This window comes from Enterococcus sp. DIV0174, from assembly GCF_050529065.1.
Lineage (GTDB): Bacteria > Bacillota > Bacilli > Lactobacillales > Enterococcaceae > Enterococcus_B > Enterococcus_B thailandicus.
In genome coordinates this window covers 921,889-1,037,231 of record NZ_CP172881.1, presented here as the reverse complement: position 1 = coordinate 1,037,231, position 115,343 = coordinate 921,889, and the positions used below count along the sequence as shown (strand labels likewise).

The 115,343-nt window shown below is 36.8% G+C and carries 113 protein-coding genes and 1 riboswitch (2 of these 114 only partly in view); of the genes, 15 read left to right on the top strand and 98 right to left on the bottom strand.

The window, feature by feature from the left end:
* The 5 genes from IGJ93_RS05125 to rpsB form a co-directional block, all read right to left on the bottom strand.
* A protein-coding gene (locus IGJ93_RS05125; RefSeq protein ID WP_067484215.1) for an isoprenyl transferase crosses the window boundary here: on the bottom strand, positions 1-435 show its 5' portion. Its footprint begins 378 nt before the window's first position; 435 of the gene's 813 nt are visible here — the first part of the coding sequence; the start codon lies at positions 433-435; the stop codon falls past the left edge of the window.
* Positions 436-626: 191 nt separating this feature from the next.
* Entirely contained in the window at positions 627-1,184 is a 558-nt protein-coding gene (frr, locus tag IGJ93_RS05120; RefSeq protein WP_067484213.1) for a ribosome recycling factor, read from the bottom strand.
* 2 nt (positions 1,185-1,186) lie between these two features.
* The gene (pyrH, locus tag IGJ93_RS05115) at positions 1,187-1,909 is read right to left on the bottom strand and encodes a UMP kinase (RefSeq protein ID WP_067484211.1); all 723 of its coding nucleotides are present in this window, start codon (positions 1,907-1,909) and stop codon (positions 1,187-1,189) included.
* A 137-nt stretch (positions 1,910-2,046) separates the two neighbouring features.
* The gene (gene tsf / locus IGJ93_RS05110; RefSeq protein WP_067484209.1) at positions 2,047-2,928 is read right to left on the bottom strand and encodes a translation elongation factor Ts; all 882 of its coding nucleotides are present in this window, start codon (positions 2,926-2,928) and stop codon (positions 2,047-2,049) included.
* Between the two features lie 100 nt (positions 2,929-3,028).
* Positions 3,029-3,811 (bottom strand): 30S ribosomal protein S2, encoded by a 783-nt coding sequence (gene rpsB, locus IGJ93_RS05105; protein WP_067484207.1) that lies wholly within the window; start codon positions 3,809-3,811, stop codon positions 3,029-3,031.
* Positions 3,812-4,168: 357 nt separating this feature from the next.
* Between rpsB and IGJ93_RS05100 the strand changes: the two genes are divergently transcribed.
* Positions 4,169-4,639, top strand: coding sequence for an arginine repressor (locus IGJ93_RS05100; protein ID WP_067484205.1), 471 nt, complete (start codon positions 4,169-4,171; stop codon positions 4,637-4,639).
* A 94-nt stretch (positions 4,640-4,733) separates the two neighbouring features.
* On the opposite strand, the gene argS is transcribed toward IGJ93_RS05100, so the two are convergent.
* The 4 genes from argS to arcA all read right to left on the bottom strand — a co-directional run bounded on the left by argS (position 4,734) and on the right by arcA (position 10,282).
* Positions 4,734-6,425 carry an arginine--tRNA ligase gene (gene argS / locus IGJ93_RS05095; RefSeq protein WP_067484203.1) on the bottom strand — a complete coding sequence of 564 codons (1,692 nt, stop codon included), beginning with the start codon at positions 6,423-6,425 and terminating at the stop codon, positions 4,734-4,736.
* 442 nt (positions 6,426-6,867) lie between these two features.
* A complete protein-coding gene (gene arcC / locus IGJ93_RS05090) occupies positions 6,868-7,815 on the bottom strand; it encodes a carbamate kinase (protein WP_067484201.1) in 948 nt (315 codons plus the stop codon).
* 101 nt (positions 7,816-7,916) lie between these two features.
* Positions 7,917-8,936: an ornithine carbamoyltransferase gene (gene argF / locus IGJ93_RS05085; protein ID WP_067484199.1), complete on the bottom strand. Its 1,020-nt coding sequence runs from the start codon at positions 8,934-8,936 to the stop codon at positions 7,917-7,919.
* 116 nt (positions 8,937-9,052) lie between these two features.
* On the bottom strand, positions 9,053-10,282 hold the full coding sequence (arcA, locus tag IGJ93_RS05080; protein WP_067484197.1) for an arginine deiminase: 1,230 nt from the start codon (positions 10,280-10,282) through the stop codon (positions 9,053-9,055).
* 471 nt (positions 10,283-10,753) lie between these two features.
* Here arcA and IGJ93_RS05075 point away from each other — a divergent pair, with 471 nt between their 5' ends.
* Entirely contained in the window at positions 10,754-11,464 is a 711-nt protein-coding gene (locus IGJ93_RS05075) for a Crp/Fnr family transcriptional regulator (protein WP_067484195.1), read from the top strand.
* Between the two features lie 307 nt (positions 11,465-11,771).
* On the opposite strand, the gene tsaD is transcribed toward IGJ93_RS05075, so the two are convergent.
* From tsaD to galE, 7 genes are all read right to left on the bottom strand, one after another.
* Positions 11,772-12,782 (bottom strand): tRNA (adenosine(37)-N6)-threonylcarbamoyltransferase complex transferase subunit TsaD, encoded by a 1,011-nt coding sequence (tsaD, locus tag IGJ93_RS05070; RefSeq protein ID WP_067484193.1) that lies wholly within the window; start codon positions 12,780-12,782, stop codon positions 11,772-11,774.
* Complete coding sequence (rimI, locus tag IGJ93_RS05065; protein ID WP_067484420.1) at positions 12,779-13,246, bottom strand: ribosomal protein S18-alanine N-acetyltransferase; 468 nt, start codon at positions 13,244-13,246, stop codon at positions 12,779-12,781. Before rimI (IGJ93_RS05065) ends, tsaD begins: the two co-directional genes overlap by 4 nt.
* Positions 13,247-13,252: 6 nt before the next feature.
* Complete coding sequence (rimI, locus tag IGJ93_RS05060; protein ID WP_067484191.1) at positions 13,253-13,795, bottom strand: ribosomal protein S18-alanine N-acetyltransferase; 543 nt, start codon at positions 13,793-13,795, stop codon at positions 13,253-13,255.
* Positions 13,779-14,501: a tRNA (adenosine(37)-N6)-threonylcarbamoyltransferase complex dimerization subunit type 1 TsaB gene (gene tsaB, locus IGJ93_RS05055; RefSeq protein ID WP_071868519.1), complete on the bottom strand. Its 723-nt coding sequence runs from the start codon at positions 14,499-14,501 to the stop codon at positions 13,779-13,781. Before tsaB ends, rimI (IGJ93_RS05060) begins: the two co-directional genes overlap by 17 nt.
* A gap of 196 nt (positions 14,502-14,697) precedes the next feature.
* Positions 14,698-15,675 carry a LacI family DNA-binding transcriptional regulator gene (locus tag IGJ93_RS05050; RefSeq protein WP_067484187.1) on the bottom strand — a complete coding sequence of 326 codons (978 nt, stop codon included), beginning with the start codon at positions 15,673-15,675 and terminating at the stop codon, positions 14,698-14,700.
* A 28-nt stretch (positions 15,676-15,703) separates the two neighbouring features.
* Positions 15,704-17,188, bottom strand: a complete 1,485-nt coding sequence (galT, locus tag IGJ93_RS05045; protein ID WP_285700805.1) for a UDP-glucose--hexose-1-phosphate uridylyltransferase — start codon at positions 17,186-17,188, stop codon at positions 15,704-15,706.
* 11 nt (positions 17,189-17,199) lie between these two features.
* Positions 17,200-18,189 carry a UDP-glucose 4-epimerase GalE gene (galE, locus tag IGJ93_RS05040; RefSeq protein ID WP_067484185.1) on the bottom strand — a complete coding sequence of 330 codons (990 nt, stop codon included), beginning with the start codon at positions 18,187-18,189 and terminating at the stop codon, positions 17,200-17,202.
* 255 nt (positions 18,190-18,444) lie between these two features.
* Between galE and IGJ93_RS05035 the strand changes: the two genes are divergently transcribed.
* Positions 18,445-18,612, top strand: a complete 168-nt coding sequence (locus IGJ93_RS05035; protein ID WP_285700802.1) for a DUF3042 family protein — start codon at positions 18,445-18,447, stop codon at positions 18,610-18,612.
* 56 nt (positions 18,613-18,668) lie between these two features.
* On the opposite strand, the gene IGJ93_RS05030 is transcribed toward IGJ93_RS05035, so the two are convergent.
* The 10 genes from IGJ93_RS05030 to IGJ93_RS04985 form a co-directional block, all read right to left on the bottom strand.
* On the bottom strand, positions 18,669-20,501 hold the full coding sequence (locus IGJ93_RS05030; protein WP_311801755.1) for an FAD/NAD(P)-binding protein: 1,833 nt from the start codon (positions 20,499-20,501) through the stop codon (positions 18,669-18,671).
* A 19-nt stretch (positions 20,502-20,520) separates the two neighbouring features.
* The gene (locus IGJ93_RS05025; protein ID WP_067484182.1) at positions 20,521-20,886 is read right to left on the bottom strand and encodes a DUF488 domain-containing protein; all 366 of its coding nucleotides are present in this window, start codon (positions 20,884-20,886) and stop codon (positions 20,521-20,523) included.
* 120 nt (positions 20,887-21,006) lie between these two features.
* Positions 21,007-21,399, bottom strand: coding sequence for a rhodanese-like domain-containing protein (locus IGJ93_RS05020; protein ID WP_067484181.1), 393 nt, complete (start codon positions 21,397-21,399; stop codon positions 21,007-21,009).
* A 15-nt stretch (positions 21,400-21,414) separates the two neighbouring features.
* Entirely contained in the window at positions 21,415-22,377 is a 963-nt protein-coding gene (locus IGJ93_RS05015; protein WP_067484179.1) for an ROK family glucokinase, read from the bottom strand.
* Positions 22,377-22,589, bottom strand: a complete 213-nt coding sequence (locus IGJ93_RS05010; protein WP_067484177.1) for a YqgQ family protein — start codon at positions 22,587-22,589, stop codon at positions 22,377-22,379. The genes IGJ93_RS05015 and IGJ93_RS05010 overlap by 1 nt, the downstream gene beginning before the upstream one ends.
* 20 nt (positions 22,590-22,609) lie before the next feature.
* Positions 22,610-23,308 (bottom strand): rhomboid family intramembrane serine protease, encoded by a 699-nt coding sequence (locus tag IGJ93_RS05005; protein ID WP_086271036.1) that lies wholly within the window; start codon positions 23,306-23,308, stop codon positions 22,610-22,612.
* A gap of 24 nt (positions 23,309-23,332) precedes the next feature.
* A complete protein-coding gene (locus IGJ93_RS05000) occupies positions 23,333-23,872 on the bottom strand; it encodes a 5-formyltetrahydrofolate cyclo-ligase (RefSeq protein ID WP_086271037.1) in 540 nt (179 codons plus the stop codon).
* Positions 23,873-24,132: 260 nt separating this feature from the next.
* Positions 24,133-25,122: a FecCD family ABC transporter permease gene (locus tag IGJ93_RS04995; RefSeq protein WP_086271038.1), complete on the bottom strand. Its 990-nt coding sequence runs from the start codon at positions 25,120-25,122 to the stop codon at positions 24,133-24,135.
* Positions 25,119-26,108, bottom strand: coding sequence for a FecCD family ABC transporter permease (locus tag IGJ93_RS04990; protein WP_086271039.1), 990 nt, complete (start codon positions 26,106-26,108; stop codon positions 25,119-25,121). The genes IGJ93_RS04995 and IGJ93_RS04990 overlap by 4 nt, the downstream gene beginning before the upstream one ends.
* Positions 26,105-26,935, bottom strand: coding sequence for an ABC transporter ATP-binding protein (locus tag IGJ93_RS04985; RefSeq protein ID WP_370629917.1), 831 nt, complete (start codon positions 26,933-26,935; stop codon positions 26,105-26,107). Before IGJ93_RS04985 ends, IGJ93_RS04990 begins: the two co-directional genes overlap by 4 nt.
* Before the next feature lie 139 nt (positions 26,936-27,074).
* Between IGJ93_RS04985 and IGJ93_RS04980 the strand changes: the two genes are divergently transcribed.
* Entirely contained in the window at positions 27,075-28,031 is a 957-nt protein-coding gene (locus IGJ93_RS04980) for an iron-hydroxamate ABC transporter substrate-binding protein (RefSeq protein WP_067484165.1), read from the top strand.
* Positions 28,032-28,193: 162 nt separating this feature from the next.
* Here the strand turns inward: IGJ93_RS04980 and IGJ93_RS04975 are convergent, their stop codons facing one another.
* The 9 genes from IGJ93_RS04975 to IGJ93_RS04935 form a co-directional block, all read right to left on the bottom strand.
* Positions 28,194-28,688 carry a dihydrofolate reductase gene (locus IGJ93_RS04975; protein WP_270346757.1) on the bottom strand — a complete coding sequence of 165 codons (495 nt, stop codon included), beginning with the start codon at positions 28,686-28,688 and terminating at the stop codon, positions 28,194-28,196.
* 72 nt (positions 28,689-28,760) lie between these two features.
* The gene (locus tag IGJ93_RS04970) at positions 28,761-30,953 is read right to left on the bottom strand and encodes a lectin-like domain-containing protein (RefSeq protein ID WP_285700791.1); all 2,193 of its coding nucleotides are present in this window, start codon (positions 30,951-30,953) and stop codon (positions 28,761-28,763) included.
* Positions 30,950-31,696, bottom strand: coding sequence for an MSCRAMM family protein (locus tag IGJ93_RS04965; RefSeq protein ID WP_071868531.1), 747 nt, complete (start codon positions 31,694-31,696; stop codon positions 30,950-30,952). The genes IGJ93_RS04970 and IGJ93_RS04965 overlap by 4 nt, the downstream gene beginning before the upstream one ends.
* On the bottom strand, positions 31,696-32,040 hold the full coding sequence (locus IGJ93_RS04960; protein WP_067484157.1) for a hypothetical protein: 345 nt from the start codon (positions 32,038-32,040) through the stop codon (positions 31,696-31,698). The genes IGJ93_RS04965 and IGJ93_RS04960 overlap by 1 nt, the downstream gene beginning before the upstream one ends.
* The gene (locus IGJ93_RS04955) at positions 32,030-33,499 is read right to left on the bottom strand and encodes a helix-turn-helix domain-containing protein (RefSeq protein WP_067484155.1); all 1,470 of its coding nucleotides are present in this window, start codon (positions 33,497-33,499) and stop codon (positions 32,030-32,032) included. The genes IGJ93_RS04960 and IGJ93_RS04955 overlap by 11 nt, the downstream gene beginning before the upstream one ends.
* A gap of 120 nt (positions 33,500-33,619) precedes the next feature.
* On the bottom strand, positions 33,620-34,501 hold the full coding sequence (locus tag IGJ93_RS04950; protein WP_270346753.1) for a polysaccharide deacetylase family protein: 882 nt from the start codon (positions 34,499-34,501) through the stop codon (positions 33,620-33,622).
* Entirely contained in the window at positions 34,498-34,779 is a 282-nt protein-coding gene (locus IGJ93_RS04945) for a hypothetical protein (protein WP_067484153.1), read from the bottom strand. The genes IGJ93_RS04950 and IGJ93_RS04945 overlap by 4 nt, the downstream gene beginning before the upstream one ends.
* A gap of 1 nt (position 34,780) precedes the next feature.
* The gene (locus IGJ93_RS04940) at positions 34,781-35,992 is read right to left on the bottom strand and encodes a glycosyltransferase family 2 protein (protein WP_271027048.1); all 1,212 of its coding nucleotides are present in this window, start codon (positions 35,990-35,992) and stop codon (positions 34,781-34,783) included.
* Positions 35,970-37,028 (bottom strand): acyltransferase, encoded by a 1,059-nt coding sequence (locus tag IGJ93_RS04935; protein ID WP_071868533.1) that lies wholly within the window; start codon positions 37,026-37,028, stop codon positions 35,970-35,972. Before IGJ93_RS04935 ends, IGJ93_RS04940 begins: the two co-directional genes overlap by 23 nt.
* 350 nt (positions 37,029-37,378) lie before the next feature.
* Here IGJ93_RS04935 and IGJ93_RS04930 point away from each other — a divergent pair, with 350 nt between their 5' ends.
* On the top strand, positions 37,379-37,990 hold the full coding sequence (locus tag IGJ93_RS04930; protein WP_071869456.1) for a LysM peptidoglycan-binding domain-containing protein: 612 nt from the start codon (positions 37,379-37,381) through the stop codon (positions 37,988-37,990).
* 70 nt (positions 37,991-38,060) lie between these two features.
* Here IGJ93_RS04930 and IGJ93_RS04925 read toward each other — a convergent pair whose 3' ends face one another.
* The 11 genes from IGJ93_RS04925 to IGJ93_RS04875 all read right to left on the bottom strand — a co-directional run bounded on the left by IGJ93_RS04925 (position 38,061) and on the right by IGJ93_RS04875 (position 49,934).
* Entirely contained in the window at positions 38,061-39,572 is a 1,512-nt protein-coding gene (locus tag IGJ93_RS04925) for a helix-turn-helix domain-containing protein (RefSeq protein ID WP_075492236.1), read from the bottom strand.
* A gap of 797 nt (positions 39,573-40,369) precedes the next feature.
* Entirely contained in the window at positions 40,370-40,804 is a 435-nt protein-coding gene (locus IGJ93_RS04920; RefSeq protein ID WP_071869397.1) for a hypothetical protein, read from the bottom strand.
* Positions 40,805-41,083: 279 nt separating this feature from the next.
* Complete coding sequence (locus tag IGJ93_RS04915) at positions 41,084-41,803, bottom strand: TatD family hydrolase (protein ID WP_075491176.1); 720 nt, start codon at positions 41,801-41,803, stop codon at positions 41,084-41,086.
* A complete protein-coding gene (locus tag IGJ93_RS04910) occupies positions 41,793-42,530 on the bottom strand; it encodes an ABC transporter ATP-binding protein (protein ID WP_067485077.1) in 738 nt (245 codons plus the stop codon). Before IGJ93_RS04910 ends, IGJ93_RS04915 begins: the two co-directional genes overlap by 11 nt.
* 11 nt (positions 42,531-42,541) lie before the next feature.
* Positions 42,542-43,537: an ABC transporter substrate-binding protein gene (locus IGJ93_RS04905; RefSeq protein WP_071869394.1), complete on the bottom strand. Its 996-nt coding sequence runs from the start codon at positions 43,535-43,537 to the stop codon at positions 42,542-42,544.
* Between the two features lie 13 nt (positions 43,538-43,550).
* The gene (locus IGJ93_RS04900; protein WP_071869393.1) at positions 43,551-44,297 is read right to left on the bottom strand and encodes an ABC transporter permease; all 747 of its coding nucleotides are present in this window, start codon (positions 44,295-44,297) and stop codon (positions 43,551-43,553) included.
* Between the two features lie 84 nt (positions 44,298-44,381).
* Positions 44,382-44,486: riboswitch (TPP riboswitch) on the bottom strand.
* 67 nt (positions 44,487-44,553) lie between these two features.
* Positions 44,554-45,876, bottom strand: coding sequence for a dihydrolipoyl dehydrogenase family protein (locus IGJ93_RS04895; RefSeq protein ID WP_086271108.1), 1,323 nt, complete (start codon positions 45,874-45,876; stop codon positions 44,554-44,556).
* Positions 45,877-45,883: 7 nt separating this feature from the next.
* A complete protein-coding gene (locus IGJ93_RS04890) occupies positions 45,884-46,828 on the bottom strand; it encodes an ABC transporter ATP-binding protein (RefSeq protein WP_071869392.1) in 945 nt (314 codons plus the stop codon).
* Complete coding sequence (locus IGJ93_RS04885; protein ID WP_071869391.1) at positions 46,825-48,366, bottom strand: ABC transporter permease/substrate-binding protein; 1,542 nt, start codon at positions 48,364-48,366, stop codon at positions 46,825-46,827. The genes IGJ93_RS04890 and IGJ93_RS04885 overlap by 4 nt, the downstream gene beginning before the upstream one ends.
* Before the next feature lie 753 nt (positions 48,367-49,119).
* Positions 49,120-49,500, bottom strand: a complete 381-nt coding sequence (locus tag IGJ93_RS04880) for a hypothetical protein (protein WP_075491182.1) — start codon at positions 49,498-49,500, stop codon at positions 49,120-49,122.
* Positions 49,501-49,646: 146 nt separating this feature from the next.
* On the bottom strand, positions 49,647-49,934 hold the full coding sequence (locus IGJ93_RS04875) for a hypothetical protein (RefSeq protein ID WP_075491184.1): 288 nt from the start codon (positions 49,932-49,934) through the stop codon (positions 49,647-49,649).
* A gap of 137 nt (positions 49,935-50,071) precedes the next feature.
* On the opposite strand from IGJ93_RS04875, the gene IGJ93_RS04870 reads away from it, so the two are divergent.
* Positions 50,072-50,752 (top strand): YitT family protein, encoded by a 681-nt coding sequence (locus IGJ93_RS04870; RefSeq protein WP_071869388.1) that lies wholly within the window; start codon positions 50,072-50,074, stop codon positions 50,750-50,752.
* A gap of 115 nt (positions 50,753-50,867) precedes the next feature.
* On the opposite strand, the gene IGJ93_RS04865 is transcribed toward IGJ93_RS04870, so the two are convergent.
* The 5 genes from IGJ93_RS04865 to IGJ93_RS04845 all read right to left on the bottom strand — a co-directional run bounded on the left by IGJ93_RS04865 (position 50,868) and on the right by IGJ93_RS04845 (position 55,599).
* Complete coding sequence (locus IGJ93_RS04865; protein WP_067485054.1) at positions 50,868-51,896, bottom strand: zinc-binding alcohol dehydrogenase family protein; 1,029 nt, start codon at positions 51,894-51,896, stop codon at positions 50,868-50,870.
* Positions 51,897-52,329: 433 nt separating this feature from the next.
* Positions 52,330-53,091, bottom strand: a complete 762-nt coding sequence (locus tag IGJ93_RS04860) for a hypothetical protein (protein WP_067485052.1) — start codon at positions 53,089-53,091, stop codon at positions 52,330-52,332.
* 117 nt (positions 53,092-53,208) lie between these two features.
* Positions 53,209-54,156, bottom strand: a complete 948-nt coding sequence (locus IGJ93_RS04855; RefSeq protein ID WP_271027177.1) for a LacI family DNA-binding transcriptional regulator — start codon at positions 54,154-54,156, stop codon at positions 53,209-53,211.
* 271 nt (positions 54,157-54,427) lie between these two features.
* The gene (locus IGJ93_RS04850; protein WP_071869385.1) at positions 54,428-55,204 is read right to left on the bottom strand and encodes an alpha/beta fold hydrolase; all 777 of its coding nucleotides are present in this window, start codon (positions 55,202-55,204) and stop codon (positions 54,428-54,430) included.
* The gene (locus IGJ93_RS04845; protein ID WP_067485042.1) at positions 55,201-55,599 is read right to left on the bottom strand and encodes a hypothetical protein; all 399 of its coding nucleotides are present in this window, start codon (positions 55,597-55,599) and stop codon (positions 55,201-55,203) included. Before IGJ93_RS04845 ends, IGJ93_RS04850 begins: the two co-directional genes overlap by 4 nt.
* A 137-nt stretch (positions 55,600-55,736) precedes the next feature.
* On the opposite strand from IGJ93_RS04845, the gene IGJ93_RS04840 reads away from it, so the two are divergent.
* A complete protein-coding gene (locus tag IGJ93_RS04840) occupies positions 55,737-56,279 on the top strand; it encodes a DUF2179 domain-containing protein (protein WP_067485041.1) in 543 nt (180 codons plus the stop codon).
* A 159-nt stretch (positions 56,280-56,438) separates the two neighbouring features.
* Positions 56,439-57,053 carry a hypothetical protein gene (locus IGJ93_RS04835; protein WP_067485039.1) on the top strand — a complete coding sequence of 205 codons (615 nt, stop codon included), beginning with the start codon at positions 56,439-56,441 and terminating at the stop codon, positions 57,051-57,053.
* Positions 57,054-57,090: 37 nt separating this feature from the next.
* Here IGJ93_RS04835 and IGJ93_RS04830 read toward each other — a convergent pair whose 3' ends face one another.
* The 7 genes from IGJ93_RS04830 to IGJ93_RS04800 all read right to left on the bottom strand — a co-directional run bounded on the left by IGJ93_RS04830 (position 57,091) and on the right by IGJ93_RS04800 (position 67,528).
* Entirely contained in the window at positions 57,091-57,957 is an 867-nt protein-coding gene (locus IGJ93_RS04830) for a DUF1803 domain-containing protein (protein ID WP_075491190.1), read from the bottom strand.
* 90 nt (positions 57,958-58,047) lie between these two features.
* Positions 58,048-58,974 carry a manganese-dependent inorganic pyrophosphatase gene (locus IGJ93_RS04825; protein ID WP_086271049.1) on the bottom strand — a complete coding sequence of 309 codons (927 nt, stop codon included), beginning with the start codon at positions 58,972-58,974 and terminating at the stop codon, positions 58,048-58,050.
* 86 nt (positions 58,975-59,060) lie between these two features.
* On the bottom strand, positions 59,061-59,822 hold the full coding sequence (gene pflA, locus IGJ93_RS04820) for a pyruvate formate-lyase-activating protein (RefSeq protein WP_067485032.1): 762 nt from the start codon (positions 59,820-59,822) through the stop codon (positions 59,061-59,063).
* A gap of 81 nt (positions 59,823-59,903) precedes the next feature.
* Positions 59,904-62,132, bottom strand: a complete 2,229-nt coding sequence (gene pflB / locus IGJ93_RS04815; protein ID WP_067485029.1) for a formate C-acetyltransferase — start codon at positions 62,130-62,132, stop codon at positions 59,904-59,906.
* Between the two features lie 278 nt (positions 62,133-62,410).
* Positions 62,411-64,858, bottom strand: coding sequence for a DNA topoisomerase IV subunit A (gene parC, locus IGJ93_RS04810; protein ID WP_067485026.1), 2,448 nt, complete (start codon positions 64,856-64,858; stop codon positions 62,411-62,413).
* Between the two features lie 11 nt (positions 64,859-64,869).
* A complete protein-coding gene (parE, locus tag IGJ93_RS04805) occupies positions 64,870-66,915 on the bottom strand; it encodes a DNA topoisomerase IV subunit B (protein ID WP_071869351.1) in 2,046 nt (681 codons plus the stop codon).
* 184 nt (positions 66,916-67,099) lie between these two features.
* On the bottom strand, positions 67,100-67,528 hold the full coding sequence (locus IGJ93_RS04800; RefSeq protein WP_071869352.1) for a CoA-binding protein: 429 nt from the start codon (positions 67,526-67,528) through the stop codon (positions 67,100-67,102).
* 94 nt (positions 67,529-67,622) lie between these two features.
* On the opposite strand from IGJ93_RS04800, the gene plsY reads away from it, so the two are divergent.
* Positions 67,623-68,258 (top strand): glycerol-3-phosphate 1-O-acyltransferase PlsY, encoded by a 636-nt coding sequence (plsY, locus tag IGJ93_RS04795; protein WP_067485017.1) that lies wholly within the window; start codon positions 67,623-67,625, stop codon positions 68,256-68,258.
* A 55-nt stretch (positions 68,259-68,313) separates the two neighbouring features.
* Here plsY and IGJ93_RS04790 read toward each other — a convergent pair whose 3' ends face one another.
* The 10 genes from IGJ93_RS04790 to ylqF form a co-directional block, all read right to left on the bottom strand.
* Positions 68,314-69,189: an aldose 1-epimerase family protein gene (locus IGJ93_RS04790; protein ID WP_071869353.1), complete on the bottom strand. Its 876-nt coding sequence runs from the start codon at positions 69,187-69,189 to the stop codon at positions 68,314-68,316.
* 62 nt (positions 69,190-69,251) lie between these two features.
* Complete coding sequence (codY, locus tag IGJ93_RS04785; RefSeq protein WP_067485011.1) at positions 69,252-70,043, bottom strand: GTP-sensing pleiotropic transcriptional regulator CodY; 792 nt, start codon at positions 70,041-70,043, stop codon at positions 69,252-69,254.
* Positions 70,044-70,059: 16 nt separating this feature from the next.
* Positions 70,060-71,457, bottom strand: coding sequence for an ATP-dependent protease ATPase subunit HslU (gene hslU / locus IGJ93_RS04780; RefSeq protein WP_067485008.1), 1,398 nt, complete (start codon positions 71,455-71,457; stop codon positions 70,060-70,062).
* Positions 71,458-71,469: 12 nt separating this feature from the next.
* On the bottom strand, positions 71,470-72,018 hold the full coding sequence (gene hslV / locus IGJ93_RS04775) for an HslVU peptidase proteolytic subunit (RefSeq protein WP_067485006.1): 549 nt from the start codon (positions 72,016-72,018) through the stop codon (positions 71,470-71,472).
* Between the two features lie 32 nt (positions 72,019-72,050).
* The gene (gene xerC / locus IGJ93_RS04770) at positions 72,051-72,950 is read right to left on the bottom strand and encodes a tyrosine recombinase XerC (RefSeq protein ID WP_075491200.1); all 900 of its coding nucleotides are present in this window, start codon (positions 72,948-72,950) and stop codon (positions 72,051-72,053) included.
* Positions 72,951-73,185: 235 nt separating this feature from the next.
* Complete coding sequence (trmFO, locus tag IGJ93_RS04765; protein ID WP_086271053.1) at positions 73,186-74,508, bottom strand: FADH(2)-oxidizing methylenetetrahydrofolate--tRNA-(uracil(54)-C(5))-methyltransferase TrmFO; 1,323 nt, start codon at positions 74,506-74,508, stop codon at positions 73,186-73,188.
* A gap of 18 nt (positions 74,509-74,526) precedes the next feature.
* On the bottom strand, positions 74,527-76,605 hold the full coding sequence (gene topA, locus IGJ93_RS04760; RefSeq protein WP_067484998.1) for a type I DNA topoisomerase: 2,079 nt from the start codon (positions 76,603-76,605) through the stop codon (positions 74,527-74,529).
* Positions 76,606-76,734: 129 nt separating this feature from the next.
* Positions 76,735-77,592, bottom strand: a complete 858-nt coding sequence (gene dprA / locus IGJ93_RS04755; protein ID WP_071869356.1) for a DNA-processing protein DprA — start codon at positions 77,590-77,592, stop codon at positions 76,735-76,737.
* A 59-nt stretch (positions 77,593-77,651) separates the two neighbouring features.
* Positions 77,652-78,416 (bottom strand): ribonuclease HII, encoded by a 765-nt coding sequence (locus IGJ93_RS04750; RefSeq protein WP_067484993.1) that lies wholly within the window; start codon positions 78,414-78,416, stop codon positions 77,652-77,654.
* Positions 78,409-79,269 carry a ribosome biogenesis GTPase YlqF gene (gene ylqF / locus IGJ93_RS04745; RefSeq protein ID WP_067484988.1) on the bottom strand — a complete coding sequence of 287 codons (861 nt, stop codon included), beginning with the start codon at positions 79,267-79,269 and terminating at the stop codon, positions 78,409-78,411. Before ylqF ends, IGJ93_RS04750 begins: the two co-directional genes overlap by 8 nt.
* A 256-nt stretch (positions 79,270-79,525) precedes the next feature.
* Between ylqF and IGJ93_RS04740 the strand changes: the two genes are divergently transcribed.
* Positions 79,526-79,924 (top strand): VOC family protein, encoded by a 399-nt coding sequence (locus IGJ93_RS04740; protein WP_075491767.1) that lies wholly within the window; start codon positions 79,526-79,528, stop codon positions 79,922-79,924.
* Between the two features lie 195 nt (positions 79,925-80,119).
* Here the strand turns inward: IGJ93_RS04740 and IGJ93_RS04735 are convergent, their stop codons facing one another.
* The 7 genes from IGJ93_RS04735 to IGJ93_RS04705 form a co-directional block, all read right to left on the bottom strand.
* Positions 80,120-81,031, bottom strand: coding sequence for an RICIN domain-containing protein (locus IGJ93_RS04735; RefSeq protein ID WP_143139936.1), 912 nt, complete (start codon positions 81,029-81,031; stop codon positions 80,120-80,122).
* Positions 81,032-81,280: 249 nt separating this feature from the next.
* Entirely contained in the window at positions 81,281-81,835 is a 555-nt protein-coding gene (lepB, locus tag IGJ93_RS04730) for a signal peptidase I (protein WP_067484978.1), read from the bottom strand.
* Positions 81,836-81,934: 99 nt separating this feature from the next.
* Positions 81,935-82,162, bottom strand: coding sequence for a YozE family protein (locus IGJ93_RS04725; protein ID WP_071869078.1), 228 nt, complete (start codon positions 82,160-82,162; stop codon positions 81,935-81,937).
* Entirely contained in the window at positions 82,159-82,677 is a 519-nt protein-coding gene (gene msrA, locus IGJ93_RS04720; RefSeq protein ID WP_071869077.1) for a peptide-methionine (S)-S-oxide reductase MsrA, read from the bottom strand. The genes IGJ93_RS04725 and msrA overlap by 4 nt, the downstream gene beginning before the upstream one ends.
* A 36-nt stretch (positions 82,678-82,713) precedes the next feature.
* The gene (locus IGJ93_RS04715) at positions 82,714-83,304 is read right to left on the bottom strand and encodes a YpmS family protein (RefSeq protein ID WP_071869083.1); all 591 of its coding nucleotides are present in this window, start codon (positions 83,302-83,304) and stop codon (positions 82,714-82,716) included.
* 86 nt (positions 83,305-83,390) lie between these two features.
* The gene (locus tag IGJ93_RS04710; RefSeq protein WP_067484969.1) at positions 83,391-84,284 is read right to left on the bottom strand and encodes an SGNH/GDSL hydrolase family protein; all 894 of its coding nucleotides are present in this window, start codon (positions 84,282-84,284) and stop codon (positions 83,391-83,393) included.
* A 169-nt stretch (positions 84,285-84,453) separates the two neighbouring features.
* Positions 84,454-85,296 carry a DegV family protein gene (locus tag IGJ93_RS04705; protein WP_075491765.1) on the bottom strand — a complete coding sequence of 281 codons (843 nt, stop codon included), beginning with the start codon at positions 85,294-85,296 and terminating at the stop codon, positions 84,454-84,456.
* Between the two features lie 129 nt (positions 85,297-85,425).
* Between IGJ93_RS04705 and trhA the strand changes: the two genes are divergently transcribed.
* The gene (gene trhA / locus IGJ93_RS04700) at positions 85,426-86,079 is read left to right on the top strand and encodes a PAQR family membrane homeostasis protein TrhA (protein ID WP_067484965.1); all 654 of its coding nucleotides are present in this window, start codon (positions 85,426-85,428) and stop codon (positions 86,077-86,079) included.
* A gap of 96 nt (positions 86,080-86,175) precedes the next feature.
* On the opposite strand, the gene IGJ93_RS04695 is transcribed toward trhA, so the two are convergent.
* The 8 genes from IGJ93_RS04695 to IGJ93_RS04660 all read right to left on the bottom strand — a co-directional run bounded on the left by IGJ93_RS04695 (position 86,176) and on the right by IGJ93_RS04660 (position 94,883).
* On the bottom strand, positions 86,176-86,670 hold the full coding sequence (locus IGJ93_RS04695; RefSeq protein ID WP_075491763.1) for a dihydrofolate reductase: 495 nt from the start codon (positions 86,668-86,670) through the stop codon (positions 86,176-86,178).
* A gap of 14 nt (positions 86,671-86,684) precedes the next feature.
* The gene (locus IGJ93_RS04690; RefSeq protein WP_067484961.1) at positions 86,685-87,632 is read right to left on the bottom strand and encodes a thymidylate synthase; all 948 of its coding nucleotides are present in this window, start codon (positions 87,630-87,632) and stop codon (positions 86,685-86,687) included.
* 11 nt (positions 87,633-87,643) lie between these two features.
* Positions 87,644-89,530 (bottom strand): ABC-F family ATP-binding cassette domain-containing protein, encoded by a 1,887-nt coding sequence (locus IGJ93_RS04685; protein ID WP_071869073.1) that lies wholly within the window; start codon positions 89,528-89,530, stop codon positions 87,644-87,646.
* A 155-nt stretch (positions 89,531-89,685) separates the two neighbouring features.
* Complete coding sequence (locus IGJ93_RS04680) at positions 89,686-91,788, bottom strand: cation:proton antiporter (RefSeq protein ID WP_067484955.1); 2,103 nt, start codon at positions 91,786-91,788, stop codon at positions 89,686-89,688.
* A 12-nt stretch (positions 91,789-91,800) separates the two neighbouring features.
* A complete protein-coding gene (locus tag IGJ93_RS04675; RefSeq protein WP_067484952.1) occupies positions 91,801-92,076 on the bottom strand; it encodes a hypothetical protein in 276 nt (91 codons plus the stop codon).
* 309 nt (positions 92,077-92,385) lie between these two features.
* Complete coding sequence (locus tag IGJ93_RS04670; protein ID WP_067484949.1) at positions 92,386-92,841, bottom strand: hypothetical protein; 456 nt, start codon at positions 92,839-92,841, stop codon at positions 92,386-92,388.
* A 447-nt stretch (positions 92,842-93,288) separates the two neighbouring features.
* Entirely contained in the window at positions 93,289-94,497 is a 1,209-nt protein-coding gene (locus IGJ93_RS04665; RefSeq protein ID WP_067484946.1) for a CCA tRNA nucleotidyltransferase, read from the bottom strand.
* Positions 94,498-94,535: 38 nt separating this feature from the next.
* A complete protein-coding gene (locus IGJ93_RS04660) occupies positions 94,536-94,883 on the bottom strand; it encodes a nucleotide pyrophosphohydrolase (RefSeq protein WP_071869072.1) in 348 nt (115 codons plus the stop codon).
* A gap of 151 nt (positions 94,884-95,034) precedes the next feature.
* Between IGJ93_RS04660 and IGJ93_RS04655 the strand changes: the two genes are divergently transcribed.
* A complete protein-coding gene (locus IGJ93_RS04655; protein WP_067484940.1) occupies positions 95,035-95,925 on the top strand; it encodes a YitT family protein in 891 nt (296 codons plus the stop codon).
* A gap of 155 nt (positions 95,926-96,080) precedes the next feature.
* Here the strand turns inward: IGJ93_RS04655 and IGJ93_RS04650 are convergent, their stop codons facing one another.
* From IGJ93_RS04650 to IGJ93_RS04640, 3 genes are read right to left on the bottom strand one after another with little or no spacing between them, the layout of a single operon-like run.
* Entirely contained in the window at positions 96,081-96,656 is a 576-nt protein-coding gene (locus IGJ93_RS04650; RefSeq protein WP_067484936.1) for a ReoY family proteolytic degradation factor, read from the bottom strand.
* Positions 96,657-96,668: 12 nt separating this feature from the next.
* Positions 96,669-97,922, bottom strand: coding sequence for a tetratricopeptide repeat protein (locus IGJ93_RS04645; protein WP_075491761.1), 1,254 nt, complete (start codon positions 97,920-97,922; stop codon positions 96,669-96,671).
* Positions 97,923-98,954, bottom strand: coding sequence for a hypothetical protein (locus IGJ93_RS04640; protein ID WP_086271109.1), 1,032 nt, complete (start codon positions 98,952-98,954; stop codon positions 97,923-97,925).
* A 734-nt stretch (positions 98,955-99,688) separates the two neighbouring features.
* On the opposite strand from IGJ93_RS04640, the gene IGJ93_RS04635 reads away from it, so the two are divergent.
* Complete coding sequence (locus IGJ93_RS04635; protein WP_067484931.1) at positions 99,689-100,276, top strand: cell envelope integrity protein TolA; 588 nt, start codon at positions 99,689-99,691, stop codon at positions 100,274-100,276.
* A gap of 224 nt (positions 100,277-100,500) precedes the next feature.
* Here IGJ93_RS04635 and IGJ93_RS04630 read toward each other — a convergent pair whose 3' ends face one another.
* The 12 genes from IGJ93_RS04630 to IGJ93_RS04575 form a co-directional block, all read right to left on the bottom strand.
* Positions 100,501-101,484 (bottom strand): peptidoglycan recognition protein family protein, encoded by a 984-nt coding sequence (locus IGJ93_RS04630; protein ID WP_082294056.1) that lies wholly within the window; start codon positions 101,482-101,484, stop codon positions 100,501-100,503.
* Positions 101,484-101,888, bottom strand: coding sequence for a phage holin family protein (locus tag IGJ93_RS04625; RefSeq protein ID WP_071869070.1), 405 nt, complete (start codon positions 101,886-101,888; stop codon positions 101,484-101,486). Before IGJ93_RS04625 ends, IGJ93_RS04630 begins: the two co-directional genes overlap by 1 nt.
* Positions 101,889-101,961: 73 nt before the next feature.
* Positions 101,962-104,670 (bottom strand): glycerophosphodiester phosphodiesterase family protein, encoded by a 2,709-nt coding sequence (locus tag IGJ93_RS04620; RefSeq protein WP_082294055.1) that lies wholly within the window; start codon positions 104,668-104,670, stop codon positions 101,962-101,964.
* A 13-nt stretch (positions 104,671-104,683) separates the two neighbouring features.
* Positions 104,684-105,439, bottom strand: a complete 756-nt coding sequence (locus IGJ93_RS04615) for a hypothetical protein (RefSeq protein WP_071869069.1) — start codon at positions 105,437-105,439, stop codon at positions 104,684-104,686.
* 11 nt (positions 105,440-105,450) lie between these two features.
* Positions 105,451-107,199 carry a BppU family phage baseplate upper protein gene (locus IGJ93_RS04610; RefSeq protein ID WP_270492947.1) on the bottom strand — a complete coding sequence of 583 codons (1,749 nt, stop codon included), beginning with the start codon at positions 107,197-107,199 and terminating at the stop codon, positions 105,451-105,453.
* Between the two features lie 117 nt (positions 107,200-107,316).
* Positions 107,317-110,265, bottom strand: coding sequence for a phage tail spike protein (locus IGJ93_RS04605; RefSeq protein ID WP_430597017.1), 2,949 nt, complete (start codon positions 110,263-110,265; stop codon positions 107,317-107,319).
* Positions 110,262-111,050: a distal tail protein Dit gene (locus tag IGJ93_RS04600; protein WP_086271058.1), complete on the bottom strand. Its 789-nt coding sequence runs from the start codon at positions 111,048-111,050 to the stop codon at positions 110,262-110,264. The genes IGJ93_RS04605 and IGJ93_RS04600 overlap by 4 nt, the downstream gene beginning before the upstream one ends.
* 9 nt (positions 111,051-111,059) lie before the next feature.
* The gene (locus tag IGJ93_RS04595; RefSeq protein WP_430597016.1) at positions 111,060-112,685 is read right to left on the bottom strand and encodes a phage tail protein; all 1,626 of its coding nucleotides are present in this window, start codon (positions 112,683-112,685) and stop codon (positions 111,060-111,062) included.
* 15 nt (positions 112,686-112,700) lie between these two features.
* Positions 112,701-113,015, bottom strand: coding sequence for a hypothetical protein (locus tag IGJ93_RS04590; RefSeq protein ID WP_249024360.1), 315 nt, complete (start codon positions 113,013-113,015; stop codon positions 112,701-112,703).
* Between the two features lie 23 nt (positions 113,016-113,038).
* Positions 113,039-113,386, bottom strand: a complete 348-nt coding sequence (locus IGJ93_RS04585) for a tail assembly chaperone (RefSeq protein ID WP_067484904.1) — start codon at positions 113,384-113,386, stop codon at positions 113,039-113,041.
* Positions 113,387-113,475: 89 nt separating this feature from the next.
* On the bottom strand, positions 113,476-113,979 hold the full coding sequence (locus tag IGJ93_RS04580; RefSeq protein ID WP_075491775.1) for a phage major tail protein, TP901-1 family: 504 nt from the start codon (positions 113,977-113,979) through the stop codon (positions 113,476-113,478).
* 252 nt (positions 113,980-114,231) lie between these two features.
* Entirely contained in the window at positions 114,232-114,639 is a 408-nt protein-coding gene (locus IGJ93_RS04575) for a transcriptional regulator (RefSeq protein WP_067484901.1), read from the bottom strand.
* Positions 114,640-114,905: 266 nt separating this feature from the next.
* Here IGJ93_RS04575 and IGJ93_RS04570 point away from each other — a divergent pair, with 266 nt between their 5' ends.
* Positions 114,906-115,241, top strand: a complete 336-nt coding sequence (locus IGJ93_RS04570; protein ID WP_071869064.1) for a helix-turn-helix domain-containing protein — start codon at positions 114,906-114,908, stop codon at positions 115,239-115,241.
* Between the two features lie 12 nt (positions 115,242-115,253).
* On the top strand, positions 115,254-115,343 hold the beginning of the coding sequence (locus IGJ93_RS04565; RefSeq protein ID WP_067484895.1) for an ImmA/IrrE family metallo-endopeptidase. 255 nt of this gene lie beyond the right edge of the window; the window shows 90 of its 345 coding nt (coding positions 1-90); it begins with the start codon at positions 115,254-115,256; its stop codon lies off the right edge, out of view.

Sequence of the window (115,343 nt, the reverse complement as noted above, 5' to 3'; positions counted from 1 at the left end):
TCCAGTGTTTTCTTTTGTCTGTTCAATTGCTCGGCGGACAGCATCTTGCGTGTGACTTGGAAGTACGTTTTCGTAACCCATTACGTGAACTTTTACATTCTCCTTGATAAGTTCTGGTACGAATGTGTCGAAAAAATCAACAGGCAACTGCATCAAAAAGTTGACTTCATCTTTTGGTCGTTTCCAGTTTTCAGTCGAAAACGCATAAAGAGTCAATACTTTCACACCTAAACCTGATGCTACTTTTGTTACTTTTTTTACAGTTTCCATGCCTTCTTTGTGTCCTGCAACTCGAGGTAATCGGCGATTTTGTGCCCAACGACCGTTGCCATCCATAATGATGGCAACGTGTTGAGGAATCTTTCCCTCGGAGTTAAATTGAAACTCACTTTTTTCTTGAATATACTTGTTTTTTTGCGGAAAAAAACGTAACATTCTTTTTCCTCCTATGCTTAAAAATTCCCACTATCTTACACATTATAGCAATATCTCTTTGTATTTCCTATGAAATCATGATTTTTTCCAAAAAATTTGTTTGTTTTTTTGAAAATTTTTAAGTTTCCACCAAAAAAGGAGTAGCAAAATCAGTACTGATTTTGCTACTCCTTTTGAAAAAGCTAGGAAGATTAAACTTCTAATAATTCTTTTTCTTTTTCGCCAGCGATTTTATCTAGTTCTTTAATGCTGTCATCAGTCAAAGCTTGAACATCTTTTTCTAGTCCGCGCAAGTCATCTTCCGTAATGTCACCATTTTTTTGTTGTTTTTTGTATGCATCCATTGCATCACGACGAATATTACGAATAGCGATTTTTGCATTTTCAGACTCTTTTTTTACATCTTTCGCTAATTCTTTACGACGTTCTTCCGTTAATTGTGGAATAACTAAACGGATAACATTTCCATCATTCGTTGGGCTGATACCGATATCACTTGCCATGATTGCCTTCTCCACATCTTGAAGAATACTTTTATCAAAAGGCGTGATCATCAATACACGTGCTTCTGGAATTTGGATTGATGCCATTTGGTTCAATGGTGTTGGTGCACCGTAGTAATTAACTGTGATTCGGTCTAATAAACTTGCATTCGCGCGCCCAGCACGGATTTGTCCAAGTTCACGTTGTAAACTTTGCGCTGCTTTTTCCATTCTCTCTTTTGCTTCTGCCATAATTGCATCTGCCATTTTTATTTCCCCCTTACGGTAGTTCCAATATTTTCACCTAAAATTGCTCGGCGAATATTTCCATGTTCATTTAGATTGAAGACAACTAATGGGATATCATTATCCATACTTAATGAGCTTGCTGTTGAATCCATTACTTGCAATCCTTTAGCAATAACTTCCAAGTGAGTTAGTTCTTCAAACTTAACTGCATTTGCATCAATTTTTGGATCTGCAGAATAAACACCGTCTACATTGTTTTTAGCCATTAAAATAACATCAGCACCAATTTCAGCTGCGCGCAACGCTGCTGTTGTGTCTGTTGAGAAGTAAGGATTACCTGTACCACCAGCAAAAATAACAATTCTGCCTTTTTCTAAATGACGTTCTGCTTTACGACGAATGTATGGTTCTGCGATTTGACGCATTTCGATCGAAGTTTGTACACGTGTCGGTACACCAACGTTTTCTAATGTATCTTGTAAGGCTAAAGCGTTCATAACAGTCGCTAACATGCCCATGTAATCAGCTTGTGCACGTTCCATACCCATTTGAGCACCCGTTTGTCCGCGCCAGATGTTTCCGCCTCCTACAACGATTGCCATTTCAACGCCTAACTCGTGGACTTCTTTGATTTCTTGAATAATTTCTTTAATGACTGGAGGTTTAATCCCAAATCCTTCATCTCCAGCTAAAGCTTCACCACTTAATTTTAAGACTACACGTTGATATTTTGGTGTGACCATGTTCATTCCTCCAATGTTTTCTATTGCCATTTTACCATAATTAGTTGATTTAGCCATTAAATGCTTACATTTTTTGGCATTTGCCTAAAAAAAGGGAGCGCACAATAGTGTGCGTTCCCATCTGTTATTCAACAGAATTATTTTTTCACTTGGCTCATAACTTCTTCTACAAAGTTATCTTCACGTTTTTCGATACCTTCGCCAACTTCAAAACGAACAAATGATTGAACAGTTGCGCCTTTAGAAGCTACAAATTTTTCAACAGTCATGTCAGGATCTTTAACGAAAGGTTGGTCAACCAAAGCGATTTCTGCTTTGAATTTCTTCAAGCGGCCTTCCACCATTTTGTCAACGATGTTAGCAGGTTTACCTTCGTTTAATGCTTGTTCAGTTAGAACAGTTTTTTCATGTTCTAATTCTTCAGCAGGAATTTGTGATTCGTTTACATAACGAGGATTGATAGCAGCAACGTGCATAGCAACGTCACGAGCAACTGAATCATCAGTTGTGCCATCTAAAACTGTCAATACAGCGATACGTCCACCCATGTGTAAGTAACCACCGAATGCAGCGTTATCTTCTTTTTCAACTACTTCAAAACGACGGAAGCTGATTTTTTCACCGATAACTTGTGTAGCTTCGATTAATTCAGATTCAATTGTGCCTTTTTCAGTTTTGATTTGCATTGCAGCTTCCATGTCAGCTGGTTTGTGTTCAGCAACTAATTCTGCAATTTCTTTTACTAAGTCTTGGAACATTTCATTTTTAGAAACGAAGTCAGTTTCTGAGTTAACTTCAACGATTGCTGCAGTGTTCCCTTTAACAGCAACTGCTGCTAAACCTTCAGCTGCAATACGGTCATTTTTCTTAGCTGCTTTAGCCATTCCTTTTTCGCGTAAAAGATCAACTGCTTTTTCAATATCGCCTTCTACTTCTACTAATGCTTTTTTCGCATCCATCATACCTACGCCAGTCATGTCGCGTAGTTCTTTTACCATTTTAGCTGTAACGTCTGCCATTTTATAGTCCTCCTAAGTAGTGTTTTTCTTTAAAAAAAGCTGTTTCAAAGGAGAGTGAGGCTTGTCGCCTAGCCTTTGAAACAGCTCCATCATTCAAAAATTATTCTGCTGAAGAGTTGTCGCCTTCAACGACATCAACGATTTCTTCGATTGATGTTGCATTGTTTTCTGCTACAAAATCTTCTTCAACCACTTGGTCTTCACCTTGGTTTCCTTCGATAAATGCATCAGCCATTTTTGAAGTGATCAATTTAACGGCACGAATTGCATCGTCGTTTGAAGGGATTACTACGTCGATTTCATCTGGATCGCAGTTTGTATCAACCATAGCTACGATTGGGATATTTAATTTATGAGCTTCTTGAACAGCAATACGTTCTTTACGAGGGTCAACGATGTACATTACATCTGGGATTCTTGGCATATCAGCGATACCACCTAAGAATTTTTCAAGACGTTCGCGCTCTTTGTTCAAACCAGCAACTTCTTTTTTAGGTAGAACTTCAAAAGTTCCATCAGCTTCCATTGCATTGATTTGTTTCAAGCGGCTAATACGTTTTTGGATTGTATCCCAGTTAGTTAAAGTTCCACCTAACCAACGGTGGTTTACAAAGTATTGACCTGCACGAGTTGCTTCTTCTTTGATTGCTTCTTGTGCTTGTTTTTTAGTACCTACGAATAATGCTACGCCGCCTTCTTCAGCAACGTTTTTCATGTAGTCATAAGCTGCATCTACTAATTTAACTGTTTTTTGTAAGTCAATAATGTAGATACCGTTTCTTTCTGTGAAGATATATTTCTTCATTTTTGGGTTCCAGCGACGTGTTTGGTGACCAAAGTGTACGCCGGCTTCTAGTAATTGTTTCATAGAAATTACTGCCATTTTGTGTTTCCTCCAATTAGGTTTTTTATTTTCCTCTTCTTGTCTTCAAACTTGCCAGCAAACTTTTGCAAGCACCTACTGACAATCCAACAAAAATGTGGATTTATTGATGCAAAAAGCATCCTTAGTTATTATACAGATAAATTTTACCTATAGCAATAAGAAAAAGAGTTTTCTGCTCAACATTCATTAGTTTAACGGAACAATTTGTTTTTTTCAAGTAAAATTCTTATTTTCACTTGAATTTTCTGTTCTCCATCTTCTCTAACTCTTTTGATTCAAAAAAGAAAATGCGGGTGGGCAATTTTAACTTTTTTTGTTATGATACGGATGAAATCTTTTGTAAAGGAGAAAACGATGCGAAAAGCCGACCGACATTTATTGATTAAACAAATTATTGAAGAGTTTCCCATTCGAACACAAGAAGATTTATTAACTAGATTAGGTGACTATCAGGTAACTGCAACGCAAGCAACAATTTCTCGCGACATCCGTGATTTGAAAATCGTTAAGGTACCTGATGCTGATGGTCTTCCCCGTTTTGTTTTATTTCATGGTGAAGACGATGACGAAACAAAAAATGAAGAAGAACAACGCTTAATTCGGATGATTGAAGAAATCGTACTAAAAGTCGAACGTGTCCACTTTTTGACAATTATCGGTACTTTACCAGACAATGCGCATTTATTTGCTTCCATTTTAGATGATATCAAGCCACCACACATGCTCAGCACGATTGCCGGATTTGACACGGTCATCGTCCTTTCTGAATCAGAAGAAGATGCAAAAAAAATTGAACTGTATTTTAAAGAGCACTTATTACATTGATAACTATAAAATAAAAAAAGCAACAGACTTCAAACTTTTCATTTGAGTCTGCTGCTTTTTATTTTTGTCTTTAACTAAACGGAATCCGTTTCAATTACATTTTGTCTGGTGCGTGTAAACCAAGTAAACGTAAATCTTCTTTTAATAGAACAGCTACTGCATAAACTAATGCTAAACGAGATTCTTTTTGACCATCATCAGCCAAAATCTTTGTATGTGCATAGTATTTGTTAAATGCTTGAGCTAATTTGATTGCATGTTTTGCAATAATTGAAGGCTCATATTTTTCACCAGCAGATAAAACAGTTTCTGGATATTTTTGAACCAACTTGATTACTTCCCAACTGCTATCATCATTTAGTGCATAATGTGCATCAGCTGATGGAACAAAGTTTGCTTTTTCTAGCAAGCTCATTGCACGAGCATGTGTGTATTGAACGTACGGACCTGTTTCACCTTCGAAACGTACAACCTCTTCTAAGTTGAAGTCAAATGTATTCAAACGATCATTTTTCAAATCATGGAAAATTACTGCACCAACCCCAACTTGTTTGGCAACAATGTCTTTGTTTTCCAAGTCTGGATTTTTTTCACTGATTTGTTCTTTTGCAGAATCGATTGCTTCGTTTAATACTTCTTCAAGTAAAACGATTTTCCCTTTACGTGTTGATAATTTTTTACCACCTTGAGTAATCAAGCCAAATGGGATGTGGTGCATTTCATCTGACCAGTCAAAACCAAGTTCTTTCAAGACAGCTTTTAATTGTTTGAAGTGATAACTTTGTTCATTCCCAACAACATATAGTGATTGGGCAAAATCATACGTACGTTTGCGGTAAAGTGCCGCAGCTAAGTCACGAGTGATATACAGTGTCGCGCCATCTGATTTTTTGATCAAAGCAGGATTTAAATCGTAACTAGCTAAATCAACGATTTCTGCACCTTTGTCTTCTTTTAATAGGTGTTTTTCTTCTAAAAGTTCAACGACTTCGTCCATCTTATCGTTGTAGAATGCCTCACCGTTCAATGAATCAAAACGAACTTCTAATAAATCATAGATTTTATTGAATTCTTTCATTGATTCATCACGGAACCATTGCCATAATTCAATAGCTTCTGTGTCGCCTTCTTCTAAGCGTTTAAACCATGAACGTGCTTCATCATTTAATTCTGGCTCAGTTTCAGCTACTTCATGGAACTTCACGTAAAGACGCAATAATTCATTGATTGGCTCAGCTTTGACTGCTTCTTCTGACCCCCACTTTTTATAGGCAACGATCAATTTACCAAATTGAGTTCCCCAGTCACCTAAGTGATTGATTCGAATGGGTTGATACCCAATTTTTTCTAAAATAAACCCAATGGAGTTTCCAATAACTGTTGAACGTAGATGTCCCATTGAGATTGGTTTTGCAATATTTGGTGAGGACATGTCGATTGGTACTGTACCTTGATTGCCAATTGTGCTATCACCATAATGTGCTTGTTGTTCAACTACTGCTTCAAGTACAGCTTGACTGATTGCTTCTTTGTTCATAAAGAAGTTTAAATAAGGTCCAACAACTTCAATTTTTTCAAAGTTTTCTGGTGCAATTTTTTCAGCTAAATCTGCTGCAATCTGTTGTGGTGCTTTACGGTAGATTTTCGCCAATGAAAAAGCTGGAAAAGCGACGTCACCATGATCCGCTGATTTTGGATTTTCTAATAATTGTTGTACTTGTTCAAGTGTCAAGTCGTCTTTCACTACATCATAAACGGCTTTTGCAACTAAGTCTTTGTTATTCATCTAAGTTCCTCCTAAATTTTCCATGATTGTTGAAGACAATAAAAAAAGTCCCTAGCAATCACAATCACTGTGATTACTAGAGACGAGATTACCCGCGGTACCACTCCAGTTGTCTTATACATCAAGACCTACTCAATCTGCTATCGGTAGATGACCGTCCGCTTTGATTAACTCAAAGACAGAAATTCTCCAAGTGCGCTTCGTTGTGTCTTCTTCATTCGGCTCCCACCAATCATCCGAACTCGCTCAGCAAGAATCAGCACAAGTACTCTCTTGTTCAACAAATCATAAAAGTATTAAACTGCTTTGAATTATAGCAGAAAAAAACATTTCTGGCTAGCTCCTTTATAAAAAAAACTGCCCAGATGGTCTAAAGGAGAAGAAACTCCACCTGGGCAAGAATAGCTATAAATCATTTCGTTTACACGAAAGACTTAACAAATTAATCAGCAACAACAATCGTTCCTTCTTCAGAAGCTAGTAAGTTTTCAATGTTTTCTAAAGAAGTGATGATTGCTTTTGCATTTGGTCGAGCTTCTACAAATTGAATAGCTGCTTCAACTTTTGGCAGCATGCTACCAGGAGCAAATTGATCTTCACTGATATATTGTTTCATTTCTGAAATAGTTACAGTTTCCAATTTCTTTTGGTCCGGTTTTTGATAGTTCACATAAACATTGTCCACACCAGTTAAAACAATCAATAAATCGGCATCAATGATTTCTGCCAATTTTTCTGAAGCAAAGTCTTTATCGATTACCGCTTCGCGACCTTCTAAACCAGTGGCTGTTTCAACTACCGGAATACCACCGCCACCAACAGAAACAGTAACTACGCCTTGATCAACCAATGCTTCAATTACACGTGCTTCTTTGATTGAAATTGGTTTTGGCGAAGCAACTACTTTACGCCAACCACGACCAGCATCTTCCTTAAACGTTACGTTTGAATCTGCTTTCATTTGTGCAGTAGCTTCCTCTTCTGAATAGAACGGACCAATTGGTTTTGTTGGGTTTTTGAAAGACGGATCGTTTTCATCTACGATAACTTGCGTGACTAAAGATACAACATCTTTATCAATTCCTTTTTGTTTCAATACTTCACCCATTGCATTTTGTAACCAATAACCAATAGAACCTTCAGTCATTGCAACACAAGTGTCTAATGGCATCGCTGGTGTTTTTTCAGAATCAGCTGCTTGTTGTTGGATCAATAAGTTACCGACTTGTGGACCATTCCCATGAGAAATAATCAACTCGTCACCTTGTTCAATAAATTTTACTAAGTATTTTGCTGTTTCCATCAATGCTTCTTGTTGTGCTTTTGCACTTGCATCAGTTGATAAAATTGCGTTACCGCCTAAAGCGACAACAACTTTTCGATTTGCCATATTATTCGCCCTTTCTTCAGACAATGTTAATCAATGACAAAACGAGGCAGCAAGTACTTGCGTCCTCTGCCTCGTTTTGTACATGAGATGAATGTGGTTTATTAAACGCGAGGGATAAACAAGTTGCCTAATGTTGCAGCCATAATTGCTTTAATTGAGTGCATACGGTTTTCAGCTTGTTCAAATTGACGTGCATATTTGCTGCGGAAGACTTCATCAGTTACTTCCATTTCAGTAATACCGAAGCGTTCTTTCATTTGTTCACCATACACAGTGTTTGTGTCATGGAATGCTGGTAAGCAATGCAAGAAGATCAAGCGATCTGTGTTATGTGTTTTTTCAACCATTTCCATGTTGATTTGGTAAGGTTTCAACAATTTGATACGTTCTTCAAATTTGTCTTCTTCACCCATTGATACCCATACGTCTGAATAAAGTACGTCAACGCCGTCAACACCTTTATCAACATCGTCAGTAATCATTAGTTTTGCACCTGATTTAGCTGCAAAGCCTTCTGCTAATTTCACGATTTCTTCTTCTGGTTGTAGTTCTTTTGGTGCAACGATACGCATATTTGTTCCTAAAATAGCACCAGTTACTAATAATGAGTTTGCCATGTTGTTACGGCCATCACCACAGTAAGCAACAGTGATTCCTTCAACTTTTCCGAAGTTTTCTTGGATGGTTAAGAAATCGGCGATCATTTGTGTTGGATGCCATTCGTCAGTTAAACCATTCCAAACTGGAACACCTGAGAATTCAGCAAGTTCTTCAACCATTTTTTGGCTGAAGCCACGGAATTCAATACCGTCAAACATACTACCCAAGACTTTAGCTGTATCTTCTGTTGATTCTTTTTTACCTAATTGAATATCATTTGCACCTAAGTATTCTGGATGAGCGCCTAAGTCAACAGCTGCAGTTGTAAAAGCTGCACGTGTACGTGTAGAAGTTTTTTCAAATAATAAGGCAATGTTTTTGCCTTCTAAATAATGATGTGGAATTCCACGTTTTTTCAAATCTTTTAAATGTTGAGAGAAATCAATTAAATATTGTAACTCTTCTTTAGTAAAATCTTTTTCTGCTAATAAGCTTCTTCCTTGAAATACTGATTCTTTCATAATAAAACATTCTCCTTTAGTTTGTTTTTATAATTTAAGACGGAATTTCATTGATTTAAGAGGAAATTCCAGCGACAGCTGACAGTAGAGTAGGACCGTCGCTGGAATACTCAAACTTATTTCAAATCTTCACGTACAAGCGGTTGGCTCATGCAACGTGGACCACCACGGCCACGAGACAATTCACTTGAATTGATTTCCAACACTTTGATGCCGTAGCTTCTTAGTAATTCATTTGATACATAGTTACGGTTATAAGTGACAACCACACCTGGTGCAATAGCTAAAGTATTTGAGCCATCATTCCATTGTTCACGTGGAGCAACGATTGCATCGCCATTACCAGTTGGGATCAAGACTAGATCATCTAATCCTAAAGCATCTTTCAATGTTGCATGTAGATCATCAGAATGAGTGATCTTGATGTCATCACCATCTGGAACGATTGTAAAGACATCGATTTTTCCGTTTTTACTTTGAATAGCTGGATGAATTGTGAATTTATCATAGTCAACCATGGTAAACACTGTATCCAAATGCATCATGGCACGATTATTCGGAATCTTGATTGCTAGCACTTTTTCAAATCCTGAATTTTTAGCAAATAAGCGACGTGCCATTGTTTCCAAAGCTTTCGCGTTGGTTCTTTGTGAAATCCCTACTGCGACAACTTTATCACTTAAGACTAATTCATCTCCGCCTTCAATGTGTTCAGTAGTATCACGATCTAACCAAACTTCAACACCTTTATTTGCAAAGCGTGGGTGATGGTTCAAAATATATTCCGTGAACATTGACTCACGACGACGTGCTTCAAAAGTCATACGGTTTACAGTCATCCCATTTCCGATTGATGCGGATGGATCTCTTGTAAAGTATAGGTTTGGCATTGGATCCATGTAGAATGGATATTCATCGTCTGCTGACAAGTCGTACAAACTGTTTGAACGAACTTCGATGTCTTTCGTACGAACACCTGCCATAATTTTATCTACCATTTCTTGTGTTTCCATTGATAGAAGGAACTCATGAAGACCATCTCTCACAGCATTTGATGCAATGTGCGATTCGTCTAACATTTTGTTTAGGAATTGCTCTTTCACATTGCCTGCATCAATTGCTTCTGCAGCGAGTTTTTCTAAATAAAGTGTTTCAACGCCTTCATTTTGTAACGTCTTAGCAAATAAGTCATGTTCCTCTTGAGCAATCGGAAGATACGGAATGTCATCAAATAATAGACGGTCCATAATATCTGGTGTCAAGTTTTCAACTTCCTGTCCAGGCCGTTTTAATAAAACGGTTTTTAACTTCCCTATTTCAGAGAAAACGTGAATTGGTTTATCCATGTTGTGTTGCCTCCTTCGTTTTGATTACATGTATAGAATACCGTCATTTTGTAACCCTTTTCATAATTTCTTTGCATTCAAAACGAGAGATTCTTCACGTTAATATTCCGTTATTAAATAATTAAACGTTTTTCTTCATTTTATTAAGTTTTATTCATTCTTTACAGACAAAAACACTCGAAAAAAAATATTTATTCATGAAAAAAATATTTCTGAATATAAAAAAATTATTGAATTAATAGCGTTGTTAGCGTTTACTTATGTATTAATTGCATTTTTTATGCAATATATTATAAACAAATCGCCTAATATTCATTTAAGCTGATTATTAATGAATATTTTTTCTTTAATAACAAAAAATTTTTTTACTCTACCAAAACTGCTTATAATTATCGTTATTTCTTTATCTTTACAAATCAAGTGAAAAACGGGACAATAGTAGTAGTGAAGAAATAAGGAGAGAGGTTTGACATGCGAATAACTAAAATTGATTACCATTTTTCCAAGTTAAGATACCAACCAGACTTCATGCATTTTACTGACGAAGAATTTCAATTGATTAAGGAACATACCGTCCTTCGTTCCTACAAAAAGGGCCAAATCCTTTTTGATGAAGGCGACGAGCGTCAACGCTTTTATATTTTAACGAAAGGACTCGTTCGTCTTGAACGCTATGATGAAAGTGCCACTTATTACTATTATGACTATGTAAATGCAAACACATTATTTCCTATGGCGGGAATTTTTGAAGCACAAGCTTACGCTTACACCGCACAAGCAATGACGGATATTGATACATTTTACTTACCTGTTAGCTTTTATGAAAAACTTGCGCGAAATAATTCTGAACAATTGATTGCACTTATCCATAAAATTTCAAAAGTTGTCGAGATGCACGAATTACGAATTCAAATTGGATTAACTTCCAGCGCCTTTGATCGAGTGAAGCAAAATTTATTTATTTTAAAAGAAGAACTTGGTGTTCCAACAGAAGATGGACACATTTGTATCCCCTACCCAATCACTTTAAAAGAGTTAGCTGTTAATAGCGGAACTACCAGAGAAACTGCTGGACAAGTCATCAAACAATTACGTGACAGCGGGTTACTTGATTATCGAAAAAAACAATTTACCTTTTGCAAAACAGCTGTAACTCCTGCATTGCGAGATGCTAATGAGTAAAAGAAAAAAGGAGATGCGACAAAATGTCGCATCTCCTTTTTTCTAATAAGCGGTATTTTCAAAGAAACTTCTTCAGTAATAAGTCCTCTTTTCACAAAAATATGGAAAGCTGTTCTTAGAAAAGATTCCTTATTACTTAAAGCTAAACGTTTTGCGCCATAGGCTTATCCTCTGTGTTCAAGAAATAACTTCTTCAAAATAAGTCTAACTTACTCAAAAATTCGAGAAACAATTTCTGGGAATTTATCCTTATTTGCTCGAGCTGGGCATTTCCTCTACAATCTCTTCTTTACCTAGCAAGCCGTTTTTACAAAACCAAGCTAGGATTTGCATTCAATTGCAAATCAGCAGCGGTTCCCTTTTGCCGTTCAACATGGGCTGCTGCCCCAATCATCGCTGCATTATCCCCACATAAACGCAGTGGTGGGATAATCAATTCAACTTCTGGCAATTCTTTCGCTAAAGCTGTCGCTAATCCTTCACGAAGCCCTTGATTAGCAGCAACGCCCCCAGCAACAACTAATTGTTTCACTGGAAATTCTTTACATGCTCGTAATGTTTTGGTCACTAGCACTTCAACAACACTTGCTTGAAAGCTAGCCGCTAAGTCATTTTTATCTAGCTCTTCCCCACGCTGTTCTGCATTATGAACTAAGTTGATGAACGCACTTTTCAATCCACTAAAACTAAAATCATAGTTTGCTTCATGGATCATCGCCCTTGGAAAATGATAATTATCTTTTCCATGATGCGCTAATTCATCAATTTCTTTTCCACTTGGATAACTTAACCCGAGGACGCGTCCAACTTTATCATACGCTTCACCAGCTGCATCATCCCGTGTTTCCCCAATAATTTCATAAGAACCATCTTCTTGCATATAAACCAGTTCCGTATGCCCACCACTAACTAGCAAGGCGATTAGCGGAAATTCAAATGGTTTAACAAAGCGTGCAGCATAGATATGACCTGCCATGTGATTAACGGGGACCAAAGGTAAGTTATTTGCCCATGCAAATGCTTTAGCAGCAGAAATACCAATTAATAAAGAACCAACTAATCCTGGTCCGTAAGTAACTGCGACCGCTGAAAGTTCAGCTACTGTTACCTCCGCTTCAGCCAAAGCTTCATCTATACAAAGTGTGATTTGTTCTACGTGGTGTCTACTAGCAACTTCTGGTACAACGCCACCAAATCGTTTATGACTATTTATTTGTGATGCGACAATATTCGACAAGATTTTCGTGCCATTTTCTACAACAGCAACACTTGTTTCGTCACAACTTGATTCAATCGCAAGAATCAATTCTCTATTCATTTCATCGTCTCCGTCTTTAACTTGGTACTCATAATAAAGGCATCTTCTACCGGTTGTTGGTAATAAGATTTACGAATACCCAATACTCGAAATTTTTCTGATTCATACAGACATTTTGCCCGTTCATTTGATTTACGAACTTCTAGAAAAACTTGAAACACATCATTTGCTTTTTCTTGCTGAATTAATGCTTTCAGTAATTGTCGTGCATGACCTTTTCCTTGTGAGGTTAAATTTACTGCAATATTGGTAATTTCAACTTCATCAACCACACGGCTAAAACCTAAGAAGCCAACGATTTCGTTTGCTTCAATCGCTATCAAATAATCTGTATGAGGTTGCTGTAAATCTGTTAAAAATTGTGTTTTTGTCCATGGTGAACCGTGTGTATATGCCTGATTACTAATCAACCAGAGTTTTTCTGCCAAGTCATTGTAATCAAATGCTGCTTTTTGATAAATCAACATTCTTCACTCTTTTTCTAAAATTTTTACCATATCTAAGGCATCTTCATTGTTTTCAGTATAATACCCTTTTTTGATGGTTCTTGATTGAAAGCCCAGCTTTCGGTACAACTTTTGCGCATCACGATTGCCTACGCGAACTTCTAACGAAAGAGTCTCACAGCGATTCATTATAGCAAACTTTTCTATTTCGTCAATTAAGAACGAGCCAATGCTTTTTCGCTGATAGCGAGACATCAAGGCGATATTTGTAATATGACAATCTGTTCCAATGATTCGTGAACCGATAAATCCCACTAATTCCTCATTAATAAAGACGCCCAGATACAAATGAACCAAAGGAGAACGAAATTCAGATAAAAATGCACTCCGCGTCCAAGGTAGTTCACCAAGGTAAACTTCTCGCTCGACTGTCAACAAATCTTTGATGTCTGCTGTCGTCAATTGGCGTATTTGATAGGTATCTTGATTTACTTCTAGCTCTTTAGCAGGATAAAAAGACGATTCTCGGAACAAATGTTTCGTTAATTGCTTAAATTTTTTCAACATAGCTTTCGGCTCCAGGCGTATGAGTTTCTAGCCATTTTTCTTCAGCTTCTACCTTTTTCAAATACCGTGGTAAGAATGCTTGAACATCAGAGACAGGGACAGCTTGTTCTCCTAAATTTGCCAGCACAGTTCCATTTGGGATATCCCATTGAGGAATCAAATTGATTGTTACTTCTGGTAAAGCTTCGTTTAATTCTGTTTCAAATTTTTGGCAATCACTACCAACAAAATAAATTGATTGTTCAAGTGTTTTTAATTCTGTGAGTAGATCGACTAATGAGGAATGCTTGTCTTCAATCAATGTTTCTAGCTGATTTTCTTTCCATTGATAGGCGCCCGCATAAACATTTTTACGTCTCGCATCAAAGAGTGGCACAATCACACCTTCCACATTCACACAGTTAGCTGCGACTGTTTTCAAACTAGAGATACCTACCAATTCTTTCTTTAGTGTATAGGCTAAAGTTTTCGCAGTCGTCACGCCTATTCTTAGACCAGTATATGAACCTGGTCCGTCAGAAACTGCGATACGATCAATCGCTGATGGCTCCAATTGTAGATCTGCAAATAATTGATCAATTGCTGGCATCAACGTAATGCTATGGTTTCGTTTGATGTTCGTTTGAATTTGTCCAAGAACTACATCGTTCTCCACGACACCTATAGCCAAAGTTTGGTTTGCTGTATCAATTCCTAATGTAATCATGTTTTGATTCCTTTCCATTAACTATCGTTTCTTATTGTAGCACATTTTTAGCGGAAACCTAATCTGAGATAACAACAAAAAAACTAGCGCAGCCTCATAAGAACCACAAGCAATGTCGTCTGATACAAGCATTGCTTGATAAGTAGGTTCTTACAAAAATTCCGCTAGTTTTGATCGGTATCATTTCACTTGATTGTTACGCTGATTCTCGCACAATCAAGTCTGTACCAACAACGATTTTTCTTGGAACGGGAGCTTCTGTCTGGATCAATTGTAAAATCGTTTCAACAGCAATCTCCCCTAACCATTCAGTGTAAACTTTTATCGTTGATAATGCAGGTGTCACATATTTAGCTACGCTGCTGTCATTAAATCCGATAACTGCAATATCCTTAGGCACACGATAGCCACTCTCTTGAATCGCTTTTAATGCACCAATTGCTAATGCATCGTTTGCTGCAAATAGAGCATCTGGCTTTTCACTTGTTTCGGCTAAAAATTGTTTGATTGCTGAGTAACCTGCCTCAACCGAAAAATCAGCTTCGATTATGGCAAAGGGTTCTTGTTGCTCACTAACCATGATTTGTTCAAAAGCAAGTCTTCTTGGATCATTCAACAATTGCCGATTTTTTTTTGTATATTCTTTCCCCGTTAACATTGCGATTTTTTTAGCATTTAATGACAAAAAGTAATCAACAACTTTTTGGACACTTGAAAAAAAATCGACAGTTAATGAGTCAATGCCAACTGCGGTCCCATCAGAATCAACTAAAAGTAATTTTGGTTGAGATTTTTCTAACTCTGCCAGTTGTTGCAAGTCGAATTTTCCGACAGCAATCGTTCCGTCAACTTCACGTTCGCTAATGGAATCCCAAGTTTCCTTTAGCAAATCAACATTCAACTCTTCCGCTTTCTTCTCAATCCCAAGACGAATGGCTAAATAATATAAATCTTCGAGCTCTTCACTTTCATTATGCCATTGAATCAATCGCAAAGTTGCTTGATTAGCTGGAAGGTTTTTTTTATGTTTCGTATAGTTTAACTGTTCGGCTGCCTCGAAAACTTTCTGTTTAGTTGCTAAGCCTACGGAAAGTTCCGAATCATAATTCAATACTCTTGAAACAGTCGCAGGAGAAACACCTGCTAGCTGCGCGATATCTTTAATTGTTGCCATGATGTTTCCTCCTTCCTCACTGGATCAATTATAAATAATCAGTAAAGCGAGCAAATGCCGCTTGTCCTTCTTCTGTCCGCTTAAACACGCCTGCATCTTCTAACACACGTAAGAACACTTGACCAACAGCTTCCTGCACAATTTCAGTTACGTGATCTGCTGTGATTGTGTGAGTTGCCCGCAACTCATCTGCCCATTCACGATGATAATCAGCTAAGTTGTTTTCTTCGTTTAACAAATATTTTTCCACTTCTTCAAGTTCCATTTTTAATCGTGGAGGTAACACGGCTAACCCCATCACTTCAATCAAGCCAATGTTTTCTTTTTTGATGTGCTGAACGTCTTTATGTGGGTGGAAAATCCCATCTGGATGTTCTTCAGATACATTATTGTCGCGCAACACTAAATCTAGTTCAAAGTAGTCATCTTTCCGACGCGCAATCGGAGTAATCGTGTGATGCGCTGTCCCATCGGCAGAATGCGCCAAAACTTCGACAGATGCATCCGAGTAACCTTGCCATTTTTCTAAAATGGTTGTTGCCGCATCTACAAGGAGTTCTTTGTCTGGTGATTGAAGGCGAATCACTGACATTGGCCACTTCACAATTCCTGCAATGACTTGTGGGTAATCAGTTAATTTGATTAAGCGTTCCATTGGTGCTTTCGCCATTGGAAATTCATGACGTCCAGCTTGGTAATGATCGTGAGATAAAATAGAACCACCTACAATTGGTAAATCGGCATTCGATCCCACAAAATAATGAGGCAATACTTCCGTAATTCGTAACAAGCGGCGGAAAGTATCTTGATTGATTTGCATCGGACGATGAATTTCTGACAAAATAATTGAATGCTCATTGTAATACGCATAAGGTGAATATTGGAATCCCCAGCTTTCGCCATCTAGGTTCATTCGAATAATCCGATGATTTGTTCTCGCAGGGTAATTTAAACGTCCTCGATACCCTTCATTCTCCATACAAAGCAAACATTTTGGATAGTCTACTTTCACTGCTTCTCGTTCCGCAGCAATTTGCTTTGGATCTTTTTCGGGTTTCGATAAGTTGATTGTAATTTCAAGGTCTCCGTAAGCAGTTTGTACTGGAAACTGGATATTTTTAGCAATTGAACGCGTTTTGATGTAATCGTTTTGCTGACTCAACTGGAAGAAATATTCTGTTGCTTCTTCTGGCGAGTTGGCATAGTGTTGTGCAAAAAAAGCATTAACAACAGACGGCGGCGGAGTCAAAAAATCCATTAGCTGTGCTTCAAACATTTCTTGTTCTGCAGCCAAATCTGAAATGACTTGATTGTCTTTCGCTACTTGGACTAATTCTGCCAGCAAATCCACTGCAGGTACTGTTACTGGACGTGGTGTGACTTCTCCCGTCAACGCTTCTTCACCTATCAAACTTAATAATCGATTTTGAAGATAAATTCGATCCATTTCCATGAAGCCACCGGAGCTAATCGAAAGCGTTGCAAAGTCACAAATTGTTTGACTGATAGACATTGTCAATTCTCCTATTCTTCATAGCCATGTGGATGACTTACATGCCAATCCCAAGCTGTTTTAATAATTGCTTTAACATCTGTATATGCTGGTTCCCAACCTAAGATCTCTTTTGCCTTTTGACTTGAAGCAACTAATGTACTTGGATCACCCGCACGACGAGGTGCAATTTTTGCTGGAATTTTTTTTCCAGTAACTTCGCGAGCTGCTTCAAGCATTTCTTTGACCGAATAACCATTGTTACTTCCCAAATTAAAGAAATTACTTTCATTTCCAGCTTTTAAATATTCTAAAGCTTTGATATGTGCAGCAATCAGGTCTTCTACTTGAACGTAATCACGAACGCAAGTCCCATCTGGTGTATCATAATCGTCACCATAAACTGCTAATTCTTCTCTTTGTCCTAATGCCACTTGTAAGATAATCGGTACTAAATGAGTCTCAGGTGTATGGTCTTCACCAATGCTTGCATCAGCCTTTGCACCTGCTACATTGAAATAGCGAAGAGCCACGTAACGCATTCCATACGCATTGTCACACCACTTCATCATTTTTTCCATCATCAATTTACTTTCCCCATAAGGATTTTTGGGATTAGTTGGTGTTTCTTCTGTAATTGGTGACATTTTGGGTTCACCGTATGTTGCTGCTGTTGATGAGAAAACAATTTGTTTTACATCAAATTCATGCATTACTTCAAGTAGGATTTGCATACCATAAACATTATTGTTGAAGTACATTAAAGGTTTTTCAACTGACTCACCTACTAAAGAACTTGCAGCAAAATGAATGACTCCTTCGATCGCTTCTTTTTCAAATACCGTTTGTAAAAATGCTTTATCTCGAATATCTCCTTCATAAAAACGTGCATCTGGGTGAACGGCTTGACGATGCCCTGTTAATAGATTATCAACAACCGCAACATCATACCCTTTTTGGATTAATTGATCGACTGCATGTGAGCCGATGTACCCCGCACCACCTAAAACTAAAATTGACATATTTAAACACTCCTTTATTGATAACTAACGCTCTTTTATCATCCATCCTTCATTGTACCAAAAGAACACGGAAGTTTCGAAACAGTTTTTAGTAATCACCAGCTTTTCCTATGATTTTATTTAGTAAATTTATAATAAAACATTTAGTAATTTTTTTCAATCGTTTTTGTAAAGGTTTCCAAATAAACGTCTAACTAGCCTTTTTTCTGTTTTTGTTTCATAATAGAGGTATCAAACAATTAAGAGGTGTTTTTAATGAAAAAATTTGTATCTGGATTATTAGTCGGAAGCTTAGCAACTGTTGCTGCTGTAGCAGGTGTTGTCGCTTCAGTTAAAAAAAATGTAATTGATCCAATCGATGAAAAAGAATCAATGATTGAAGAAAATCGTAAAAAAGCGATGCGTAAACGCGTTGCACGTTAATTAGTTATTTAAAAAAGGACAGCTAAGATGTCCAAGTCGCTTACGACTTGTTCATCTTAGCTGTCTTTTTTGTTTGTTTTCTCTTGCTTAGTTAACAAATGGCGAGCAATTGAATCTGCTTGCCTTAAATTCCAAGCATCTGTGTATGGACGTGCCACAGCAGCCGTCAACCAATCAACACCTTCTATTGGAATCCCATAACAATAAAAATTCGGAATCACTTTTCCATTTGCCCCTATAACTTGATTTGCATGGTTTACATCAATCGCACCTGAAAAATAATGTTCGTCAATTTCTGTTTTTTGATAAGAACGAATCAAACCATTTTTATTCAGACTTTGAATGACTGGATTTTTTGAATAAAACACACTATTAATCGGCAAATGAGCTTCAATCAAATAGCGACTATTGAGTTGCTTATTTTCTGTTTCAATCCAAAATCTTCCTCTGACTCGTTTGATTTCAAACGGCGGTTTTGTAATATGGAAAATATCGGCATCTATCAGCGCAGCAAGCTCTTTACTTCTTCTCAAAGGTGGACCAATGGTTAAAAAAGCATTCAGCGGTGTGAACCAAGACCACAATTGCTCACGATATTCTTCAACTGAAAAAATATCCCATGCGATTGCTTCACGAATTGGTTCACGCCAGTCTTTGATTGCATCTAAAGTTGAACTAAATGCACCTGTGTCATTTCCTTTTTCCGCCTCATTGATTTGCCATGCCAAAAAGGAACGAACCCCCTTTTCAAAATCATTAGGAAAAGCGGAAAGAGGATGTTCCAAGCTGTCCCATGACCAAATAAATGGTTCTAATTGCGGATAATTTGCCAAACATTCTTCTGTTGACTCTAGCAAAAACACTTGCTCAAATTCAACAGGATTGATTGCTAATTGTTGTTCCTCAATCGTTTTTTGATAATAAAATAATTCTACTTCTTTTTTGAACAAGTCAAAAAATCTTTTACCAGTCAATTCTCCTTTTCTCTGCCATTTTTTTAGATTTTCTGTTGTTAATAACTTGAGTCGAGCCATCGCGCCACCCTGTTTTTGGTTCTTGCCACGGGGATAATAGGGAACCCCACGACGTGACCCCGCGTAAATAACTGGCTCGTTTCCAGAAGGGTGATAAATAAACTGATTTTCTTTTTCTTCAAAACGTCCACCACGTCCAACTGTCAATAACCCAATATAGTCAAAAAATGCTAACCCTAATCCACGTAAAAGAATCGGTTCATTAGCAGGTATATCAGCAACTAAAACGTCTGCTGGATTACTTGGCGGTTGATAAAACAAATCATGTTGCTGCGCATAATCAGCAAGATCAATTTCTTCATTCATCAACTCATTTTCCCAATGGCCACTTGCCAACACCAATTGATCCACAAAAAACGTTGTATCATCTGTCGCTAAGTAAAAACCAGACTCCACTCGTGAAACACTATCAACAAGTGCGGGAACGAAAGTAATCACATTGGGATATTCCTTTTTGAGTTCCGTGAAAAACCATTGCTGATACAAACCATAAAGGCAACGTGTTGCATGTTCATCTTTTCCTAACTGCTCCATTTCTGCGAGAAAAAAAGATTGCTTGTTCAATGATTGTTCCTCAACGAAAGAGGGGCCCTCTTTTTTTGCCCATTGATAAAGATTAGGACCTGCAGAAACAACACCATCATTCGAAAGCGTTGCATCTGTAAACAATGTTACCTGTTGTGAAACCGAGTTCATTAATAGGTCTGTCGATTGATCCACTCGCCAAACTCTTCCACCGGGACCAACTACATCAAATAAGTAAATTTGAAGTGATTGATTCGTTTGATTGTTGCGCAAAATTCTTTCTAACATACTCAAGCCACGTGGACCTGCTCCGATAATGCCAATCTGCATCTTACACCTTCTCTTTATTTTAAACAGCTAGTTGTTGATCCAATCGTTTTTTCAACACTACTGCCTGATTTTCTGTTTCATCTTTTGCACCGTAGACAAGTGTCACTTGTTTTTCTTTTTGACAAATGGCCAGTAATTCTTGAAAAGCTTGGTGAGGAACTTCTTCATCTAACAATTCTTTTTGATAACGTTCAGAGAACTCAGGAAATTTTTCTGGGGTATGATTGTACCACTTTCTCAGCTCTGTGCTTGGCGCAACCTCTTTCAGCCATAAATCAAGTTTTGCTTCTGCTTTAGAAACACCTCTTGGCCAAATACGATCAACCAGAACCCGAAAACCATCTGTTTCTTCTGCTTTTTGATAAGCTCGCTTCAATTGAATCATGTTCTTTGCTCCTTTCCTTTCACTCTTTATTTTAGCGAAAAACACGCTAGAGTACAAAAATAAAAAAGGATCGAGTAACCAGCTTTCTGCTAGTTTCTCGATCCTTTAAGAAATAGTCAATTAAACTTTTTTACTTTTGATTTTACCAGACCAGCCATCATAGCCACCTTTTAAAATATAAAGTTCTTTAAAGCCTTCTTTACGTAATTTGTTAGCTGTTCGAATGCTCAAACTTTTTCTTTGATCGTAAATATAGACAGGTTGGTCTTTACGAATTGAGCCTAAAGAGTTTTTTAATACTGTATAAGGAATATTTCGTGCACCTAAAATATGGCCAGCATCAAAAACATCCTTTTCTCTGACATCAATGATTTGCGCTTTACGCATTCCTTCACGAAACTCTTCTTCTTCTAACATTTTTGCTGAACGTTTTGCCATGATACGTAAGTATGCTTCCCAAAATACAATCGCCAGAATAATTGCGATCAAAAAAATATTAATCCAAAAAAACATGAGTTGCCTCCATCTTTACGCAAATTTCAAGGCTAATGATGCAGCACCAATGACGCCTGCTTCATTACCAAGCTCTGCTAATTTAATTTTTGTTGATTCTCTTACTTGTGGGAAAGTGAATTCCATAAAGTATTTTTCCACACGACTACGCAAAAATTCGCCTGCTGCAGATACCCCGCCGCCTAAAACGATACTTGAAGGATTCAATGTATTTCCTAGGTTTCCGCATGCTAATCCTAGGTAGAAACAAACACGATCCACAACCATCAATGCAAAGGGATCGCCGCCTTCTGCTAATTCGAAGATGTCTTTACTTGTTACTTCTTCGCCATTATCAAGCATTGCTTTAAGTGTTGAATCACCTGCATATTCTTCCGCCAAGAAACGGCCCAAACGCACCACACCCGTTGCACTTGAAACAGTTTCTAAACAGCCACGTTTTCCACATGTACATTCAAAACCATTTGGATCAACTGTGATATGGCCAATTTCGCCACCGGCGCCAGCAGCACCATGTACAAGATTGCCAGCAGCAACGATTCCGCCACCAACACCAGTTCCCAATGTGACGAAAACAACATCAGGATCATTTTCTCCAGCACCTTTCCAGCGTTCACCTAGAGCAGCAACATTGGCATCATTATCAACTGCAAACTTAATTCCAGTACCTGCTTGGATTTGTTCTCTCACTGGTTGTAGTTCTGTCCAGTTCAAGTTATACGCGCCAATAACGGTTCCAGCTTCACTATCGACACTTCCAGGAGTTCCCATACCAATACCGATAAAGTCTTCCACTTTCATGTTATATAAGTTTAAACGATGATTGATTGATTCAATGATTTCAGGGACAATATGTACACCCTCATCTAAAATATTGGTATCAATACTCCATTTTTGTTGAATTTCACCTTCTGGAGTCATAATTGCAAATTTTGCAGTCGTTCCACCTAAATCAATTCCAATAATTTTCTTGTCCATTACACGTTTCCTTTCTTTCGGCTTTCTTCTATTCGGTGCTCTCTTTTCAGAATGCGCCATGCCGTCATGTACGTATCATGATCAATCAAGCGATTGTCATATAACGTTCTTAATTCAATCGTCATCAACTCTATATCATAAATTCGTGAGCCGACATAGATGATGATGCCAAATTTTTTGAATAGCTGTTGTACGTCATACAAGCTTTCCATGTTAAAGCACTTCCTTCACATTATACAAGTAAACCATACTTTTTTAAACCCACTAACAAACAAATTACTAAAAGAAAAATAAAAATCATTCCAGAAATAATTCGTTGATGAATCGAAAAGTTTCCTCTTTGTTCGGGCAAACCCAAGATATTTCCTAACAGTAGTCCGCCGAGAACTCCGCCAACATGCCCCCAGATATCAACCGATGTATCAAATCCACCAAAGACTAAGCTTAAAACGATAAATAACGAGAACTGTCTCACCATCTGTGTAATCGCAGGGTTATTTCGAAAATGGAATCCTAAAATCACAAAAGCACCAAACATCCCAAATAAGGACGTGCTCGCTCCTGCAGATAACACGCCTACTTGGTTCAACGCAAAACTAGCTAAATTACCAGCTACGCCACTCAATAAATAAATGAGGAAGAAACGCCAATGTCCGTAAATCGTTTCGATTTGCGAACCCATAAAGTAAAGTGTTACAGAGTTAACTGCAAAGTGCATCAGACCAAAATGAATAAAGATGGGAGTAATCAAGCGCCACCACTCATGATAGTATGCAAAGAAAGGACCATACATTCCGCCAAATGATTCTATTTTTAACTCTGGAAACAGGTACATCAATACAAATACAAATGTTTGAATCCCTAAAAAAATATAGGTCCAGATTGGTTTTTTCAACCAAAATTGAATTTTTCGTTTTTGTTGATAATCCATGAAAACCTCCTATTAGTAATAAAATTAATCAATATACAATTGTTGAATTTTTTGATCAAATGATTCTGGCAACCACGCATCATTCAACTGTTCAGTAAAGACTAAGCTCGCTGTTTGGTTTGGATATTGCTGTAAATAGCGATCATAATAACCACCACCAAAACCGATTCGATAACCCGATTTCGTAAAGACCAAGCCAGGCACAATTAATAAATCGATTTGTTCAGGTAAAAAAAGGCGTGAATTTGTTGGCTCTAAGACACCAAAACTAGACCGTTCTAGCATCGTTTCATCTGTCAATTCATAAAAAGCCATTTGACGCTTTGGCAATGTTTTCGGAATCACGATTTGTTTATGCAGTTGCTTTGCATAGTGGATAACAGGTTCTGTTGCTACCTCGAATTCATTTGCTAAAGTTATCCCAATCGTTTGTGCGTTTTGAAATGCTGAACTCGAAAATAGTTTTTGATGGATCCGTCGTTCTTTTTCTACTTTTTCATTTGAAGCTAGTTCTTTTAATGTTTGAACGCCTGCTTGACGTAATTGTGCTTTCGTTTGATTCACTCATCCAACCTACCTTCCTTGATAGCATGGTATCGAAAAATGAATAAAATAGCAATGCTGTTGCGAGGAAATAACGTTCATTTTCAAAAAGAAAAAGAGTTCAAGATGAATGCTTGAACTCTTCGTTTTAGATTTTTTGAAGGGAAAGGGTTGATATTTTTGGTTGTTGTTCATTTTTTCTGAAGCCCAACCTTTTGTGCCACAACCTTATTTACGGTGTTCCCCAAGCAACTCCTCACTATAGCTTGGAGCCACAACCTTTAAACTTGCTTTTGAAACAATAAATAAAGAAAATACGGCGCACCGATTAACGCAATCAAAATTCCTGTCGGGATTTCACCACTTGGAAGGATGACACGCGCAATAATATCAGCTACGTTCACCAATAACGCCCCAAACAAACCACTTAGTACAAATGTCCAATGATTCTCTTTTTTAACAATTGTTTTTGCAACATGTGGTGCTAACAAACCGACAAAGGATAAACTACCTGCGACAGCAACACTAGCACAAGCTAATCCCACTGCCAGAATTAATAGCGCGCGTTGACTTCTTCGGACGTGTAAGCCTAAACTCTGTGCACGTTCTTGTCCAAAAGAAAGCAGCCCAATCTGTTGACTATAATAAAAAGCAAGTGGCAAAAGAAAAACGGCCCATGGAAGCAATGCCCAAACATAAGGCCAACTAGCACCCCAAATAGATCCTGCCAACCAAGCATTTACAAAACCGTAATTTTCTTTTGAGATTTTGATCGTCACTAGCAAAGTCATCGCCGATAACCCAGCGTTTACAGCGATTCCCGAAAGTAAAATTCGGTTCATTTTCAACATACCACTTTTAGTATAGGAAGTAAGATACACACAAATAGCAGCCAACAAGCCACCTAGACAAGCCGCAAAAGGTAATAGAAAAGTTGCTGCAGCTTGCGAAAAGAAACCTAAATAAAGCATGACGAAAAAGCCAGCTCCTGCATTGATTCCTAAAATGCTAGCATCTGCCAACTCATTTCTAGTAACTCCTTGCAGTAAGTACCCCGAAACACCCAAACACATTCCCGCCAAAAGACTAACTGCCAACCGTGGAAAACGAAATTCTTGTACGATTAGCTGTGTAATTGGCGACGCAGTTCCAGTAATCCCATCAATCACTTGTTGAATAGATAATAGTGGTGTCCCAATCATCAAGCTAAGTAAAACACTAATGAACAAGCAGAACAGCAAGAAGGTAATCAGCCATCGTAATTTTTTCATCCCTCTTCCCTCCTAACTTGAACAAGCAAGAATGGCACACCGATCAAAGCAATAATCAAGCCAAAAGGTGTTTCAAATGGTGGATTGATCATTCGTGCCACCAAATCTGCTACCATTACTAAGCATCCTCCCGCTAAAAAAGAACCAGGTAGAACGTAACGATAATCTGAACCTACTACCCCACGAATCAATGGTGGTACTAATAAACCAATAAATGAAACGGGTCCCACAAGTGCCACCGCAATTGCAGATAAAATCGCCACCATTCCAAAAGAAATAAGACGCGTTCTTCGTGGGTTTCCACCAAGTGCTACAGCATGCGATTCACTTAAATTAACCAAGGAGATTGATTTACCTAGCAAACAAGCGCAAATTGAAGCAATTAAGTAAACAGGTAACAAAACTGTCAATTGTCGCCAAGTGATATTCGCCGCTCCTCCAACAAACCAAAAAGCTAAGTCTTGTTGCAAATTAAATAATTGTGTTAGCGCTTGACTAATTGCAGTAAAAAATGAGCTAATCGCCACCCCAGCTAAAATTAGCTGAACTGGATTGATTCCCATTTTGGAAAATTTGAGAAAGCCAAACACCAAAATCGTCACTGCTAATGCCCCAACCAGAGAAATCAAAAACGTTTGAAAAGATGAAACAGCTGGTAAGAAAGCAAAACTAATTGCCATAGCTAAAGACGCACCTGCATTGATTCCCAACAACCCAGAATCTGCCAATGGATTACGTGTCACACCTTGCATCAATGCCCCACTTAAAGCAAAACTGCTGCCAACAACAAACGCACCTAACACTCGAGGTAATCGAATCGTTCGTAAAATTTGTTGTGCTTGATTCGCTGAATCAAATTGAACAACAGATAACCATAAGTCTTTCAACGTTACCTCTGCTGCACCATTTGCGACAGCTAGTAAAAAAAGTATCATACTTACTACTATAAGCAGCCAAATAAAACGACTCTTCTTTCTACTCGTCATTGATTTACCTCCTGTCGTGAAAGTAAATCGTAAGTTAGAAAGACTGGCTTGTCAGAATCAGGCAAATGAACGATTTGTGCATCAATTTCAAAAATTTCTCGCATCCATTCTTTTGTAATTACTTCTTTTGGTGAACCTTCAACCAATAATTGACCAGCTTTCAATCCTAATAAATAATCTGAAAAACGAGATGCATGATTGATATCATGAATGGACATCAAAATCGTCGTTTGTTTTACGCGATTGATTTCTTCTAATAAATGTAGAATTTCTAATTGATGTGCGGGATCTAAAAAAGTAATTGGTTCATCTAAAATCAAAATGTCTGTTTCTTGCGCCAAAGCCATAGCAATCCACACACGTTGCGCTTGTCCACCTGACAGAGTAGCAATCTCTCGTGTTTTTAAAGTATCTAAGCTAGTTGCTTCTAGCGCCCATTGAATCGCTTCTTGGTCTTCTACAGTCAAACCACTAAATGGCTTTTGATAAGGATATCTACCATAAGAAACAATTTCTTCCACGGTCATTCCCAACGGATGATCACTACTTTGTGCCAGTAAAGCAATTTTTTGTGCCAATTCTTTTGAACTATATGTAGAAATTTCAGAATCATTCACAATAATTTTCCCCTTTTTCACAGGAAGGATTCGTGTGAAGCTTTTTAATAATGTCGATTTTCCGCTCCCATTTGGCCCAATCAAACTAGTAATCTTGCCTTCAGGAATTTTTACTGATAAGGCATCAATAATTTGCTTTTTGGGATACCCTGCTGCAATATCGACTGCTTCGATTTTTGCCATTTCACCCATCCTTTCGTTGAAAATCATTCTCAATTATGACGCTACTTCACAAATTCGTCAAGCACAAGTTTTCTTTAGCTTTCACTAAAAAATTGGTTGACAGTGCTTTAATTATCAGGAATAATAGCATCTGAGAATGATTCTCAATTATTCTAGGAGGAAGAAAATGAAACGAAAAGCAAAGTTTTTCACAATCTCAACGACGCTATTATTAATTGGTTTATTAGGAGCTTGCTCCACAGCAAATAAAACGACAGACACAACAAATTCGACAACTACAGCAAAAAGCAATGGCACGCACACCGTGACAGATACTTTAGGCAATAAAGTAACAATTCCCAATCAACCAAAACGGATTATTGGAAGCTACTTGGAAGACTATCTAATTGCACTAGATGAAAAACCTGTTGCGCAATGGACCGTTGGTAGTGGATCAATCCAGGATTATTTACAAGATGATCTGAAAGATATTCCAACGATTTCTTATGACTTACCTTACGAAAAAGTTTTAAGTTTTGAACCTGATTTACTTCTGATATCTTCTTCGGCAACTGTTGAAGGTGGAAAATATGAACAATACAGTAAAATTGCTCCTACTTATGTGGTTACAAATGGTAGCGATGTAACTTGGGAAGAGCAATTAAAAGATGTGGGTAAAGCTTTGGCAAAAGAAGACCAAGCAAAAGAAATCATCAGTGAATACCAAGCTTCTGCCAAAAAAATCAAAACGGAATTAGCCGATAAAATCGCTGGTAAAACAGCAGCTGTTTTATGGGTAACAAATAATTCTGCCTTTATGGTGAGCGAAAATCGCTCAAGTGGTCGTATTGTTTACGGCGATTTAGGTTTTGGTGTCCCTAGCTTGGTTAAAGAGATCTCTAAAGATGCTACTTCAGACTGGTCTGCTGTTTCTTCAGAAAAATTAGCTGAGTTAGATGCCGATTATTTAATTTTGGTCAACAGTGATCAAGGCGCTGCAATGTTTGAAGAACCTGCCTGGAAAAATCTGAAAGCAGTCAAAGAAAATCATTTGCTCGAATTTGGTCCAGAATCTAGTTGGTTGTACAACGGACCAATTGCTAGCCAAGAAATGTTGAACGATCTTGCTGAAAAATTAAACTAAAAACTTCTGAAACATTAAAGAGAGCGAGACAAAACTAAAATCCAGTCGTTCTTAACATATTTTCAATTAAAAAAGCCTAAAATCAGCGTTTTCAAAACGAATTTTAGGCTTTTTTTCTATTTAAGCTAGTTTTGTCCCAAACTCTTTTATTAATACCTTCGCTTAGTCTTTTCGCACCCATTTTTGGAAACGATGTGGGTAGCGATTTTCTTCATCTAAAATCCCCACGTGTTCTTCGGCTAACGTGAAATCGGAAAAGTCGATTTCACCAATATACGTGTCGCCCTCAAATTCTTCGTCAATCAATGTTCGCCATATAATACCTGTTTCTGGTAATAATTCTCGAAAAATTTGACTACCACCAGAAACATAAATATCTTCTTTTACTTGTTGACTGTAGGCTAACACTTCTTCAATTGAATGCATAACTTCCGCATTTTCTGCAACTTTGAGGTCTGGTCGGGTTGTTAAAACAATAATATGACGATAAGGCAGACTTAATTTTCCCATACCTTCATATGTTTTTCGTCCCATCACTAAAATTCGATCCATTGTATGCTCCCGAAAAAAACGCATATCATTTGGTAATTTCCACGGTAATAAACCATCTTTCCCAATCAAACCGTTACGATCTTGTGCCCACATTGAAATAAACAAATTATCCGCTCCTTTAGCTAACTTTCTCATTCTACCAAGAAGCATACACAATTTTTCGTAAAAAAACTACTCTCACTCTTTTGGAGTCCCCCATTGATCTGGGGTCGTAACAATTTTCATTTGGATTTCTTGCGCGACTAAATAATGATAACTTCCGTCTTTCTCATCAAAAAGAAATCGTACAATTGCATCTTTCTGCTCAAAATGACCAATATTCTCGATTGGGTCTCCATGATAACTACCACTAACATCTGTTGCCACTAATTGGTCCAGTTCATTTTGAAAAGAAACTGCAGGTGCTTCAAGAATATCTGTTCCAAATTTAATCTTGGTGATCCATTCAATTGTAGCTCCATTGAGACTTTTTTTATCCGCCTTCACTACGACATTTTGTGTCAGTTGTGTTGGAATCAATTTTTGATTGAGCAATGTGATTGTTTCGACTAAGTGTTGACTCGATAATTCAAAATGTACCGTTTGAGTTGCTCGTACAAAACCAAATTTTGCTTTTGTTTGACGTAGTTCATACGTTCCAAACGGAAGATTCGTCAGCGTTAACGGTTCATTTAAAGCTAAGGCTAATTGCTGAACCTGACCTGTTTGAGTATTAAATAATTCAAATGAACCTTCTTGGATTGGTTCACCATTGATTTTTTTCAGTTGGATAGTTAGTTGCGTCACTTTTTTTAGTGGCAACTGGCTAATCATCGGATTACTTTGGGGAAGTAACTCTTCGTGTATAGTTGATGAACTTGATTCGATCACCACTGTTTGATTGTCTTTTTCTGCTATGATTTCACTTGTTGTTGAACTCGCTGATCTAGTTGATTCCGTTGTGAGCGAATTAATCATTAATGAACTTGATTCTTGAGACTCTGCTTCTTTAAAATTATCATCATCTGATGTTTTGGCTGTTTCTGGTTCTTTTGCATTTTGCACTGGCACTTCTAACAGCTGACTACCTTGAATCCAAATAGGTGTTTCCTTATCGATAATCTGATAACCAGTTGGGGCTTTTTCCTGGACTAATGTATATTTTCCAATTGGTAGCTTTGTAAGTTCAAACATGCCTTGTTCATTTGTCAAAAGATTCTTTTTCAGAATTTTTCCAGAATCATCCATCAGATGAAAGCGACCACCAGATAATTTCTGTTTCACATCTGCTCGGTTGGTTAGCGTTACCTTCAAGCTACCCAAAATAGGTTGATTTTCCACGTCTAGTTGTTGCGTTAATTGCTCTTCTGTTATGGAAAAAGTCCTGTTTGTTGTCTTTTCATATCCTGTTGGCGTTGTTACTTGACTCACCTGATAAGTTCCAAGAGGAAGCTTTGGCACACTTGCTTTTCCCTTCTCATCTGTCGTAATTGTTTCGACCAAGTTTCCTGTTGTGACATCGTGAATCTCAAATTGGCCACCAGCAAGTGGTTGGTTCGTTTCTTGATCTGTCAACTGTAGATTGAACTGTCCTGTTACGATAGCTGGTTTGGTTACAAAAGAACGAACTTTTATTTTCTGATGATTGACATTCACACCTGTTGATCCACTGAATGCGACTGCATAATTTTCCTGTAGCGGCAAGACTTGTTTCCATGTCAGCCACCCCCGATTGGAATGAAAGCGAATCGTTAGTTCCTTGCTCATCGCATCATAATCAGCAATAAACGAATGAAATTGCCCATCAACATCTGCTGGCGCATCTTGATTGTTCGCTAAATATTGAACAGAGTCTTGAATCATAACTGTTGTAGGATTGGAGACTAAGAACGCACCAAATGGTTGATTTCTTCCTAAGATCCGTTCAACGTTTTCAGGTGGTTCCTCGTATTCTTCACTACGGTTCCAAAACGTGTCTAATTTAAATGCTTGAACGCCTGCCAATCCTAAAACACCGATACCATTCCCTGGTTTTCCGATGGCTGATGGCACATCCGTATGAAGCGCAAGCGCAACCCCATCTCCTCCACCTTCTATATCTGTTTTATCACCTAAATTTACTTCGGCTTCTAAATGAAAAGAGGTGGTAGCTGGTAATTTTTTGTTCAACGAAACATTTCCAGCTTGTAATCGCCTATTAGGTGTTAACGAAATAATTTCAGTTATTGGATCATAAGAAGCTGATCCTTGTAATGAAAAATAATCCTGCAAGTTTTCTGATTCTATGGCCAAGGGTTCATCATAAAGGTTTTCAGCTGCGAAAGCCGTGCAGCCAAAAACAGTTGAAGCAACCAAACTGGTCAAGAAAACAAGTTTTTTCATTCTTATCATTTTGCTTCACCCCCTATCGTAAATGCCAATTTTCTTGAATCTATTTGGTATTCTTTTGGTGCGTTTGTTTCTACAAAATAATACTCACCTTTCGTTAAGCCGTCGACAGCTAGTTGTCCATATTGATTCGTTTCAAGCTTTTTTCGTAACACTTTTTCATCTTGATAAAGTGTAAATGCTACGCCAGCAAGTGGCTCATTCTCGTCTGTGATTTTTGTTAATAAAATCGTATTTTCTTTTCGCTGATTGGTAAAAATCCGTTGAATGACTGTTTGATTTTCAATAACTAATTCGACTGTTTCTTCCGAAAGTTCGTAGCCAAGAGGAGCTTTCACTTGGCGGATTACATACTGGCCTTTTGCCAATTTAGTCAGCGAAACTTGTCCCGTTTCATCAGCAGTTAATTTCTGCGTTTCGCCATTTTCAGCTTTTGCTTCATAAACAGCTCCTGGAATTGCTTTTCCCGAAGACTGGTCGACAGTTAAAAGTTCTTTTGAATAGGTTTCTTTTTTCAAGGACTTGCGGTACATCGTGATAAAGGCTTTATTAGAGAGAACTTTTTGACCATCACCTAAATCAAGTTGTGCTTGATTTCCATAAACTTGTTTTTCTACTACAGATTGCGCGCTTGTCTGTCGATTTATTTTTTGCGTGGTGCTTGTAGCAGTCACTAATAAAAGCGGGCTGAACAAACTTACGGCCCCCAACATTAGCGAAACCCCTTGATAAATCGTGCGTTTCATTATTCTTGCCTCATTCCATAAACCAAGCTTCCACTCAATCGAGCCATTCGCTGGCCAATCAAGGTTTGACTTGCGCCTCCGCCTGAAGGTACCTGCGGATTCTTTTCCATAGCCGAAATTCGATTTTCCAGCATTGTCAATTCATTTCTTTTTATCCGGCGATGATTTTTAAAAACGACTGTCTCTCCGTTATTTTCCACCTGAATATCATTCACTAAGCTTTCTTTTGACAACTCAATTTTCTTGTCCCGGATTGGTTGATCGACCAGCCCACTCAAAATAACACTTTGATACAGACAAGTCGTCGCCAACATACCACTAACTATTAAGGATTTAACTTTCATTTTCATTCCTCACTTTAATTACCATCTCGCCAAACAACAACCAATCATGATCACTTGGTGGATTTTTCCAGATAATCTGCGGACAGTTCAACTTATCAATCAACAAATCACTAACATATAGTTGTGTCTGATTGTTGACCTTTTTTTGAACCTCAATATTCAAGTTTTGAAAAGCTAAAATATTTTCCGCAATGAATTTTGTATACGCTGATCCTCTCGAAAAATCCACACAAACGTAAACTTTATCAGATAAATACTTTTGTGGAATAACCGAAATAATGGCGAAAATATAATCATAATACAGACTACCATTCGTCAATAATCCTTGATCGTAAATCTTACTATTTTTTGCTAATTCAACAAATTTCTTAGCCACCTGATGAAATTGTGGATATAATTCAGCGAAGAAACGCTCTTGATCCTCTGAAATAAATGTCAGTCGAGAATGATTGGCAAATGCCAACTTAAAATTTGTTAGTTCCAAAACCTGCTGTAGTTCTACGATTTTTTCTGTTTTTCGTTCCGTTGATAAAACAAGCTTCAACGTTTGAAATAAATAATCGACCTGTAAGGTAGTCAACTCAGTTAAATTTTGATTCCATCTGATTGTTTTTTGCTGTGTCGTTAGTGAAAGACATTCCTCGCTTAATAAAAAAACCAAAAGCCATAGTTGCTCATTTTCTTGTTTTTCTTCTGGAATCACAGTGATCTTTTGCAATTTATTTTGAACAAGTACAAGCTGTTGTCGAATTTCTTTTGCATAGACATCTTCAAATTCAATTTCAACTGTATTCACATAACTTCGTTTTGATAAGCGTAAGAGTGTAATGCTCAAAAACAATTCTAATTTAGCAATCCGAGTCATAATCATTTCTAAATTCAAGGTGTGGATGATTACCTCCAACACTTCATGTGTCTTTTGCCGAAGTGAAGACTCAAATGGTGATTCTAAGCCATTGAAAAAATAATAGTAAATATCAAAAATTTCTCGCCGAACCTTGGCTTCATCTCCAACTAACGTTCCTTCATTGATTTGAATACCACCTGGTGCCAAAATATCTTCTAGTTCACTTTTGATCAGATATGCTTTTGAACGACTCAAAAAATGTTTTTGTGAAAACTTTTCTGGTGTGGATCCAAATTGAACCATTTCGTGAAAGAGCAAAAACAAATCAGATTGCTTCAAATAATAAAGTTGTAACTGCCGAATCACTTCATTGGAAAGGTCTGGAATATCGATCTCACCTTTCGATAATCGCACAACTTTGGCATTAGTTGCTGCAACTAATGCCTGTTCAAGTTCAGCAATATACTTATTCACTTTAAACTTTGAGATTCCTAGTAACTCAACTAACAGTTCAACTGAAGTGAATTGCCCCTTACGCATGTCAAATATGCGTAAGATATCGAGTTGGTACCGAGCTGAATCGCTGAGTAAATCTAATTTGTTAATCGTCATAACACCCTCCTGAATTTTCCTGCATCTTAATATAACGCTTTTTAGTTAACTCCTTCCTCTTTTTTGTTTGTACGAGAAACTCGCTAAGAAGTATCAGCTTCATTATTTTTTGCAATTTTTTTAATTTGTATCGTTATCTAGCCAATGTAATAATGTCGGCCAATTTTCTTTAGTGACTATCAATCGTGGCATGTCAGTAGTCAACGTTTCATTCGTAACAACACCAGTTTCTAAACTGAAGATACCCTTGATTTGATTTTGACTCATGTAGTCTGTTAGTCGTTTGTTTTTTGCCCCGTAAGGATAAGCAAAATAATCAGCTTGATACCCAAGTTCCTGTTTAAAGATTTCTTGACTTTTTTTATAGTCATCAATCATTGTTTTTTTTGGTAAGTTAGTCGACAATACGGGTTTTCCTTTTTCTTGATAATGTAAATCATTGGTATGCACGCCAAATGTGGCTAAGGGCGAAGCCGCCAACTTTTTTATCTGTGACCAACTAGCCATCTGCGAGCCAGAAAGATTATTTCCAGTCTCGCCTGTAATCACAAAAGCGGTGAAGGGGAACTTCTCTTTCTCTAAAACTGGAAAAGCGTTATTTGGTAACGTAACATCGATATCATCAAATGTAATCACCACATTTCGCCCAGTTAACTCTTTCTTTGCACGTTTTTCGAGTAATTGATCCATTGTTAAAACAGGTACTTTTCTTTCCTTTAAGTCCTGCATTTGTTGAGTAAAATCACTCAATGGTACATTAAATTGATGAAGTTGGGTATTTTTTGACATTTTTGAAACTGCCTCAACCACAAAATTATCTGCTAGTACACGATGATAACATAAAACGATCACTCCATCTTCATCTGATAAAGGAGCATAAGAAAAACCAGTACTCACTTCACTTTCCACTAGTTGTTTTGTCTGGTTAAAAAGTAGAAAACTAACAACACCAATCAGACAAAAGCTCAATAAACTGGTAAGTAATCGATTCACTCGTTTCATTGCGTACCTCCTGTTGTTTTCAGTGCGACGATTCCAATCAAAATTGGCACAATAAAAATCGCCAGTAAAGCAAAAATAAGATGCAAAATATCTGTTATTTGGGTCAACGGAAAGTCAACCAATAAAAAAATGGCGCCAATAGCATCAGAATAATAACCTAACAATGAACAAAACATCAAAAACAATAACGCTAAAAATAACCACCACGCAATCAATAAATACATTGTCGAAAGTAAATTACGCGTAAACATCTTTTTTCGAATAATCAAATGATCCATTTTATACACCTCGATCTGGACTTTCCCATTTTCCTTTACTTGTCTTCCCTGTGATTACAGCAAATTCCGAAGAAATTGCACTAATAAGATTGGTTAACCAATAAAACATCAAATAAACAGGAACAGTTAGTTTGTCTTGCAGTTTGAGCTGACTATCATTCTCATCGCCATTGACACCAATCCAAAATAGTAAGATAGACAATAAAATGAACAAAACAACAACACCACCTGCGACATGTAATTCCTGTCGAAAATAAGTTGCAACGAGATAATTAAACGTGCTAAACACAAATGTCCAGCCCCAAAGATGACTCAAAATCATTTCGCCGAGTAACAACTTATAGTTTAAATCGCCACCCCCCATGACCCATGAAAAATTCCCGAGAAGTACTTCCAATCCACCAATCGACCAACGTTTTCTTTGTTTCAATAAACTAAAATAACGTTCTGGGACTAAAATATAAGAAAGTGCGCGGCAGTTATATGTCACGCGCCAACCTGCGCGATGCAGTTTCCAAGTGACATCAATATCCTCTGTCATAACCTCGGGATTAAACCCACCAACCTCTTTTAAACTTGATACGCGATACATCACGATTACACCTGAAACTGTCATGATTGCACCTAACATAAATGTTTGCGTGCGCTTGATTCCGTCAATGATTCCAACGTATTCCAACGTCTGTAATTTTCCTAACAAAGTTGAGCGATTACGTACCACCGGCTTCCCTGTCACCGCACCAATTATCGAACTGCTCTCTAACTCTGCAGCTAAGATTTCCACTGAGTTTGGTGCCAACAAAGCATCTGCATCTAATACCAGCAAATATTTTCCACTAACCATTTCCAAAGCTGTATTCAGCGCAGTTGCTTTCCCGCCATTTTTTTGTTGGGCAAGAATTCTCAATTCTTTTTCTTTAGAAAATCCTTGTTTGATTTGTTCAAGGAGCATTAACGTATTATCTGTACTTTTATCATCAACCACAATGATTTCCAAGTTGGGATATGCAAGTTGTTCCAAAGCAGACATCGCTTCTTGAATCGTTTCTTCTTCATTGTAAGCAGATAAAACGATTGAAACTTTTGGATAACTTTTTAATGATTCTTGCTTGGTGTACTTGATTCTCGAAAAGTATGCGCCAACCGACCATAAAATAGACATCAGAATTGGATAACCAATCGTATAATAATCAATGAATTTTAGAAGAAACATGTTGGTCTTTCCTTTCTGCTGATTGTCCGCCCCGCAACTTTCGTCGTAGCCATTCGCTGCTCCGTTCAAATGGATAACTAAAAAGAACTGCTGCACTGAAACTAGTTAAGATGATTACAAAACCATAGGTCAAGCGCTGCTCCATCGTTGGCAACAACATTCTTGCAATCGGATAAACGAGTTGGTCTGTAACGTCTGACATCAGATAGATTCCAAGCGTCCATTGACTCAACTTTCTGATAGGCAATTGAAATCCTTTCGTTACTGGTATGCGCAAACAACACACAAAAATCAAAAAACTAACAATTAGTGGTTCAAAACCGTTGTATTGATTCCCGGCAAAATCTTGATACGTTGTCTGATAATCAAGTATCACGTCTAAGACAAAGAATGCGAAAATAGCTATGAGTAAAAGTACCCAAGTTTTCTTAAACTTTTTAAACTGTTCTTGATATTCAAATAAATAGGCACCGATGAAATAATAGCCAATTGGATAAGCATCAATCCAAAAATCTGGAACCACTTTTCCGAATGAGTTCAACAAAGATGGCCCAAAAAATAAAAAAAGCGATACCCCAACAACATATCGATGGAAAAACTGATTCTGATTTGCTTGCCAAATCAAATTTAGTAAGGGAATCATCAAGTACAACCCTATATACATTTCCACATACCAAGAATAAGTATTGGTTGAATAATCCAAAATACCAAAAAGTGCATCAGTCAAACTCACGCCTTCATCCATCACAACCATTCTCAGCCAGCCAACTAAAGAAATGCTGACATACAAGAACAAAACAGGAAACAGATTCAATAAATAGGAAACAGAAAGTTTCTTACGATTCATCAAGAAACCTGTACACAATAAAAACAATGGCACAGCAGTTATTGTCACTTGCCTTGTCATCATCCAAAAAAGGGTACGATTTGTTTGAATCGTTTGATCATAAAAACCACTATTTAATAAGAAATGAACAGCTACCACAAAAAAGGCAGCCATTGTTTTAATTAAGTCAATCGAATAATTCCGTTTCATAAGCACCTCCAAAAATAATTACAAAATGAATTATAACGAGTTTTTCATTTTGTTTTACTACCAAAACAAAATTGAAATCCATACTTTTTATTTCTATAAAAAAAATTTTGGATAATCGATTTTTTCGTAACTAAACAAGCCTAAAGTCAGAAACATTTCAAGTAATTTCTTGATTTAGCAAGCTTTCCAATCATTCATTTTACGTACGTTACTAAAAAGATTACAAAAAACCGATTTTTGTCACAAATTGTCATGAACCTTTTACCTATGAAATATTTTTCCATGTTAAAGTAGTCCAAGTTGATTACAACAACAAAATTCGAACAACTCAAAAGGAGAAACTATTTTATATGAAATCACTTAAAACTGTACTATTAGGAACAACTCTGGCTGCCGGCGCTGCATTATTTATGGGAACAACAACACACGCAGACGAAGCGTACACTGTTCAATCAGGCGATTCATTATCAACTATTTCACAAAAATATGTTGGCGATAACTCCTTGATTAACCATATTGCTCAATCTAATTCAATTTCAGATATCAATCTGATTTTTGCAGGTCAAACATTAACTATTCCAACCTCAGAGCAAGGCTCAACAACAGATGTTGCACCTCAAACAGAAGCAGTTCAAGCTGAACCTGTTCAACAAGAAACAACACAAGAAGTTGCTCAAGCACCTGTTCAAGAAACAGTTCAAGCAACTCCAGCAGTTGAAACAACAGAAGCAGTAGCTACTACTTCTAACTCTGCAAAAGAATGGATCGCACAAAGAGAATCAAGCGGTTCTTATACAGCAACTAACGGTCGCTACATCGGTCGTTACCAATTAGATTCATCATACTTGAACGGTGACTACTCAGCTGCCAATCAAGAACGTGTAGCAGACGCTTATGTTTCTTCACGTTATGGTTCTTGGGAAGCTGCTCAATCATTCTGGTTAGCAAACGGTTGGTACTAAGAAAAAAAGTCAAGACAAAAAACGGACAGCCCAGTGGGTGTCCGTTTTTTTATTTTGACAAATAACTTCATCATTCCTTTAATAAGCCAATACTATTTAAATGGCTTTTTGCAAAAACCTCTTTGGACTCTTCCCTTTTTAAATAAACAAAGTCCAGTAGTTTGGAGATCGTATCATCATTTAAGTAATTTGAAATACCAATTGTCGGAATTGGATAGGTGTTACTTGTATACGTATCTGTCAGTAGACAATCATAGTTGGAAAAATTGGCACGATCGAGTTTTACATAAGGGTCAATAATATCAATTTTGATTTTATGCCGGAAATAAAATTCGATCTCTTCTTTAACCATTTTCATATGTTCATAAGTCGTATCTAACATCAATGCAGCGGTCACCGTGATAGTAGATTGGCGCACGCCCAAGCGTAAGCTTGCCCAAGAAGTCATCAATTCAAAAATAGCTTGGTGAACCATCTCATCTACTTTTCTTTGTTTGAAAAGCTCCACTTCTGAAAAAATCTGTTGAAACTTTTTATGTAAAAATTGTGCCAAGTCTGGGCTATCCGCTAAGATACCCTCAAAAAACTCTTTTTTCTTGTCATGCAAAATATAGGTTGGCCCGCAAATTTGAAATGTCGTCCAGTAAATATCACGAACGATTTTATCTCGGTAATCACACTCGACATGGTAGACCTTCGATAATTCATCAATGATTTCTTCGATTTTATTTTTGATTTTTAGTGGACTTAGTTCTTCATGTCCTTGTTTCACTCGAGAAGGATAAAATGGATAAAAATATTCTTGGAATAGTTGTTGTAATACATGACTCGTTAGTTCCAAGCCAAATATTGCTTTAAATTCCTCACACAAACTAGCTTCAACCATCAAGAATGAAAATCCATTAACTAATTTTTCTGTTTGAATCTCATGTTTTCTCTTCATCCGTTCAATACTAATTAGTAATTGAAACTTCAGGCGACTAAGAGAAAAATGCTGTTTGGAATTTGCAAAAACAATTGCAATATTTTCCTTCAAAAAGTCTTCGATCAAGCGATCAATCACTTGAACTTGCTCATAAGGAAATTTTTTCTCTGGTGAACCATACTTTTCCAGAAAGAAACAAGAGAAGAACGTACGAATTTTTTGTTCATCACCATTGATTTGTAACGCATTATCGATTCTTAACTCATAATTTTCCAAAGATTGGTTGATTTTCGATAACCAGCGTGTAATTTGTGATTCAGAAGTATACAATTGTTCACTCAAATCGATCTTTTTTAGATTATCTGCAAAAAAGATTTGTTCAAGTAAATCATATTCTGAACTTTCATTTAAAATAGCTGCATATATGTATGATTTCGGAATAGTTACATCTTTTTTTAAAAATATCCCCAGTTTAAATGAGGTCTCGATACTTAAAGGATAAATATACTTATTGATAATTGGAATATCTGTTCGAATCGTTTTTTCAGAATTCCCTGTTCGTTCGGCTAACTCCTCACTGGTCATCCATTCGGAATCCCACAAGGTTTCCAGAATTGCTAATTGTCGACTTAATCGACTATCTAGACAAGCTCTCATTATTACACCCCACTCTATAAATAAATATGTAACATTGTTCAATCCTACGAACCACATGATTGAAAGATACCTTCATTTCAAATGGTTTCATAAAATAAGAAACCAGCAATTGAAAGGAACTTATGTTTATCAAGAATTGTTTACTTATTTCTACTTAACTATGTCCAAAAGGAACAAACTGTCTTTCCCCTTACAGATAAAAAATGTTGATTCTCCTGAAAATAGAGTCAGTAAAAAATAACAATCAAGCATCCAACCAGTTCTTAGTTCCTGTAGAATTATAATTGCTATAAAGCGTTTTACAAAATCAATTTTTACCGACTGCTAGGCTATACACCTGACTGAATCCATTTTTTCTCCCGCATAACAGATAATCAAAATTACCCTTTATTTTTTCAAAAAATTCGTTATTCATTATTTGTTTTTCAAACAACAAGCCTTCTAATTGTAAGACCAACACCTCCCACTTAAAATTTTTTAGTAATCTTTCAAGCAAATTAGCATAATTATAAAGTTAACTTATATAGCGTTTTTTTCGAAATATTCGGAAAATCACCGCAAAAAATTATAGAAAGATTAAAATTATTATCTTTGCATGTGATTATTATAACAAAACAGAGTGAAAAATCAAATATTATAATTTAAAATTGTTATAAAAACAAAAAAATCGAGTAATAAGTCCCCTTATTACTCAATCAAACTCTGCTATGTATCGTCCTTTTATTCATCAGTCAATTTTTTCTTTTATTCTTTTATTTTTTAATAATATTCTCATAAATAAAAATGAACATTGAAGATTACCAACTTGCTGCCATCTTCTTTAATTTTTTTCGCATTCTCGCATCGTTCAGCTGTGTGACCAAGTCCTTTTGCATTCTTGTTTCTTGTAAATGGACACTTTTTTTATTCGAACGAACTTCCTGATACATCTGTCCTAATAACTCATACTGGTATTTTTTCTCATAAATTGAATAGTCTGGCAACAACTCGTGAAATTTGGTCATTGAAATTTTATTACTCATGTTTCTATTGATGTCATATTGAACATTACACGCATAAAGTTCAAAAACGAACAAGGTTTCTTTAAGAGAATATTGTGTAAGCAAACGATTCATTGATTGATTTTCTTCCCCTACAACTTGTAATTCTTCCATTGCTAAGTGAATTAAAAATAATAACTCCTTTTGTTCTTGAGATAACTGGTCGATATTTTTTTCAAATGAATTTTGCATCTTACTTCCCCCTCACTCATGAATAATTTTTTCTTTTTATGAACGGATGTTTTGGCCATTCTCCTTTCTGCATACGCCCTCAAAAAAAGCCGTGACAAAAACTTGTCACAGCCTTTTACAAAGTAGAAAGTATTTTCTTGCAGTGCATCAATCAAACTTGATCACTAAAAGAATTTCCACGAGACAAGCTTTTCTTCATTTTAACAGAAGCGAAAACTGATAACCTCGTTATTGTCCAACATGACCACTAACATTTGGCGAAGTACTTGAATCTTACATTTAGCCGTTAATAAATACTTGCAGATTCTTCGTCATTTTCTCTGCCAGAATCGTTGACTCAATATTTCTTAATTCAGCTAATGATTGTAAGTGACACCTTAAAATCGCCACGTAATCATCAACCTGTACTTTTCGATCTAATGCCCATTCGATGGCCGCCAAACCATCTGTTTCAATCAACAAGCGATCAAGTGGTACTTTTTTTGCTAATTCTTTCACTGCATTATTTCGCAGCAAATCAATCCCAATGGTAAAATAGCAACCAAAGTCGATATAAGCTTTTTGAAGCGCCATGCTCGAATACCAATGGATCAAGTAACGATTGGGATATTTTTTGATCAATGATAAAATTTCTGCTTCGCATCCTTTTGTATGCAAAACAACTGGCTTTTGCCGTTCCATTGCATAAATTAGTTGTTGTTCAAAAATAGTAAGTTGGGTTGCCAGCGGCACTTCTGTCCACACACTATCTAATCCGATTTCACCAATTATATTCGCTTTTTCTAAATAAGGTAAAACGGCTTCAAATCGATATTGATCTGCCTTCCAAGGATGAACCCCAAAACTTAACAGTTGAAGGTCTCCCTCTTTGGTTAATCGTTGGTTTTCTTCCCATTCTTCCGGCGAATCACAATTAAGAATCGTCAAAATCTGATATTTTTGTTGTCGCTGTGCTAATTCTGTACTTCCTGCCAAATGGCAATGTCCATCAATCAACATGTGTTTCACCTTCTAACAACTGATAGATGTTTTGCTTTAATGTTGCTTGTTCTCCAAGCCAGCTTCTTGTTCGATGCTTTTCTGGTAACTTGATATCTGCAATGATTCGCGCTGGCCGAGCAGACAGCACTATGATTCGATTGGATAAATAAATAGCTTCTTCGATATCATGGGTCACTAGTAACGTGGTTCTCGTTTTTTGTTTCGGTAGCTGAAGTAGCCAATCTTGCATCTGACTTCGAGTCATCGCATCCAACGCACCAAATGGCTCATCTAACAACAAGTAGTCAGCTGGGTTCATCATTGTTCGCAACAATGCAACTCGCTGTTTCATACCACCAGAAAGTTGCTCTGGTAAAAAACCACTATATTTTTTCAATCCAAATAATTGTAGTTCTTCCATTACTTTTTCTTGGTCAATTTTTTGATGATTGATTTTTTGATACAATGTAACATTTTGAAAAACACTAGCCCATGGTAATAATAAATCTTCTTGTGGCATGTAACTAAACGCTGTGTTTAATCCCATAATTGGCTCACCATCGACGAAAATCTCTCCTGAAGTTGGTGATATTACCCCAGTTAAAACTTTCAACAAGGTTGATTTACCAGCTCCACTTGGTGCAATGATTGATACAAAAGAATTCTTTTCAACAATAAGATCAATTTCTTTTAAAATCTCTAAGTTATCAATCGTTACAGTTAACTGATTGATTTCAATTGCCACATTTTTTCCTCCTATTGAATAAATTGGTTCGTGAATAATTCTTTTGCCTCTACTTTTTCTTTGATTAATCCATTCTCTTTCATGAAATCAGTATAGTTATCCCATACTTTTTCTTGCATCAATCCCCATTTTTCTGGCTCATCAGTATAGTTTTCTGAAACAAATGCTTGTGATTCTTCCAAGAAACTTAGTTCGTTGTCTGACGCGTACTTATGCAAAATTTTTGCACTTGCTTGTGGATGCTTAATTGCTTCTTGATAACCTTTTTTCGTTGCATCCATAAATTTTTGAACTACTTTTGGTTCCTGTGCAATCATTTTATCACTCGTAATGATAACAGGAGTATAATAATCTAAGCGTTCATCCAGTTCTCTTAACGGAAGATAGTTCAATTCAATTTTTGCTTCTTTTGCTTTAACCATATCCCAACCTTCAAAATACCATTGTAAGTCGACACCTTTTCCTAAAGCTTCGGGTCCTTCCCCGGTACTTCCAACAATCGTTAATTTAGAAAAATCTGCGTTATCGTGTTCCATGACTGCTTTTAATACTGCTTCTTCACTAGGACTTTGCCAACCTGCATAGGTTTTTCCCTCAAAGTCTTTTGGTTTCGTTATCCCGCTATCTTTCGCTGCAACAAATCCAGAAGTATTGTGCTTCATAATTGTCGCAATCGCCTTAACTGGAATAGCTTGTCCGTCAGCATGTGCATAGGTGATGTCTTCTTGATAGCTCACACCAAATTGTGCTTTGTCTGCGCCTACTAAGCCGATACTTGTCGAATCACCTCCTGGCTCAATGATGTTCACATTCAAGCCAGCATCTTTATAATAACCTTGTTCTTTTGCAACATAGATACCTGTATGATTTGTATTTGGTACATAGTCCAACACGAGAGTGACATCCGTTAACTTTTTTGTTGAATCCGTAGTACTTGTTTCTTGCTTATTTGCTCCGCATGCGGTAAATAATAACAAAGCTGGTACTAGCCATAACATTTTTTTCATTTTCTTCCTCTTCCTATCCTCTAGTATATAACCAATAATAATAACTTTTCTTCATGAGCACACTCAATCCATTAAGCAATAAACTAAGAACGATTACACAAAGAATTGCTGCAAAAACCTTGTCGATTTGATAACTGTTTTTTACACGGATCATGTAATAACCTAATCCGGACTGCGCACTTAACCATTCCCCAACGATTGCGCCACTAACACAATAAGTCGCTGCAACTTTTAGCCCAGAAAAGAAACCTGCAAGCCCTTCAGGAATTTTGAAGATTCGATAGATCTGTCCCCTACTGGCGCCCATTGTTCGTAAAAAAATAATTTGTTCCCTTGATGCTTTACTCAATGAATCCGCAAAAGAAACGACCATTGGGAAATAACTCATCAAAATAACTAAAATCACTTTCGGCGCCAGTCCAAAACCAAACCACAACGTGAGTAACGGTCCCAAAACCATAATTGGTAACGTTTGTGATACTACTAAAATGGGATAGATTGCGGTCTTTAGTAACTCATAAAAGTCCATCAATAATGCTGTAAAAAAGGCAATGATTCCTGCAATTACTAATCCTAACAGTGCCTCGCTCAAAGTCGTGAGTGAATGAAAAAACAGCGTCTGTCTATCAGCAAGCAGTGCTTGAAAAACGGCAATTGGACTAGGCAAAATAAAGGTTGGTGTCTGTAACAGCTGAACACTGACTTGCCAAATCAGTAGCAGAACACCGACACTGATTGCTGGATATAAATGTTTCTTCAATTGTTCACCTCCTAAATGAATCAAATTTAACACTGGAACAAAAAAACGCTTGTCTGTGGACGCAACATAGGTCCCACTTAAACAAGCGTTTGCTATGTTTCTCCCTTCACCAGTATTAACTGACAGGTTCAATGGGTCTAAGTTCACAACTTACTCTCATGCCGTTTACGACATCCCCAGAAACAAGTATTCATTTTTTTTAGTGTAGCATAACAAAATTGGTGCAACAAGCACTTCTGCTTAATTTATTCCTTTCCTATTTCAATAGATAAGGCAAATCACTAGCAAGTGTCGGATAGCCAAAAATCCATTGATCCACGATTTCCTTCGTCAACCCTTGATTGATTGCTATCGTTAGAAAATCAATCAGTTCATCTGCTTGCTCACTCAAAACACTTGCGCCAATCAAAAAGTTTTCTTTATTGAAACATAACTTTACTTTGGCTAATGGTTCATTCACTCGATGGTAGGTAAACCAGCTTGTCATTTCTTGAGTCACTGTTTCAACTTGCCTATCCTCTTCAATTTTCGTTGTTCCAACAGTCGCAATCTTTGGGCTACCATAAACAATTGTCGGAATGACAGGATAGTTGATTATTTTTTGCTGTTGTTGTGTCACTTTTTGTGCAACGTATTGGCCTTCAAAAGTCGCAACAGGTGTTAATTTTGGCAACTGTTTTTCGATAACGTCTCCACAAGCAAAAATTTGTGGATTTGTTGTTTGAAGACACTCATTCACAATGATCCCCTTTTTCGTAAAATCGACATTGGCACGCTCTAAATGTAACGATTCAACATTTGGCTGGCGACCTGTTGCGCAAAAAATCGCATCTGCTTCAAAGATTTCTTTTCCAGCAATCAACTGTAATTTCTCATTTTGGCGCGTGATTTTTTGTGCATTCACATCAAAAGCAAACTGGATGCCAGCTTTTTTCATTTGGACAATCGCTTCTTGAACCAACTCTTCATCAAATTCTTTTAGCGGTCGCTGATTGTGATGCACAATGGTCACTTCACTGCCAGCCGCACGAGCAATCGTTGCCAGTTCAAAGGAAACATAGCCTCCCCCAATAAAAATCAATTGTTTTGGTAGCTCAGCAAGCGCTAGAAAATCGGTGCTTGTTTGTAAAAATTCCTTTCCTTCAATCGGTAAAATGGTCGGACGTTGTCCCGTTGCAAGCACAAAATGTTTTCCACGAAATGTCTTTCCCAACACTTCAACTGTTTCTTCATCCAGAAAACTTGCTGTTCCAGTCAGATGATCGATTCCTGCCTGGCTTAATTCTTTTTGGCGATTTGCAGAAACAGGGTCAGTAAAAGTTCGTTTAAAAGACTGGAGTTCTTGCCAATTTAATGGCGGCACTTCAGAAAAGCCTTTTCCAAGTAATTGCTTGATCCGATTGCGTGCTTCCACCCCACCAATTAAGATTTTTTTAGGATCACAGCCGCGATTTGGACAAGTCCCACCCCATAAATTTTCTTCAATTACTAATACTTGCTGCTGCTTTGCTTTTAACTCGTAAGCGGCACTTAACCCTGCTACTCCTGAACCAATTACGATTGTATCATACTCTTTAATCATTTTTTTACTCCTTTCGACTTAAAAAGGCAAAGACATCTTGACCAGACAACTCTCCAACTAAAGTTCCTTGATTGAGGACTTGGACAATTGGTGCTTGGGCTAATTTCTCATAAACTTGAGTTAGCGGCGTCGTTAACTCAACCACAGGAACATTTTTATCTGTTATTTCTTTAGCATAAAAGCCTAACGCTATCAGTTCTTCTACCAAAATTTCTTTTTGGCTAGTTTCTTCAAAAAAGCTTTGAACAAACGCGTTATTCGGTTGCTTCAACAGTTTTTCTGGCGTATCACATTGAATCAATCGACCATCTTTCATAACACCAATTCGGTTTCCCAGTTTGACTGCTTCTTCCATATTGTGGGTAACAAAAACGACGGTCGTTCCTAATTCTTGGTGTAAGGAAAGCACTAACTCTTGTAATGAAGTGCGTGAAAGAGGATCAAGAGCACTAAAAGGTTCATCCATTAAAATGATTTCTGGGTTCGCAGCAATTGCACGCAAAATCCCAATTCGTTGCTGTTCACCTCCAGATAATTCCCGAGGAAAACGGTCCCGATAATCCGCTGGAGACAGCCCCACTTTTTCCAATAATTGGTCTACTTGTTGTTCCCGTTTTCCCTTTTCCCAACCTAACATCTCTGGAATCACTTCAATATTTTGCTTGACGGTCATGGTTGGAAACAACGCAATTTGTTGTAAAACATACCCCATTTTCCAACGTAATTTTTGTAAATTGTAACTAGTTAGTTTCTGACCTTTAAAATAAATCTCACCACTTGTTGGTTTAATCAAACCATTAATCATCTTCAACGTACTTGTTTTCCCACTACCAGAAGGACCAACTAACACAAAGATCTCACCTGGATGAACAACGAAGTCCAGTTGGTCAATCACAACTTTGTCAGCAAATTTTTTTTGAACTTGATGAAACTCGATGATTTCTGTCATTTTTCAGCCTCCTTGCTTAACCCAATCGTCACTAAAAAATCATGGGCAACTTGTGCTGGTTCTCTTTTTTCAACATTGACTTGGTAATTCATGTCAATCATTTCTTCTTCGGTGATCTTTCCACCAAGTTGATTCAAGGCACTCACGACTTCCGGATGTTTGTTAGCAAAATTTTCCTTCATTAAAGGCGCACCCTGATAAGGTGGAAATAGTTGGCGATCGTCTTTTAAAGCAACTAACCCATATTCTTTCAACTCGCTATCTGTCGAGTAAGCATCAATCACATTAACGTCGCCATTTTTGATTGCTTGGTAACGAAGACTTGGCTCCATACTTTGAACACTTGGAAACTCTAGATGATAAACTGATTGAATCCCCCGATAACCATCGTTACGATCAATAAATTCTAAGGTAAAACCTGCTTTGATCTGGTCATTCACTTTGATCAAATCCGAAATTGTTTCTAGCTGATTTGCTTTGGCAAAGGATTCTTTCACTGCTAATGCGTATGTGTTTTGATAAGCCATTGGCTGTAAGAAAGTCATTGCTTCTTGTTGATGGAGCAATTCCTTTGCTTGTTGATACGTATCTGTTTCTGACAACTTTGTTTCTTTCATTGCATCAGGAACTTTGACTAAGCTTTCTAAAACTGTTCCAGTAAATTCTGGATAAATATCAATTTGCTCATTCTGCAACGCGCTAAATAAAAAGCTCGTCTTTCCAAAATTTGGTTTTACTTCGACAGCAAGATCCGGATTTTTTTCTTCAATCAGTTCTTTATACATCTCAATCAAAATTTCTGGTTCTGAACCGAGTTTTCCTGCAATTACTACAGACTCTTCTTTCACAAAAAATGTTTGGTATGCTGATATACCTCCAAGTACGCCAATCGTCAAGGCTAGCACAATCAAGGTGTATATTGGTCGAACACGTTGCAACAAACGAATCAAACTACTAAAAATAATAGCTAGCAATGCTGAACTAATTGCACCGATCAATGTTAACACAGGTGTGTTACGGTCAATTCCCAACAAGATAAACGTTCCTAAGCCACCTGCACCAATTAATGCCGCTAAAGTGGCTGTTCCGATGATCAAAACCAAAGCTGTACGAATACCCGAAATAATCACTGGTAACGCAATGGGTAATTCTACTTTAATCAAGCGACGTATCCGAGACATTCCAAAGGCAATTGCGGCCTCCTCAATTGATGGATCAATTTCAGTTAAACCGATATACGTATTTTGAAAAATAGGTAATAACGCATAAATAACTAGAGCAATCAAGGCTGGAACTGTTCCAATTCCAACAAACGGAATCAATAAACCTAATAAAGCCAATGAAGGAATTGTCTGTAATACGCTAGTAATTTGTAATAAAACTTCTGCTAATTTTTTATGACTCACTGACCAAATTGCGAGAGGAATCGCAATCAAGGCTGCAATGAGCAACGCAAAAAAAGAAATCGATAAATGTTGGAACGTAGCCGTTAGCAATTCTGCTTTCCGTTCACTAAGAATTTGAATAAACTGATTCATTTGTCTCCTCTTTCTCAATTAATTTTTGTCATCTTTTAAGTATAAACCTATCAAATACTTTCCCCAAGTATGTTGCCTTACTACACCAAAAAGACCAGAAAAATCATAATGATCTTTCTGGTCTTTCTGTTTTAGCTAAAAACAACAAAATGATGGGGAATTTTTAGGACTCTTCTGCCTCTGCAGTTCAGTCCAACAAATCAATAAGAAGAAAAACAGCCAATAAAGTGGAAATCTCGTGGGGGAGATAATTTTCTTTACTGGCTTGTTCCTTTACAATTATAGGTGAGCAGACTAAATTTTTGTGAGAAATGTAAAAAAAAGTTGTTTTCTGCGCATAACTGTTAAAAAACAAGACGTTTTTACTTTTTTGACAAAAAAATGCGTCATTTATTTTATGTTTTTTTGCCGTGACTTTTTTCACAAGTATAATTATTGGCATTATTGTTAAGTCATTGCTACCATAGATTCAACGGACGTCCGCTAATAGCAAAATAAGAAGCTAGGATGAGAGAGGAATCTTTGGGGGATTTCTTTCTTAACCTAACTTCTTTTTAATTTTTTTATTTCTTTTTACCATGTTGATATTCGTACCCACATTTTTCCTACAGAAATGCATTACTTGGCATCATAACTAGGTAAGGTTACTTCAACTTAATCATCAGATAAACTTTCTATAAAAAAATAACTCATTTCCATTATGTGCTCCTATGCTCTTTGACAATTTCCTACAAAGAACGATAAGATAAACGCTTAACTACGTTTTATGTACAAAGCTCTTTTTTTAATGACGTTTCTTACATAGTTAGTAAAAGATTGGTAACTACTTTGGATTGTTTTTATGACATTGTTCTTATCCCCAAAAAAGTTCGTTTCCTCTCGTCCAAGCAGGTAACCGATGAATGAAATACAGACTAGACATATCCCCAACCAAACCAATGCTGCCGAATGAACATCTGTTGTTTTTGGCAATTGTTCTCGCATACTGATCATCGTTTCTCCCAGTGGTCGTCTATAAATCATTCCGTGCACAGTAAGTGATGCTTCGCTCCCCTGTGTGGCAAATGCTACTGGACTTATCAAGAAAATAGCTAACAGAAATGTCGTAACGATCATTAGCTTTTTCTGACTCATTTCATCCCCCCTTCGTTATGTGACGTAATTGCTTTCCCCGATTTAAATAATAACAAAATCTATCGCTTTAAATCTATTCAAATTTTACCGTCCCATCGGAAAATATCATTTAAAAAAAACAACGCTTCATACGCTTATTTTTTTATTTAAATTATTAATTCTGTTCCTGTTTCTTTCACACCGTATAATGGCATAATTTCATTATCCACTTGATAGTAGATATTTTTTTCACGATTCATCATTAGTCCGACTAAGATTTCTTTCATTGTCAGCACGTTTTTTTGTTGATTAAAATGTAAAATCACTTCATTTTTTTGTGTGATTTCAATTGTTGTAACTGGCCGTTTATGATTTTTAGTCATTAAGAAAATCCCTTGATATTCTTTGCTTCGTGGTGGATTTGTCAATATAGTTAATAAGTCAGCAGCTCGCATAATCTTCTCCTTTATTTTTGTTAGCCTAAGAAAAAGTTTTCTGATGATAAAAAATTTCTTTTTACCCCTTGAAGAATTGATTCTATTTGTATAATATAGGGGTTGCTGAAAATTTTCAAACAGAAAAGGGGTTAGAGATGAAAAAACTACATTTATTTACAGACCTTGGTGGAATTATTTTAGGTGCTGGGATCTACGGGCTTGCTGTAACAGGAATCAATGTACCTTCAAAACTTGCTGATGGCGGGGTGACAGGTATTGCGTTACTGCTAAATAATCTTTTTGGATTTGCACCTTCAATCACTTCATTAGTCTTTAATTTACCATTATTACTGATCTCATTATTTATTTTTGGAAAACACGCATTTCTTCGTACGATTGTTGGAACATTTGCGTTGGTTTTCTTTTTACATTTATGGGAAAGTCTTCATATACAGTTTGCCGTTGGGAACTTGTTCATTAATAGTCTGATGACTGGTCTGCTTTCTGGAATCGGTTGTGGATTAGTTTTTCGCTTTGGGGGCAGTACGGGCGGAACGGATATTTTATATCAAGCAATTGAAAAATATTTTCATGTTAAAATCGGAAAGAGTCTTTTCTTGGTCACTTTTGTTATCTTAGTAGTGTCCCTTTTATATCTTGATCTTAGACACTTCTTATATACTTTACTGAGCTGTTCTGTTTTAGCTTATACGTTAAACAAAGTAAAATACGTCCAGCTTCCTGATTTCTTTCAATCAGCGAAAGATTCCATGGTGACTTTAGAAGAAACTACAACGCCTTTTGAAGAATTACCTGAATATCAAGAACCCATTTAATACAATTCTTTTATCAAATTTAAAGAGAGCTCGGAATGTACTGAATCTCAAAAGTTTGCTTTTTTAACCTAACTTTTGGATGCCCTACAGATATCCTAGCTCTCTTTTTATCTATTTAGTCAACAAAACCGCCAGTTAAGACCACTTTTCCTTGAACGTGCCCCTCTTCGACATCTTTTGTTGCCTCCTTCAAATGGGCGACAGAAATTCCTTGATAAATTTTACCCACATGACTATGAATTACTTTCTCATCAATTAAAGTAGCAATTTCTGCTAAGATCTCCCCTTGTGTCTCAATTTTATAGTCAAAATCTGTTTTCGCAAACATGTACTCCCAGTCAAAACTAATTGATTGATTTTTCCATTCACCAATTGGCAGTGGCTGATTGACACCCACGATTGAACCTACTCGTCCTCCAGGCTGAACAAGCTCTGGTAGTTGCTGGAAATAAGGTAGCACATCATACAATACGGCCACATAATCGACTCGATTCGTCCCTAAAGAAATTAATTGTTCCTTTAAATCTTTGTGATAGTCTAATGGATGATCCACGCCATTGTTACGAAGCCATTCAAAATTTTTAACACTGGCTGTTGCAAATACTTCAAGACCACTCCAGTTAGCAAGTTGAGTCAAAATGGAACCAACACCACCCCCACCATTGATGACTAATATTTTCTTTCCTACATTTGCTTTCGCTTGTGGTGTTAATTGAAATTTTTCAAATAATAATTCAAAAGCTGTCAAGCTAGTTAATGGTAATGCAGCTGCTTTTTCATCTGATAAAGAATTGGGTGCTTTAGCAACGATTCTTTCATCAACTAATTGAAACTCTTGATTACTTCCTGGACGTTTGCTGCTTCCTGCATAAAAAATGCGTTCGCCCACTTGAAACTTTTCAACAGCATCGCCTACTGCGAGGATTCGTCCAACTGCATCAAAACCTAAAACGGTTAATTGCTCTTTTTTTGCCGCCCCCTGGCGAAGCTTCGTGTCAACTGGATTAACAGAAATCGCGTCAACTGCTACTAATAAATCGTGGCCAGTCGCAACAGGTACAACATCCATTATTTTGATGAAGCTATCTTTTTCTTCGACTGGTAATCCTTGATAAAAGCCAATTTTTTTCATTTGTTTTGTCATGATTTTCCCTACTTTCTAAAGGTTGTGGTTCAAACCGCTTAGCTCCGAACAGATAGCGAGCAAGCACTCAAAATAGCTTTTCATATTTTGAAGTGAGTGCAAGCTATCTCGAGGAGTTGGTTTGGGAACACCGTGGATAAGGTTGTGGCGCAAATCGCTTAGCTCCGAACAGATAGCGAGCAAGCACTCAAAATAGCTTTTCATATTTTGAAGTGAGTGCAAGCTATTTCGAGGAGTTGCTTGGGCAACACCGCGGATAAGGTTGTAACTCACCTACATTCAAGTAATTGTGAACATCTAAGGTTATCGCATAAAATCAGTTGCGCCACCGACTAACAAAACTACCCAAACCACTTTCACAGATAGTTAACAAAACACAAAAAGAGCGATGATTTGCATCATTGCTCTTTTCATCATTTTCAATCATCCATTGTTATTGCTTGAAATAACTATTTTCTGTCAATGAATTGCCTTGATCTTCAATCAATCCATGAAGTGATCGTTCTAACACACCATGTGCTTTTTTTGTTTTAGTTGTCTTTTTATTTGTTGCCTTCATTTTTGTTTCTTCTTCACCTTTGTGAAAAGACTTGACCGTTTTATCCCCTTTTTTCTCTTGATACGGCGTTGGCTCAGTATCAAATAGCAAGTACGCATCTTCTTCTTTTTTCATTGATTGAATCAATTCATTTTCCGTCACCTGTGTTTCTCTAGGGTCTGGAATAATGGATGCTGGAATAAATTTTGGTACAAAATAAGAACGCTCATGAGTGATGTTATTTGTTGTTGAAGATTTTGTATTACGTGTAGGTGATGTCACCTGTTGATTCGTTTGAACGTGATTTTTTTCACCAAAAAGCTGCTTTCGACCAGTCGATGTCGTCTTAGGCTGATAGTGCTTTCCATATTCTGGTAAATTCTCTTTATAATGTTCCAACTTTTCTTGACGTGGTGTACCTTTTGTCGTTCCACTCATCGTACGTCTTTGTTTTCGCTGGTGTGTCTGTTCTCGTTCGCTCTCATCAAAGTGAAACTCTTTTGTCCGACCATAACGCTGTTGCGGATGCTGATCTGTTTTGCTCATCAAATCATCGACACCATCAAATAAAACGCGATTAGACTCAGTACTTAATTTTACTCCTGTTTCATCATCATAAGCGGGAAAACGAAAATGCTTTCGCTTGATTTCTTTCATTTAATTCATCCTTTTCAAAACGGAACTTTTCTCAATCATAGCATAATTTCAACCATTTCAGTAATAATGCGCTGATAAATTTCAGAAATCATACGCTCTTTTTAAAGAAAACTTGTATTATTTGGTCGTTTCACGCAAAATAACTTCTGGAAAAAATCGCCGATACCCTTGACTTGCCCCTTTTTCATCAATTTTTTTCAACAACATTTCACCACAAGCTTCTCCCATCCGAATAATATCTTGCTTCACCGTTGTTAACTTAGGAGAACTAATCTGATCTAAAAAGACGCCATCAAAGCCGATTACCCCATACTCTTCCGGAAGTTTCCCGCCAGCTTTCATAATCCCACGGACAACACCCAAAGCTAAACGATCTGAACTACAAACAAAACAAGTATTCTTATCAAATTCATCCCAATGCGTATCAATATATTCTTCCGTCTTTGTTGAATGATTGGGAAAACGAACGGTTTTTGTCGGCAAATTTTGTTCCTTCATAATGGCTAAGTATCCTGCTTCTCGGGCACGTTCAAAAGGCTCTGCCACATCCATTCCAATATAAACCACTGATTCATATCCTTGTGATAGAGCATATTCAGTTGCTTTCGTTGTGCCGTATTGATTATCACTATCTACATAATCATAGCCAAAATCATTTTCTCCAAATAAAACGACCGGCTTCTCCAGACGAGCAATCCAATCAAAATCTTTTTCACGCATTCCTGTAATGATGTAGCCGTCACAAGCACCCACATCGAAGCCACTCGTTGTCACTAACTGTAATGAATAATGTGCTCGACCAATTCGATTCGCGATTCCCATCAGCAAGTTCATATAGTACGGTTCTGTTGTGTCGATTTCTTCTAAAATAAACAATTTGATTACTTGTGATCGATTAGAAACAAGTGCTTTTGCCGCAATATTAGGGCGATAGTTCAATTCAGCCATCGCTGAAAAAACCAGTTCTTTCAGCTCATCAGTGACTTGTTCAGGATGATTGATAACCCTTGATACAGTCATCTTTGAAACATTTGCTAATTTTGCTACGTCTGCTAGAGTTGTCATAGCTCTACCTCTTTCTAACAAAAATTTCGCGAATACAGCTCACGATGAAGGACATAGACCAATTTATTTCAACTTCTATTATACCGAAATTCATCTCATTTTATAGTCAAGTTTCCATATCTTTTCTATCATTAAACAAAAAAGTCAAAAAAAGAGATTGGAATCAAAGAAATTTCCAACCTCATTTTTCTAGAGATAAGTACTTTGCTCAAAAAAGTCAGCTCTTTATTCAAAAATCCTTATTCTATTTTCACTACTAAATACTATTCTCTTACATCTTTCCTTCATGATTTTCTTTAATCAAACACTTGTAAAAAAATTCAGCAGCTTCTTCCATCAATGGAATTTCAACTAAATGACCTTGCTTTTCTGAAGGATGAAAAATAATTTGTCGTCCCGCTTTGGTCCATTGATTCGCCTTCACGAAATCAGCGGTTTGCTTGAAAGGAATTTTTTCATCTTCCTTTCCATGCCAGAAAAACAAAGGTCTTCCTGCTAAACGTTCAGGGCTTAAAGATAAATCATATCTTTCTACCCAAGAAATCAATTCAAAATAGTCCTTAGGTAAACGAAAGCCGAATTCTTTTGCACGGGCTTGAATTCCTTGTCCATAAGCAAGGGGCGCAGGAGAACCCATTAGGCAGGCTCCTGCAATTAGCTTAGGATGCTGACTAAGTAATGCACAAGTAGTCATCCCTCCCATTGAAACACCACCTACAGCTACTTTTTCATGTAAAAGTCCACGTTTATCAAGATGTTCTATTAGTGTGTCAAATTCAAATAAATTACCATAAATACTATTCCAAAACGTATATGAAGGAATGGAGGATACCGGTTGTTTTCGCTCCCCATGATTCATTGCATCTGGCAAAATAACTCGAATCCCATATTGAGCAATCTTTCTGCCTTGTGTCAAAACTAATTCCTTACTTGTCTGCCAGCCGTGATAATAAATGACCACTGGAATTTTTGTCTGTTTTAGTTCCTCTAAAACAACTTCTAATACAGGAATTGCTTTCACATTACGTTTCATCATGATTGGGTTCATTTCGAGTCACCTAACTTAATTAAATTTATATGTTGAAAAAATAACCAGCTACTACTTAAAAATTGAAAAAAACTAACACTACCAAAAAGCAGTAAAGCTGGCCTTAAATACCATTGTGGAAATAAAAAAAGAGCAACGATTCCGATTATTCCTAAGATCAGAGTTAATAACGGATAAATCGAAAAACGAAGAAAACTCGCTACACCACCAAACATACTTCCAATAAAAAGTACTAAAAAGAAAATAACACTTATCAGGAAGTAATCAATAATGGATAACGGAAAGAACAGATTTTCTACCTCAAACGTTTCTTGAACAGCATAAACAGCTAAATACACACTAAAGATCATACTTAATAGATGGCTAACACAAATCAGTTGATTGATTTTTTTCATTGCATCACCTACTCACTGTCTTTATAATATAATTATAATCCTTTTTTAATTTATTTCAAATGAAGATACTTTAAATTTTTCCCAATTTTTGTTTTTTTTGCTATTGTAGAGAAGAAAGATATAGGAGGAGTGGTTTGATGGTTGATCCAAAAATGTTACTGATGATTTTTATTATCAATTTTGCGTATATTACGCTAAATACCCTACGATTTATGCTGACAATGAAAGGGTATCGTTTAATTGCACCACTTGTTAGTATGGTTGAAATAATCATTTATATTATGGGACTTTCGCTGGTCCTTGATCGTTTAGATAATCCTTTAAATCTATTTGTTTACGCACTGGGCTATGCTGTGGGGATAAGTGTTGGCATCTTAATCGAAGATAAATTAGCGCTTGGCTACATCATGGTTACAACAATTTTACCAACGAATACTTCGGAAGATAAAAACCTTCCTCGAATTTTACGAGAAAATGGCTATGGTGTTACACAGACTTCTGCAATGGGGCTTGAAGGTGAACGTTTAGTTTTAGAAATTCTTTCCCCTCGTAAAAGTGAACGTGAACTATATAACTTGATTAAAACAGTTGAAGAACGTGCATTCATTATTTCCTACGAACCAAAATATATTTCTGGTGGATTTTGGACAAAAAAAGTTCGGAAACGTCAGAAAAATTAAGTTTTACTAATTGAAAAATCAAAAGTGTTTTCTCCTACCGGATCAGACAATATTACTTGTTTGAACCGGTTTATTTTTGTCTAAACCTCGACAGAAGCTCATTGTTTTGTTATGATAATATATGCAAACTATCATTTTCAGTATCGGAGAACAAGTTGAATGAATCGAAAAACAATGATTTATCTCCAATTAGCTTCGCTATTTGGACTCTCGGCAATCCTATTCTTTGCACTACATACCTTTTCTACAACTTCTGATGCACCAAATCATGCGCTGGGATGGCTCTTACTAGATTACTCAACGCTTAATACGCTAGACCAAAGCGCTGGTTTACTTATCTTGTCTTCTTTATCATCGCTTCTGTTTGCAATCTTTTTTTCACGCTACGTCTACCTAGAAAAAACAGAAGCATTAGCAGAAGCTTCCTTTATTTTTATCGCACTAAAATTGTTTTCCTTTTTAGCTGTGTTACTGTACACCTTTAATCAAAATTCGCTGTTCTTTTTCATTTTAAATGGCTTGGTTGTCACCTTAGCAATTTTTTCTTTCTTTTTCTTCGCATTGGTTTTTAAAGAATTAAAATTAAGTCCTTTTTTCTGCTGGGTCTCACTCATTTGTTTTGGTTATAATTTCTTTGCCTTTTTGTTTCTGGCATTTGCACCAACAATTCAAACAACGATTATTCAAGATGTAAGTAATTGTTTTGATTTCTTATTTGTGATTTGTTTAGCATTTCTAATGTGGCAATATCAACGAAATAAATCCTATAAGTAAAAAGACAGACAAACGATTGAACGTTTGTCTGTCTTTTTTATTTTGCTTTGATATAAGAATACACCGTTAAACCAAGTGTTTTTTTCACTTCTTCGTAAATTCTTCTGTTAACAAAAGCAAGTTCCGATTCTGTTAAATCAACAATCTCAGCAAACTGGATGGCAGTCAACTCTTTTTTACTCTCAAGAACTGGTAACAGTAATTCAAACGTTGGTTCTGCTTGAATTGTCTTCGTTTGGATTAAGGATTCCAAAAAAATATTTGGACGACGATTTTTAAATTTATTTAATCGAACGCGCTCAATAATCACTTCTACTTGATCAAAATAATAGGATTCATTCACATCTCCCAGCAAAGTTGCTAATGAAAAGAAATTGGGGAACTGCGTAGGTTTATTTTTTTGAACGAAGAAATAATTAGCCAATGTTACTGGAAAATTTTCTGTAGTAGAAATCGAAATAAATTGATAGTCTTCATTTCCGGCAATTGTTTTTCGTGTCGTTTCCCCTTCTCCCTCATAACCATAAAAAGCCTGATTGTCTTCTTCAAAACAAGTGGACCAAAGTGTTTCTCCCACGATGAATTGTTGTTCCACTTGGGAAAATTTAGACAACTGTTCACTTAATCGTTGTACTTGATTAGCTATGATTTCTTGATAGCTAGCTTCATTTTCTGTAAAGATGGGAAAGTTTAACTTATACCTTCTTTCCTCACGCAGAATTAGTCCAGCTTCAATTAGTTGATCCAAAAAGTGTTCAAACTTTCGCTGAGGAAATACTTTTTTTAATTCTCTCAAAATGACCGGCTCAGGCTGTTCATTTAAATAAGTAATAACTGGTGAGAACAGCGGATCAGCCACCAATTTTTGATAAACTTTATTTTTTGGTGAATAAAAATAATTCATTTGCTCCCTCATTCCATTTAAATTTTATCTTTTATTCGTGATAAAAAAAGCTGAGTCGTAGTTTACACTCGACTCAGCTAGATCAGTAAATTAACTAAAAACTTCTGTTAATTGAGGAACAACTTGTTTTTTACGAGAAACAACACCTTTTAAAAATGCACGATTGTTTGTTAATTTTGTTTGGAATGCTGCTTCAACTTTTTCTTTGTCATCTCCAGCAACTAATAATTCTGAGTCGCTATCTAAAATATTTGTTACGACTAAGACAAACAAATCATAATCATTTGTAGTCATTTCTTCAGCCATTGCTGCTTCTAACTCAGTTTGACGATCCATTACTTCATTCAAATCAACCGTGTTGACTTGGGCAATGCGGACGTTTTTGTCACCCATTGGAAAACTTTTTGCGTCTAAATCAAGCAAAGTTGCAGCTGATTTATCACTTAATTTTGTACCAGCTTTTAGCATTTCTAAACCATAAACATTTAGATCCACTTCTGCGATTTCTGCAAGTTCTTGCGCTGCTTTTTCGTCTTCTGGGGTAGAAGTTGGTGATTTGAATAGCAATGTATCAGAAACAATAGCAGAAAGCATGATTCCTGCTATTTCTTTTGGAATGCTTACTTGATTTTCTTTGTACATTTTTAAAACGATTGTACTTGTGCAACCTACTGGCTCTGCACGGTAGTATAAAGGATTAGCTGTTTCAAAATTTGCGATACGATGATGATCAACTACTGATAAAATCGTTACCTCAGCAATATCTGAAATACTTTGTTGAAATTCATTATGGTCAACCAACATGACAGCTGCATCTTCTGCTTTCGCTGACTCTACTACGCGAGGTGCCGCTAAACCAAATGATTCCAAGGCAAACTGTGTTTCTTCATTAGGCGTTCCTAATGCTACAGCTTCTGTTTGTTTGCCTAATTCATTTTGTAAATGTGAGAATGCAATCGCCGCTCCAATTGCATCGGTATCTGGATTTTGGTGTCCAAAAACTAAAATTTTTGACATGTCATTCGCTCCTTTGTTCTTTCTCCTATTTAATAATAGCAAAAAAACGGAAAAGAGCAATACTAACTTCCTTTTCCGTTTCAAAACTATCTAGTTAAATATCCTTGGTAATCTTCTGTATGCAGTAGTTGTTTTGCGTTTTCTACACGCTCTTTCGTTGGTGGTTCAATTCCATCCAGTGGGTATTTCAAGCCTAATGTTTCCCATTTATATCGACCCATAGTGTGGTAAGGAAGAATCTCCACCTTATCAACATTGTTCAACGTTTTAATAAACTCATCTAACCGAATCAGATACTCATCGTAGTCACTACGTTCAGGAACAAGGACGTGTCTAATCCAAACTGGTTTACCGATTTCTGACAAATATTTTGCCATTTCCAAAATATTTTGGTTCCCATTTGCTGTCAAAATCTTATGTTGATCGTTATCGATATGTTTGATATCAAATAATAACAAATCCGTGTATTCCATTAGTTCTTCAAATTTACTGAAAAACGGTTCTTCGCGGGAGAATGGTTTGCCACAGGTATCAATCGTTGTATGAACCCCTTGATCTTTTGCTTTTTTAAAAAGATCGATTAAAAAATCTAATTGCAGTAATGGCTCACCACCACTAATGGTAATACCACCTTTATCTCCCCAAAATTCTCGGTAAGCAAGTGCTTCATTTAACACATCGTCTGTTGTACGTTCAACACCACCGCCAATATTCCAAGTATCTGGATTATGACAAAATTGACAACGCATCCGACATCCTTGCATAAATGCGATAAAACGGATACCAGGGCCATCAACGGACCCAAAGCTTTCAGTTGAGTGAATAAAACCTGTTACAGGTGTTGTCATAGACGTGTCCTCCTAATAATGACTTTTCGAGTAAAAAAAGGCGAATCGACTGAATCAGTCCATCCGCCTCCTTGACTTTTGTTACATTGATTCGTGCATTGTACGTGCAATTACATCGTTTTGTTGTTCGCGTGTTAATTTAATGAAGTTTACTGCATATCCAGAAACACGGATAGTTAATTGAGGATATTTTTCTGGATGTTCTTGGGCATCCAATAAAGTGTCACGGTTGAACACGTTGATATTCAAGTGGTGACCCATTTTCTTCGCATAACCATCAAGCATTGTTGCCAAGTTTTCTTCTTGCGTTTCTTCGTCACGACCTAAAGCTTTAGGTACGATTGAGAATGTATTTGAAATACCATCTAATGAATATTCATATGGTAATTTTGCTACTGAAGACAAGCTTGCTAATGCTCCGTGTGTATCGCGACCATGCATTGGGTTAGCACCTGGTGCAAATGGTTCGCCTGCGCGACGGCCATCAGGTGTATTACCAGTTTTCTTACCATACACAACATTTGAAGTGATTGTAAGAATTGACGTTGTTGGTGTTGAATCACGATAAGTTTTGTTACGTTTAACTTTTGTCATGAATGTTTTTAATAATTGAATAGCAATTTCATCTACACGATCATCATTGTTACCATATTTAGGGTAGTCGCCTTCAATTTCGTAATCTTCAACAATTCCATTTTCATCGCGAACTGTACGAACAGTTGCATATTTGATTGCTGATAATGAGTCAACTGCTACTGAGAATCCAGCAATACCAGTTGCCATTGTACGCAAGATGTCTGTATCTTGTAAAGCCATTTCAATACGTTCGTATGAATATTTATCATGCATATAGTGAATGATATTCAATGTATTTACATATAATTCAGTAATCCAGTCCATCATAACGTCGTATTTTTCCATTACTTCATTGTAATCAAGAACTTCTGAAGTAATTGGTTGATATTTAGGTCCAACTTGTGCTTTTGATTTTTCATCAACCCCGCCGTTGATTGCGTATAACAATGTTTTCGCTAAGTTTGCACGAGCTCCAAAGAATTGCATTTGTTTACCGATTCGCATAGCTGATACACAACAAGCAATTCCGTAGTCATCGCCCCAATGTTTACGCATAACATCGTCATTTTCGTATTGGATAGCTGATGTTTGGATACTCATTTTAGCACAGAAAGTTTTAAAGTTATGTGGTAAACGAGTTGACCATAGAACAGTTAAGTTTGGTTCTGGAGCTGGTCCTAAGTTTGATAATGTGTGTAAGAAACGGAAACTATTTTTAGTTACCATGTGGCGTCCGTCTTCACCCATACCAGCGATTGATTCTGTAACCCAAGTTGGGTCCCCTGAGAACAAAGCGTTGTAATCCGGTGTACGAGCAAATTTTACAAGACGTAGTTTCATAACGAAATGGTCAACGATTTCTTGTGCTTCTTCTTCAGTGATAACGCCATTTTGTAAATCACGTTCTACATAGATGTCTAAGAATGTTGATGTGCGTCCTAATGACATTGCCGCACCATTTTGTTCTTTGATTGCTGCTAAATATCCAAGGTATAACCATTGGAAAGCTTCTTTTGCATTTGTAGCAGGTTCTGAAATATCGAATCCGTAGATATTGCCGAGTTCTTTCAATTCGCTTAACGCACGAATTTGTTCGTTCAATTCTTCACGTTGACGAATAATATCATCTGACATGATACCAATACCACAGTTAGATAAATCAACTTGTTTTTCTTTAATCAAATAATCTACACCATAAAGTGCTACTCGACGATAGTCACCAATGATACGTCCACGTCCATAAGCATCTGGAAGACCAGTGATAACACCTGAACGACGTGCTGCACGAATTTCTGGTGTGTATGCGTCGAAAACGCCTTGGTTATGTGTTTTACGATAGTCACGGAAAATGTGAGAAACTTCTGAATCAATTTCAAATCCGTAAGCTTCAGCTGCTTGTTCAGACATTCTGATTCCACCAAATGGTTGTAAGCTGCGTTTGAATGGTTTTTCTGTTTGGAATCCAACAACCGTTTCCAAATCTTTGTTCAAGTAGCCTGGACCATGTGAAGTAATTGTAGATACAACTTTAGTATCCATATCTAATACGCCACCAGCTTCACGCTCTTGTGTGTTCAATTCCATTACTTGATCCCAAAGTTTTGTTGTTGCTTCTGTTGGGCCAGCTAAAAATTCGTCATTACCGTCATAAGGGGTATAGTTTTCTTGGATAAAATCTCTAACGTTTACTTCTTCTTTCCAGGTTTTTCCTTTAAATCCATTCCATTGCTCCATTGTATGGACCTCCTAAAAGTTTCTGTTTTATGTAACAGTTTTTACGTGATTAGTATAACACAGAGCGTCATCTTTGCAAGGGTTTTCTTGTTTTTTCTTTAACAATTTTTAGATTTTAATTGATGTATCTTTAAACAATGCTTTAATACCAAGCATTAGGCATTGTGAACACTTTCATCTTTTAATAAAAAAGTAAGATTTCTTCGATATTACAAATGAAAAAAGGAGCACGAATTGTACTACTACAGTTCGTGCTCCTTCAAGAAAAAATGATACAGTTATTCTTCGATTTTTGGGACGGGTGCTTCAAGTACAGCAATAATCTCTCCGCCTTGCTTTTCGTCCAACACAAATGAACCATTCGACGTACGATCACCAATTGGAAAATCAGTTGGATTAAATTCCACTTGTTTGCCCTTTTGATTCACGATTGTTAGCTCACGACTTGTTCCTTCAGACATATAAATAACTCGGTGAGGGTTTTTCTTTAGTTCTCTTAAAACTTGCACCCCACGTTTTGCACGTGATGTTTGCGAGATTTCTTGTGCAAGCATTCGTTTGACGGCTCCTCTTTGTGTGACGATTACGATTGGTGTATCGCCTTCAGCAAAAACTAATAAGCCATTGATGACTGTGTCATCATCTTTCAGATTGATTGCCTTCACTCCTGCTGCTTTTGCACCGACGACTGGTACTTCAACTAGCGGATACCGTAAGCCAATCCCTTGATGCGTAACTAGAAAGACGTCTAAATCCGCTTGTCCTTCTTCCAAATAAACAGCTACCAACTCGTCCTCATCTTTTAGTTTCATTGAGCTGAGCGGACGACTCTTATACGTACGCCATGGTTCAAACTCAGTCATTCTAGTCTGTTTGATCATGCCATTTTTACTAATAAAGATAAAGGTTTGTTCTGGTTGTATTTTCGTATATGGGAACACTGCGATAATTGATTCATCCATTGATAAATTCAAAATCGTTTGTGAAATGTGCTCACCAACTTCCTTCCATTTTAGATCTGGTAACTCATGGACTGGACGATAGATCACATTCGCTTTGTTCGTCACAAACAAGACATGATCTAATGTACTTAATTCACCAGTATACAAAAGATAATCGCCTTCACGCATACCAATCTCTTCTGGCTTCGAAGCACTATAAGAACGCAAGCTGCTTCGTTTCACATAACCTTCACGCGTTACGCTAACGACTACGTCTTCTTGCGCAACCAACACTTTCGTATCAATTTTTATTTCTTCGATTTCATCTTCGATTTTTGTAATACGTTTCGTTGCATAATTTTTCTTCACTTCACGTAATTCTTTTTTCATCAATGAAAACAGCTCTTTGTCATCTGAAAGAATTTTATTTAGTTCCGTAATTTGCGCAATCAATTGTTCAGATTCTTTTTGAAGATCAGTAATATCGGTGTTTGTTAAACGGTAAAGTTGCAGCATCACGATTGCTTCTGCTTGTTCTTCAGTAAACTGAAAAACATCCACTAAGTTTTTCTTTGCATCACGTTTATCTTTACTTTCACGAATTGTCGTAATCACTTGATCTAAAATCGATAATGCTTTCATCAAGCCTTCCACAATGTGTTGACGTTTTTGTGCCTTTGCCAAATCATACTGGCTACGTTTCGTAATGACATCTTTTCTATGTCCGATATAACTGCTTAAGATATCTCTTAGCCCAACTTGATGTGGTGTCATATGATCAATGGCTACCATATTAAAGTTGTAGTTGATTTGTAGTTCCGTGTTTTTAAATAAGTAATTTAGGATCCCTTGTGCGTTTGCATCTTTTTTTAATTCCACAACAATTTGCAAACCTGTTCGATCACTCTCATCACGAACTTCAGCAATTCCATCTACTTTTTTATTTAAACGCACTTCATCAATTTTTTTCACAAGGGTTGCTTTATTCACTTCGTAAGGAATTTCTGAAATGACAATTTGTTCTTTGCTTCCTTTGATTGCTTCAATTTTGGTTTTAGAACGTAGAATCACTTTTCCCCGTCCGGTTTCAAAAGCTTTTTTGATTTCATCTTTTCCCTGCAAGATTCCTCCTGTTGGAAAATCAGGTCCTGGGATAAACTCCATTAGTTTATCTAAACTTGCATTAGGGTGGTCAATCAGATAGATAGTTCCATCAATGACTTCTCCTAAATTATGCGTTGGTATCTCGGTCGCATACCCTGCTGAGATACCAGTTGAACCATTCACCAATAAATTCGGATATCTAGCGGGTAAAACAGTTGGTTCTTTTTCAGTATCATCAAAGTTCCAAACCATATCAACCGTATCTTTTTCAATATCCGCTAACATTTCACCACTTAGTTTAGACAGACGCGCTTCTGTATAACGCATTGCCGCTGGAGGATCGCCGTCCATACTACCATTATTCCCGTGCATTTCAATCAGCACTTCTCGAAGCTTCCAGTCCTGGCTCATCCGAACCATTGCTTCATAGATACTACTGTCTCCATGTGGGTGATAGTTACCCATGATATTTCCGACTGATTTCGCAGATTTACGGAATCCTTTATCATAGGTATTTCCATCTTTGTTCATTGCATATAAAATCCGACGTTGGACTGGCTTTAACCCGTCACGAATGTCGGGTAAGGCACGCTCTTGAATAATATATTTTGAATAACGTCCAAATCGGTCACCCATTACTTCTTCTAAGGTTAATTCTTGGATTTCTTGTCGATTTTCCATCAGGTGACCTCCTATTCTACATCAAACAACTGAATTGGCTTTTCAATCTCTTCATGCTCTTCATCTAATCGTTCGCTTGAAGTTGAAGCTGTCATTTCAGTGTCTTCTTTTTTATCTAAAATACTACCGTCTTCTTCCATTGTAAATTGGACGTGGCTTTCAATCCATTTTCTCCGAGGTTCAACTTTATCCCCCATTAATGTCGTCACACGTCGTTCTGCTTGTGCCGCATCATCAATTCGAACACGAATTAATGTCCGTGAAGTTGGATCCATCGTTGTTTCCCATAATTGGTCGGCATTCATTTCACCTAACCCTTTATACCGTTGCAATGAATAACCTTTCCCAACTTTTTTGATTTCTGCAGCTAATTCTTCATCTGTCCAAGCATATTCAACCACTTGCTTCTTCCCTTGGCCTTTTGAAACTTTGTATAAAGGTGGTAAAGCAATATAGATCTTTCCGGCTTCAATTAATGGTTTCATATAGCGATAGAAGAAAGTTAACAATAGCACTTGGATATGCGCACCATCCGTATCTGCATCGGTCATGATAATGATCTTGTCGTAGTTACAATCTTCAACAGAAAATTCTGGTCCTACGCCTGCACCAATCGTATAAATCATGGTGTTGATTTCTTCATTTTTCAAAATGTCTTGCAATTTCGCTTTTTCTGTATTGATTACTTTTCCTCGAAGTGGCAAAATTGCTTGGAATTTACGATCTCGTCCTTGCTTGGCAGATCCACCAGCAGAGTCTCCTTCGACTAGATAAAGCTCATTCTTTTTAGGATTACGCGATTGTGCAGGGGTCAATTTACCTGATAACAAAGATTCGCCTTTTTTGCGTTTTTTACCATTACGGCTTTCTTCTCGCGCTTTACGTGCAGCTTCTCGCGCTTCACGAGCCTTCACTGCTTTTCTGACCAACATTTGGCTCATTTCACTGTTTTCTTGTAAATAAAAGCCCATTTGTTCGCCAATGACATTATCAACGACTGTTCGAGCAACTGGCGTACCCAATTTTTCCTTGGTTTGACCTTCAAACTGTAATAAGTTTTCTGGTACACGAATTGATAAAACCGCCGCTAAGCCTTCACGAAAATCGCTACCTTCTAAGTTCTTATCTCGCTCTTTCAAAAGTCCAACTTTACGAGCGTACTCATTATAAGCTTTCGTCATCGCTGTTTTCATTCCTGCTTCATGCGTACCGCCATCTTTCGTCCGTACATTATTAACAAAAGACAAAATATTCTCCGAATAGCCATCATTGTATTGATAAGAAACTTCCACTTCGATACCGTCTTTTTCACCAGAAAAATAGACAACAGGTGTCAATGTATCTTTTTCTTCATTCAAGTATTCGACAAATTCTTTGATTCCTTCTTCATAATGAAAAACTTCTGTAACCTCTTCTTCACCGCGAAGATCACTTAACGTAATTCGAACGCCTTTCAAAAGAAAAGCGGACTCGCGCAAACGCTCTGATAATATCTCATATGAAAATTTCACTGTTGAAAAGATCGTATCATCCGGTAAGAAATGAACCGTGGTTCCATTTGCTTTTTTTGTTTTACCAAGTTTTTTTAATGTCCCCTGTGGCTTACCACCGTCTACAAATTTTTGTTGGTATTCAACACCATCACGAACAATAGTTACAGTCAACCATTTTGATAAGGCATTTACCACACTGGCACCGACACCATGCAGTCCACCAGAGGTCTTATAACCTCCTTGACCAAACTTTCCTCCAGCATGTAGCACTGTAAAAATCACTTCAACCGTTGGAATTCCTGAAGCATGCATTCCAACTGGCATTCCGCGACCGCTATCTACTACAGTGATACTGTTATCTTTATGTATCACTACATCAATTTCATTTCCATAGCCTGATAAAGCTTCATCGACTGCATTATCAACAATTTCATACACTAAATGATGTAAGCCTCGGCTATCAGTGGAACCGATATACATCCCTGGTCGTTTTCTAACTGCTTCCAATCCCTCAAGAACTTGGATAGAAGCATCATTATATTCATTGATTACTTTTTTTGCCAAGGCAAACGCTCCTTCAATAATACTTGCGGAATTTAAAAGACCGCATCGAACTAATCATACTAAAAAAAACTGCGAAAAAAAAGAGGTTGGGAAAAAATCAAGAGAAACAGTCACCCAACCTGCTTTTAATTAACACCTTTCGCACATTAAAACTTTATTTATTTGGTCGTTGCACTTGCTCAGACTAGTTATCGTCCATTTTAGCTAGTTCAATTTTTATACAACGATTCATCACGATCTCTTTTCGACCGGCAGCTTGTAATAATTTTGCTGCCTCTTCATTTTCAATTCCTAATTGTGCCCAAAAAACTTTTGCATCTGTTTGCAAAAAGTCCTGTGCTACTTCAGGTAAAAATTCACCACGTCGAAAAATATCAACAATATCAATTGGTTCTGTAATCTCTGTCAGATGACCATAAACTTTTTCACCTAGTACTTCTTGTCCAGCCAAAATTGGATTCACAGGAAAAATTTGATATCCTTTTTCTTGTAATAACTTCGCGATTTGGTAACTTGTTCGTTCAGGTTTATTACTCAAACCGACAACAGCAATATTTTTTGCTGACTTTAAATAATCAAAAATTGTTTCTTGGGTTGGATTTTCAACTGCCATCCTACTCATTCCTTTCATTCGTGAATTTCGATTGTTCCTACTACTCATTCATGCTAAAATAAACATTAGTTTTCAACTTGAAAGAGGTAAAAAAATGAAATTGATCTTATTACTTATTGTAGCATATCTTTTGGGTTCTATTCCTTCCGGCGTCTGGATTGGAAAAATCTTTTTCAACAAAGACATTCGCGCATATGGTAGTGGAAACACTGGAACGACCAATACCTTTCGTGTATTAGGCAAAAAAGCAGGAATCGTTGTCTTACTAATGGACATCTTAAAAGGAACACTGGCAACTTGTCTGCCAATTATTTTTCACATCACGACAATCAATCCACTTTGGTTTGGGGTCTGTGCAATCCTCGGTCATACTTTTCCGATTTTTGCAAAATTCAAAGGCGGAAAAGCAGTCGCAACCAGCGCCGGCATGCTCCTAGGTTTCAGTCCCATTTTCTTCGTCTACTCTGCAACAATTTTTGTCGTAAGTCTTTACTTCACCAGCATGGTAAGCTTAAGCAGTATGATCAGTGCTGTGTTGATTACTTTATCAACGATTTTCTTACCGTATATTGCACCGGTTATTTTACCTGAACATAATTGGCTGTTAACTATCATTGCTTTCTTAGTGTCATCTTTTATTTTTCTTCGTCACAAAGAAAACATTCAACGTATCAAAAACAAAACTGAAAGCCGAATTCCTTTTGGTTTAAATAGCAGCAAAAAAAAATAGTTTTTCTTTCTCAAAAAAAGTGAACTGCGACATTTGTCGTAGCTCACTTTTTTGTTTATTTCACGGTGATTGAGTATTTTGTTTGGAAAATTTCATGAGCACCTAATTGATTGATTCCCACTTTTTCCATCAGACTTCCATTACTATTCACCGTATCCGCAATCCCACACCAAGGTTCGATACAAACAAACGGCGCTTCTTTTGGATAAGGTGACCAAATACCAACGTAAGGCATATCTTTATAGCTTAATGTCACACTGTGGCGTGATTTTTCACTACGAATCGAATAGGCATTTAGTCCTTTCGTTTCAAAAACAAGTGCATCTTGGTCAAACAACTCACGATCTAATGCCAAGTTCGTATTTGTTTGCCCCAATGTTCGTTGATCTAAATCGATATAAGGTCCTGCCAATGGTAAACGTAATCTTGATTTTCTTGGCGAGAAGGCCAAATAAAAATCATCAAACGACAAGCCTTCTTCCAATGGTACATTAAACGCTGGATGCCCACCAATTGAAAAATACATTTCTTCTTCTCCAACATTTTCCACTTGGTAATGAACAGTTATTCCGTCGCCACCTAATTCATACGTGATGACTAATTCGAAATCAAACGGATAATTTTTTTTCGTTTCTGGTGTACTTTTCAACAGAAAACTTGCTTGCTCTGGTCCTTGCTCAATAACTTCAAAATCCATATCTCTTGCAAAACCATGTTGCCCCATCGAATACGTTTTCCCTTGATACATGTATTCGTCATTTTTCAAACGACCAACAAATGGGAAAAGAACCGGTGCATGACGTCCCCAAAATTCTGGATCCCCTTGCCAAATATATTCAAGATTATGCTCTTTTGATTGTAAGCTAATTAGTTCTGCTCCATGTTCAGCTATTTTAGCAATAAGCTGATCATTTTGAATAATTACGGTCATTGTGACTCCCCCATTTTTTGAAATTGCTACTGCCCTCAGTGAACTGAAAAATAAGATTCCGTTTAGTAGCTATGTTTTGCTAATTCTTCTTTAAAACGTGAATTAAGGACTTTTAAGTAGGTTCCTTTCATTCCCAAAGAACGTGATTCAATGATACCTGCAGACTCCAATTTGCGCAAAGCATTAACGATCACGGAACGAGTAATTCCGATTTCATCGGCAATATTTGACGCCGTTAAACGACCTTCGTCGCCATCAAGCGCATGGAAAATTGCTTGAACTGCTTTTAATTCACTGTAAGAAAGAGTATTGATTGCCATTTGCACAGCTGTGGCACTTCGCACATCTTCTTCAATGCTACGTGACTGTTGGTAAAGAATTTGCATTCCTACAACTGTTGCCCCATATTCCGCTAAAACTAAATCATCGTCAGTAAATGCTTGTTCCATTCGTGACAAAATAATTGTTCCTAAACGTTCTCCCGCACCAAAAATCGGTACGACTGTCGTTAAGCCAAATGGATATTTTTCTCTTGACTCTACTGGAAAAGCTGTAATTTCACTAGTGATTGGAATATTTGCTTCTGTCTTAACTAGTTGATCTACGGTATCTGTGTAAGAAAGTGGAAATTGTTTTTCAACGAACATAGTTTTCACACGTTCATTATTCACATCATGACGTTCATTATAACCAAGTAGCACGCCATCGCTACCAATGATATACGTATTACTGTCCAACACTCCACCTAGTGTCACTGCCATTTTGTCATACGGTAAATCAGCATCCATATCAAAGGTATTTTTTTGTTGTAAAAGTTTGTTGATCTTTCGGGTTTTCGTTAGCAAATCCGTCATAGTCGTCCTCCGATTCTTAAAGTATATAGCGGCTTAGATCTTCATTTTGTGCAATTGAAACCAATTTGTCATTGACATATGCTTCTGTAATCGTAATCTCACCCATCTGCATATCTGGTGCCTCAAATAATAAATCTTCTAATAATTTTTCCAAGATTGTGTGTAAACGGCGTGCACCGATGTTATCCGTGTCGCGATTCACATCAAAAGCAATTTGCGCGATTCGTTCGATTGCTTCCTTAGTAAACGTAACGGAAACATTCTCCGTTTCAATCAATGCAATATATTGTTTGATCAATGCATTATTAGGTTCTGTCAAAATTTTCACAAAATCTTCCGCTGACAAATCATCTAATTCGACGCGAATCGGGAAGCGTCCTTGTAATTCTGGAATCAAATCACTTGGTTTGGATAAATGAAAGGCACCTGAAGCAATAAATAAAATATGATCTGTTTGTAACGTACCATATTTCGTGTTGACTTGTGAGCCTTCAACAATTGGTAAAATGTCGCGTTGTACACCTTCTCGAGAAACTTCACCAGACTGTTGTGATTTTGAAGTCACTTTATCGATTTCATCGATAAAAATAATACCACTTGACTCAGCCAGTTTGATTGCTTCGCTATGAATATCTGCATCTTTCACAAGTTTAGCAGATTCTTCACGAATTAAAATTTCGCGTGCTTCTTTTACTGTGACTGTTCTTTCTACTTTTTTAGTCGGTGTTAACGCGCCTAATGTCTCATTCAAATCAATGCCCATTTGTTCCAAGCCATTGTTCATCATTGGCGCGGACTTCTTTTGTTCTTCCACTTCGATTGTCACTTCACGCGTATCCAGCAAGCCTTTTTCCAATTGTTCCAAGACGGTGCGACGATTAACTCGAATGTCTTCGGTGATTTCTTCTTGTGGTTCAGCCTGTTGTGCAGAGGCATTGAACATGTTCATCATTTGTTCAAATTGGTTTGTTGATTGTTTTTGTTCCTTCTTGATACCAGGTACTAAAACTTTCACTAACCGTTTTTCAGCATTTTTCTTGGCTTTTGTATACACACGACTGTATTGTTCTTTCTCAACGATTTGAATCGCGTTTTCGACCAAGTCACGAACCATTGATTCTACATCTCGGCCAACGTAACCAACTTCTGTAAATTTAGTTGCTTCCACTTTGATGAATGGCGCATTGACGATTTTTGCAAGTCGACGAGCAATTTCTGTTTTTCCAACCCCTGTTGGCCCAATCATCAGCATATTTTTAGGGGTAATATCTTGTTGCATTTTTTCATCTAACTGGAGTCTACGGTAGCGGTTTCGTAAAGCGACAGCCACAGATTTTTTAGCTGCTTCTTGTCCCACGATGTATTGATCCAATTCACTCACGATTTGTCTTGGTGTTTGTCTTAATTCATTCATTCTAATCACCTCTTATAATTCTTCTACAATGATATTATGGTTTGTGAAGATACAAATATCCGCTGCGATGTTCAACGCATTTTCAGCAATCTCTTTTGCACTCATCTCATTTTGTGCATAATTTTTCATTGCACGCGCAGCGGCTAACGCAAAGTTTCCGCCAGAACCAATGGCTAAAATACCATCATCTGGTGTAATCACTTCACCTGTTCCAGAAACTAACAGCATTTCCTTATCATTCATAACAATCAACATTGCTTCTAATTTCTGCATGGATTGTTGCGTTCGCCACTCTTGTGCTAACTCAACAGCCGCACGTTGTAGATTGCCATTATATTCATTCAGTTTACCTTCAAATTTTTCTTCCAAAGTAAAGGCATCTGCTACGCTTCCAGCAAAACCAACAACAACTTCGTCATTATAAATTCTGCGAACTTTGCGAGCTGTTCCTTTCATAACAACAGATTCTCCCATTGTTACTTGACCGTCTCCAGCCATTGCAAATTTTCCATCTTTTTCAACTGCACAAATCGTGGTTGAATGAAATTGTGATTCTACCATTTGTAGACCCTCCTAATAAAATAATATCCTTGCTACGCTCGTGGATGAAAAGAGCGATAGTTTTTTTGTAAACTTTCTTTCGTCACATGGGCATAAATCTGAGTTGTAGACAAATTCGCATGCCCTAATAATTCTTGAACTGTCCGCATATCTGCACCATTGTTCAATAAATGCGTTGCAAACGTATGACGCAACATATGAGGATGAATATCACTATCTAAACTACTTTTCTTGATTATCTGATTTAGTATATATTCGATTCCAGTTGGTGTAATTGGATCACCATGGTGGTTAACAAAAACAAAATCGTGCTCTTTATGGTATTTATTCATCAAGAACGAACGACTTTTTTCAAAATATTCTTGTAAAGCTTCTTGAGCAAAGGATCCCAGTGGCGCATATCTTTCTTTGTTTCCTTTTCCAAGAATCAACATTACCTCTGCTTGAAAGTCGATGTCCTTAATCTTTAACCCACTACATTCACTTAAGCGGATACCAGAACCATATAAAACTTCTAGTACTGCTCGATCTCTGAAGTCCAACGGTTTATCCCCAGCAACGCTTTCAAACAAAGCCTGCATTTCATTTTCATAAAAAAAGCGCGGTAACCGAATATTTTTTTTCTTTAAATGGACATAAGAAAAAGGATTTTCCTCGATCAGTTCTTCTTTTAAAAGATATTGATAAAATGAACGCAAACTGGCAATTTTTCTGCTAATTGTGTTTCTACTGTATTCTTTATCTGATAAAAAACCTAAATAGACTCTTACATCTAAGTGATCAATACTCAACAAATTTTCCTCACCAGATTCTTTTAGAAAATCTTTGAAGTCATCAATATCTTCCTTGTATGCTTGACGCGTCTTATCCGAGTATCCTCGTTCAACAATCAAATAGCGTAGAAACTTTTCTTCCCAGCTTTGTTCTGCCATTTTTTCACCTTCCTTACAATCCCAGAAATAAATTTAGCATAGCCCTTATAAAAAAACAAATAAATTGTCAGAATTTAATCAATATTTCTAAGTTTGTTCACAATTCGCACAATTTTTCGTTTTGTTTTCATTTTTCTCGCTAATTTTTCAGTGAAGCGTTCATTTTACGCAACAAAAAACTTAGTAAATTATGAATAGCTCAATCATAATTTACTAAGTCGATTCGTTTTTTTGTTTATTTTGCAGGAATAGGCGAAGCTAATTCTGCAATCACTTTTTCATTAGCTGCTAATGCTCGGTTTGCTAATGCTTCATAACGTGATTTTTTATCACGAATTCGTTCAGGTAGTTCTGGGAACAACCCGTAGTTTGCATTCATTGGTTGGAAATGTTTTCCTTCGGCATGCGTGATATAGTACGCCATACTTCCAATCGCTGTTTCTTGTGGGAAGACAACAAGCTCTTCTTCTTTTGCAAGTCGTGCAGCATTGATTCCAGCTAACAACCCACTAGCTGCACTTTCCACGTACCCTTCAACACCAGTCATTTGACCCGCGAAAAATAAATCTTCACGCTTCGCTGATTGGTAAGTTGGTTTCAATAATTCTGGTGAATTCATAAAACTATTACGATGCATGACACCATAACGTACAAAGTCAGCATTTTCTAAACCAGGAATCATGCGGAATACTCGTTTTTGCTCGCCCCATTTTAGGTGAGTTTGGAAGCCAACAATATTATAAAGAGAAGCAGCTGCATTATCTTGGCGCAATTGAATGACAGCATAAGGGCGTTTGCCCGTTTTGGGATCTTCTAGTCCAACTGGCTTCATCGGACCAAATAGCATCGTTTTAAATCCACGTTGTGCCATTACTTCAATTGGCATACAACCTTCAAAATATTTTTCTTTTTCAAATGCTTTTAATTCTGCGACTTCTGCATGAACTAACGCATCATGGAACGCAGTAAATTCTTCTTCTGTCATTGGACAGTTCAAGTAAGCTGCCTCACCTTTATCATAACGTGATTTCAAATATACTTTGTCCATGTCAATCGTTGATTTATCAATAATTGGTGCAGCAGCATCATAAAAATAAAAACCATCTGAACCATTAAATTCTTTGATTGCTTCTGCTAATGGATGAGAAGTTAACGGCCCGGTTGCGATAACAGTAATGCCTTCTGGTATTTTGGTTATTTCTTCATTGATAACCGTTACTAGTGGATGCTCTTTCACTTTTCGAGTAATCGTTTCTGAAAATGAATCTCGGTCAACTGCCAATGCGCCACCAGCAGGAACAGCTGTTTCGTCAGCCGAAGTAATCACTACGGAATTCAAGCGACGCATTTCTTCTTTCAATAGGCCAACAGCATTTGCTAAACTATTTCCTCTTAAAGAATTAGAACAGACTAATTCCGCAAAATTTTCAGTATGATGCGCTTCTGTCGATTTAACTGGACGCATTTCATATAGACGAACAGGAACTCCAGCTTGTGCAATTTGCCAAGCTGCTTCACTTCCGGCAAGGCCGGCACCAATTACATTTACAGTTTTCAAGTAAAAACCTCTTTTCGATTATTTTTGAACATCTTCTTCATAGTCGCCATTTACACAGACAACCTGTTTGCCACCTTTAACTTTCTTCTCAACCAAATATTGATCACATTTCGGACAATTTCTGCCCACTGGTTTATCCCAAGAAGTAAATTCGCAATCTGGGAAACGAGAACAACCATAAAAAATTCTGTTTTTCTTGGATTTACGTTCAATCACTTGGCCTTCATGACATACGGGACAAGTAACACCGATTTCTTTCACGATTGGTTTGGTATTACGACATTCTGGAAAATTACTACATGCGTAAAATTTACCGTATTTTCCTAATTTAATCACCATTGGATGCCCACAGACATCGCAATCAAATCCAGCTGGTTCATCTTTGATTTGAATTTTTTCCATTTTTTCTTCTGCATTACTTAATTCTTTTTCAAAAGGTTTATAGAAACGATCAACTACTTGGACCCAAGCTTCTTTTCCTTCTTCCACTTTATCCAAGTCATTTTCCATTTCCGCTGTGAAATGGATATCAACGATTTGAGGGAAGAATTCAACAATTAATGAGTTAACGATTTCTCCTAGCTCCGTTGGTTCGAAACGTTTTTGTGTCAGTTTGACATAGTAGCGGCGTTGGATCGTATCCAATGTTGGCGCATAAGTTGATGGACGACCCACACCGTTTTCTTCTAATGCTCGAATAAGCGTTGCTTCACTAAATCTTGCTGGTGGTTGCGTAAAGTGTTGTTTGGGTTCGATGTCCACAGATTGAACAATGTCTCCCTCAATTAATTCAGGCAAGATGTTTTCTTTGTCTTCTTTACCATCATCGCGACCTTCAACATAAACTTGCATGAATCCTTTGAACTTGACCTTTGAACCATTGGCAATAAAGATGACACCGTTTTGGTCTAGAGTAACTTTCATTGTATCTAAAATCGCTGGTGTCATTTGACTGGCAACAAAACGTGACCAGATCAATGTATATAATTTTAATTGGTCTTTATCTAAATATTGTTTGATTTCATCAGGTGTGCGCAAAACACTAGTTGGTCTTACTGCTTCATGGGCATCTTGTGCGCCTTGAGCATTTTTCACCTTTTTATTTCCGTGAGCAGAGAATTCATCACCATATGTTTCTTGGATAAATGAAGCTGCTTCTGCTTTGGCTGTGTCAGCAATCCGCGTTGAGTCGGTACGCATGTAGGTAATCAAACCAACTGTTCCTTGTTTTCCCAATGCGATTCCTTCATATAGTTGTTGCGCAACCATCATTGTTTTTCTTGTGCGGAAATTTAATTTACGTGCAGCCTCTTGTTGTAAACTACTCGTAGTAAATGGATTGGCCGGATTTCTTTTTCGTTCTTTCTTTTCGACTTTTTTCACTTCAAAGTCTTGACCATCAATTCTAGCAGTGACTTCTTTCACAGCTTCTGCATCTGGTAATTTCTTCTTCTTGCCATCGATTCCCCAGAAGTTTGCTTTGAATTTCTTACGTGCCTTTTTAAAGTTTCCATCGATACTCCAGTATTCTTCTGGAATAAATTCACGGATTTCTTGCTCACGATCAATGATAATTTTTAAAGCAATAGATTGAACGCGTCCTGCACTTAATCCTTTTTTCACTTTACGCCAAAGGATTGGACTAATCGAATAGCCAACTAATCGGTCTAATGCGCGGCGTGCTTGTTGTGCATCAACTAAATCCACATCGATTGAACGAGGTTCTTTAAACGCAGCTTTTACAGCATCTTTAGTGATTTCATTGAAAACGACACGATTTTTGTCTTCAAGATCTAATCCTAATAAATAGGCTAGATGCCAAGCAATCGCTTCTCCTTCTCTATCCGGGTCACTTGCGAGATAAACTTTCTGCGCTTTTTTAGCCGCAGATTTTAAACTTTTAATAACATCGCCTTTTCCTCGGATAGAAATATAATGAGGTTCATAATTATTTTCGACATCAATTCCCATTTTACTTTTTGGTAAATCACGAATATGGCCTACACTTGCCATTACTTTATAATTTCGGCCCAAATATTTTTCAATTGTTTTGGCCTTTGCTGGTGATTCTACAATCACTAAATATTTATATGCCATTCTTGAATGGACTCCTTTCATTGTCGAGTTCCTACTATATATACTTATACTAGAGGTTTCCTACAAATCGTAGCTAATCATATCCATTCAGAAATCGTTTGTCAAGGAAAGCAAATGGGAAATGTGATGTTATTCTTTCAATTCTGCTAAAATATCCTGTCCTGAAATCGTACAAATTGCCCCATCTTGAATGAGGTGATGACAGCCTTCAGAGTGTTCTGTTAAAACATTTCCAGGGACGGCAAAAACAGCCTTGCCTAAATCTAATGCTTGCTGTGCTGTTATTAGTGAGCCACTCTTTTTCCTTGCTTCGATTACACAAGTACCCAGTGATAAGGCAGCAATGATTCGATTTCTCATCGGAAAGCGGTGTCTCCTTGGTCCTGCTTCTGGCGGATATTCACTTAACAGCAAATGCTCCTCAGCAATTTTCCTTTGTAGTTGTTCATTTTCTCTTGGATAAAATTTTTCCAAGCCTGTTCCAACAACAGCAATCGTTCGTCCACCTTCTTTAATTGCCGCACAGTGACTATATGTATCAATTCCCTTGGCACAGCCACTCACAATCACATAACCCTCAGCAATCACTGGACGTAAGAGCTGAAGAACTGTTTTCTTTGCAAGAACTGACGATCGTCTTCCTCCAACAACGCTCACCATTTTATACGTCAATAACGATAGGTCCCCTCGATAAAATAATAGAATGGGAGGATATGTCAAATTTAATAATTGTGAGGGATAGCATGGGTCCAAACAAGTAATATACTGTTGGTTTTGTTTGATTGTTTCCCAGTGATTTTCGACCTCCAACCAGCTTTGTCGAAACAGTTCACGATGAATCGTAATAGAGGCAATCTTACAAATCTCTTCTATTGTTAAGCGTACTTCTGGATTTGCCAATAAGTACTGAAGTATTTGCCACTTTCCCTGGCTACTAATCCCTTTTGCGTAAGTCAAACGTAATAAATATTCTTTTATTTTTTCCATAAAAAAAATCACCTCTTGCTTTCTTTTTAATAAGATACGCAAAAGGTGTGTTTAAATTTTTATAAATATTTTTTGACTGGAGCAAATGTCCGACGATGAATTGGTGTAATTCCTTGTTTTTCCATACCAATCAAGTGTTCTTTTGTTCCATAGCCCGCATTGTGACCAAATCCATAGCCTGGATACAATTGGTCATAATCTGCCATTAAACGATCGCGATAAACTTTAGCAATGATGCTCGCTGCAGCAATCGAAACAGAGCGTGCATCTCCCTTGATTAGTTTTTCTTGTTGAATGGGCAAATCTAATTTCATCGCATCAATCAACAAGTAGGTTGGCTGGACAGTTAATTTTTCAACTGCTTGAATCATTGCCAACTTGCTTGCCTCATAAATGTTTACTTCATCGATCACTTTTTCGTCAACAATCCCGATTCCAATAGCCAAAGCTTTCTCTTGAATTTCCTGATAAAGTAATTCACGTTTTTTCTCAGATAGCTGCTTAGAGTCATTTAAGCCAAGAATTTCTTCATCTTTCGATAAGACAACTGCTGCTGCAACGACAGGGCCAGCTAATGGTCCACGACCAACTTCGTCAATGCCAGCAATCCATTGATGACCATTGGCATATCCTTGTTTTTCAAAAACAAACATTTCTTGATACTTTTCTTTGATTTTAGCCTCTTTTTCAAGCCGCTTTGCTAAAGAGTTGAGTGCTTGTTGTACCCCTTTTCGCGGATCTTGCTTCAAATATTCAAGTGAAGGATCAGTCAAGGAAGTGATTGTTGTTAATTTTTCCTTAATGGCTTGAATCGACTCACTCATTCACTTCTTGCCCCATTTCTTCACAGCGATCTAACGTGTAGCGACCTAATCTGCCATCTCTGATTTCAAACACAACTAGTTCACTTCCACGAGCGTAATCATCTCTGAAGCCTCTTTTAGCCGTGACCGCCATCAAAATTTCTGGCGCAAGACCCTGCTCCTGCTCTTCTGTTAAATGGTAACGTTCTTGAATTCTTCCTGGGTAATAACGGGCAAAGAAGTCCAAGCCATAGATGGCCAAATCATCTAAGTGAAGTAATTGATCTTTGATTGCACCAGTCAATGCCAGCTTTTTCCCAATCTCTTCATCTTCAAACTTAGGCCAAAGAATTCCTGGTGTATCTAATAATTCTAGTTCCGTTCCATGACGTAACCATTGTTGCCCTTTCGTCACTCCAGGTTTATTCCCTGTTTGTGCAATTTTTTTTCCAACTAAGCGATTCATTAATGTCGATTTTCCAACGTTAGGGATTCCTAAAACCATTGCTCGAATTGCACGGGGTTTCAATCCTCGAGCAGCATCTCTTGCTCTTTTTTCTTTTAACACTTCTTTGGCGGTCGGAATCAGTCCCTTCACGCCCTTGTTTTCTTGTGCATTGATTGCTAATGCAGCGTGACCTTGTTTTTTGAAATATTCTTGCCACTGCTTTGTTTGTTGTGGATCAGCCAAATCAGCTTTATTTAATAAAACGATACGTGGTTTTTGTTGAATAATTTGATCGAGCATCGGGTTTCTTGATGACAACGGTAAACGCGCATCCACTAACTCAAAAACGATGTCAACGTATTTCATTTTTTCAGAAACTTCACGACGAGCTTTCGCCATGTGTCCCGGGAACCATTGAATGGTCATAGTTGTGTTTCCTCCTTGATATATCAATCTCACTGATTGGAACTCAAATAGAATGTGCTTTTTCATTCTGTTGTTCACAGTTTGATCACTTACAAGCTATTTTAGCATAAATTGAACTAAAAAAAAGAAAGCATCGTTTGTTTTCTTAGCGCTATGCCTTTCCAAAATTTATTTTACCAAGAAAAAAACGAAGCAGAATTTTTGACAGCGTTTTACAAACAGTAGATGATAAGAATATAGAAAGGGGTCGAAAAAAATGAGTACGATGGTTTTTGTCAATTTTCCAGTCAAAGATGTAAAGAAGTCAACGGAATTTTATACGAAACTCGGCTTTGAGCAAAATCAAGAATTTTCGACAGAACAAGCAAGCTCTATGGTATGGGATGATCACTTTTGGATTATGTTGTTGAATCATGAATTTTATCAAACATTTATCAACGATCGAAAAATTGCAGATGCACAGACAACCAGTGGCGCACTGATTGCTTTCAGTCTACCTAATGCAGAAGCAGTCAAAAAATTTGCCGAAACAGCAAAAGAAAATGGTGGGTCTTATTATCATGTGGACATGGGTATTCCAGAAGATCAAATGTTTGGCCTTGAAGTACAAGACCTAGATGGAAATATGTTAGAACCCTCTTGGATGGCAATGTAGAAACAAAAAATACACTTCGTTAGTTACTATACGAGAAGAAATCCATACCATTCCCCCACAAGTTTGGGATGATTTCTTCTTATTTTTTATAATCTTGCAGGGAACTATCTAAAGAAAGAGGAAACACAGATGACGTGTTTCCTCTTTCTTATCTACTAATAGCACATTCATTAAAAATAAAAGACTGATTCGCTTTTATTTGTAGCCTTCAATATGTAAAATAAATTTTTGATTTTCTGTCCCTGTCTTATTAAAGGTGATGATATTTCCACCATCTAGATTGCTTTTTTGAATATCCATTACATGTCCACTTTTTACGTTCTTCAAGAAAAATGCTTCGCCGTTGGTTTGACTACTTTCCCAAATCAGTTGCCACAGTGCACTATCGTTATTACTAACATTGGGTTTGACGCCAACCTTTTTATCACTATTTTCTAACAAACTATATGCAGTTTGTTTATAACTATGGATACTGTAAGCATTTTTTGCTGCATGATATTTTAAATACCACTTTTGATTACTATTCCCATCATTGTTCCAACTCACAGCTACGTTATGTGTTTCATCCCAATCAACAACTTTCCAATTATCCATTTTGCTTTGAATCGAAACAAGTATGTCATTGTAATTTTCTGGTATTTTTGTATTTAGATTAATGACCAGCTCGTTGTAAACAAAGTCAAAATCTACAATTGTCTTTATATGGATAACTGTATTAGAACCATTTATGTATTGGCTTTTGTCAAATCGAATCGTGTAATAGCGTTGCCCATTTTTCTTTTCACGAAGAATTCGTTTGCCCTCCACTTGATACTGACCCCTTGGTCCACTGGATAAAGTCTGTACCTCAATCGGGTTCCCACACTGGTAAAGATCATCTCCCATGTTAACATCAAATTCAATTGCATCTTCTGTTACTCTCATGCCCTCGACTCCCCAACCCTCAGTAAATGAGCCTACTATAATATTTCTAGTAATTGTATATTCCATTTGCTGGTTTTTCTCACTACTTTTTGCGTCAACTGCTTGACTTGCTTCATCTGCGTGAACCATTACTTGAGGAAACAATAAAAATAAAGTAAAAAATAATCCAATCATCTTTTTCATTTTCTTTCTCCTTTTTTGTTTTATTTTTTCTTTTAAACAAATTCTTCCAGCTCTCTTTTCCATTTTCACCTCCTCGAAAAAAAGATAAGATAAAACAACTAACAAAAAAATTTTACCTCTCTAAGAAAACGTTAACATAAGCGAATGTGAGTTGTCCAAAGATAACTTTAGCTATATTTAAAAAAACAAAAAAAAGACAATTGATCTCATTCAATTGTCTTTTTGACTGATACTATTTCAAGCCATCAATTATTTGATCCATTTGATTTCACTTAAAGGATAGTACACCATACGTGCCTTACCCAAGATATCTTCACGAGAAATCGTACCAAAAGAACGACTGTCTTTTGAAATTCGTCGATTGTCTCCCATTACGAAATAATTATCTTCAGCTAATTTTTCTTCCCCAGTCAATCCTTGCAAGGTGAAATCGGTCGTATACGGTGCAGTCTCATGATCTGATTGGATATTTTTACTTAAAAATGGTTCTTTGATATCTTTTCCATTGATTTGTAATGTATCATTTTGGTAGCTGATCGTTTCACCTGGTAAGCCAATCACTCGTTTGATATAAATCGTGCCATCTGCCAATTGAAAAACGACGACATCAAATCGTTTGATCTCGGTAAATTTCTCCATCACCGTCATATTTCCTTGACTCAACGTATTTTCCATTGAATTTCCTTCAACCGGTACTGGAATAAAAAGAAAGCCACGTAAAATAAATGCCAGAAAAATCGAAATCAGTAAATATTTCACAGCTAACCAAAAACGATTCGTCCACTTCTGTTTTGTTGTCAACATTCATCCCTCATTTGTAGTTCTGCTTTTATTATAGAAAAATTTCAAACAAATTGCGACTAAGAGATGAAATTAATCTTTTTTTCAAAGACAAACAAAAGCTTAAGAAGCATGATTGTTTTCCAAATATTGTTCCCAAGCCGCATCAAATACATCCATGGAAGTCAAATAGTCCACATTCATTTCCAAATAATCAGAGAGTTCTTCATAGTCTGAACTATGTTTTGGAAATTGAATATCTTTTCCTGCTTCATTTGCAAATTTAGTCACTTGATCTAGCTGATTTGGTCCACGAAGAGTCATTAAATAATGGTAAAAGCTTCGATTCACTGATGATTCCCCCAATTTTTCTCGACAAAAGCCGCTCTTCTTGCATGATTGCGTGCAAAGTTTTCTGGATTCTTTTTATAGTAGTCTTGATGATCAACTTCAGCCAAATAAAATGGCTGTGCTGGCTCAATGGTCGTCACAATTTTTTCTGTAAAACGACCACTCTCAGCTAAGCGTTGTTTGCTTTTTTCTGCAATCGTTTGTTGCTCTTTTGTTGAATAAAAAATGACAGGTCGATAACTACTTCCTCGGTCTTCAAACTGTCCAAACGCATCAGTTGGATCGGTTTGTTCCCAATAAAGCTCGACTAATTCTTGATAGGAAATCACTTGTGGATCATAAATGATTTCAACTGCTTCTGTATGGCCAGTTGTTTGGCTCTTCACTTGTTCATAGGTTGGATTAGCCAGTTGTCCGCCAGTATATCCTGACATAATTGAGTAGATACCTGGTAAACTGTCAAATGGCTGAATCATACACCAAAAGCAGCCACCTGCAAAAATTGCACGTTCCATCAAAGCCCTCCTTTTATTTATCTATTTTGATTTCACTTATTGATTTAAACTTTCTTTTGTTGTTTCTTCACTTGCGGGTAAGTATAGACTAAAACGAATATCATCGTCTACTAAATTTATTTTATCTGCTTTGATATACATGCCATTTTGCATTCTAAATTTATCTAGTCGAAGCATGACTGTTAAGTCTTTCGTATCAATCTCGACCCATTTAGGTAAATTATAATTACGTTTAACCATGTTCATCACATCTTTGATTGGCAAACTTAATGTGCCGATGGATAAACTTTTTGCTTTCAGCTGAACGTTTCCATTTTCCATAACATAGGGTTCAAAATAGAGATAAAAATTCACTGGAAAACCTAATACTTCAAACTGACCATTTAACATGGCTTCATTTTCTAAATAAAATTTATACTCAATGTCGCCTTCTTTTTGAAAATCACTTAAGAAAAAACTAATCAACTGATTGACTTTTTCTTTATTTGAATTAATTGTCAGGACTGGTTCGCCTTCGATTGCCGTAATTTCTGGCATGTTTTTGTACTCAGGTTGGCTCGAAAAAATTCGAACGCCTAGAAAAATGGTGATACCAACCACGACACCTAATAGAATCAAGAAAGCCATTCGCCAATAATTCGATGCTTGACTTTGTTTTTCGTTCAAGGGTTCTTTCACTTCTACTTCTGATTTCTTTGGATTTTCTGATTCTGTCATTTGTCACCCTCCTTTATCAGCCACTGTTCTTTGGTTGCAACTAATTTTTCTTTTACTGCATTTGCCATCAATTGATAGCCCAAGTTGTTTGGATGAAAATGATCCTCTTCATACAAAACATTATTTTTTATATCATTCAAGCTTTCTGCCATACTATCTGTTGTATTTGTTTGTTCTTCAGCTACACCAACTTTTTGATCTAACCCCTGATATAGTAAATCGTTGATTGGAATAAAATAGCAGTGATCCGTTTCTTTGACCATGGCTTCTGTTCCTTGATTCCAATTATCTACAATCGTTTGCATATCTGTGATTTCTGGAAAGTTCAAATAAAAAGGATTGTAAATACCTAGAACATAGATAGGCGCATTTGGGTTTAGCTCTCGGATCTCTGCTAAAAGTTCAGTCACATTTTCTTGATAGTTTTTTAAAGGTTTTTTAAAAGATCGTGTTGTTAACCCAAAAAAATTATTTTGAATCACCTTCATCAAATCATTTCCACCCACAGTCAATGTGATAATGTCAGCGGTCTTAATGTTTGTTTGAATTGTTTCTTTTTCCTTCACTCGCTTAAGTATCTGGTCACTTCGTTCGCCATTGACACCATAATTTTCTGTTTCAACAGTCTTCAGCTGATAGTCTTCTCGTAAATCATTTGCAACTAGCGGAACAAAACCTCCTTGTTTGGTTTGGTCTCCCACTCCCTCGGTTAAAGAATCACCAATCGCTACATAATGAAGTTTACTTTTCATGTTCGACGTTTTTTTAGTCGCAACTGATGGCTTTACTAAGGGTTCTGCTTTCGGAATACTCAGTGATAATCCAGCGAAAACGATGACTGCAATGACGATTGGAATAAAAAATAATCCATATCTCTTGAGTAATTTCATTTTCTCACCTCTGTCTTCAATTGTGTCTAATCTTATCAAAAGTTATTTGAAAAAGGTAGTCTTTCGAAACAAATCATAGGAATTTATCTTTTTTTCAAAAAATACACACAAAAAGAACTAGTGAAATGAACATGCCACTCAACTAGTTCTTTTCTTACTCTATAAGTTGTTAATCGACATAATACATGATCGCAAAAGCACCTTTACCCGCATGTGTAGCAATTACTGGATTTGTCTGTAAAACTGGGATATGCATTTCAGGAAATAGTTCTTGTAGACCTTCTTTGAACTCTAATGCTAATTCTTTTGCATCAGCGTGGGAGATCGCAATTTGATGAACATTAGGTAACTCTTTTAGTTCTTTTTTCAAACTATCAAACCATTTGTCAAAAGTTTTCTTTCCTCGGCCCTTGGCAACTGGAATCAAATCTCCATGAGTAAAATTCATGACCACACGAATATTCAACATACTTGACAGCAGCCCTGTCGCACGACTGATTCGTCCACCTTTGACTAAGTTATCTAAGGTAGCAATTCCAATATATAATTTGGTGTTGTCGCTAATTTTTTTGATTTCAGCTAAAATTTCAGTTGAAGATTTGCCTTCTTTTGCTAATTTTGCTGCTTGAATGACTTGGAAAGACAAACCTTGATCTGTTGTATCGCTATCAATAACTGTTACTTTACTTTTAGTTAAATTGCTCGCTTGACGCGCAGCTTCCACAGTTCCACTTAATCCTTTTGTCATGTGAATGGAAATAATTTCGCTACCATCTTTACCCAATTCATCATATAATGAAACAAATTCGCCAATTGGTGGTTGGCTCGTTTTTGGTAAAGCTTTAGCAGTAGACATCATCTGCATGAATGTTTCTCCATCTAACTGATCGTCATCAGGATACATAACGCCATCAATCATTACTGATAGTGGCATGACATGAATATTTAAAGTGTCTCGTACATTTTTTTCCATTGTACAAGAAGAATCTGTTACAATTTTTACATTTGTCATTGTTTTCTCACTCTTCCTTTAACAGCTGCCTTATTCATGTTAAACTTACATTCAAGGCAATTTCTTTTTTTAGTATAACAGACAAACAATGATTTTTCATTAAATACGTCAAACAAAGGAGCCGTTTTCATGGAAAAAACAAAATTTAGTCGCAGTTACTTGATTGTCAACGAAGTTTTTAATGCGATCACTCACGGAATTGGTGCTGGACTAAGTATCGCTGGCTTAGTCATTTTACTCGTCAAAGGCGCGCATCTTCATTCTCCCCTTCATGTTGTCACTTATGCGATTTACGGATCAATGATGATTCTTTTATTTTTAACTTCAACGTTGTTTCATTCATTGATTTTTACCAAAGCAAAAGGTGTTTTTCAGGTCTTTGATCATAGCTCCATTTTCCTATTGATTGCCGGAAGCTATACACCATTTTGTCTCTTAAGTGTGAAAGGTTGGCTAGGCTGGACGCTTTTTGGTTTGATTTGGGTATTCGCGATTGCAGGAATCGTCTATAAGTCACTAACCTTACACAAAAAGGAAACGGTATCAAAAGTTTCAACCTTTATTTATATCGTGATGGGCTGGCTTTGTTTGATTGCTGCAGTTCCCCTTTACCATTCACTAGGTTTAGTAGGGATTTCGCTAATGGTTTTAGGTGGACTTTCTTATACAGTGGGTGCCTTCTTCTATAGTTTGAAATCCGTTCGCTTCATGCACGTCGTATGGCACCTTTTTGTTATGTTAGGTGCAGGCTTTATGTACTTTTCTGTTTTATTTTTCACTTGATTTTTTAAAATAGGTAAATAAAAAAGAACTTTGCGCCTAATTCGCGTAAAGTTCTTTTTTTATGCGTACAAACAAAATTAAATTTGCTTGTCGACATTATTTTTCGTTTCGTTGGTACGTTTCAAATTGATGTGCATACGGATTGAAGTCGTTCACTTCACCTGTGCTGACATTGATTAGTGACCAGTCTTCCCAATTAACGGCAGGAAAATAAGTATCACCCTCAAATGCGTGCTGAATCACGGTGCGATACAATATACTACAGTAAGGTAAAAATTCTTGGTAAATAGCAGCACCACCAGCGATAAAGACGATTCCGTCTGCTTCTTTTTCAAAAGCAAGGACTTCTTCTAACTCGTGCATGATGGTTACGCCCTCTGCTTGATAATTTTTATCATGCGTAAGGACAATTGTTTGGCGATTTGGCAATGGTCGACTGCCCATACCTTCAAACGTTTTTCTTCCCATTACTAAAATATTTGATTCAGTTGTTTGTTTAAAAAATTTCAAATCATTCGGTAATCGCCAAGGAAGTTGATCATTTTTACCAATCAATCCATTTTCATCTTGTGCCCAAATTGCAGCTAGCATCTTCTCATCCTTTCTTACACAGCAATCGGTGCTTTAATTGCTGGATGTGGTTGGTATCCTTCCAATTGGATATCATCCATTTCAAAATCGAATACAGATTGTTTTTCTGGATTCAGACTTAATGTTGGAAACTCACGTACTTCACGACTTAACTGTTCTTTCATTTGTTCTACGTGATTAGAATACAAATGCGCATCGCCTAGCGTATGAACAAACTCTCCGACTTCCAATCCTGTTTCATGTGCAATCAAATGAGTAAGCAACGCGTAGCTAGCAATGTTGAATGGAACACCTAAGAATACATCACCACTTCGTTGATATAATTGACAACTTAAACGACCTTCAAAGACGTAAAACTGAAACATGGTATGGCAAGGAGGTAACGCCATACTTGGAACATCTTCAGGATTCCACGCTGAAACAATTAAACGTCGAGAATCTGGTGTTGTTTTGATTGCTTCGATTACTTCTTTAATCTGATCAATAAAACGACCATCTTTTGTTTCCCAATGACGCCATTGGTACCCGTAAATATGACCTAAGTCGCCATATTCAGCTGCAAATTCTGGATCATTAATAATTTTTTCGCAAAATAGTTTACTTTGTTCTTGATAAAGTTCATTAAATGCTTCATCAACTAAGCTTCGATGACCAAAGTCTGTCATATCTGGACCAGTGTAGTCCTCACTTTTGATGTAGCGTTCAAACGCCCATTCATCCCAAATGTGATTATTATTTTCTAAAAGATAACGGATATTCGTATCTCCTTTTAAAAACCATAGTAACTCACTTTTAATGAGACCAAATGGGACTCTTTTGGTTGTTAATAAAGGAAAGCCTTTTTGTAAATCAAAGCGCATTTGATAGCCGAAAGTACTAAGCGTACCTGTCCCTGTTCGATCACCTTTTTGGTTTCCTTCTTCTAACAACTTTTTTCCTAAATCAAGGTAAGCTTGTTCCATTCATTCTCCTCCTAATTATCGGCCCACTCACTAAGATACTCCCAGCGAGCCATTTTTTCTTCCAGTTGTCCTTCTGTCAAACTCACTTCTTTTTGTAATTCTTGGAGACGTGTAAAGTCATCTCCTTGATGGTTCATTTCTTCTTGCAGTTCATCCAGTTTATTTTCCAACTCTGCGATATCATCTTCAATGGTTGCCCATTCTTTTTGTTCCATGTAAGAGAGCTTTTTCTTTTTGGCTTCGTCTTTTGGTGTAGCTTTTGGCTTTGCTTTAGCAATGACTACTTTATCTTCTTCTTTTTGCTTTTGTAAATAGTCAGACATATCTCCGTAAAAAAGCTCTTGCTTGCCGTTGCCTTGAAAAACAAGTAACTTATCGACTACTTTGTCTAAGAAATAACGATCATGGGACACAGTGATAACTGCACCTGGAAATGTTCGAAAATAATCTTCTAAAATAGTTAATGTTGCAATGTCTAAATCATTGGTTGGTTCATCTAATAATAAAACATTTGGCTGCTGAATCAAGAGTTTTAATAAATATAAACGTCGTTTTTCTCCACCAGAAAGTTTGCCGATTCGAGTACCGTGCATATACCGTGGGAATAAAAATCGTTCCAATAATTCGGCTACACCGATTTGAGCACCGTCAGCAGTTTTAACTTCTTCTGCAGCTTCTTGCAAATAAGAAATCATTCGTTGGTCTGGTGCCATTTCCTCGTTTTCCTGTGTGTAGTACGCTAATCGTACTGTTTCACCAATAGAATACGTGCCACTATCCAAAGTCATTCGCCCTGCCAAAATATTTAACAAGGTGGATTTTCCGGCGCCATTTTTCCCAGTAATTCCTAGTCGTTCTTTTGCTTGAATCAATAATTGTAAATCAGCTAATAAAATTTGGTTGTTAATGGAATAATAGCCATCTTTGATTTCTAAAACTTTTTTTCCAAGACGCTGTGTTGCGATGTTCAATTCAAGGTCCGCTTCTTGGTTTACCTGATACAAGTTTTCTTTTAAATCTTCAAAGCGATTGATTCGGGCTTGCTGCTTTGTTCCTCGTGCTTGCACACCCGCGCGAATCCAAGAAAGTTCTTGCTTATATAGTCGTTTACGTTTTTCTTCTTGTTCGACTTCTACACGATCTCGCTCCGCTTTTTCTAGAACATAGGCTTCATAATTTCCTTTATATTCATGAAGCTCTCCAAATGCCAACTCAAAGATTCGATTCGTCACTCGATCTAAGAAATAACGATCATGGGTAACCATTAGCAATGCGCCACGATACTGTTTCAAATATGATTCAAGCCATTCAATTGCTGCATAATCCAAATGGTTTGTTGGTTCATCTAACAATAACAAATCTGGTTCATCAATCAAGACCTGAGCTAAGCTCACGCGTTTCTTTTGACCACCAGAAAGTGCGCCGATTTTTTTGTCTAATTCACTGATACCTAGTTTTTGCAAAATAATTTTTGCATTGGTATCTGTTGTCCAAGCGTCTTCTTTATTCATTGCTTCTTCCGCTTGTGCATACTGTTTTTGTGCGAGTGGATCATCCCCATTAGCACTTAAACGTAACAAAGCTTCTTCATAAGCACGTACCGTTCGAATGAGTGGACTTGTTCCTTGGAAAACTGCTTGTAGAACGGTTAACTCATCTGAAAAATCTGTTGATTGTGACAAATAGCCTATTCGATAATTCGTCGGATAAAAAACTGTTTGACGATCACCATCACCACTATCTATGCCGGCTAAGATATTTAAGAGACTGGTTTTACCAGTACCATTCGTTCCAATTAATCCAATCCGATCTTTTTCATGAATCAAAAAAGAAATTTGATTAAACAAATCTTTTTCGCCGTAAGTTTTTTTGAGGTCAGTTACTTTTAATTCTTTCAACTTGTCCCCTCCTTATCTCGGTTATTGTATCATAAAATCCATATGAATAATGAGACTTTTTCACTTAACTGTTTTCAAAAATAAAAAAGCAAACTTGAAAGAAAAATCACCATGATTTTTCTTTCAAGCTTGCTTAATGCCATTACTTACATCAATTATTTGTCGTGAACCTGTTGCTTCAATTTTTTCGTTTGCAGCTCACGCTTTTTTCGACTATACGCAAATCGTAAAGGTGAAGCATCAGCTGGTTTGTTCATTGTATAGGACTCTAAAAGATTGATATTTTTTCGATAATCATTCGCTGAAAAAGTCGTAATTTTTTCAGCAACTTCGTATTCATCAACAACTTTTCGTTCTAAATAGTAGCCTCGAAGCATTTTTTTCGTAAACAAAGTTTCTTGTTGAATCATCATCGTAGAGAAAAAGTTTTTCGACATCATACGCATTTCTTGCGCTTTTCTTTGTTCAATAAAAAATTGAATCATCACATCGCCATACACATCTGTTAAGTTATCCAAACTTTCGATGATTAATTGCGTGTTTTTATGATAAACATCTCTTACATCACTAATATCTTTTTTCGTAACAATTGTTTGTTGTTCTCTTTTACGACGTTCCCAAAACATTTTTGGATGTAAAATAATTCGAATCACTCGACGAACAAATAATAGCCAAAAACCGATGAATGAGAGAATCTCACCTGTGATTGAGCGTTCAAAACGTGATAAAAATCGTGAATAGAAACGATAACCATTGACTGTCAATTTTCCTGAACGATAGCTTTCATCTAAGCCATCTCGTTCAATCGATAAAATAAGTGCTTGGATTTCTTGCACTTCTTGTTTTTCATCTTCCGTTAAGTCTTCAAAGTACAGTTCTCGAATTCGCTCTTGATAATTTTCAATCACAGCTTCTGTTGCCAGATACTCTTTCGAATTTTTCGGTAATTCTTTTGCCTCTTGACGCAAACTTTCAACAACTTCTTCTAAAATCATCAGTGCGTTTAAATCTGTTCCATTTATTTCTTGTTCTTCAGTTAAAATTGGTAGTGCGAGTATCCCCACAACTAATGTAACCAAGATAACTCCTGCAGTTAAGAACAACAGCAATGATCGTTGGTGAAAGACCATTCCATTAATTGTTAGCGGCAAAATAAAAATCGTTGCTAAACTGACTGTTCCCTTAACTCCACCAAAGGTTAAAATTAAAATTTCGTTGAGTTCCTCTTTAAATCTGGTTAAACCACCTTTAAATAAATAAAAAGCTGTAATTGAAACAAAACGAATAACAAATAACATAACTGAGATCAACAAAATGACAAGAATCAACATCCAGTTAGAATATAACCCATTTTCCCAAACAGGAGAAAAGACTTGCGTCAATTCAATTCCTAAGAAAATAAACACGAGTGCATTCAACGTAAATGTCACAGTTGTCCAAGTGCTATTGGATAAACTAGATAACTCCGCATCAAAAATCGTGATTTTCCGAAAACTGGATGCTTGTAATATTCCAGCAACGACCGCGGAAATAATTCCCGAAACACCAAAAACTTCTGCTAACACATAAGCTAAAAAGGGTAGCAAAAGTTCGATTAATAAATACCCTGTTACATCTCTAGCCGAAGCTTTTTCAATCATATTGATTACTTTTCGTTTAACCCAAACCAACAAGAAACCAACAAGTGCCCCACCCAAACTTGAGATCACTAGACTCACCCCTGCATTTACTGCAGAAAAAGAGCCTGTAATCAATGCAGCTAAAGCAAATTGGAAGGCTGTAACACCTGATGCGTCATTTAGCAATCCTTCGCCTTCTAAGATATGCATAGCTTTTTTGGGAATATTCACTCGTCCTGATAATGAACTAACGGCAACGGCATCTGTCGGGCCAAGTGCCGCACCAAAAGCAAAACAGGCAGCAAAGGGCAAACTTGGTAATAAAAATGACAGTGTCATCCCTACGCCAAGTAACGTCAAAATGACCCCACCAAAGGCTAAAAATAAAATCGTATCGAAATTTTTAAGAATCGACGTAACATCTGCTTTTTCACCTTCACGAAACAATAAAGGAGCAATAATCATCACCAGAAACAATTCTGGTTCAAAGCTGATAGATTCTCCCCATTCAGTTAGACCTAAAATAACTCCAAGAAATATTTGAATTAATGGTGCTGGTATTACCGGTAAGATGCGGCTGACTATATTTGATGCAGTAATCGTTACAGCAAAGATGATTACTAACTCAGCAAATTCCATGGCCCATCTCCTCTATTTTTTATTTTGTGCAAGTACCTTTAAAAATTGTTCCTTTTTTTTCAAAATCTTACTTTCGACAGCTTCAGCTTGTACTTCATTGCCATCTAATTCACACTGTACTCGTTTTGATTCTAAACGAAGTAATTCATGCTTCAAACGTTCCATTTGACGATACGTTAAAATATTTTTCTTTCGTAAATAGCAAAGAATCCGACGACGATCTTCCATCGAAAATGCCCCATAGCGATCATGCAACAGTCTTTTTTGTTTTTCAAAACTCTCTCTCATTTTTCAGATCTCCTATATACAAACTGCACATCTGATAGCAAAACTATGAACTCTTGTCTCTAAATTCAACTTTTGTTTTACTACTGCCCTGTTTGCTGTTTACAATGATTTTTCAAGACCCTATTCTATTCCAAAAGATGCAAGATAGCAAGTTTTCCGCAAAAAAATTAAAAAGTTTTTTCAGAAAACGAAAATGAAGTTTTCGTTCCATTATACCAAGCAATTTTACAAGTAAACATAGCAAAAAATGTATTCATTTTTCGCCCCATTGTTATCGAGGAAAAAAACAAATACATTTTACTACTTTCTCTATTCGAAAAATTGACCGTAAACTTCTTCTACACGCTGTTCAGGATTGATTACGATGTACAAGCTTCCAGTTTGTTCACTAATTTTTGTTGATTGATATTGATTATCCAAACCTTCTGTTCCTTTGTCCATATAAGGGAAATAAACCATGTCAGGCGCACCATTACGATACAAAATTTCCATTCGTTCAATATCTTCATATTTTAACGCACGGCTAAACATACCCATTTCTAAGCCACCCAAGTTGATGTCATGAGTTGCAACTGAATCGCCTTCTTGAAAAATTTCGATTTTAAATCCAGCACATGGATGAATTTCAACAAATTCACTTCCATTGATTCGTCCAAAACTCGTTGTAATTTGTTTGATCCATAAGTCACCGATATGACGACGATCAATCGTCCAAGTTTCTCCATTACGGAAATAAAATTTTAGCGCTGTCATTTCTTTTTTCATAAAAAATCTCCTTCTTCCAAATAATAATCAGCATTGCACTACAAGTTTAGCATAACAAATGTAAGTGGTCACATTTTAAGTTCTAAAAATCAGTCAGAACATGGTGCGAACCAAAACTTTTTTCATGGTTCAAAAAAGATTGTACACGAAGTGCTCAGCTCCAACAAATAAGAATAAATTATCAGAAATTGTTTCCTAACTTTTTGAATAATTTAGACTTATTTTGAAGTGGCTGCAAGCTATTTCGAGGAGTTACTTGGAGAACACCGTAGTTAAGGTTGTGGCGCAAAACGTTTAGCTCCAACAAGTTAACGAGCAAACATCAAATAGCTTTCAACCTTTTGAAGTGAACAGAGGCTAGATTAATAAGTTGTTTTGGAAACAACATCTGTTAGGACAAGAGGAGCTACAAAAATACTTTTTTGTCATGGTTCCTCTCTTCACACTCTAGTTACTTAGTTGCTCCTTCACGTAAGTCAATAATGCTTCCCGCTCATTTTTCACTACTTGGTTAATGACAGCCTCTTCTGCTGATTGTAGCGCCTCACTGACCCATTGACCCGGTTTTCGATCCATCGTAGCTAGTAAAATTTTTCCATCAATTGCTAATTCTCGTAACGATTTGATTGGAAGTTCTTGATAAGCTTGTCTCACTTTCGCAAGCTCAGGCATTTTCTCAAAGTAAACCATCAGCTCTTCTACTTGAACAGCTGCTGTTTCACCTAACTGATAAAGAGCTGTTGGCAACAATGGTCCTTCTTGACGTAAATCCAAACCTTGAACCAGTGCCTGCACCTCTTTAATCATTTGATTGGAACACTTCCATTCTTTTAAAAAAGGTCGGACTGCTGAACCAGATAAATCCAATTGATTTAGCAATAGTGCCCATGCTTGGCTTTCTGTTTTCAAGGGGATTTCTGGCAAATCAGCCATTCGTAGTAATGCTTCCCCTTTTCCACTTAAACCAGGACAATAGATGTAACATTCGGTTTCGACAAATGCCCGCAAACCTGCTTGACGATTTTTTCCCAGTAACATTTTAACAAATTCGATATTGACTCGCTCCACTGAGATTTTTTCCAGCAAAGCATGATTTTCTTTGATTGCTTCAAGTGTTTCTGGTTCTAATTCAAAGCCCAGTTGACTGACAAATCGTAGCCCACGCATCATTCGTAATGCATCTTCATGAAACCGTTCATGAGGATTTCCTACAGCTCGCAAAACATGATTATGCAAATCATCTAAACCATCAAAAAGGTCGATAATCTTTCCATCTTCTTTTAAAGCAAACGCATTGATTGTAAAATCACGTCGCTTTAGATCTTCCTCAAGCGAACGAACAAATTCGACTTTATCTGGGCGACGAAAATCTTGATAAGTTGATTCGGTTCGAAAGGTTGTGATTTCATATTGTTCCTCTTCTTCTAACACCAAAACAGTTCCGTGTTCAATACCGACATCAATCGTTCTTGGGAACAACGTTTTGATTTCTTGTGGAAACGCACTCGTTGCAATATCCACATCATGAATTTCCTGATGCAATAAAATGTCACGAACACTTCCACCTACAAAGTAAGCTTCATACCCAGCATGTTCTAATTTTTGTAAAACTGGAATCGCTCGTTGGTACTCCAGCGGTAATTGTTCTAATTTCATTTTTTCTACCTCTTTAGCATTTCTCTTTGATTGGCTGTTTATCCTTCGTCGACTTGGCCATCTTTTCTCTCAAAACGATAGCGATCTCTTTGATTGAATTTTTCCATATTTTTCTCGAAAATTTCTGTCAAATCGATATCCAGTGAATTAGCCATAATCATTGTAACAAAAAGTACATCACCTAACTCTTGTGCGACAGAATTTTCTTTCTCTGTTTTCTTTTTCGCCTTTTCACCATAAGAGTGATTGACTTCTCGCGCAAGCTCACCGACTTCTTCTGTCAAGCGTGCCATTTGAGCTAATGGGGAAAAATAACCGACCTTGAATTGCTGGATATACTCATCCACTTCCATCTGCATACTTCTTAATGTCCGTTCTTTCTTCATAACGTTCCCCTTTCAAGACTATCCTAACAAAACTTTACAGCAAAACATAGCTAAGAGCAATTGTGAAAATGAAAATTCCATGCTACATTAAATATTGAATTGAAAAAATTTTCTAACTTTTTCAGCTATTTTTATCGAAAGCAGGGATCACATGACAGTATCAAAAACAATTAAAGAGGTTTTCTTTATTATTATCGGAACAAGTATCTATGCCTTTGGACTTGTCTATTTAAATATCGCCAACCACTTAGCTGAAGGTGGCGTTTCGGGGATTACTTTGATTTTACGCGCACTCTTTGGCATTGATCCCGCTTATACAACTTTGCTTATCAATATTCCGTTGATTCTCATTGGTGGAAAAATTCTTGGCAAACGTTCATTAGCATACACCATTTTAGGAACTGTTTCCTTATCAGTTGCTCTTTGGGTTTGGCAACGTGTTCCCATCGAAATCAATTTAGAACATGATTTATTGATTGTTGCCTTATTAGCAGGTCTTATTGCTGGCGTGGGTAGCGGTTTGGTCTATCGGATGGGAGGAACGACTGGCGGTAGTGATATCATCGCACGTATTTTAGAAAAAAACTATGGTATTTCTATGGGACGTTCATTACTCACTTTTGATATTATCGTGTTGCTTGCTTCATTAACTTATCTTGATTTGAAGCGAATGATGTACACCCTGATTGTTTCTTATGTGTTTAGTCGAGTAGTTGATTCGATTCTTGATGGTGGTTATTCTGCCAAAGGTCTATTAGTGGTTTCAAATAAAAGCGAAGAACTGGCGCCTTTATTGATGACTGGATTACAACGTGGCGTCACCTTTTTAAATGGTGAAGGTGGCTTTTCTGGTCATTCAAAAAAATTGATTTACTTAGTTGTTAGTTCCAGTGAATTGACCTCTGCCAAGCAAATCATTCATGAAATTGATGAACAAGCATTCATCTCAGTCATCAATGTTCATGAAGTTGCCGGTGAAGGTTTCACCTATTTGAGACCTCAAACCAAACGATTGAGATTCAGACAAAAAAAAGGGCTGTGACAAAAATATTGTCACAGCCCTTTCTTCTAAATAAACGGTGTTCCCAAAACAACTCCTCCACATAGCTTTCATTCACTTCAAAATATGAAGAGCTATTTTGAGTGCTTGCTCGCTATCTTGTCAGAGCTGAACGTTTTGCGCCACAAACTCTTTGTTTAGCTAACACCATTTTTATTTGACGCTCTTTGTGCATCTGCTAAAATTTGACGATTGACTTCATCGGATAGTTTCAAAAACGCATCCTTATTTCCGTCTTCTAATGCTTGATCAATTTGTGCGTAAAGCATCTTTAACTGGGCCTCTTGCTCTTTTGCATGGAAGTACCTTTCGACTGCTTCTGTTTCTTCTTCTGCAATCGTTAAATCCCAAGTAGCAAAAGGATTGTCTTCTAAAATTGATAGATATTCACTCGTTTGCCAAGCGTCTTCAAAGAAACATTCCATATACAACGGTTCTGTTCGATTCAATCGAATTTCGTGAAAAATTTGATCTGTATCCGTAAACACTTTCCCTTTTAAAAACAATTTCATCGGTTCACCAGCTACAGACAGGTCACTGATTTGTAACCCACGGGTAGTTTGATCCGCCCCCTCAACAAAATGAACATTTTTCAAAATCGCTTCATGATTTGACAAGTAATTCAAAATCCAAAAAACTTCACGGCGACTAAATGAAACATGGTTCACCATCCACGTTAAAAAATTCTTTTTTTCCCGCACATTTATAAACATCTTGATCACCCCTTATGATAGATCATCTAGTAAAGACAGGGCCTCCATATCTCCAGGTTCATGATGTAAGTAATGTTTTAATAGTTCTTTTGCTTGATCCAGCTTTCCTTCTTCTCGTAAGAAAAATGCGTATTCTTTCAAGAAATCTGGTTCATGTTGCAACTCGTGGAAAGCCTGCTCGTAATGGAGCGCTGCGACAGCAAAATCTTCTAATTCATTATATGCATGAGCCAAATTCCATTCGGCATATGGATTTGCTGTTTCTTCCATTTGGTTGACTGCATTAATAACGTCTTCATAACGTTCTTCATTTAAATAAAGATTACTTAAAGTCAATAACGTATCATCTTGTTTTTCACCTAGTTCAAGAGCTTGCAACAATAATTTTTCTGCACTTTCTTTGTCACGCAAACGAAAAGCATTTTCAGAAGCCAAATGATACAATTCAACTTGATAAGGATTTTCTTTGATTCCTTCCTCCAATACCGTTTGTGCTTCTTCAATCAATTCTTCTTCCTGTAGCGCTTGTCCTAAATACAGATAAAGCGATTGGTACTGAGGATTAACTGTTCGTAGTTCTTGTAAGTAATTGATTGCTTGTTGGTTTTCTTTTAATTGTAAGTTTGTAAAAGCTAACTGGAACAATCGATCATCTGTGCGATCTTCCTCTAATGCTGCCTCTAATGGTTTGATTGCTGCCTCAAATTCGCCTTGCATGCTTAGTGATTGGCCTAGACGCTCTTGCATCGAAATGCCAGAAATTTCTTTGATCTGGCTATTTAACAAGTTGTCATAAATGACAGCAGCTTCTTTAAAGCGATCCACTGAAAAATACAATTCTGCTAAAGCAAATTGAATCAAAGGTTCATCAGGAAGCAAACTAGCAGCTTCTTTTAACTTTGCTTCACTTACTTCTGGAATACCAATTACTTGATACAAATCAGCAATTGCCAATAACGCTTGCGGATAATAATCACTTTCTTTACTTACCTTTTCTAGATACGTAAATGCTTCGTCAATCTCATTATCTTCAATCGCAATTTCTGCTAATGGAATATTTAAGCCATCATTTTCAGGATATTGCGCTACAAGTTGTTCAAAAATTTGTTTTGCTTCTTCTAAAAAACCAATCGCTAACAATTCTTCACCCAATTCAGCTAAAACGTCTGCTGGATCTTCCTTTAACGCCTGTACAAGTAATAGTTGAGCCTGTGCTAAATCTTCTTCAGACAAGGCTTGTAACATTTTTTCACTGTATGTTTTCATTCAATTCCCTCTAATCTCATTGACAATCCTTTGATATCTTGTCATCATTTTCAACAATTCATTCTCATTTGGCGAATGGTATCCTTCTATTATACCAATTTTTTCTAAAACAAGAATCTTTTTGCTTTTTTCTGCTAAAATCAAGACATTTTCTAAATATTCAGCTTCAGATAACTGTTCCAGCCAATCAATTGGATAACCAAGATGCTTCAACCAAATAAAAAAATTTTTTAATTGAAAAGAAATCTCGTTACGCTCAATGTTCCAAACTAGTTGAAAAAGTAATCCTAAAAATTTTTTCATGCTTGCTGATAATAAATGTCCGTTTTCTGTTAGATAAAAAGCTTGCTCAAATAGTTTACCATAAGTTGCAAGATTTTCCGCCTCTTCCTGGTAAAAATGAATCATTTCTTCGAGCATCCCAGCAAAAGGCACGTTGTGTAATTTTTGCTGTGTTGAGTAATTTTTGTACAAGTTCTGTAAGAAACCATAATCACAAATCAATCCACAAACAACGAACGTCAAAAAGTCGATCTGTTTGCCTTCAACTTGGCGATCACTAATCGTTTGGTCAAAGAAAATTCGTTCTGGCAAATTTTCTGTTTCTAATACAGCCTGATAAGGCGACTGTAAAATGCTGCGTTTGTTTGTCAATGCTCCACCAAACGAACGGGCAGATACAGGAATCAACCAAAGTTTCGTTGAAAGGATCGTGTGTTTTTGAAAAAAACTAGCTAATTCCATAATCCCTTCATTTCCAAATCCAATCACGATCAGTCGTTGATTTTCCGGAAAACGTTTCACATAGTCTAAGAGATGCGCAAGCTCTGTTAAGTTATTGCATTGCGCACTATTCGTGCAAATATACCAATCAATATTCGCCTGATCCGCAAAGAATTGATTCATCTTTTCTGAAAACAAATCATAATAACGCTGATTCGTTAAGAACAAGATTGGTTCTCTGATAGCCAATGGTTTTAACAGACTGCTTAACGTTTCGCCGTAAGAAATCGTCGTGGTTTGATTAACCATGGAAAACGTAAGTTCCAACACGCATCCCCCCTTTTCTTTATTTTACCATTATTCAGGAAAATCCTGAAAAGAAAAGAAAACCAATACATCTTCTTCAACCCAAAAGAGAAACTTTTCACTCAAAAAATAATTAAATGAACCACACTAAATTATTTTTATGTATTTTACTACTAATAAAAGGAAGCCTCTTCAAAAGGAAAGTATGTTTAACGATGAAAAGAATAAAAAATAGTTTTGATTCCGCAACTTTACTTGTTCACTGTTGTTTTTAGTAAGTTATGCTACCAAGAATAATTCTGAACATTCAGCAATCACAATTGAAATCATTTCAACAACTAAAATCATTTCGATAATAATTATCACAACTAACACTCAACTACAATCAATTTACCAAAAAAGTAAATCTCCAGAAAAGACTACCCAATAGGACTTAATCAAAACATTGTTGCAAAAATAATTAGATTATCTTGAATTATTAAAAGCCCCTCGTGTTAAGCAATCTGTTCCAGCGTCTGCAAATGCCACAACTGCTGACTCAACTAGACTTCAAAGTGAGAAGCCTACCAATCCGCAACAGGTTCAGAAAAATATTGAAGCAACCTTCGGATGGTGAATAAAGCAATCCGTTGCTTTATAGTTCTATTTCGGTTTTTCTTTTATGTTTATTAGCAAAACTTTATATTTACGGACTGTTAATTGAGGAATAAAATTAAACTTGAATGGAGGAGAAAAGAATGAAAACATGGCAAGTGATTGTGGGTGTATTGGCAGGAATTGTAGTGTTAGTTGGCGTTTTTATCTTGGGGTTACTCACCTTCCCACTTCTGACCTCAAAAGAAAAAACAGAACCATCCGTATCAACACAAGAAATAGTCCAACAGACTGCTTCTTCAACCACTTCAAATGAAGGAATTACTGAAGCAACCCAGCAAACGACACAGCTGCAACCAGAAAAACAAACATCAGCAGAGCAGCAAGTGCCAGAAGAAAAAGTTACAGTCGATCCAGTATTAGCAAAAGCACTAGCTACTAAAGCGATACCTTTAACAGAATTTACTTATAATCCTTATGATTTTGATTTAGACCAAGCTACGATTACAAATGGCACAGCTAAATGTATTGGGTGGATCCAAGCTGAAAATCCAGCTGGACTAATTGAAGTGGAATATCATTGTTTTGCTTGTGATAGCATCTGGACTGGGAAAAACTACACTTATGATTGGACGAATCAACAAGAAAGCGCTAGAATTACTAATTTCACAATCGTTGGGGAACCTTGTGAACATCAAAAAGCGTTAAAAAATAATGGATATATCAGTTGATAGCCTAAGTGAATCATTTTTATTTCTATGTAGAACGAGACGGGGACAAAAGTAAGTAGTTGTAAGAAAGCCTTGCTTTTTGGTCGCCATCTATTCATGAAAAAGTGTCTGAAGCAGAATCATTTTGATTCGTGTTTCAGACACTTTTCTGTTTTATTTACTCAACATTTGTGAAAATAAATTTTCTCTGTCTGTTAAATTTTAGAGTTTGTTTGTGTGTATTTTTATCGTTTTGGAATCGTTAAAACATATTCTTTGAAATCAACGTCTTTTGCACCGCCTACTGTATTACCATTAACATCATTAGTCAAACGAATTTTAACATAAGCTTTTTTACCAGTATGTTTAGTGATATCAAGACTCCCATCAAACCCCGGTCTATTGTCGCTTGATAACCCGTAAGCTGCGTTCACATCAGGACGATCAATATCTTTTGCTTTTTGACGGTCAATTTCTTGACCGTTTGTTGCATCCATCAAAAAAATAAAGCAGTAGTTAAATTTTTCTTTTCCTGCATGTGCCCAACCAGCTTCACGGAATGAGCCGACTGGATATTCAGTGAATTTTTCTAATTTTGCTGTCATACCATTAACCGTTTTTGCAGGGCTTTCAGCAATAATTTCATCATGTTCATTGTTTCCTTCACTACTTCCATCTGGCTGCAAAGCTGAATTATCATAATATTTTTTGATTTGAGTAATAAAGTAATCTTGCATTTTACCGGTAATTTCTGTTGGTACTGCAAAAGTCGAATCGTATCCGCAATGTTCCATCAAAGATCGCTTCGGACACTCAGTTGCTGAAAACTGATGATGACATTTGACCGTATCACGGCTTACTGGTAAGCCATAATAATGCAAGTCAATCGCAGCTTGCCAAAAAACATTTTGTTCTGCTTGTAAAAAAATGGCCTTCACTGTTTCACGATTCCCACGAACTTCATAACCTAAATAACTATTGTTCCCATCAGAATTTGCTACATGCCATGCGCGATTGTAAGTATCTTCTGTGCGAATAATTGTCTTTTCATCCACATAATAATGGGCAAATCCAGCTTCTAATTGTTTAGGCGTCATATTTGCCAAGCGATTCATTTCTTGTTCTGCTGTCGTGTTCGTCCAAGTGTTGTGGATGACAACGCCTTTTACACTCCCAGCCCGCTTACCTGCCACACCTCGGCAAACGGAATTATTAATAATTTTGACCATTATTTTTTTCCTCCATTCTCTTCCTCACCTTGTTTTTCTGATGTCTCTTTTAATTTACTAAAACGACTTTTGACAAATTCTGGTACTGGAATTCCCAGTTGTCCTAGATTTTCAATGACAGAAATGCCGTATACCGCAATATAAGAAAAGACAAATGCTGTTGCTACTCCTTCAAATCCCATAATTTTTAAATACGGGTAAGCAACCAAAACCAAGCCAACAACAAGCAAATGTTTTACAATCCCCATCAAACCTTTCGTACTATTCGTTTCTTTAACAAAAATCCCTTTGCAGATTCCCGTTACAATATCTGCAATCACAATCCAAACAAAAATTTGAATGTAGATGTTATTTAGTAATCCTCGGAATTCATTCCATAGTAATAAATTATCAATTAACACCATATTTCCACCCTTCGTGTTCTATTTTTGACCATACAAAAAGCACTCAAATGAGTGCTTTTTACTATATTTTTAATCAATCTACTTTGTACACACACGATCCAGCAGCCCATGCCGTTCTTCCTGACCAATTTAACCCAATACTTAGAGTTCCTACTTCTCCGCTTGCTGGAACAAGACGACCACTTAAATCAAATGTTCCAAATTGGACACCGCTTGCAGTCCTAATTGCGCAATTATTGTATTGCCTATACATTGGAACAGCCCAAGACGGTAACTTAGCAATTGCCTTATTTTGTTCAGAAACTCCCTCATAAACATTGAAGCTAAGATGTATTGCTCCTCCTCCAAGTTCCTCTACAAAAGACTCTTTGATTCTATCGCCATCAAGATTTTCGACAAACCCATTTTGCAATGTTAATTTTTCGTACCGCAGATTACCAGACAAGCTATCAGTCGTAATATAATCTACTTTTAAATTTTTCATTGCTTGAAATGAAGCATCTGGAACAGTCCAAACAGCAACTTTTACACCAAGTTGGTGCATCTTTGAAACAAACGACCAGTTAAGCCCCGCATTGTTATAGTTCACGCTTACCGCAGAAGGTAACCGCAACGCTAAAGCTTTATTTATCATATCTGTTGTGTTTATTGTTCCGTTAAAAAGAAACTGTAGCATATTATGTGGGAAAATTTTTCTCAAATTAAGAAGAACGTCATAGCTAAAGCTAATGAATACAATTTTATTAGTAATTCCAAAATCATCTGCTAAGCTTTTTATTTTTTTTAGCTCATCAAGAGTGTAATTAGATGATGCTTTTAATTCTAAAACTGGAATTTTATTATTGTTTTTACAGATTGCTAGATATTCGTCTAGATCTGGTGGTCTTTTTTCTACATCGCTCAATGCGTTCAAATTGGGACCGGTGTCGATTCTCAAAGCTCTGAATTGGGTATAAGTCATTTCTGTAATTTTTCCTGTTCCATTCGTCGTTCGATCGACCGTTTCATCATGCATCACTACCCATTTTCCATCTGAAGTTAAGTGAATATCTGTTTCTATTCCCCAATGACGTTTTACATTCTCAAATGCAACCGTGCTGTTTTCTGGAAAATTCGTATTGTTCCCACGATGAGCAATCCATTCAAGTGATCCGTGCGTCTTATCAACCATTCTTTGACGCTCAGCATCTAAATCAGAACTCATAGCTACTGTTTGCCACGGCTGAGCCAAGGTGTTTGTAACTACTCTATATATTTGAGTGAACGGTGCTTGATACATCGTCAATGTCTGACGAGCATATACACTTCCAGCTCCTCCTTGAATCTCCATGTGAACATGTGAGTTAGCAAATTCTGGTGGAAGTGTGCTATAGTCACTCATTGTTTTTAAGCTAGAGTTGGGTATATAGTACCAACCTTTATACAACCTCGCCCACTGTTCTAATCCATCTGGCTTAGCAGGCAAGTCTTCTAATCTCCAACTATCGCCGTTGTCTTTTGTTGTTTTATACATCTGAGCATCGTCTTGTGAAACAACTTTACGCCATTTGGTTGGTGTGTAGCCATCAGCCTTTTTCTGAATGACACGCCAATAAGTCACTGGTGGTTGTGATACTCCATCCGTAACATTGCTGGTAATTCGTTGTAAAAAATTATTGATTGTCGAGTTTGGAATATTTTCTACAAACACACCGTAAATAAACTCTGGCGGTAAACTAGAAAAATCGGTCATTGCTTTACTTTCAACGGTTGTCAAATAATAAACGCCTGTGTTTTCGCTTAGCTCAAGATAGCTAGTTGCTTGTGTACCTGCTTTAGTGGCTTCCGCCAATTTGTGTGCTGCACCTTGATAATAGCTACTTGATAGCATCGTGCTGTTTGTCTGTGCATATTCTGACCAAGGGTTCCACGTAACGGGCGAAGCTGATTCTTGTTTACGATATAAATGTCGAGTGTTCGCTACAGCACTTGCCGTATTTCGATACCACTCTTGGACTACGCCTCCCCCTGCGTCACCAGGATAAACTGTTATCCACCCTGAACCCGCCATCCCATTTTGTCGAATGTAATGATCAGTTGGAATAAACGTATTTGATTCTGCACTTGTAATGTAGTAATAACCTGGTCGAGTTAAATCATCAATGATACTTGGACGAGGATTTAAGTCTGCTAAACGTAATGCCTTGCCATCGTCTGAAGTCAATTTTAATTTCTGCAATGAATCAAAATTTATAGAAGCTAGTTTTTCATTTAAAGCATCAAATTTTTTAGTTACTTCTGTTGCATTATCAACTAATCCATCAAGTGTTTCTTCGGTTTTATTTTCAATACTTTTCAGCAATTGTTCAAAATCTTTAAAGTAATATTCGCCATTACGTACTGCCTCTTCATCAATTTTCGATTTCTTTACGTTAAAGGTAAAATATAAGTTGTCTGTATGACTTCCATCTGGAAAATCAATATAGATATTTGCATCTACTTTGCCTTCATAGTTAAGCAAAATATCAGGAATAGGATATTTTACAACACCTCGAAGATAGCTTTCTGTAACGACTTGGCTATCTAAAATAGGAAATGGTTTTTCTTCTTTACCTTGATAGGTATACATAAGCAGACGGATGGTTGCATCAAACAGGTCTGTTGGGCTTCCATCCTGATTTTTAATCTGAAATTCTAACACGCTACCATTTTTATCATAAGATTTAAAAGTAAAACCAGTAAGAGTAGTCGCTCTACTTACTGGCTCTGTTGGAACAATGATTTTTCCTGTTTTTCTTATCATTTATCTACCACCTCTATTTTAATCCTTCAATTTTTGTGATTTTAATTTTCACGTTATCTTTAAATTGGACACCTGAAACTGTTCCAATAACATATTGCTGATTAGAACGCACAATTTTATATTGGGTATCAGTTACACGTTCTAATTTCAACTCATACATTTCCATCCCAGCTGAAGAATCATACGTATTACAAAAACTAATGGTTGGTGCTAAAACATTATTTGCTTCATAAACTTGTCCTCCCCAACCAGCAACATGAATTTTTAATGTTGAATAATGTTTCATACTGTCGTTCAAGTTAATCAATGTATCCACTCCCGCAGAAGAACCTTCAAATAAGGTGAAAGCTGTTGTCATCTTTCTCCATCCTGGAGAGTTATAAGAATTATTATTGTGCGTATGCCATACAAAAATCTCCCCATTATAACCGGTAATCGCAACTAGAATTTTTCTTTGTGCGTGTTCGGCATATACAAATAACTGCATAATACTTCCAGGATCTGTATTAGGTGGGTTTTGTTTTCCCCATTGCGCAGTCGTCGCATACATACCACATGGTACATCAAGAATATCTGGATAGCGGAACCCTAGTTCGTTATCCTTTAATAAATGGCCTCTAGCTTGAGACACCATTTCAGGTGACGCAAATCCCGCAGACATTTCTGTTGCTAACGCATGTGCATTTTGTTCATCACCATCAAAATGAATGGCTAATTGTTCTAGAATAATATCAATTACTTCATCTCTAGTCATTTCTTTATATTCCATTTTTGGGCCTCCTAATATGAAATTGAGCTAGTAGAGCAATGCCCAATTCCATTTATTTTCAATGTACGACTTGCTTTATCAATTTCCAGATGATAAAAACCAGAATATTTGTTTGATTCATAATCATCTTCAACAGGAAAAGCACAAGTGCAAACAACCATTTTTGTTGTTCCTAAATCTCTTGTAGTTTCGTAATGCCAATGTCCACAAATATAGGCAATAATTGTTCCGCCCTGTCCTCTTTTACTAAAGTCAAATGTTTTTGTTCCACTATATCCTTTTGTAGGTTGACCTTTCAAAGAATCATAATTGATCGTTACCTTGATACCTTGTTTAAATCCATCTAGTAGTTGCTGTACCATGTTTGTATTCCATACACCAGTATCTGAATTTACTAAAGGAATATGTCCCACTAATAACACATGATAATCACGTTCCAAGTTCATCAAAAATGTTCCTAAATCTTCCAATTGAGCTGCACTAATTTTTCCTGCTTCTCCACCTTCTCTTGATCCGGAAAATTCTTTGTAATAACCCATTTCATCCAATTCATCACTATAATCATCAGTATCAAAACGATAGATAGCCAATCCTTTATTTTTAAATAATTGTCCGCCATAAGTTCCATCGTATAAATTTCTCATATCTGCCCCATTTAGACAGGTTTCAGGTGTATGTCCAAACCAAGCATATGGAATTTTCCCTGTATCGTGATTTCCTCGACAAATAATTACATTTTTCTTGCCAGCTTTTGCTAGTCCTACAAATCTTTTTTGCAGTGCCATGGAATGAATACGTCCCTCTGGTACCACGACATCACCCGAAATATTGATACGACCACTATGACAGTCCGCGTTATCTCCACCATAAACTGTAGCATCGCATTTCTCTCCTAATGCTTGAAAACGTCTAATTGTATTCCAACGTCTAGAAAATTTAAACTGTTTGGGATTAATTCCTTCACTAGCTAGAACATGTTTATCCACATGTGTGTCAGTCACAAAAGCTACATTGAATTTGTCATTTTGAATGTTATTAAGCACTGCCTCCAAATTGGAAGGAATGATTTTTTCGTACTGTCCTGTGGTTAAATTAAAACGCAAATCCGATAAGCCACTATAGACTTGATCACTACCAGTTTGAAAATCAAATAACTTGTTTTGTATTGCGTTTAATCTATCTGCCAAACTAGCGTAGCTGCCTTTTGCATCATTCAATATGTTTATAATTGTTCCACCAGGATCTATATTATTCAAAATTTCTTTATTACTTTCTATCCATTTATCCCAATCAGTTTTTCCTTGTGCTGTGTACTCTCTTAAGTTGCGTAGTAATTCTTCAAATGACCAGATATAAGCTGAGTCTCTAATACTCGTATTAGTAATTCCAGACAACACTCGATAGGTAAAATCCTGTGTACTGAATTGTTCGTTCCATGTCCCATCAGAGCTAAGAGAACGAAAACTAAAATGAGCTGTGTTCATTCCACCCCATTGCCAATCTGGTTCACTCATCATATAAATCAGTCGCCCTTTCGAAGGAAAATAACTTTGAACTTTCTGTTCTACAGGCTGATTTTCAACAAATTTTGTTGTATTGATAAAAAAAGGAACAAGGCCTTCAAACGATTTGATTTGACCATTTTCTGTAATTTCTACTACTAATTTTTGAGTCTGAATATCACCTTGTCTAATTTTGATCATGCTATTATTATTCGTTGGATCTGTTGTGGATAAAACAAGACTATGCTTTGTTTCCATAGAGCAATCTCTCCTTAATTTCTTTTTTATTTCTTCGTTACACTAATAATATTTTCTAATTAAATGTGGTAGCCATTTTCTAAACCTTTTAGCTTTGAAACATAAATTTTTTCATCTCTATTTCACCGGCACAACAATGGAAGCAATCGCACTGGCACTAAAATATTCACGATCCAATTTTCCACAAATCATACCCAGCTCTGTATTTTGTTCATAAGTTTGGATTCGATTATCGTCTAATCCGCGTATCACACCCGTGTGCCCATAGGTATCATCAGCAAACCAAGTACCGACTCGTCCACCACGCGCCCAGTTGATAATTGCACCTACGACTAATTGATCGTAAGTCGGATTTTGAATGACTTTCCATCCAACTGCGTCCCAATCATAAGCAATCCCAATATCAGAAGCCGCAGAAGTATTTCCAATCACATGACTTAATCCATACTGTGTGCCTGCTCCTAAGCCACAGCCACCTAAATAACCCGAATATTCAGCAGATAAGCCATAGCATTGACCATTTCCAATTCGTTGATTCAATAGCGTTTCAAGATGTTTCAAGCCTTCTTCTCCAGTTGATTCACTAGCTTTTAAGTCTTTAAACTTGTTGTACCAATAAGTTGCTGCTTCAACACGTTCGCTCAACGCTTCTGCACCAGCGCGCTCATAGTTTTTCAAAAAGGCATAGGTTCCTGTATAAAGATCTTCAACATTTTTGAAAGCTTCGACACTAAGTGGGTTCACTGCTCCAATCCATTGGCCGTTATACATACACCACTCAATCAATCGTGCTTGGGCAGCAGAAGAGCGATAGTCTTGTGTAATCCTTGCGGCAGTTATCAATCGTTGAACATATTCACGACCATCCCAAGTTGCCGCACCAATTAATGGGTATGCAGACCCATCCCATTGTGTCCAACCATATGCTGGACCGCTGATTTGATCTGAATCTGGATTCATCGTTCCTCCAGTCTCACGACTAATATTACCTAAGATACTTGCAGCAGCAATTGGGCTATAGCCATTAGCCAAAGCAAATGCCCACCAATCCCATGCCCATTTTTCTGTATCTGTCGTCAGCTCTGCTGGATAACCTCCCGTACTTGTGCCCCCACCGGGGTTAGGTCCACCATTTTGACCTGGGATTACTTTTTGTCCATTAATGTACAGCTCCTTTGCGTCTAGTCGCCCATTTACTTGTACTTTCCCTTCAAACGTTACGTCGTTTTTAAAGACAACCTTTCCCTCACTAAACGTACCTTCTCCCAAAAGTTTGTACTTCCTCTTTTCGCCATTCGATTCTTTGGGAATCTGGAAAACTGCTCTCGAACTACCACTTTCATAAGCAGAATTAATGGAAAAAATCTGTCCCGGATACTGGATGACTGCAAATCCATTTGGTTTACCAGCTCCCGAAGTTCCTTCGATTTTACCTACAACTTCCCCCTCAACTGCCTTTTGCCAATTCTCATTCGTGTAATTTAAATCTTCTGGTGTTTCTTTGTAGTATTGAAATTCTAATGATCCTCTATCTAAAACGGCTTGGTAAGTCATATTTCGATGAGCCGATTTCAACATGACACCCTCCACAAGTACTCCATTCAAAATACCTGCACGAATAAAATTCGCATTGAATTGACCATCTAATGACCAAGCGGTTGTTGAAGAACCATTATGAACATCTTTGATTGTTTTCCATTGGCCTTGCTTACATTGCTTAAATGAAATTCCAGAATTATTTTCAATCATAAAATACTTCGAGTTAGGAATATTTTTCCCGTCCATATAAACCGTTTCATATACTTCACGGCTATTGCTAACACCCGCTTCAATTCCATTTACTTGATAAACAGAGCCACCATTTTCTCCAGCACCACGCATGATATCATCTTGATATTTTCCGATTTCAGTTGATTGATAGAAGTTCATTTTCGTTGTTTCCAAATCAGATAAGTTAGTTGAAACTTTTGCTGACTGTTTTCTTGTATCTTTTGTTAAATTGTCACCTAATTCAACCGTTGTTTTTCCAGTTAAACGATTGATTTTCGTCTTATAGATTCGAGTGGCATAATGATACCCTTTGTCATATCTATGAATAGTTACCGTATTACCAATAACATCACCGTCTGTTACTTCTGCTCGAAATTGCGCCAATGGTCTAGCCGAATCCAGTAAAGTCAGATAAGTATTCTTTAGCAATTCTTGTGGGTCATCAATATCGTCAAAAACAACAACCGTTTCTCGTTTATACATCTTTCCATTCTTTTGTGGGATACCAAATTTTTTTGTTGCTACAGGATCTTCAATGAAAACTTGCCCTTTAGGTTTATCTAATGGATCTCCGCTTGCTTTTTTCCATTCCACATTGGTAAAATCAAGTCGCTTTCCTTGGCCATTTCCAACATTTTCACCTTTTCCACGACCGATTATTGAAGTATAAATAGTACTTTGATCGACTTCTTTAATCACCGTCAATGCTTTGCTGCCATAAGTAAATCGCGTATTAGAAAGTGAACCAATCTGCTGATGTACTTCGATCCACTTATCTTTGATTCCATCCGCATCAAGCGTGCAGAAAAATAAAAACTCCATTCCGAAAGTTTGCAATTGCTTTAGTGCTTCTCGTACAGAAAGATAATCAAAAGTTACTGTAACCTTAGATAACTCTGGTTCGATATAACCTAGCCGCCAGTTTCCGTTAGTAAAAGCCAATAGCTCATTGAGTAAAGAAGTAATCGATTGATTCTTTGCTAGTACCCGGCTGATAATATACGAATCCAATTCATCCGGTGCAAAACCAATTCCAGTAAATTCAAGCGTTTCATTCGGATCACTTACTTTAGTAATTCGATACAATGAAAAAGACGATTCGCTTTCACGAACCGCCATAAATTGCGCGTTTGCAATTGTCTCATCAAATTTCGTTGTAACATAAAGCACGTCGTTCAATAATTCTTTTTTCTCTGCAGTAATTTCTTTTTCTTGAGAAACTTCAATTAAATTCTTCGCATCTTTTCGTTTAATCAAATGCTGAAAGTTATCAAAAAAATAAACTGTCGAATTCAAATAGTCGCCCCCCTATAATAAATTTTTAGTGTTCCGTTACTGCTTTTTATCTCTTGCCCTTGTTCCAGACAAAAATTTTCAAAATCACTGTCCAAATCAATGATTGGTGTCCAGTCTGCTCCGTTTACTAATACACGTTGCTCAGCAAACTGAAAAACGATCTTATCACCGATTTGGATTGGTGCATCACTGATGCTAATGGTCTGTTTTCCATTAGTGATAGTAATTGATTGATTATTTGACAACACCGCTTCGATTTTACGTGGTGTCACCGGGAAAAAAGTTGGTATACCAACATAACCATCTGTCACAAATTCTTTCGTGTACTTTAATGGATCAACACAAAGAATTGTAAAACTAGAAATAACAGAGTTAGATTCACCACTGACTGTTTCGGCAGAAGTATAACGTCCATAATAATAGTAATCTAGCTCATCATAAAAACGGATCTCAACATCATTTGATCGATACAAGTGATTCAATAAGGTTTTAAACTTAAACTGCAAAGTTTCTGGATTACGATCCTCAAGTTTATACGTGATTTTCAGTTCTCGTACTGGAAGTGTCTGGTTCATCACAATTGCGCCCACTTGGATTGCTTGCTGTTCAATTTCTGCTGAAAGCATTTCTCTTCCCTCAACTTTTAGCGTTTGGTAACCTTCAATTAGTTCTTCCAAAAAAATACCATCATAGCTCATGGCAGAAGTTGGAAGAAATTGTTCGAACATGTGCCAGCTCATCACGGTATCTTTAAATGAATATAATTTATTTTTCCATTCTTCCATTTTTCCCTCCTAAAATTCTAAATTCAATTCTGTGCCTTCTCCTAAAGCTTGTGAAATATCATCCACGAAAGCTCTAAAATTCTGTTTGCCCAATGTAATCGTAAATACTGCTGGCTTTGTGGAACCTGTAGAATTTATTCGATGTTCAACTTGTGTATTCATCTGACCGTTCGCTCGAGTTAATGTCGCTTCCAAATCTAAGTCGTGTACTGGTTGAAATCCATCGGCTAAATGATCCGCCATTGTTCCAATATTTTTTTGAACAGTATAGAAGCCATTGGTTAATCCTTGATTTAGTCCTGACATCATTGCTTGCCCTGCAGGAATCAAAATTTTACTGTCATAACTAACTGGGCCCTTATGTTTAACAATCCAATCTGCAATGCCAGTAACAAATTCTTTTCCTGCTTCCCAGGCTGCTTTTAAACCATTGATAAAGCCATCAATAATCGCTTTTCCTGCTTCTAAAAGATCGATTTCTGACAAGGAACCAAACAAATCTCGAATTCCTCCAATAATGCCATTGACAATCTCTTTCGCTGTTGCCATAAAGGTTGAAAAAGAAGATGTTACAAAATCACCAAAAGTACGGACAATTGACTGAATTCCCGCTAATACACCATCCCAATCACCTTTAATTAAGGCTAATACGGTTTGAATGATTCCCGAAATAAAGCCCATAATAAAATGAATCGTATTTTGAATCTGATTAAACACACCACTGACTACTGACAAAATGACGGATAATACTGTTTTGAACACATTAGAAATGATTGCCCAAGCTGCTTGAACAATTACTTGTACTACCGTGCTCCATGCAGTCCAATATGCTTGAATTTGACTCAAAACAACTTGAACAACTAGTTGAATTGCAGCTAAAACAACAGTAAAAATATTCTGAATACTTGTCCATACGGTACTGACAACATTCATAATCGTCTCCTGATTTGTTTGCCACCAAGTTAAGAGCATCGCAAACATGGTCTGAACAAAAGTCGTGATCGTTGTGATTACTGGTTCCAAAAATGACTGGATTGCTGTCCAAGCAGTAATGATCGCTTGACGAAATGTTTCATTGGTGTTCCATAAATAGATCAATGTTGAAACTAAAGTCACGACAGCAGTGATAATAATTGCTATCCAGTTCGCATTCATTGCAGTCGTTAATAATTTCTGTGCAATCGTTGCACCTTCCGTAGCCTTTGTCCAAACTTGATATGCAGTACCTAAACCAGCAATCTTATCCTGGATTTCAACAACTGTAGAATAAGTGGTTAAAACATCATCAAACCCCGCCATCGTTTCACCAAAGCCAGCCCCTTGTATCCCATTATTAACAGCACTTGTTACCTCGGAAATTTTTCCAATCAGGTCTTGAAAACTTTCTACTTCCTTTGAAGAGGAACCAGCTAGATCCATTGTTGAAGCTTTACTAGTAAGCTGTTCAAATTGCTTGACCGTTTCCTTTAATGAATCAGTGACTGTGTTAATAACTGAATTAAGTGAGTCAAAACCAGAAAGATTACTTGTCATTGATTTGATTGCTTTGCTTGCCTTCTCAATGCCTGTATTCATTGCACCCAAAGATCCTTCACTAAAAGCTGCAAGAATACTTTCCGCTGTATAGTCTCCCATAAATAACCTCCTTTCTTAAGTATTTGCTTTTTTGACCAGATCCAAGAATTCTTGATTTTCACCTTGTGGTAGATAGCCAACAATTTTTTCTTGTAGTTTTTCATAATCAAAGAATGACTGAAATGTTGGATAAACAGGTACTTGTTTTTTCCCCTTTTTAGCCTGGGCTTGAACTTCATAATTTTTCCAGGCTGCAAGATGTAGAAAATATTCTTGATCCAATTGTCTTAACTGATATGCTTTTTGTCGTAACTGATATTCAGAAATCGTCATTCGATCAATTTCAAGAAAATCATTCATTTCTAAATAACGTAAACAGTTCAGTTGCACTTGCTGGTATATCTCAGTAAAATTTATTGGTTTGCTTGAATGCGTTCTAGCAACTGTAGGGTCTTGTTCTTCGTAAATTCCGACTTTTTTAGCTCTTCTAAGAGTTCTTCAAACAATACCTCAGACCCATTTTCCACGATATAATTTGCTAAATCGTCTTCACTAACCTTTGGTGTCTCGGTACTGTTTGCAACTTTTAGCATCTCAACTAACGTTTCGACATCTTTATTAAAAAAATTCGATAAAATACTTTCTAGGCCCATTTTCAAAGTTAAGCCATTTTCTGTTACCGAATAACGACGATTCATTTCCTTGATAAAACCATAGCCAAATACAAATTGGTAGTCTTTTTCTTTAATCACTAAGTTCATCTTGTCTCTCCTTTTTAATTCTGATATTCAATTGTTTTTGATAAAAAATGGATTGTGTTAGTCATGAAACCACACAATCCATCATTAGATTAAACTGTTTCTGGAACAGTGTCCTTAAACGTATACTGAATCACTTTTGCTTGGTCTTCAGATAACGTAGCATATCCTTCCTGACCAACACCGTTAACAGCGAAAGCTAAGCTTAGTTCCACATTATCTTCTGCTGTCGCATTTGGTGTAAATTCCGAAACATAAGCTTGATAATAAGTTGCTTTATATTTATTTGCGTCTTCACCAATTCCATTTTCTGCTTTGTTAATTTCCCAAATTTCAACAATTTCGCCATCTAATAATGCTTTTTTCATCTCGTTGACATGTGTGTCTCCTTTGGCAACAATCGAAGTTGCAGAGAAATCATATTCAACGGGACTCAAAGTATGGACATTTCCATCTTTCGTCACAGTGGCTTCTGACTCACGGGTTAAGCCATTTTCGTGTTCCGTTTGAAACGCCATTTTCCATGCGGGTCCTTCACTTGATTTGCTTAATAAACGATAAAGCAAAATAACGTCAATTCCTTTTAGTGCTTCCATTTTTCTTCCTCCTGTTTTTGGTTCAAACAAAATAGCTCCATTTTTGACCATCTTATTTGAATTTTTTTGAAACAAAAAACATTAATCTAAGTAGAAATCACCACCTTATAATAACTTCAAGAAAATCTTTCAATTCTAGTTTAGTTTTCTTCATTTTTAAGAAGCAAGTTAGTTCATTCTGAAATGTTTATTTTCTTGATGATATTATTTTAGCCTGTTGACTATGAAAAAAATTCCTGAGTTTTTCCATAGTTACAAACCTAACTCATCTGCAACAGTTTCAAAAAATTCATTTCTTAGTTCATAAGCCTTACTTTTACTAATAAACAAACGTTGACTCATTCCTAGTAAATTAACTGTTGCATTTTTTTGTAAATAGAGTTTTTCAATAATTTCTCTCGTATTTTCATCCGCACGCGCCAAACAATCTTTCACTACGTCACGATTCCTTTCCAAATTCCAAAGTCGGCGATCCATCGCAATGGTGATGGCCATTCTTTCAGTTGCTATACTATGGCTTCCTTGACCACGAATCGAACTATTTAAATCAGCTTCTATGAATGGATGACGTAATTCTTCTTCTCTTTGTTTAATATACGCATCTGTTTGATAATAGTCGGATAAAATATCCTTAATATAATTAAATGTTGATTTTCGCAAAATACTTCACTCCTAACTAATTTTATATAGGTAAAAAATATATTTTATTGTAAATTTCTCCTCTCACTATCTTCATAAAAAAATATAATTAACCAGATAAATCAAACTTACATTGACACAAATCCCAAAGTTCTATAAAATAAAAGTAACAAAACGACTCTTCTCATTCGTTTTGTGTTTCTATGAGTAATCTATAAACAATATTATCCCATTATTTTATAATTTACAATATTTTTATAAAAAAATATAAAAAAGGAGCTTTTACAATGATTTTATACGAAAGAGTTTCAGAACTTTCAAAAAAACAGGGAATCAGTTTAAACAAACTGGCAGAAGATATTGGATTATCTAAAAATGTGATTTATCAGTGGCGAACAAGTAGTCCAAAAGCTGAGACTCTTGAAAAAGTAGCAGAATATTTTCATGTTTCTGTAGATTATCTGCTTGGACGAACAGATACACCTGCTCTAGGAGATAAAGTAAAACTACCTGAGGATCTCGACAAAATTCTAGACAATGTGAAAAGCTTTGATGGAAAACCAATGACTGATAATGACAGAGAGGCCATTCGCGCATTTTTAGAAGGACGAATGAGTAAGTAAGGAGTCTTTTTTATGAAAACAATAAAGGAGCTACTCGCTAGTCATGGAATTGAGCTAGTCGTAATGGAATTAGAAAAAAGAGGCTATTATTTTGATGAGTTG

Excerpts from the sequence above, each read along its gene's own strand:
- frr (WP_067484213.1), bottom strand. The coding sequence starts at position 1,184 with ATGGCAGATGCAATTATGGCAGAAGCAAAAGAGAGAATGGAAAAAGCA.
- pyrH (WP_067484211.1), bottom strand. The coding sequence starts at position 1,909 with ATGGTCACACCAAAATATCAACGTGTAGTCTTAAAATTAAGTGGTGAA.
- tsf (WP_067484209.1), bottom strand. The coding sequence starts at position 2,928 with ATGGCAGACGTTACAGCTAAAATGGTAAAAGAACTACGCGACATGACT.
- rpsB (WP_067484207.1), bottom strand. The coding sequence starts at position 3,811 with ATGGCAGTAATTTCTATGAAACAATTACTAGAAGCCGGCGTACACTTT.
- IGJ93_RS05100 (WP_067484205.1), top strand. The coding sequence starts at position 4,169 with ATGCGAAAAGCCGACCGACATTTATTGATTAAACAAATTATTGAAGAG.
- argS (WP_067484203.1), bottom strand. The coding sequence starts at position 6,425 with ATGAATAACAAAGACTTAGTTGCAAAAGCCGTTTATGATGTAGTGAAA.
- arcC (WP_067484201.1), bottom strand. The coding sequence starts at position 7,815 with ATGGCAAATCGAAAAGTTGTTGTCGCTTTAGGCGGTAACGCAATTTTA.
- argF (WP_067484199.1), bottom strand. The coding sequence starts at position 8,936 with ATGAAAGAATCAGTATTTCAAGGAAGAAGCTTATTAGCAGAAAAAGAT.
- arcA (WP_067484197.1), bottom strand. The coding sequence starts at position 10,282 with ATGGATAAACCAATTCACGTTTTCTCTGAAATAGGGAAGTTAAAAACC.
- IGJ93_RS05075 (WP_067484195.1), top strand. The coding sequence starts at position 10,754 with ATGCGAATAACTAAAATTGATTACCATTTTTCCAAGTTAAGATACCAA.
- tsaD (WP_067484193.1), bottom strand. The coding sequence starts at position 12,782 with ATGAATAGAGAATTGATTCTTGCGATTGAATCAAGTTGTGACGAAACA.
- rimI (WP_067484191.1), bottom strand. The coding sequence starts at position 13,795 with ATGTTGAAAAAATTTAAGCAATTAACGAAACATTTGTTCCGAGAATCG.
- tsaB (WP_071868519.1), bottom strand. The coding sequence starts at position 14,501 with ATGATTACATTAGGAATTGATACAGCAAACCAAACTTTGGCTATAGGT.
- IGJ93_RS05050 (WP_067484187.1), bottom strand. The coding sequence starts at position 15,675 with ATGGCAACAATTAAAGATATCGCGCAGCTAGCAGGTGTTTCTCCTGCG.
- galT (WP_285700805.1), bottom strand. The coding sequence starts at position 17,188 with ATGTCTATCAGTCAAACAATTTGTGACTTTGCAACGCTTTCGATTAGC.
- galE (WP_067484185.1), bottom strand. The coding sequence starts at position 18,189 with ATGTCAATTTTAGTTTTAGGTGGTGCGGGGTACATCGGCTCACATGCA.
- IGJ93_RS05035 (WP_285700802.1), top strand. The coding sequence starts at position 18,445 with ATGAAAAAATTTGTATCTGGATTATTAGTCGGAAGCTTAGCAACTGTT.
- IGJ93_RS05030 (WP_311801755.1), bottom strand. The coding sequence starts at position 20,501 with ATGCAGATTGGCATTATCGGAGCAGGTCCACGTGGCTTGAGTATGTTA.
- IGJ93_RS05025 (WP_067484182.1), bottom strand. The coding sequence starts at position 20,886 with ATGATTCAATTGAAGCGAGCTTATCAAAAAGCAGAAGAAACAGATGGT.
- IGJ93_RS05020 (WP_067484181.1), bottom strand. The coding sequence starts at position 21,399 with ATGTTTTTTTGGATTAATATTTTTTTGATCGCAATTATTCTGGCGATT.
- IGJ93_RS05015 (WP_067484179.1), bottom strand. The coding sequence starts at position 22,377 with ATGGACAAGAAAATTATTGGAATTGATTTAGGTGGAACGACTGCAAAA.
- IGJ93_RS05010 (WP_067484177.1), bottom strand. The coding sequence starts at position 22,589 with ATGGAAAGCTTGTATGACGTACAACAGCTATTCAAAAAATTTGGCATC.
- IGJ93_RS05005 (WP_086271036.1), bottom strand. The coding sequence starts at position 23,308 with ATGGATTATCAACAAAAACGAAAAATTCAATTTTGGTTGAAAAAACCA.
- IGJ93_RS04995 (WP_086271038.1), bottom strand. The coding sequence starts at position 25,122 with ATGAAAAAATTACGATGGCTGATTACCTTCTTGCTGTTCTGCTTGTTC.
- IGJ93_RS04990 (WP_086271039.1), bottom strand. The coding sequence starts at position 26,108 with ATGACGAGTAGAAAGAAGAGTCGTTTTATTTGGCTGCTTATAGTAGTA.
- IGJ93_RS04985 (WP_370629917.1), bottom strand. The coding sequence starts at position 26,935 with ATGATTTTCAACGAAAGGATGGGTGAAATGGCAAAAATCGAAGCAGTC.
- IGJ93_RS04980 (WP_067484165.1), top strand. The coding sequence starts at position 27,075 with ATGAAACGAAAAGCAAAGTTTTTCACAATCTCAACGACGCTATTATTA.
- IGJ93_RS04970 (WP_285700791.1), bottom strand. The coding sequence starts at position 30,953 with ATGATAAGAATGAAAAAACTTGTTTTCTTGACCAGTTTGGTTGCTTCA.
- IGJ93_RS04965 (WP_071868531.1), bottom strand. The coding sequence starts at position 31,696 with ATGAAACGCACGATTTATCAAGGGGTTTCGCTAATGTTGGGGGCCGTA.
- IGJ93_RS04960 (WP_067484157.1), bottom strand. The coding sequence starts at position 32,040 with ATGAAAGTTAAATCCTTAATAGTTAGTGGTATGTTGGCGACGACTTGT.
- IGJ93_RS04955 (WP_067484155.1), bottom strand. The coding sequence starts at position 33,499 with ATGACGATTAACAAATTAGATTTACTCAGCGATTCAGCTCGGTACCAA.
- IGJ93_RS04950 (WP_270346753.1), bottom strand. The coding sequence starts at position 34,501 with ATGAAACGAGTGAATCGATTACTTACCAGTTTATTGAGCTTTTGTCTG.
- IGJ93_RS04945 (WP_067484153.1), bottom strand. The coding sequence starts at position 34,779 with ATGGATCATTTGATTATTCGAAAAAAGATGTTTACGCGTAATTTACTT.
- IGJ93_RS04940 (WP_271027048.1), bottom strand. The coding sequence starts at position 35,992 with ATGTTTCTTCTAAAATTCATTGATTATTATACGATTGGTTATCCAATT.
- IGJ93_RS04935 (WP_071868533.1), bottom strand. The coding sequence starts at position 37,028 with ATGAAACGGAATTATTCGATTGACTTAATTAAAACAATGGCTGCCTTT.
- IGJ93_RS04930 (WP_071869456.1), top strand. The coding sequence starts at position 37,379 with ATGAAATCACTTAAAACTGTACTATTAGGAACAACTCTGGCTGCCGGC.
- IGJ93_RS04925 (WP_075492236.1), bottom strand. The coding sequence starts at position 39,572 with ATGAGAGCTTGTCTAGATAGTCGATTAAGTCGACAATTAGCAATTCTG.
- IGJ93_RS04920 (WP_071869397.1), bottom strand. The coding sequence starts at position 40,804 with ATGCAAAATTCATTTGAAAAAAATATCGACCAGTTATCTCAAGAACAA.
- IGJ93_RS04915 (WP_075491176.1), bottom strand. The coding sequence starts at position 41,803 with ATGTTGATTGATGGACATTGCCATTTGGCAGGAAGTACAGAATTAGCA.
- IGJ93_RS04905 (WP_071869394.1), bottom strand. The coding sequence starts at position 43,537 with ATGAAAAAAATGTTATGGCTAGTACCAGCTTTGTTATTATTTACCGCA.
- IGJ93_RS04890 (WP_071869392.1), bottom strand. The coding sequence starts at position 46,828 with ATGACAGAAATCATCGAGTTTCATCAAGTTCAAAAAAAATTTGCTGAC.
- IGJ93_RS04885 (WP_071869391.1), bottom strand. The coding sequence starts at position 48,366 with ATGAATCAGTTTATTCAAATTCTTAGTGAACGGAAAGCAGAATTGCTA.
- IGJ93_RS04880 (WP_075491182.1), bottom strand. The coding sequence starts at position 49,500 with ATGAGTCAGAAAAAGCTAATGATCGTTACGACATTTCTGTTAGCTATT.
- IGJ93_RS04875 (WP_075491184.1), bottom strand. The coding sequence starts at position 49,934 with ATGCGAGCTGCTGACTTATTAACTATATTGACAAATCCACCACGAAGC.
- IGJ93_RS04870 (WP_071869388.1), top strand. The coding sequence starts at position 50,072 with ATGAAAAAACTACATTTATTTACAGACCTTGGTGGAATTATTTTAGGT.
- IGJ93_RS04865 (WP_067485054.1), bottom strand. The coding sequence starts at position 51,896 with ATGACAAAACAAATGAAAAAAATTGGCTTTTATCAAGGATTACCAGTC.
- IGJ93_RS04860 (WP_067485052.1), bottom strand. The coding sequence starts at position 53,091 with ATGAAAGAAATCAAGCGAAAGCATTTTCGTTTTCCCGCTTATGATGAT.
- IGJ93_RS04855 (WP_271027177.1), bottom strand. The coding sequence starts at position 54,156 with ATGACAACTCTAGCAGACGTAGCAAAATTAGCAAATGTTTCAAAGATG.
- IGJ93_RS04850 (WP_071869385.1), bottom strand. The coding sequence starts at position 55,204 with ATGAACCCAATCATGATGAAACGTAATGTGAAAGCAATTCCTGTATTA.
- IGJ93_RS04845 (WP_067485042.1), bottom strand. The coding sequence starts at position 55,599 with ATGAAAAAAATCAATCAACTGATTTGTGTTAGCCATCTATTAAGTATG.
- IGJ93_RS04840 (WP_067485041.1), top strand. The coding sequence starts at position 55,737 with ATGGTTGATCCAAAAATGTTACTGATGATTTTTATTATCAATTTTGCG.
- IGJ93_RS04835 (WP_067485039.1), top strand. The coding sequence starts at position 56,439 with ATGAATCGAAAAACAATGATTTATCTCCAATTAGCTTCGCTATTTGGA.
- IGJ93_RS04830 (WP_075491190.1), bottom strand. The coding sequence starts at position 57,957 with ATGAATTATTTTTATTCACCAAAAAATAAAGTTTATCAAAAATTGGTG.
- IGJ93_RS04825 (WP_086271049.1), bottom strand. The coding sequence starts at position 58,974 with ATGTCAAAAATTTTAGTTTTTGGACACCAAAATCCAGATACCGATGCA.
- pflA (WP_067485032.1), bottom strand. The coding sequence starts at position 59,822 with ATGACAACACCTGTAACAGGTTTTATTCACTCAACTGAAAGCTTTGGG.
- pflB (WP_067485029.1), bottom strand. The coding sequence starts at position 62,132 with ATGGAGCAATGGAATGGATTTAAAGGAAAAACCTGGAAAGAAGAAGTA.
- parC (WP_067485026.1), bottom strand. The coding sequence starts at position 64,858 with ATGGAAAATCGACAAGAAATCCAAGAATTAACCTTAGAAGAAGTAATG.
- IGJ93_RS04800 (WP_071869352.1), bottom strand. The coding sequence starts at position 67,528 with ATGGCAGTTGAAAATCCAACCCAAGAAACAATTTTTGATTATTTAAAG.
- plsY (WP_067485017.1), top strand. The coding sequence starts at position 67,623 with ATGAAATTGATCTTATTACTTATTGTAGCATATCTTTTGGGTTCTATT.
- IGJ93_RS04790 (WP_071869353.1), bottom strand. The coding sequence starts at position 69,189 with ATGACCGTAATTATTCAAAATGATCAGCTTATTGCTAAAATAGCTGAA.
- codY (WP_067485011.1), bottom strand. The coding sequence starts at position 70,043 with ATGACGGATTTGCTAACGAAAACCCGAAAGATCAACAAACTTTTACAA.
- hslU (WP_067485008.1), bottom strand. The coding sequence starts at position 71,457 with ATGAATGAATTAAGACAAACACCAAGACAAATCGTGAGTGAATTGGAT.
- hslV (WP_067485006.1), bottom strand. The coding sequence starts at position 72,018 with ATGGTAGAATCACAATTTCATTCAACCACGATTTGTGCAGTTGAAAAA.
- xerC (WP_075491200.1), bottom strand. The coding sequence starts at position 72,950 with ATGGCAGAACAAAGCTGGGAAGAAAAGTTTCTACGCTATTTGATTGTT.
- topA (WP_067484998.1), bottom strand. The coding sequence starts at position 76,605 with ATGGCATATAAATATTTAGTGATTGTAGAATCACCAGCAAAGGCCAAA.
- dprA (WP_071869356.1), bottom strand. The coding sequence starts at position 77,592 with ATGGAAAAAATAAAAGAATATTTATTACGTTTGACTTACGCAAAAGGG.
- IGJ93_RS04750 (WP_067484993.1), bottom strand. The coding sequence starts at position 78,416 with ATGAGTGAGTCGATTCAAGCCATTAAGGAAAAATTAACAACAATCACT.
- ylqF (WP_067484988.1), bottom strand. The coding sequence starts at position 79,269 with ATGACCATTCAATGGTTCCCGGGACACATGGCGAAAGCTCGTCGTGAA.
- IGJ93_RS04740 (WP_075491767.1), top strand. The coding sequence starts at position 79,526 with ATGAGTACGATGGTTTTTGTCAATTTTCCAGTCAAAGATGTAAAGAAG.
- IGJ93_RS04735 (WP_143139936.1), bottom strand. The coding sequence starts at position 81,031 with ATGAAAAAGATGATTGGATTATTTTTTACTTTATTTTTATTGTTTCCT.
- lepB (WP_067484978.1), bottom strand. The coding sequence starts at position 81,835 with ATGTTGACAACAAAACAGAAGTGGACGAATCGTTTTTGGTTAGCTGTG.
- msrA (WP_071869077.1), bottom strand. The coding sequence starts at position 82,677 with ATGGAACGTGCAATTTTTGCAGGTGGCTGCTTTTGGTGTATGATTCAG.
- IGJ93_RS04715 (WP_071869083.1), bottom strand. The coding sequence starts at position 83,304 with ATGGCTTTCTTGATTCTATTAGGTGTCGTGGTTGGTATCACCATTTTT.
- IGJ93_RS04710 (WP_067484969.1), bottom strand. The coding sequence starts at position 84,284 with ATGAAATTACTCAAGAGATATGGATTATTTTTTATTCCAATCGTCATT.
- IGJ93_RS04705 (WP_075491765.1), bottom strand. The coding sequence starts at position 85,296 with ATGACAAATGTAAAAATTGTAACAGATTCTTCTTGTACAATGGAAAAA.
- trhA (WP_067484965.1), top strand. The coding sequence starts at position 85,426 with ATGGAAAAAACAAAATTTAGTCGCAGTTACTTGATTGTCAACGAAGTT.
- IGJ93_RS04695 (WP_075491763.1), bottom strand. The coding sequence starts at position 86,670 with ATGCTAGCTGCAATTTGGGCACAAGATGAAAATGGATTGATTGGTAAA.
- IGJ93_RS04690 (WP_067484961.1), bottom strand. The coding sequence starts at position 87,632 with ATGGAACAAGCTTACCTTGATTTAGGAAAAAAGTTGTTAGAAGAAGGA.
- IGJ93_RS04680 (WP_067484955.1), bottom strand. The coding sequence starts at position 91,788 with ATGGAATTTGCTGAGTTAGTAATCATCTTTGCTGTAACGATTACTGCA.
- IGJ93_RS04675 (WP_067484952.1), bottom strand. The coding sequence starts at position 92,076 with ATGAGAGAGAGTTTTGAAAAACAAAAAAGACTGTTGCATGATCGCTAT.
- IGJ93_RS04670 (WP_067484949.1), bottom strand. The coding sequence starts at position 92,841 with ATGAAAAAAGAAATGACAGCGCTAAAATTTTATTTCCGTAATGGAGAA.
- IGJ93_RS04665 (WP_067484946.1), bottom strand. The coding sequence starts at position 94,497 with ATGAAATTAGAACAATTACCGCTGGAGTACCAACGAGCGATTCCAGTT.
- IGJ93_RS04660 (WP_071869072.1), bottom strand. The coding sequence starts at position 94,883 with ATGAAGAAAGAACGGACATTAAGAAGTATGCAGATGGAAGTGGATGAG.
- IGJ93_RS04655 (WP_067484940.1), top strand. The coding sequence starts at position 95,035 with ATGACAGTATCAAAAACAATTAAAGAGGTTTTCTTTATTATTATCGGA.
- IGJ93_RS04650 (WP_067484936.1), bottom strand. The coding sequence starts at position 96,656 with ATGTTTATAAATGTGCGGGAAAAAAAGAATTTTTTAACGTGGATGGTG.
- IGJ93_RS04645 (WP_075491761.1), bottom strand. The coding sequence starts at position 97,922 with ATGAAAACATACAGTGAAAAAATGTTACAAGCCTTGTCTGAAGAAGAT.
- IGJ93_RS04640 (WP_086271109.1), bottom strand. The coding sequence starts at position 98,954 with ATGGTTAATCAAACCACGACGATTTCTTACGGCGAAACGTTAAGCAGT.
- IGJ93_RS04635 (WP_067484931.1), top strand. The coding sequence starts at position 99,689 with ATGAAAACATGGCAAGTGATTGTGGGTGTATTGGCAGGAATTGTAGTG.
- IGJ93_RS04630 (WP_082294056.1), bottom strand. The coding sequence starts at position 101,484 with ATGGTCAAAATTATTAATAATTCCGTTTGCCGAGGTGTGGCAGGTAAG.
- IGJ93_RS04625 (WP_071869070.1), bottom strand. The coding sequence starts at position 101,888 with ATGGTGTTAATTGATAATTTATTACTATGGAATGAATTCCGAGGATTA.
- IGJ93_RS04620 (WP_082294055.1), bottom strand. The coding sequence starts at position 104,670 with ATGATAAGAAAAACAGGAAAAATCATTGTTCCAACAGAGCCAGTAAGT.
- IGJ93_RS04615 (WP_071869069.1), bottom strand. The coding sequence starts at position 105,439 with ATGGAATATAAAGAAATGACTAGAGATGAAGTAATTGATATTATTCTA.
- IGJ93_RS04610 (WP_270492947.1), bottom strand. The coding sequence starts at position 107,199 with ATGGAAACAAAGCATAGTCTTGTTTTATCCACAACAGATCCAACGAAT.
- IGJ93_RS04600 (WP_086271058.1), bottom strand. The coding sequence starts at position 111,050 with ATGGAAGAATGGAAAAATAAATTATATTCATTTAAAGATACCGTGATG.
- IGJ93_RS04595 (WP_430597016.1), bottom strand. The coding sequence starts at position 112,685 with ATGGGAGACTATACAGCGGAAAGTATTCTTGCAGCTTTTAGTGAAGGA.
- IGJ93_RS04585 (WP_067484904.1), bottom strand. The coding sequence starts at position 113,386 with ATGAACTTAGTGATTAAAGAAAAAGACTACCAATTTGTATTTGGCTAT.
- IGJ93_RS04580 (WP_075491775.1), bottom strand. The coding sequence starts at position 113,979 with ATGGAAGCACTAAAAGGAATTGACGTTATTTTGCTTTATCGTTTATTA.
- IGJ93_RS04570 (WP_071869064.1), top strand. The coding sequence starts at position 114,906 with ATGATTTTATACGAAAGAGTTTCAGAACTTTCAAAAAAACAGGGAATC.